129 protein-coding genes and 1 pseudogene (2 of these 130 cut by a window edge) are annotated in these 112,997 nt (G+C 52.5%); 44 read left to right on the top strand and 86 right to left on the bottom strand.

Annotated elements, in window-relative coordinates; all coding sequences use genetic code 11:
- Both BN1969_RS11640 and BN1969_RS11635 read right to left on the bottom strand, forming a co-directional pair.
- On the bottom strand, positions 1-1,040 hold the beginning of the coding sequence (locus BN1969_RS11640; protein ID WP_050624443.1) for a hypothetical protein. The gene continues 1,411 nt to the left of window position 1, outside the view; only the first 1,040 of its 2,451 coding nucleotides appear in the window; it begins with the start codon at positions 1,038-1,040; its stop codon lies off the left edge, out of view.
- Positions 1,024-3,180: a hypothetical protein gene (locus BN1969_RS11635; RefSeq protein ID WP_050624442.1), complete on the bottom strand. Its 2,157-nt coding sequence runs from the start codon at positions 3,178-3,180 to the stop codon at positions 1,024-1,026. Before BN1969_RS11635 ends, BN1969_RS11640 begins: the two co-directional genes overlap by 17 nt.
- Positions 3,181-4,063: 883 nt before the next feature.
- On the opposite strand from BN1969_RS11635, the gene BN1969_RS11630 reads away from it, so the two are divergent.
- The 6 genes from BN1969_RS11630 (at position 4,064) to BN1969_RS11600 (ending at position 8,286) form a co-directional block, all read left to right on the top strand.
- Positions 4,064-4,252 carry a hypothetical protein gene (locus BN1969_RS11630; RefSeq protein ID WP_050624441.1) on the top strand — a complete coding sequence of 63 codons (189 nt, stop codon included), beginning with the start codon at positions 4,064-4,066 and terminating at the stop codon, positions 4,250-4,252.
- Positions 4,253-4,273: 21 nt separating this feature from the next.
- Positions 4,274-4,828, top strand: a complete 555-nt coding sequence (locus tag BN1969_RS11625; RefSeq protein WP_050624440.1) for a hypothetical protein — start codon at positions 4,274-4,276, stop codon at positions 4,826-4,828.
- Positions 4,829-5,114: 286 nt separating this feature from the next.
- A complete protein-coding gene (locus tag BN1969_RS11615) occupies positions 5,115-5,534 on the top strand; it encodes a hypothetical protein (RefSeq protein ID WP_050624438.1) in 420 nt (139 codons plus the stop codon).
- Positions 5,535-5,686: 152 nt separating this feature from the next.
- The gene (locus BN1969_RS11610) at positions 5,687-6,772 is read left to right on the top strand and encodes a hypothetical protein (protein WP_207642595.1); all 1,086 of its coding nucleotides are present in this window, start codon (positions 5,687-5,689) and stop codon (positions 6,770-6,772) included.
- 45 nt (positions 6,773-6,817) lie between these two features.
- Entirely contained in the window at positions 6,818-7,384 is a 567-nt protein-coding gene (locus BN1969_RS11605; RefSeq protein WP_050624437.1) for a DUF4241 domain-containing protein, read from the top strand.
- Between the two features lie 65 nt (positions 7,385-7,449).
- Positions 7,450-8,286, top strand: coding sequence for a hypothetical protein (locus BN1969_RS11600; protein ID WP_242850334.1), 837 nt, complete (start codon positions 7,450-7,452; stop codon positions 8,284-8,286).
- A gap of 243 nt (positions 8,287-8,529) precedes the next feature.
- On the opposite strand, the gene BN1969_RS11595 is transcribed toward BN1969_RS11600, so the two are convergent.
- From BN1969_RS11595 to BN1969_RS11435, 34 genes are all read right to left on the bottom strand, one after another.
- On the bottom strand, positions 8,530-8,901 hold the full coding sequence (locus tag BN1969_RS11595) for a hypothetical protein (protein WP_050624436.1): 372 nt from the start codon (positions 8,899-8,901) through the stop codon (positions 8,530-8,532).
- Positions 8,888-9,832: a ParM/StbA family protein gene (locus BN1969_RS11590; protein WP_050624435.1), complete on the bottom strand. Its 945-nt coding sequence runs from the start codon at positions 9,830-9,832 to the stop codon at positions 8,888-8,890. The genes BN1969_RS11595 and BN1969_RS11590 overlap by 14 nt, the downstream gene beginning before the upstream one ends.
- Before the next feature lie 115 nt (positions 9,833-9,947).
- The gene (locus BN1969_RS11585; protein ID WP_050624434.1) at positions 9,948-11,042 is read right to left on the bottom strand and encodes a DUF3854 domain-containing protein; all 1,095 of its coding nucleotides are present in this window, start codon (positions 11,040-11,042) and stop codon (positions 9,948-9,950) included.
- Positions 11,043-11,094: 52 nt separating this feature from the next.
- Positions 11,095-11,829 (bottom strand): hypothetical protein, encoded by a 735-nt coding sequence (locus tag BN1969_RS11580; protein ID WP_050624433.1) that lies wholly within the window; start codon positions 11,827-11,829, stop codon positions 11,095-11,097.
- The gene (locus tag BN1969_RS11575; RefSeq protein ID WP_050624432.1) at positions 11,826-12,296 is read right to left on the bottom strand and encodes a hypothetical protein; all 471 of its coding nucleotides are present in this window, start codon (positions 12,294-12,296) and stop codon (positions 11,826-11,828) included. Before BN1969_RS11575 ends, BN1969_RS11580 begins: the two co-directional genes overlap by 4 nt.
- A gap of 16 nt (positions 12,297-12,312) precedes the next feature.
- A complete protein-coding gene (gene recD2, locus BN1969_RS11570) occupies positions 12,313-14,493 on the bottom strand; it encodes an SF1B family DNA helicase RecD2 (RefSeq protein WP_050624431.1) in 2,181 nt (726 codons plus the stop codon).
- Between the two features lie 160 nt (positions 14,494-14,653).
- Positions 14,654-15,691 carry a YqaJ viral recombinase family nuclease gene (locus tag BN1969_RS11565; RefSeq protein WP_050624430.1) on the bottom strand — a complete coding sequence of 346 codons (1,038 nt, stop codon included), beginning with the start codon at positions 15,689-15,691 and terminating at the stop codon, positions 14,654-14,656.
- A complete protein-coding gene (locus BN1969_RS11560) occupies positions 15,691-16,833 on the bottom strand; it encodes a hypothetical protein (protein WP_050624429.1) in 1,143 nt (380 codons plus the stop codon). The genes BN1969_RS11565 and BN1969_RS11560 overlap by 1 nt, the downstream gene beginning before the upstream one ends.
- Positions 16,834-17,094: 261 nt before the next feature.
- Positions 17,095-17,367 carry a hypothetical protein gene (locus tag BN1969_RS11555; RefSeq protein WP_050624428.1) on the bottom strand — a complete coding sequence of 91 codons (273 nt, stop codon included), beginning with the start codon at positions 17,365-17,367 and terminating at the stop codon, positions 17,095-17,097.
- A 69-nt stretch (positions 17,368-17,436) separates the two neighbouring features.
- Complete coding sequence (locus tag BN1969_RS11550) at positions 17,437-18,249, bottom strand: hypothetical protein (RefSeq protein WP_050624427.1); 813 nt, start codon at positions 18,247-18,249, stop codon at positions 17,437-17,439.
- Entirely contained in the window at positions 18,236-18,676 is a 441-nt protein-coding gene (locus BN1969_RS11545; RefSeq protein ID WP_050624426.1) for a hypothetical protein, read from the bottom strand. The genes BN1969_RS11550 and BN1969_RS11545 overlap by 14 nt, the downstream gene beginning before the upstream one ends.
- Positions 18,677-18,749: 73 nt before the next feature.
- Positions 18,750-19,577: a hypothetical protein gene (locus BN1969_RS11540; protein WP_050624425.1), complete on the bottom strand. Its 828-nt coding sequence runs from the start codon at positions 19,575-19,577 to the stop codon at positions 18,750-18,752.
- 69 nt (positions 19,578-19,646) lie between these two features.
- Positions 19,647-20,414, bottom strand: a complete 768-nt coding sequence (locus tag BN1969_RS11535; RefSeq protein ID WP_050624424.1) for a hypothetical protein — start codon at positions 20,412-20,414, stop codon at positions 19,647-19,649.
- Positions 20,415-20,599: 185 nt separating this feature from the next.
- Positions 20,600-20,842 (bottom strand): hypothetical protein, encoded by a 243-nt coding sequence (locus BN1969_RS11530; protein WP_050624423.1) that lies wholly within the window; start codon positions 20,840-20,842, stop codon positions 20,600-20,602.
- A gap of 44 nt (positions 20,843-20,886) precedes the next feature.
- Positions 20,887-21,324, bottom strand: coding sequence for a hypothetical protein (locus BN1969_RS11525; RefSeq protein ID WP_050624422.1), 438 nt, complete (start codon positions 21,322-21,324; stop codon positions 20,887-20,889).
- On the bottom strand, positions 21,321-21,941 hold the full coding sequence (locus tag BN1969_RS11520; RefSeq protein ID WP_050624421.1) for a hypothetical protein: 621 nt from the start codon (positions 21,939-21,941) through the stop codon (positions 21,321-21,323). The genes BN1969_RS11525 and BN1969_RS11520 overlap by 4 nt, the downstream gene beginning before the upstream one ends.
- A gap of 97 nt (positions 21,942-22,038) precedes the next feature.
- Entirely contained in the window at positions 22,039-23,121 is a 1,083-nt protein-coding gene (locus BN1969_RS11515; protein WP_050625470.1) for an AAA family ATPase, read from the bottom strand.
- Positions 23,122-23,160: 39 nt separating this feature from the next.
- Positions 23,161-24,405 (bottom strand): PcfJ domain-containing protein, encoded by a 1,245-nt coding sequence (locus BN1969_RS11510; RefSeq protein WP_050624420.1) that lies wholly within the window; start codon positions 24,403-24,405, stop codon positions 23,161-23,163.
- 18 nt (positions 24,406-24,423) lie between these two features.
- The gene (locus BN1969_RS11505) at positions 24,424-24,798 is read right to left on the bottom strand and encodes a hypothetical protein (protein ID WP_050624419.1); all 375 of its coding nucleotides are present in this window, start codon (positions 24,796-24,798) and stop codon (positions 24,424-24,426) included.
- On the bottom strand, positions 24,795-25,502 hold the full coding sequence (locus tag BN1969_RS11500) for a hypothetical protein (protein WP_050624418.1): 708 nt from the start codon (positions 25,500-25,502) through the stop codon (positions 24,795-24,797). Before BN1969_RS11500 ends, BN1969_RS11505 begins: the two co-directional genes overlap by 4 nt.
- Before the next feature lie 15 nt (positions 25,503-25,517).
- Positions 25,518-26,054 (bottom strand): sigma factor, encoded by a 537-nt coding sequence (locus BN1969_RS11495; RefSeq protein ID WP_050624417.1) that lies wholly within the window; start codon positions 26,052-26,054, stop codon positions 25,518-25,520.
- Between the two features lie 111 nt (positions 26,055-26,165).
- Positions 26,166-26,498 carry a hypothetical protein gene (locus BN1969_RS11490; protein WP_050624416.1) on the bottom strand — a complete coding sequence of 111 codons (333 nt, stop codon included), beginning with the start codon at positions 26,496-26,498 and terminating at the stop codon, positions 26,166-26,168.
- A 68-nt stretch (positions 26,499-26,566) separates the two neighbouring features.
- On the bottom strand, positions 26,567-28,870 hold the full coding sequence (locus BN1969_RS11485) for a cobaltochelatase CobT-related protein (protein ID WP_050625469.1): 2,304 nt from the start codon (positions 28,868-28,870) through the stop codon (positions 26,567-26,569).
- 42 nt (positions 28,871-28,912) lie between these two features.
- On the bottom strand, positions 28,913-30,775 hold the full coding sequence (locus BN1969_RS11480; protein WP_050624415.1) for a P-loop NTPase family protein: 1,863 nt from the start codon (positions 30,773-30,775) through the stop codon (positions 28,913-28,915).
- A gap of 14 nt (positions 30,776-30,789) precedes the next feature.
- On the bottom strand, positions 30,790-31,533 hold the full coding sequence (locus BN1969_RS11475) for a hypothetical protein (protein ID WP_050624414.1): 744 nt from the start codon (positions 31,531-31,533) through the stop codon (positions 30,790-30,792).
- The gene (locus BN1969_RS11470; protein WP_050624413.1) at positions 31,499-31,894 is read right to left on the bottom strand and encodes a hypothetical protein; all 396 of its coding nucleotides are present in this window, start codon (positions 31,892-31,894) and stop codon (positions 31,499-31,501) included. The genes BN1969_RS11475 and BN1969_RS11470 overlap by 35 nt, the downstream gene beginning before the upstream one ends.
- Before the next feature lie 106 nt (positions 31,895-32,000).
- Positions 32,001-32,561: a single-stranded DNA-binding protein gene (locus tag BN1969_RS11465; protein ID WP_050624412.1), complete on the bottom strand. Its 561-nt coding sequence runs from the start codon at positions 32,559-32,561 to the stop codon at positions 32,001-32,003.
- Positions 32,562-32,783: 222 nt separating this feature from the next.
- Positions 32,784-33,626, bottom strand: a complete 843-nt coding sequence (locus BN1969_RS17580; protein WP_050624411.1) for an XF1762 family protein — start codon at positions 33,624-33,626, stop codon at positions 32,784-32,786.
- A gap of 5 nt (positions 33,627-33,631) precedes the next feature.
- Positions 33,632-34,084 (bottom strand): hypothetical protein, encoded by a 453-nt coding sequence (locus BN1969_RS11455; RefSeq protein WP_050624410.1) that lies wholly within the window; start codon positions 34,082-34,084, stop codon positions 33,632-33,634.
- 14 nt (positions 34,085-34,098) lie between these two features.
- On the bottom strand, positions 34,099-34,659 hold the full coding sequence (locus tag BN1969_RS11450) for a hypothetical protein (RefSeq protein WP_050624409.1): 561 nt from the start codon (positions 34,657-34,659) through the stop codon (positions 34,099-34,101).
- 56 nt (positions 34,660-34,715) lie between these two features.
- The gene (locus BN1969_RS18635; RefSeq protein ID WP_228300522.1) at positions 34,716-34,877 is read right to left on the bottom strand and encodes a hypothetical protein; all 162 of its coding nucleotides are present in this window, start codon (positions 34,875-34,877) and stop codon (positions 34,716-34,718) included.
- Between the two features lie 285 nt (positions 34,878-35,162).
- Positions 35,163-35,996: a hypothetical protein gene (locus tag BN1969_RS11445; RefSeq protein WP_147577084.1), complete on the bottom strand. Its 834-nt coding sequence runs from the start codon at positions 35,994-35,996 to the stop codon at positions 35,163-35,165.
- Positions 35,997-36,017: 21 nt separating this feature from the next.
- Positions 36,018-36,809 carry a YkgJ family cysteine cluster protein gene (locus BN1969_RS11440; RefSeq protein ID WP_050624407.1) on the bottom strand — a complete coding sequence of 264 codons (792 nt, stop codon included), beginning with the start codon at positions 36,807-36,809 and terminating at the stop codon, positions 36,018-36,020.
- A gap of 159 nt (positions 36,810-36,968) precedes the next feature.
- Positions 36,969-37,205, bottom strand: a complete 237-nt coding sequence (locus tag BN1969_RS11435) for a hypothetical protein (protein WP_207642594.1) — start codon at positions 37,203-37,205, stop codon at positions 36,969-36,971.
- A gap of 323 nt (positions 37,206-37,528) precedes the next feature.
- On the opposite strand from BN1969_RS11435, the gene BN1969_RS11430 reads away from it, so the two are divergent.
- The 4 genes from BN1969_RS11430 (at position 37,529) to BN1969_RS11415 (ending at position 42,761) form a co-directional block, all read left to right on the top strand.
- A complete protein-coding gene (locus tag BN1969_RS11430; protein ID WP_147577082.1) occupies positions 37,529-38,353 on the top strand; it encodes a hypothetical protein in 825 nt (274 codons plus the stop codon).
- A 94-nt stretch (positions 38,354-38,447) separates the two neighbouring features.
- Positions 38,448-38,891, top strand: coding sequence for a hypothetical protein (locus BN1969_RS11425; RefSeq protein ID WP_147577080.1), 444 nt, complete (start codon positions 38,448-38,450; stop codon positions 38,889-38,891).
- Between the two features lie 43 nt (positions 38,892-38,934).
- The gene (locus BN1969_RS17995) at positions 38,935-39,771 is read left to right on the top strand and encodes a hypothetical protein (protein ID WP_147577077.1); all 837 of its coding nucleotides are present in this window, start codon (positions 38,935-38,937) and stop codon (positions 39,769-39,771) included.
- A gap of 947 nt (positions 39,772-40,718) precedes the next feature.
- Positions 40,719-42,761, top strand: coding sequence for an ATP-dependent DNA helicase (locus BN1969_RS11415; protein WP_082203568.1), 2,043 nt, complete (start codon positions 40,719-40,721; stop codon positions 42,759-42,761).
- An 85-nt stretch (positions 42,762-42,846) separates the two neighbouring features.
- Here the strand turns inward: BN1969_RS11415 and BN1969_RS11410 are convergent, their stop codons facing one another.
- From BN1969_RS11410 to BN1969_RS11320, 19 genes are all read right to left on the bottom strand, one after another.
- Positions 42,847-44,250: an HD domain-containing protein gene (locus tag BN1969_RS11410; protein WP_050624401.1), complete on the bottom strand. Its 1,404-nt coding sequence runs from the start codon at positions 44,248-44,250 to the stop codon at positions 42,847-42,849.
- A gap of 241 nt (positions 44,251-44,491) precedes the next feature.
- Positions 44,492-45,295 carry a hypothetical protein gene (locus BN1969_RS11405; protein ID WP_050624400.1) on the bottom strand — a complete coding sequence of 268 codons (804 nt, stop codon included), beginning with the start codon at positions 45,293-45,295 and terminating at the stop codon, positions 44,492-44,494.
- Between the two features lie 13 nt (positions 45,296-45,308).
- Positions 45,309-45,788: a DUF7768 domain-containing protein gene (locus tag BN1969_RS11400; RefSeq protein ID WP_050624399.1), complete on the bottom strand. Its 480-nt coding sequence runs from the start codon at positions 45,786-45,788 to the stop codon at positions 45,309-45,311.
- Entirely contained in the window at positions 45,778-46,581 is an 804-nt protein-coding gene (locus tag BN1969_RS11395; protein ID WP_050624398.1) for a DNA methyltransferase family protein, read from the bottom strand. The genes BN1969_RS11400 and BN1969_RS11395 overlap by 11 nt, the downstream gene beginning before the upstream one ends.
- A gap of 97 nt (positions 46,582-46,678) precedes the next feature.
- Positions 46,679-47,011, bottom strand: coding sequence for a hypothetical protein (locus BN1969_RS17990; protein ID WP_473206041.1), 333 nt, complete (start codon positions 47,009-47,011; stop codon positions 46,679-46,681).
- Positions 47,012-47,081: 70 nt separating this feature from the next.
- A complete protein-coding gene (locus BN1969_RS17570) occupies positions 47,082-47,543 on the bottom strand; it encodes a hypothetical protein (protein ID WP_050624396.1) in 462 nt (153 codons plus the stop codon).
- A gap of 241 nt (positions 47,544-47,784) precedes the next feature.
- Entirely contained in the window at positions 47,785-48,387 is a 603-nt protein-coding gene (locus BN1969_RS11380) for a hypothetical protein (protein ID WP_050624395.1), read from the bottom strand.
- Positions 48,388-48,455: 68 nt separating this feature from the next.
- A complete protein-coding gene (locus BN1969_RS17985; protein ID WP_154669734.1) occupies positions 48,456-48,623 on the bottom strand; it encodes a hypothetical protein in 168 nt (55 codons plus the stop codon).
- A gap of 120 nt (positions 48,624-48,743) precedes the next feature.
- Positions 48,744-49,100 carry a hypothetical protein gene (locus tag BN1969_RS11375; protein ID WP_147577075.1) on the bottom strand — a complete coding sequence of 119 codons (357 nt, stop codon included), beginning with the start codon at positions 49,098-49,100 and terminating at the stop codon, positions 48,744-48,746.
- A gap of 330 nt (positions 49,101-49,430) precedes the next feature.
- Complete coding sequence (locus BN1969_RS11365) at positions 49,431-50,009, bottom strand: hypothetical protein (protein ID WP_050624392.1); 579 nt, start codon at positions 50,007-50,009, stop codon at positions 49,431-49,433.
- A gap of 80 nt (positions 50,010-50,089) precedes the next feature.
- Positions 50,090-50,275, bottom strand: coding sequence for a hypothetical protein (locus tag BN1969_RS11360; RefSeq protein WP_147577073.1), 186 nt, complete (start codon positions 50,273-50,275; stop codon positions 50,090-50,092).
- Positions 50,276-50,398: 123 nt separating this feature from the next.
- Positions 50,399-50,803, bottom strand: coding sequence for an NADAR family protein (locus BN1969_RS11355; protein ID WP_050624390.1), 405 nt, complete (start codon positions 50,801-50,803; stop codon positions 50,399-50,401).
- 25 nt (positions 50,804-50,828) lie between these two features.
- Entirely contained in the window at positions 50,829-51,263 is a 435-nt protein-coding gene (locus BN1969_RS11350) for a DUF7659 family protein (protein ID WP_050624389.1), read from the bottom strand.
- A complete protein-coding gene (locus BN1969_RS11345; RefSeq protein WP_050624388.1) occupies positions 51,260-51,439 on the bottom strand; it encodes a hypothetical protein in 180 nt (59 codons plus the stop codon). The genes BN1969_RS11350 and BN1969_RS11345 overlap by 4 nt, the downstream gene beginning before the upstream one ends.
- Before the next feature lie 16 nt (positions 51,440-51,455).
- Positions 51,456-51,653, bottom strand: coding sequence for a hypothetical protein (locus BN1969_RS11340; RefSeq protein ID WP_050624387.1), 198 nt, complete (start codon positions 51,651-51,653; stop codon positions 51,456-51,458).
- Positions 51,640-51,834, bottom strand: coding sequence for a hypothetical protein (locus BN1969_RS11335; RefSeq protein ID WP_050624386.1), 195 nt, complete (start codon positions 51,832-51,834; stop codon positions 51,640-51,642). Before BN1969_RS11335 ends, BN1969_RS11340 begins: the two co-directional genes overlap by 14 nt.
- On the bottom strand, positions 51,831-52,157 hold the full coding sequence (locus BN1969_RS18270; protein WP_070103371.1) for a defense against restriction DarA-related protein: 327 nt from the start codon (positions 52,155-52,157) through the stop codon (positions 51,831-51,833). Before BN1969_RS18270 ends, BN1969_RS11335 begins: the two co-directional genes overlap by 4 nt.
- A gap of 126 nt (positions 52,158-52,283) precedes the next feature.
- Entirely contained in the window at positions 52,284-52,571 is a 288-nt protein-coding gene (locus BN1969_RS11325) for a hypothetical protein (RefSeq protein ID WP_050624385.1), read from the bottom strand.
- 791 nt (positions 52,572-53,362) lie between these two features.
- Complete coding sequence (locus BN1969_RS11320) at positions 53,363-54,538, bottom strand: Fic family protein (protein WP_050624384.1); 1,176 nt, start codon at positions 54,536-54,538, stop codon at positions 53,363-53,365.
- 381 nt (positions 54,539-54,919) lie between these two features.
- Here BN1969_RS11320 and BN1969_RS11315 point away from each other — a divergent pair, with 381 nt between their 5' ends.
- The 4 genes from BN1969_RS11315 to BN1969_RS11300 are packed head-to-tail and all read left to right on the top strand — an operon-like array spanning position 54,920 to position 56,847.
- Positions 54,920-55,534, top strand: coding sequence for a 3'-5' exoribonuclease YhaM family protein (locus BN1969_RS11315; protein WP_050624383.1), 615 nt, complete (start codon positions 54,920-54,922; stop codon positions 55,532-55,534).
- Between the two features lie 2 nt (positions 55,535-55,536).
- The gene (locus BN1969_RS11310) at positions 55,537-56,070 is read left to right on the top strand and encodes a hypothetical protein (RefSeq protein WP_050624382.1); all 534 of its coding nucleotides are present in this window, start codon (positions 55,537-55,539) and stop codon (positions 56,068-56,070) included.
- A gap of 35 nt (positions 56,071-56,105) precedes the next feature.
- Entirely contained in the window at positions 56,106-56,363 is a 258-nt protein-coding gene (locus tag BN1969_RS11305) for a hypothetical protein (protein ID WP_050624381.1), read from the top strand.
- The gene (locus BN1969_RS11300) at positions 56,350-56,847 is read left to right on the top strand and encodes a hypothetical protein (protein ID WP_050624380.1); all 498 of its coding nucleotides are present in this window, start codon (positions 56,350-56,352) and stop codon (positions 56,845-56,847) included. The genes BN1969_RS11305 and BN1969_RS11300 overlap by 14 nt, the downstream gene beginning before the upstream one ends.
- A gap of 385 nt (positions 56,848-57,232) precedes the next feature.
- Here BN1969_RS11300 and BN1969_RS11295 read toward each other — a convergent pair whose 3' ends face one another.
- Together BN1969_RS11295 and BN1969_RS11290 are read right to left on the bottom strand one after the other, a co-directional pair.
- Positions 57,233-57,481: a helix-turn-helix domain-containing protein gene (locus BN1969_RS11295; RefSeq protein ID WP_050624379.1), complete on the bottom strand. Its 249-nt coding sequence runs from the start codon at positions 57,479-57,481 to the stop codon at positions 57,233-57,235.
- A 1-nt stretch (position 57,482) separates the two neighbouring features.
- A complete protein-coding gene (locus BN1969_RS11290; protein ID WP_050624378.1) occupies positions 57,483-57,899 on the bottom strand; it encodes a hypothetical protein in 417 nt (138 codons plus the stop codon).
- Positions 57,900-58,276: 377 nt separating this feature from the next.
- Here BN1969_RS11290 and BN1969_RS11285 point away from each other — a divergent pair, with 377 nt between their 5' ends.
- From BN1969_RS11285 to BN1969_RS11245, 9 genes are all read left to right on the top strand, one after another.
- Complete coding sequence (locus BN1969_RS11285; protein WP_050624377.1) at positions 58,277-58,642, top strand: helix-turn-helix domain-containing protein; 366 nt, start codon at positions 58,277-58,279, stop codon at positions 58,640-58,642.
- Positions 58,643-59,080: 438 nt separating this feature from the next.
- Positions 59,081-60,061, top strand: a complete 981-nt coding sequence (locus BN1969_RS11280; protein ID WP_050624376.1) for a helix-turn-helix domain-containing protein — start codon at positions 59,081-59,083, stop codon at positions 60,059-60,061.
- 128 nt (positions 60,062-60,189) lie between these two features.
- A complete protein-coding gene (locus BN1969_RS11275; protein ID WP_050624375.1) occupies positions 60,190-60,792 on the top strand; it encodes an MptD family putative ECF transporter S component in 603 nt (200 codons plus the stop codon).
- Positions 60,793-60,907: 115 nt separating this feature from the next.
- The gene (locus tag BN1969_RS11270) at positions 60,908-61,681 is read left to right on the top strand and encodes an energy-coupling factor transporter transmembrane component T family protein (RefSeq protein WP_050624374.1); all 774 of its coding nucleotides are present in this window, start codon (positions 60,908-60,910) and stop codon (positions 61,679-61,681) included.
- Position 61,682: 1 nt separating this feature from the next.
- On the top strand, positions 61,683-63,149 hold the full coding sequence (locus BN1969_RS11265) for an ABC transporter ATP-binding protein (protein WP_050624373.1): 1,467 nt from the start codon (positions 61,683-61,685) through the stop codon (positions 63,147-63,149).
- A gap of 16 nt (positions 63,150-63,165) precedes the next feature.
- Positions 63,166-64,950 carry an ABC transporter ATP-binding protein gene (locus tag BN1969_RS11260; RefSeq protein ID WP_050624372.1) on the top strand — a complete coding sequence of 595 codons (1,785 nt, stop codon included), beginning with the start codon at positions 63,166-63,168 and terminating at the stop codon, positions 64,948-64,950.
- Positions 64,951-66,699, top strand: coding sequence for an ABC transporter ATP-binding protein (locus tag BN1969_RS11255; protein ID WP_050624371.1), 1,749 nt, complete (start codon positions 64,951-64,953; stop codon positions 66,697-66,699). It begins immediately after the preceding gene.
- A 16-nt stretch (positions 66,700-66,715) separates the two neighbouring features.
- Positions 66,716-67,084: a metal-dependent transcriptional regulator gene (locus BN1969_RS11250; protein WP_050624370.1), complete on the top strand. Its 369-nt coding sequence runs from the start codon at positions 66,716-66,718 to the stop codon at positions 67,082-67,084.
- Between the two features lie 331 nt (positions 67,085-67,415).
- On the top strand, positions 67,416-67,655 hold the full coding sequence (locus BN1969_RS11245) for a hypothetical protein (protein WP_050624369.1): 240 nt from the start codon (positions 67,416-67,418) through the stop codon (positions 67,653-67,655).
- Between the two features lie 83 nt (positions 67,656-67,738).
- On the opposite strand, the gene BN1969_RS11240 is transcribed toward BN1969_RS11245, so the two are convergent.
- The 5 genes from BN1969_RS11240 to BN1969_RS11220 form a co-directional block, all read right to left on the bottom strand.
- Positions 67,739-68,347, bottom strand: coding sequence for a hypothetical protein (locus BN1969_RS11240; RefSeq protein WP_147577071.1), 609 nt, complete (start codon positions 68,345-68,347; stop codon positions 67,739-67,741).
- A gap of 113 nt (positions 68,348-68,460) precedes the next feature.
- Positions 68,461-68,865, bottom strand: a complete 405-nt coding sequence (locus BN1969_RS11235) for a hypothetical protein (RefSeq protein WP_050624367.1) — start codon at positions 68,863-68,865, stop codon at positions 68,461-68,463.
- Between the two features lie 91 nt (positions 68,866-68,956).
- Positions 68,957-69,439 carry a hypothetical protein gene (locus BN1969_RS18265; protein WP_070103373.1) on the bottom strand — a complete coding sequence of 161 codons (483 nt, stop codon included), beginning with the start codon at positions 69,437-69,439 and terminating at the stop codon, positions 68,957-68,959.
- Between the two features lie 11 nt (positions 69,440-69,450).
- On the bottom strand, positions 69,451-70,020 hold the full coding sequence (locus BN1969_RS11225) for a hypothetical protein (protein ID WP_050624366.1): 570 nt from the start codon (positions 70,018-70,020) through the stop codon (positions 69,451-69,453).
- Between the two features lie 5 nt (positions 70,021-70,025).
- A complete protein-coding gene (locus tag BN1969_RS11220; RefSeq protein WP_050624365.1) occupies positions 70,026-70,574 on the bottom strand; it encodes a hypothetical protein in 549 nt (182 codons plus the stop codon).
- A 294-nt stretch (positions 70,575-70,868) separates the two neighbouring features.
- Between BN1969_RS11220 and BN1969_RS11215 the strand changes: the two genes are divergently transcribed.
- The 11 genes from BN1969_RS11215 (at position 70,869) to BN1969_RS11165 (ending at position 78,089) form a co-directional block, all read left to right on the top strand.
- The gene (locus BN1969_RS11215; RefSeq protein ID WP_050624364.1) at positions 70,869-71,714 is read left to right on the top strand and encodes a helix-turn-helix domain-containing protein; all 846 of its coding nucleotides are present in this window, start codon (positions 70,869-70,871) and stop codon (positions 71,712-71,714) included.
- A gap of 548 nt (positions 71,715-72,262) precedes the next feature.
- Positions 72,263-72,508 carry a hypothetical protein gene (locus BN1969_RS11210; RefSeq protein ID WP_050624363.1) on the top strand — a complete coding sequence of 82 codons (246 nt, stop codon included), beginning with the start codon at positions 72,263-72,265 and terminating at the stop codon, positions 72,506-72,508.
- Between the two features lie 14 nt (positions 72,509-72,522).
- Positions 72,523-72,753, top strand: a complete 231-nt coding sequence (locus BN1969_RS11205; protein ID WP_050624362.1) for a hypothetical protein — start codon at positions 72,523-72,525, stop codon at positions 72,751-72,753.
- Between the two features lie 2 nt (positions 72,754-72,755).
- Positions 72,756-73,256: a radical SAM protein gene (locus tag BN1969_RS11200; RefSeq protein ID WP_050624361.1), complete on the top strand. Its 501-nt coding sequence runs from the start codon at positions 72,756-72,758 to the stop codon at positions 73,254-73,256.
- Between the two features lie 20 nt (positions 73,257-73,276).
- Positions 73,277-73,930 carry a hypothetical protein gene (locus BN1969_RS11195; protein WP_050624360.1) on the top strand — a complete coding sequence of 218 codons (654 nt, stop codon included), beginning with the start codon at positions 73,277-73,279 and terminating at the stop codon, positions 73,928-73,930.
- A gap of 425 nt (positions 73,931-74,355) precedes the next feature.
- Positions 74,356-74,649: a hypothetical protein gene (locus BN1969_RS11190; protein ID WP_147577069.1), complete on the top strand. Its 294-nt coding sequence runs from the start codon at positions 74,356-74,358 to the stop codon at positions 74,647-74,649.
- Positions 74,650-74,705: 56 nt separating this feature from the next.
- Positions 74,706-75,023, top strand: a complete 318-nt coding sequence (locus tag BN1969_RS11185) for a hypothetical protein (protein ID WP_050624358.1) — start codon at positions 74,706-74,708, stop codon at positions 75,021-75,023.
- A gap of 195 nt (positions 75,024-75,218) precedes the next feature.
- Positions 75,219-76,406, top strand: coding sequence for a hypothetical protein (locus BN1969_RS11180; protein ID WP_050624357.1), 1,188 nt, complete (start codon positions 75,219-75,221; stop codon positions 76,404-76,406).
- Positions 76,407-76,421: 15 nt separating this feature from the next.
- On the top strand, positions 76,422-76,898 hold the full coding sequence (locus tag BN1969_RS11175) for a hypothetical protein (protein ID WP_050624356.1): 477 nt from the start codon (positions 76,422-76,424) through the stop codon (positions 76,896-76,898).
- Complete coding sequence (locus BN1969_RS11170) at positions 76,895-77,299, top strand: hypothetical protein (RefSeq protein ID WP_050624355.1); 405 nt, start codon at positions 76,895-76,897, stop codon at positions 77,297-77,299. The genes BN1969_RS11175 and BN1969_RS11170 overlap by 4 nt, the downstream gene beginning before the upstream one ends.
- On the top strand, positions 77,292-78,089 hold the full coding sequence (locus BN1969_RS11165; RefSeq protein WP_050624354.1) for a methyltransferase: 798 nt from the start codon (positions 77,292-77,294) through the stop codon (positions 78,087-78,089). The genes BN1969_RS11170 and BN1969_RS11165 overlap by 8 nt, the downstream gene beginning before the upstream one ends.
- 272 nt (positions 78,090-78,361) lie before the next feature.
- On the opposite strand, the gene BN1969_RS11160 is transcribed toward BN1969_RS11165, so the two are convergent.
- The 3 genes from BN1969_RS11160 to BN1969_RS11150 are packed head-to-tail and all read right to left on the bottom strand — an operon-like array spanning position 78,362 to position 82,599.
- The gene (locus BN1969_RS11160; RefSeq protein ID WP_050625468.1) at positions 78,362-80,113 is read right to left on the bottom strand and encodes an ABC transporter ATP-binding protein; all 1,752 of its coding nucleotides are present in this window, start codon (positions 80,111-80,113) and stop codon (positions 78,362-78,364) included.
- A 16-nt stretch (positions 80,114-80,129) separates the two neighbouring features.
- Positions 80,130-81,923 carry an ABC transporter ATP-binding protein gene (locus BN1969_RS11155; RefSeq protein WP_050624353.1) on the bottom strand — a complete coding sequence of 598 codons (1,794 nt, stop codon included), beginning with the start codon at positions 81,921-81,923 and terminating at the stop codon, positions 80,130-80,132.
- 58 nt (positions 81,924-81,981) lie between these two features.
- Positions 81,982-82,599, bottom strand: coding sequence for a TetR/AcrR family transcriptional regulator (locus BN1969_RS11150; RefSeq protein ID WP_050624352.1), 618 nt, complete (start codon positions 82,597-82,599; stop codon positions 81,982-81,984).
- Between the two features lie 207 nt (positions 82,600-82,806).
- On the opposite strand from BN1969_RS11150, the gene ahpC reads away from it, so the two are divergent.
- The 3 genes from ahpC to BN1969_RS11135 all read left to right on the top strand — a co-directional run bounded on the left by ahpC (position 82,807) and on the right by BN1969_RS11135 (position 85,733).
- A complete protein-coding gene (gene ahpC / locus BN1969_RS11145; RefSeq protein WP_050624351.1) occupies positions 82,807-83,370 on the top strand; it encodes an alkyl hydroperoxide reductase subunit C in 564 nt (187 codons plus the stop codon).
- A 3-nt stretch (positions 83,371-83,373) separates the two neighbouring features.
- The gene (locus BN1969_RS11140) at positions 83,374-84,993 is read left to right on the top strand and encodes an FAD-dependent oxidoreductase (RefSeq protein WP_050624350.1); all 1,620 of its coding nucleotides are present in this window, start codon (positions 83,374-83,376) and stop codon (positions 84,991-84,993) included.
- Positions 84,994-85,121: 128 nt separating this feature from the next.
- Positions 85,122-85,733 carry a class I SAM-dependent methyltransferase gene (locus BN1969_RS11135; protein ID WP_050624349.1) on the top strand — a complete coding sequence of 204 codons (612 nt, stop codon included), beginning with the start codon at positions 85,122-85,124 and terminating at the stop codon, positions 85,731-85,733.
- 402 nt (positions 85,734-86,135) lie between these two features.
- Here the strand turns inward: BN1969_RS11135 and BN1969_RS11130 are convergent, their stop codons facing one another.
- The 6 genes from BN1969_RS11130 to BN1969_RS11105 all read right to left on the bottom strand — a co-directional run bounded on the left by BN1969_RS11130 (position 86,136) and on the right by BN1969_RS11105 (position 92,553).
- Entirely contained in the window at positions 86,136-87,146 is a 1,011-nt protein-coding gene (locus tag BN1969_RS11130) for a class I SAM-dependent methyltransferase (protein WP_050624348.1), read from the bottom strand.
- Between the two features lie 309 nt (positions 87,147-87,455).
- Positions 87,456-87,728: an HU family DNA-binding protein gene (locus tag BN1969_RS11125; RefSeq protein ID WP_050624347.1), complete on the bottom strand. Its 273-nt coding sequence runs from the start codon at positions 87,726-87,728 to the stop codon at positions 87,456-87,458.
- A gap of 133 nt (positions 87,729-87,861) precedes the next feature.
- Positions 87,862-88,068, bottom strand: a complete 207-nt coding sequence (locus tag BN1969_RS11120) for a hypothetical protein (protein WP_050624346.1) — start codon at positions 88,066-88,068, stop codon at positions 87,862-87,864.
- Between the two features lie 307 nt (positions 88,069-88,375).
- Positions 88,376-90,106, bottom strand: a complete 1,731-nt coding sequence (locus BN1969_RS11115; RefSeq protein WP_050624345.1) for an ABC transporter ATP-binding protein — start codon at positions 90,104-90,106, stop codon at positions 88,376-88,378.
- Positions 90,103-91,845, bottom strand: coding sequence for an ABC transporter ATP-binding protein (locus tag BN1969_RS11110; RefSeq protein WP_050624344.1), 1,743 nt, complete (start codon positions 91,843-91,845; stop codon positions 90,103-90,105). The genes BN1969_RS11115 and BN1969_RS11110 overlap by 4 nt, the downstream gene beginning before the upstream one ends.
- 78 nt (positions 91,846-91,923) lie before the next feature.
- Positions 91,924-92,553 (bottom strand): TetR/AcrR family transcriptional regulator, encoded by a 630-nt coding sequence (locus BN1969_RS11105; protein WP_336454708.1) that lies wholly within the window; start codon positions 92,551-92,553, stop codon positions 91,924-91,926.
- 182 nt (positions 92,554-92,735) lie between these two features.
- On the opposite strand from BN1969_RS11105, the gene BN1969_RS11100 reads away from it, so the two are divergent.
- From BN1969_RS11100 to BN1969_RS11090, 3 genes are all read left to right on the top strand, one after another.
- Positions 92,736-93,011, top strand: a complete 276-nt coding sequence (locus BN1969_RS11100) for a metal-sensing transcriptional repressor (RefSeq protein WP_050624342.1) — start codon at positions 92,736-92,738, stop codon at positions 93,009-93,011.
- 111 nt (positions 93,012-93,122) lie between these two features.
- Positions 93,123-95,003, top strand: a complete 1,881-nt coding sequence (locus BN1969_RS11095) for a heavy metal translocating P-type ATPase (protein ID WP_050624341.1) — start codon at positions 93,123-93,125, stop codon at positions 95,001-95,003.
- Positions 95,000-95,167, top strand: coding sequence for a hypothetical protein (locus tag BN1969_RS11090; protein WP_242850333.1), 168 nt, complete (start codon positions 95,000-95,002; stop codon positions 95,165-95,167). Before BN1969_RS11095 ends, BN1969_RS11090 begins: the two co-directional genes overlap by 4 nt.
- Positions 95,168-95,512: 345 nt before the next feature.
- On the opposite strand, the gene BN1969_RS11085 is transcribed toward BN1969_RS11090, so the two are convergent.
- On the bottom strand, positions 95,513-95,809 hold the full coding sequence (locus BN1969_RS11085) for a helix-turn-helix domain-containing protein (protein WP_187120346.1): 297 nt from the start codon (positions 95,807-95,809) through the stop codon (positions 95,513-95,515).
- Positions 95,810-96,020: 211 nt separating this feature from the next.
- Between BN1969_RS11085 and BN1969_RS11080 the strand changes: the two genes are divergently transcribed.
- Positions 96,021-96,524 carry a hypothetical protein gene (locus BN1969_RS11080; protein ID WP_050624338.1) on the top strand — a complete coding sequence of 168 codons (504 nt, stop codon included), beginning with the start codon at positions 96,021-96,023 and terminating at the stop codon, positions 96,522-96,524.
- Between the two features lie 265 nt (positions 96,525-96,789).
- Here the strand turns inward: BN1969_RS11080 and BN1969_RS11075 are convergent, their stop codons facing one another.
- Positions 96,790-97,407: a hypothetical protein gene (locus tag BN1969_RS11075; RefSeq protein WP_050624337.1), complete on the bottom strand. Its 618-nt coding sequence runs from the start codon at positions 97,405-97,407 to the stop codon at positions 96,790-96,792.
- 32 nt (positions 97,408-97,439) lie between these two features.
- Positions 97,440-98,324 (bottom strand): hypothetical protein, encoded by an 885-nt coding sequence (locus BN1969_RS11070; protein ID WP_050624336.1) that lies wholly within the window; start codon positions 98,322-98,324, stop codon positions 97,440-97,442.
- 141 nt (positions 98,325-98,465) lie between these two features.
- On the opposite strand from BN1969_RS11070, the gene BN1969_RS11065 reads away from it, so the two are divergent.
- Together BN1969_RS11065 and BN1969_RS17210 are read left to right on the top strand one after the other, a co-directional pair.
- A complete protein-coding gene (locus tag BN1969_RS11065; protein ID WP_050624335.1) occupies positions 98,466-98,786 on the top strand; it encodes a helix-turn-helix domain-containing protein in 321 nt (106 codons plus the stop codon).
- Between the two features lie 131 nt (positions 98,787-98,917).
- Positions 98,918-99,094 (top strand): helix-turn-helix domain-containing protein, encoded by a 177-nt coding sequence (locus tag BN1969_RS17210; protein WP_305147793.1) that lies wholly within the window; start codon positions 98,918-98,920, stop codon positions 99,092-99,094.
- Between the two features lie 117 nt (positions 99,095-99,211).
- Here BN1969_RS17210 and BN1969_RS11060 read toward each other — a convergent pair whose 3' ends face one another.
- The 4 genes and pseudogenes from BN1969_RS11060 to BN1969_RS11050 form a co-directional block, all read right to left on the bottom strand.
- The gene (locus BN1969_RS11060) at positions 99,212-99,451 is read right to left on the bottom strand and encodes a helix-turn-helix domain-containing protein (RefSeq protein ID WP_242850332.1); all 240 of its coding nucleotides are present in this window, start codon (positions 99,449-99,451) and stop codon (positions 99,212-99,214) included.
- A 61-nt stretch (positions 99,452-99,512) separates the two neighbouring features.
- Positions 99,513-99,744: pseudogene (locus BN1969_RS17205) on the bottom strand (metal-dependent transcriptional regulator); the annotation flags it as partial.
- Positions 99,745-99,760: 16 nt separating this feature from the next.
- Positions 99,761-101,470, bottom strand: a complete 1,710-nt coding sequence (locus BN1969_RS11055) for an ABC transporter ATP-binding protein (RefSeq protein WP_050624334.1) — start codon at positions 101,468-101,470, stop codon at positions 99,761-99,763.
- A complete protein-coding gene (locus BN1969_RS11050) occupies positions 101,460-103,226 on the bottom strand; it encodes an ABC transporter ATP-binding protein (protein ID WP_050624333.1) in 1,767 nt (588 codons plus the stop codon). Before BN1969_RS11050 ends, BN1969_RS11055 begins: the two co-directional genes overlap by 11 nt.
- 175 nt (positions 103,227-103,401) lie before the next feature.
- Between BN1969_RS11050 and BN1969_RS11045 the strand changes: the two genes are divergently transcribed.
- Entirely contained in the window at positions 103,402-104,382 is a 981-nt protein-coding gene (locus tag BN1969_RS11045) for a helix-turn-helix domain-containing protein (RefSeq protein WP_050624332.1), read from the top strand.
- Positions 104,383-104,551: 169 nt separating this feature from the next.
- Here the strand turns inward: BN1969_RS11045 and BN1969_RS11040 are convergent, their stop codons facing one another.
- The 8 genes from BN1969_RS11040 to BN1969_RS11005 form a co-directional block, all read right to left on the bottom strand.
- Positions 104,552-105,889 (bottom strand): MATE family efflux transporter, encoded by a 1,338-nt coding sequence (locus BN1969_RS11040; protein WP_050624331.1) that lies wholly within the window; start codon positions 105,887-105,889, stop codon positions 104,552-104,554.
- Positions 105,876-106,808 (bottom strand): M14 family metallopeptidase, encoded by a 933-nt coding sequence (locus tag BN1969_RS11035; protein ID WP_050624330.1) that lies wholly within the window; start codon positions 106,806-106,808, stop codon positions 105,876-105,878. The genes BN1969_RS11040 and BN1969_RS11035 overlap by 14 nt, the downstream gene beginning before the upstream one ends.
- Positions 106,805-107,608, bottom strand: coding sequence for an ABC transporter ATP-binding protein (locus BN1969_RS11030; RefSeq protein ID WP_050624329.1), 804 nt, complete (start codon positions 107,606-107,608; stop codon positions 106,805-106,807). The genes BN1969_RS11035 and BN1969_RS11030 overlap by 4 nt, the downstream gene beginning before the upstream one ends.
- Positions 107,601-108,434: an ABC transporter ATP-binding protein gene (locus BN1969_RS11025; RefSeq protein ID WP_050624328.1), complete on the bottom strand. Its 834-nt coding sequence runs from the start codon at positions 108,432-108,434 to the stop codon at positions 107,601-107,603. The genes BN1969_RS11030 and BN1969_RS11025 overlap by 8 nt, the downstream gene beginning before the upstream one ends.
- The gene (gene opp1C / locus BN1969_RS11020) at positions 108,431-109,255 is read right to left on the bottom strand and encodes a nickel/cobalt ABC transporter permease (protein WP_050624327.1); all 825 of its coding nucleotides are present in this window, start codon (positions 109,253-109,255) and stop codon (positions 108,431-108,433) included. Before opp1C ends, BN1969_RS11025 begins: the two co-directional genes overlap by 4 nt.
- A gap of 3 nt (positions 109,256-109,258) precedes the next feature.
- Complete coding sequence (gene opp1B / locus BN1969_RS11015) at positions 109,259-110,197, bottom strand: nickel/cobalt ABC transporter permease (protein WP_050624326.1); 939 nt, start codon at positions 110,195-110,197, stop codon at positions 109,259-109,261.
- Between the two features lie 174 nt (positions 110,198-110,371).
- A complete protein-coding gene (gene nikA, locus BN1969_RS11010) occupies positions 110,372-111,985 on the bottom strand; it encodes a nickel ABC transporter substrate-binding protein (protein WP_050624325.1) in 1,614 nt (537 codons plus the stop codon).
- Positions 111,986-112,103: 118 nt separating this feature from the next.
- Positions 112,104-112,997 carry the 3' portion of a LysR family transcriptional regulator gene (locus tag BN1969_RS11005; protein WP_050624324.1) on the bottom strand. It continues 9 nt past the right edge of the window, so 894 of the gene's 903 nt are visible here — the last part of the coding sequence; the start codon falls outside the window, past its right edge; its stop codon occupies positions 112,104-112,106.

The raw sequence follows: 112,997 nt of genomic DNA, 5'->3' as shown, positions 1-112,997 counted from the left end.
TAGAAACTCTCTTCCAGCAGGAAGGATTCCCGACCTAGTTTGCAGAAGTCCTCAAAATGCTCCGAAACCATGTGGAGAAACCGTTTCTTCTTGTGGGCGATGGCGTAGATCAGTACATCGTACTGAATGGGTCTGATGGATGCAAAAGGCACCTCCAAACTCCCGGAATACAGGGCGTTCAAGTATCCGACCCAGGTATCCAGCACCTGATGCTTCTCCTCGTCTGTAAGTGGCTCGCGCCGTTGAGCGAACCACTGCAGATCATGGCGCAGACCGTGGTTAGAGAGCCACCAGTCCAGAAACCGCTCCATCCATCCAGGGTCAGAACCCAGATTGGAGTATGTCTGGCGCACAAGTTCAAGATCCTTAGCCTCCAGATGGGAGATCGAAGTCAACTCATCCTCTGTGAAACAATGCTCCACTTGTTCGCGGAACAGGAAATCCAGGACCGCCCGCATCGTCTCATTGGAGGAAAGCACAGAGAGGCTGGTTGAAATGGTACGTCCGGAAACATCGATGAAAGAGGAAAAATAAGGGAGCTTCAGCATCTCTCGCTGCTGCGGTTTCAAATCAGATAAAGTCACGGCACTCTGCGCATAGAAAGCGTTCAGGTTATCTACCAATGCGGGCCACAATGCTTCATCCGCTAAGTCGTGTTCGAAATACTTCAGACACTCGTATTGACAGCAGGAGCCGTTGACCCCGGAGCCGTACATTTGAACCATCTGTTCAACGGTATAACGCCCCATCAGAGATTCCCCGAAACGATCCGCAGACTCCAGCCAGTCATTGATGAAATGGTGGGGCACTTTACAATCCACCAGTTTCTTGTAGTAGCCTGCAAATTGTTCGTTGCAGATCAGTTCCCGCTGGACGCGTTCATACAAATCAGAGGAAAGATACTCTACTAAGCCATGTTTCTCAATCCGATCACAGGTCATGAGCAGTGTGGTAACACTGTACTGATGTGTATTCTTTGTATTCAAGCCACAAATGCTCATGCGATGTAGCGTTTTAATACGATCAACAGTTTGCAGCATGTGCCCGTTCCTCCTTGATAACAATTTCAATAAGAGAGTACAGAGTTTTCCGTGGGATGGCATCCGCACCAATGGCTCTTCCGCATAAGCAAAGCAATCCATCGGCCTGCTCTGGTGTTATGGGGTAACTAAATTGGGCGACGGCATGACGCAGAGGCTCATCTATCAGGCTCAAAGCATCTCTGCGATCCTCTGTACTGTAATAGTTACCCAAAAAATCCTTCAGCGATTGAACACTCCCATCAAACTTGGCATCCAATCTCTCCTTTTTTGTGGCAAGCGAGTTAGCCCGGCGCTCCTGTCTGATCCGCTCCCGCTCTGCCTGTTGCTGCTCTTTCTCTGCATCCAGCTCTTCCTGCGTATACAAATCCTGTTTCAAACTGTTCACACTATGAATATTGTAGCGTGTTGCGATCAGGGCTTTCAGAACTTCCCGGAGCGTCTCTTTATCATAGAGTGCGCGGACACAGTCATTCCATAGTGCCGCTTCCACAAAGTTATAGTAACTTTTGGGTTCAAGACAGAATTGTGAGGTATCGATCCACTCAAAAAGTTGACGCTGTTCGTCCGAAGACAGAAAGTCCCGCTTAAAATCCAGTTTGCCGAGATCGCTATAGTAATAGCGGATAGATTCCATATAATCGCGGTGGAATCCCGAATGACTCTCGAACAGGTCTGGATACTCAGTCACATCGTATGTTTCTAATAACTTCTTATTAAAGTCAAACGCCTTCCTGGTCCGAGAACCTGCGGTATATTCCTGCACATAGCACAACGCCTGTTTTTCTTTCGGCTCCGACTCATAATTGAGGTGTGACTGAAAAAAGGACCATAAATCAATGGTGTCAGTATCCACAAGCAACGCGAAATTCTTGTTATACCAGCCATTCTTTTGTTGAAACGCCTCCATATAGTCCAAGCCCGTCAGTTCCTGATAGCGCTCCATATACCGACGGATTTCCTTTTTGTCGGGCGCCTCCAGACGGTCGACCTGTTCAATGAAGAGATTCCGGTAATCCAGTGGCTCCAACTGTTCTGCTAAGATATCCCATCGCGGATCAAATACATCGAACCGATAAGAGAACTGTAAATTGGCTTTCTGGATCATCCACAATACTGTTTTAGGGTTGGTCGGATTGACCTGTGTGGAGACAGCAGGCCATATCCCCTCATGCCCTTCGTAACGGATGTGAAATTTACGATACATGGAGTAGAGTCTCTCCATGTGGGTGAAAGCCTCGTCCGGCAGTTCCTCGTCCTGATTGAGTGCAGCGATACAAAATTGGGCAGCCGCCTTCTCAGCAGGAATGCCGTTGGGATTAAGCCCAACTGGATTCTGGCAGGGCCAAATCATCCAGGAGTTGGCATACCGGATCTCCAGCGCACTGTATCCTGATTCGATCAGCGTGTTGTACAGAGCGGAGCCCTCTTTGCAGAACTGGCCGGGCAACTTCAGCAACGCCCGCAGGACTGCATTGTCTTTCTTCCTGCACTCGGCGATGACCTGCTTATAGTTACACAGAAGCCAGTCCAGCATACGGCCATTGCCAAGCAGCGGTATGGTCCGATCAACGCCCCACAACCGAGCGATCTGGGGGCGCATTGCAGGAAACTCATCTTCCTGAGGGTCAAATAGGGAGAGGACAAACATAGCATCCTCCGTCCGTTGATACGTATCGCCAGCCAGTTGGGACCGTAACTGCTTACGCTCCATCGGGTCGGTGGTCAGGAGGTAGCGGGCTCCCTGCAGATACAGGTCGTTCCCAGCCTCTTTATCCAGCCTACGTATGAAGTCTTCTCGCTGAGTCCCAACAAACATGGAGTCTGTGAGAAATGGCAGGGCAAATCCAAGAGCCAGCGCCAGCGCACGGAATATTTCTGGTCTGGAGCCGATGCGTTCCTCGAATCGCTCCGTAATCTCGCCGATATAGCGAAGTTCATGCTGGGCAAAATAGGCCCCCGGGTCGTTGCACCTGGAAGCCCATAGGGACTTCTGACTGATAAAACGCGAGTACTCCAGCATAGCGTCCTTGTTGTCGGACATCTTGACCACAAGGGCCAGAAGTGCATTAAAAAGATCTAAGTCGAGGATCTTCTCATAGGCGTCGCAGTGGCTTTGTTCCTTGTCATGACTGCTCATAACTATGTTCTCTCCTTTCTCTGTGCCACCGCTGATACGGCGGCCATTTTTGTGTGCGGTACCGGGCAGTCATGCACCGGCGCACCGTGTCTGTACGCTTGTCCTGTTGTGATCATTGACTCCCTCCTTTTTCTTGATTTGTGGTATTCACGCAGTAGATGCCTGCGGTACCTGAGAGAAATATGGTCGCCGCCACATACTGCATGGCGGCAGACAAAGAAAAAAGCGCCTGAAGATGTTCCTCAGACGCAATTTCACGCATTGGTACTGTAACTAGGCTGCGCAGACATATCTTTTTTGGGCAAAACGTAAAAAGCGTCCAAAGGCAACATGCCTTCAGACGCTTTGAAACACAGAATACTGTAATCGCCAGGGCGATTTCGGATACTTTATGTCAGTATTATACCGCACCTACGGATTGTTTGCAAGGGATTTTCGAACTGAGTCACCAACGTAAAATGCCACATGGCCTTTCTTCCTTCTCCACGGCTTGGGAATCGTGAACCCGATATGTTTCAGAACATCAGCTGCCACCGGCGGGTGGTGATTTTTAATGCTTGTTTTTTCTCAAAGGAAACGCTATAATATGTTCACATAGTATCTGCGGCAGCCTAAGGCAGTCTTAGTTTCCGTGTTGCATAGCGTCCAGAGGTCTTTCTGACCTTTGGGCGCTTTTTTGTTTTCTGGACAAACGAATGCCCCTCTTAAACAGATCTCGCCCATCCTGGGCAAAAGCGTGTGGACTATTCTGGGTTCCACACGTTTTTTTATATAGATATCCCTGCAGCGGAACACCGCAAAAATCAAAAAGGAGATGAAAAGTCATGCAATCACTCGAAAGAATCCCGACACGGCAGAGAGCATCGAAACACGGTGATCCGGAATGAATACCAATTGGATTGGCGTCGCTTTCGTCAGCGAAGAGGTTCCAAACCGAGAACAAGTTGAGGATCAACTTGCGGAGAGGACAGAGGCTCTACGTCAAGAGGCCCAAACTGCTCTGGATGCCTGGCTCAATGAACAAGGCCTGGAACAGGTAATGGGGGTTATCATCCCGAAAAAAACTATTTAAGTCAATCGAGGAGGAACAAACGTGGCTACTTTAATTATCGAGATGGAGGGCGGACTGGTCAATGAGGTCTACTCCACCCTTTTGGAGCCGCTCAACATTCAAGTCTACGACACCGATGATAGGCGAGATCCTGAACACGCCTATCTGTATGCCGCCAGTACCTATGCTTTGCAGTTTGGTGGAATGAGGCCCCAATTCCGGAGGGGCCATGACTACTCTGACCGGATTTGGGGGGCGCTGGAGCGCCGGCCAGAGTCCGCTGCCCTAGTCTCAGACCTGCGGCGGGCCGCTTCCCAGGCAGGGATCCAGGCCCAGGCTCAAGATGCGGCTTTCCTTGCCGGCTATCTGGAGGCATTTGGTGAATTCAAGGAGTTCGTCGACTACCTCAGTGCAGAAAAGAAGGTAAACGCAGAATTCCGGCAACAGATCGACAGACTGCTCGACCGGCAGATGGAGAAGTATTTCACCTTCGCCGAGCAAATTAACACCCCGGAGCGGTACGACGGCGGCCATGATGAGACTGCTATCTCAGGGCGAACTCTGGACTGTGAGGGAGGCGCTAAGGATGGTGTTTGAAAATCAGATTTGCGACCGCTGTCATAGGCCTACAGTCACCCGGATCATGTCCATGTTCAATCTGGATATGATCTGCCCTGCCTGCAAAGAGGACGAGCGGAAGCACCCACTGTATGAGTTGGCTTGCCAGAAAGAGCGAGAGGCGCTTCAACGTGGGGTACGGAACTTTCCTGGCATCGGCTGGCCAGCTGGAGATCACAGCGACCTCGCCGATTCATAACACAACAGCCTCATTCGGATAGACTTCGAAGGAGCCAGCTACAAATATTTTTTACAGGAGGCTTTTATGCTTTGCAAGAAGGATATTGACACGCTCAGCCCGATCTACCCTGATGTAGATTGGAGCAAAACGATTTGGAGTTTCATTCACTACTCCAAAACAGATCCGGACTCGGATCTGCCTGACGATGTGGATGACCTGATCATGATCTCGTTAGAGCACAGCGATGGCGGCTGCCTGTTTGAACTTAGTTTTGAGTGGGTATGGATGAGCGGAGCGGATGTTCCTCGACTCACATGTTTCAACGACGCTCTGCCCGCCTTGCTCACACCTACGCTCATGGAGGTCATCCAAAAACTATGTACTTGGAAGGACACAGAATTCACCCCGGAAATGGTTGTCCGTCTTCTGACAGAAGCCGGCTTCCTTGACCGGTCCCATGATTCTGGCGGCAAGCCGACACTGCCGAAAAAAACACTGCCTTAATGGCAGAGGGTACTTTAAGAAAACTTCGTTGCTTCCAGTGTACCCTCCGCCGGTCCATAGGCGGATCGTGCGGAAAATGTCGTTTGCGCCACAGCAAAAGCATCTGCTATATCCCGATCCCAAACGACATCTTCCGCAGAAAGGAATAAATGATGAACATGAATGAAACCCACTCTGCCGTCTGTTACATCTTCCGGGAAGGCGCCTTTTCTCCAGTACGGGAAGCCAAGTCGTTTCAAAACGAGTTTGGCTTGGATCTGTTCCAATACAAGGGAGCTATCTATGAGGGCAGGACAGGTTTGTGCCTTTGTAATTTGCAGCAGTCACAGGACCTATCAGGCTTTATGGAACGGCACGGCGGTCTGGAATCAATCGAAAAACAGATTACAAACAGTTTGGGCCGTACCGGCCTCTCTCCCCGCTACACCCGCCCGAACGAGAAGAAAAAGGATATATTCCCGCCAAAGGAGAGGGATGAAAACCGTGTTTTTTCCAAGGACTTGATGGGTAAAAGGCACTACTACTACCGTTTTTACAATGAAAACGGCATCGAGCTTTACACCTTGGAAAATAAGCGTGATTCATGGCCGACGATCTTTATCCCCTGCGACGGCTTTATGGTGGGCATCGACCAGCGGAGCCGGCTGGCGGAAGTCCTGAAGTGGCTGTCCACGCTGGAACACGGTATCCGGGCTGAGATTGAACGGGTCTTCAACCAGAGTATGGCGGCTCCAGATCGCTGGGCCGATCTTGGCTTTGCCAACCTCTTGGGGCGGCGCGAAGAGGCTGAGGCACACAACGCTCCCATTTGGGCAGAGCGCCAACAGCAAGCCAAACTGCGAGAGGCAGAACTGGAAGCCCAGGCGCGTCAGCGTGAACAAGAGTTACAAGACCGCTATACCTCCGCCATCCGAGAGGCGGAGCAAAACATTTTAGCCGGAAAAGAAGTTGTAAATCAAGATATCAACGGCAAGTCTCTGATCATGCAGCTTTTTCGGGAGCATGGGATTTCAGTCCCTCTAAAAACACAGGGATGGATTATCAATACGCTACACAGTATTCGATATTCCCCACAGAGTGGTCAATGGAGTTACCGCTACCATAAAGGCAGCCGCAACAGTACGAAACTGCCCGAACTACTTTCCAAGTTGCTGGCTGCAATCCAGAGCAAGCCGCCGTATGTTGGACATACCGTGGATATTCCGGCCACTCACGCCACTGACAGCAGTACCAGTTGAACCTAAAGAGGCAACGATAAAATTAGCGAGAGCGAGGTCTAAATAATGCGGACATTGCAAAAATTCAAACTCGGCACTTTCGAGGTGACACAGCCTGAATTGATTATTTCCGATCCCTGTTACGCGCCCGGTACCTGGTGCATGGGCATCGTTCCCAATGCCCAGCCGGGGATTTGGGAGGCAGAGATTGGCTTTTTCCATGAAGGGAAGCACGATGCGGCAGTAGCCTATCTGGCCGCGTTCCATCAGCATTGCCCACCCAAAAACCAGTTAATTGCACGGGAGGAACTCTTCAAGGTTGGCGTAGACAGCGGCCAAGCCGGTGTGTTCGACAAGCCGTTCTACCGTGCCGGTGCTGATGCAGGCCAGATACCCAGCGAAGATGCACTGGAAGCGTGGTACAACAGCTGTTGCAACCAGACCTTACATACAGACCACTATGCCGGTGTTATTCCACATGGCGTTGTATCCAATTCCGGGTATGGGGATGGCGGTTATATCTGTTACTCCTACCATCTGTCTAAAACACAGGGGGAGGATATCACATGGGGCGTCATGATCAATTTTGATGTGGTGCGCCTGCCCCAAATCAATAGGCTTCTGCTCCAATAACACTCAGCGGGGAACCACCTAAACGGGCGGTTCCCCGCATTTCCTTTTAGAAGGAGGTATTCCGTTTGAACATTCTAAGCTGTGGTGCGGGGATGCAGAGTACCGCCCTGGCCCTGATCTCCTGCGACCAGACCAGAAATAAGGTCGTACACCCGCAGGTCCCCCGCTATGATGCCATCATCTATTGTGATCTTGGCTGTGAGCCTGCCTGGGTAGCGGATCAAGTGCGTTTCATTGAACGCACCTGCGTTGATTGCAACATTCCTTTTTACATTCTCCAGAGTAATCTGTACCAGGACTATATGCAGCGGTTCGGGCGGCAGAGGGTTTCAGCCATGCCGTTCTGGACATTAGATGAGCAGGGAAAAGCAGGGCGGATCGCCCGCCGCTCCTGCACCGTGGACTACAAGGTTTTGATGATCCAAAAGTTTGTCCGATATGAACTTCTGGGCTACCGGCCCTATCAGCGGCTTCGCCCAGAGGATATCGGCACCCATGAACTCCACATCGGCTTTTCCAGTGAAGAGGCTCATCGTTCCTTTCCCAGCCGACACGCTATGTTTCAAAACCGATTTCCGCTTATCGAGATGGGTTGGGAACGAAAGGACTGCTACGCCTATAATCTGGATGAGTGGGGCCTGGACAGCAAGGCCAGCGCCTGCCTGATCTGCCCTTTCCACCGCAACTATTTCTTTCATCACATAAAAAACAACTTCCCGGCGGACTATGCCTCAGTAGTCAATTTTGACAATATGCTGGCCAAATGGCAGCCAATGAGCAAAATCAAAAACCGGGTCTTCCTCTCCCGCTCCCGCAAGCGGATCATCGACCTCACTCCCGCTGATTGTGATGACGCACAAACCTTTGAATACTGCGGTCACCAAATCTGGAACGGGTTCTAGGCATTTAGACTGTCTCAACTGTACATATACCGTCTTGGCTAGTTGTTTTGCCTGCTTTGCCGAGAGGGGACAGCATCCGAAGTTCACAACTTCCCCTATAAACAAAAAGACACGCCCCCTCAGGAACGGTGCATTCCTGAGGGGGCGTGTCTTTTTCCCCTTTTTATCTTACCCATGCCGCCCCAATGGTACCGGCCTCAAAACAGTCCCCACCCCATTCAAGGTATGGGGTGGGGACTGTTCTCACAGATTGAATATATCCAGATTTTTGAGCATATCATCCAGATCTTTCTCGCTTGGCCCGCTGGCATCTTCCGGCTGGCCCTGTTCAAGTTGGAGTTTTAAGGTAGTTTTCAGTTTTTCCAACGAGGCGTCTATCATACTTTGGATTTTTGCGAATGTCTGTTCATCTGTGGGCGTTGAATGAACTGAAATCACGATTTTTGCATCTTCCGCCATTACCTCGGGGTGATTCCCAATGTACTCCCAGACAGCTTGGATGACCAGATCACTTTTGCGGTTCTTCAATCTTTCCAGTAAATCTCCGACTGCAATCTTTTCCGCAGTATCCCGGCTCCATCCGAGAGAAAATCGGAACTTATCATCCCTCCGCAAAGAACTCCCCTCCGTGATTCTGCTGTGTCATCCGCCGCAACTGCGCCGTAGCCAGCATTCCATAGCCAATGGCATTGGCTTTAGAATCCAGCACAAAATCCGCCTGAGCCACTTGGGAGGACTCCTCAATGAAGTTTTGGAATAGAATGGACCCGCCTCCGATAAAAATGGCCGGATTGGCTCGTAGGTCTACCTGCAGTTCACGCAGTTTATCCAGAATTCCATTGGCATAACTGCGTACCGTGGCAAATACAACCTCCTGCACCTCAGCGGATAGGGTCGTGGACCGCCCTTGGATGATATCCACGATGTGGTCATCCTCAATCTTCATATCATACATAGCATTCACCCTGCCGATAATATCGTTGGACATATGAATCACTCCCATCTCCAAACTGCGGCAGAACTGCATGTCAGGTACAGAATTGCGAAGCAACATAACGTCTGTGGTAAAGCCTCCAATATCAATAATGAAAGTGCGCGGGATCTCCTTCAGGCGGGCTGCCTGCGGTACGACCGCTGCATAAGCCTGAGGATAGACCAGCACATGCCGGATCACGAGGCAGACCGGTGTTCCGTTAAAGACAAAGTTCACTGTGCCGCGCTTAAAATACTCTGCAAACCGCTGCCGCAGCGCATAATGCTCCGGGGGCAATCCTACGGCCAGATCCGTTTCCACCATTGGGCTCATAGTATCGCTCTTCTGCAGTTCCTTCGCAATGGCAAAAAGGGTCAGGATAAAATATCGGTCATCTTTCGTCTTGTCCCGCATATAAGAGATGCGTTTGCCGGACAGCGTCCAATACTTGCCGCCATATTCCAGAATGTCCGTATCAACGGGTGGACGGATCGGATAATCGGCCAGTCCGGAGGAAAACACGAAATTGACGGTTTTGATAGACGAGTTGCCATGATCAACTGGAAATAGCATGAGAAATCACTCCTTAGTCTTTCTGATATGTTATTACACAAATGAAAATGCGTTTTTACAACAAAATGCGTAAAAACAACGGGACATGCTGCGCATGTCCCGCTGTCCACTTCTGTTACTTTGGAGGATTGCCCTTATTCATGCAAAACTCCCAGATGTAATCATCCAATCCGTTGTAATCCGGAACCCACAAATAGGTTCCAAATGTGACATTCTGCTTGGCCAACAGTTCAACAAGGTTCTGATAGGCACTTTCCACATGCCAGTTTTTCAGATAGTCCATATCGAAGCAGGTCATGATATGACGGACTCCCATGGGAATCAGATCCCTGAGGGCTGACTCCAAATGTTGCAACGAGGTCACCCCTGGAATAGCCAACATCGTTTGGCCTGTAAAGTGGTTGACGATGTCCGCTTTCATATATCCTTCAATCAGAAGAATCCTCTCTCGAACCGGCCCGACCATATGGCACCAGTTCTCACCCATGGCTCCGTCCAGCTCGTCCCTACTGGAAAAGGTCAGGAACTTACCGCCCTTTTTCATTTTATGATCAAGGCGAATTTGAAAACCTTGTATCTTCCCAAAGTAGGTTCCCGGAATCAGAATCCCCCTACGCCACACAGCCATTGTCCATCGCCCATCCTTGTCCCGATAAAATCCAGGGACGCCAAACAGCGTATATCCCTCGTCCAGCAAGGACTGGGCCAGTGCATGGAACCCCACAACAGGCGTAGACTTATAGCCCAGCCGTTCAATGGCTTCGTCGGTCAAACCGCGGCTGAGGAGATTTTCACGGTGGTCCGGCGCCAGGGTGAGCCGGTTGAGCAAAGCACGATAGACCCGGTCCCGTTCCTCCAGCGGCGCAAGGCTTGCCTGGGGCTTCATCGGCGGAGGCTGCAGTTTCTTTCTGGTAGCCGCTTTCCCTGCGGGATAGCTGATGTCTCTCTGCAGTCTCGCTGTAAGGTCCTCCAAGACCTTCTCCCGCGGGATGCCCATGTAGTAGGCATAGAGATCGAAGACACCACCCTGGAATTGTCCGCACTTGGGACACCGATACACATTCCGCTTGAGATTGATGTTCAGATGCTTCTCCCTTGAACCTGCACGGTCGCATAATGGGCACGGGATATTGTAGGCGCTCTTTCCATTTGGAGGCTGTGGGATTGGGAGCAGCGGCAGAATATCCGTCATTTGATAGCGAAGTTCCATGGAAAGCTCCTCTCCGGGGGACGGTCTGGTGGCGACCGTCCCCCATGTTTATTCAGGCGCTCTCCTCCATGGACTGTTCGCAAATGAGTTTTGCGGCCGCAGAGATCTCAGGATCGCCCTGAAATTTATTCGCTACCCACACAAGGGCTTTTGGATCCTCCCTCAGTACATCCCCAAGCGTCTTGCCGCTGTATTTGCTGATAGGACAGGGTGTACTCATTGCTTTCTCCAATGGATCTACCGGCGGCTGGGCGGCTGGTGTGGGCATCGGCATTGTCATATGCATATTCGCGGAGGCCCCTCCAGGCTCTGGCAAATCCTGCGGAGATTCTTCCCCGCTCCAGACGATGCCGCTCAGTTCATCCACTGCTGGCATATCAAAGGCGTCGCCGGCCGCAGCGAACTGGAGTCCAAAGCCAGCGTACTGCAACGCCCGGCCGATTGCTGCTGTCTGTGCCCATTCCCGTGGGGAAACCGTCGGCTTGTCCGGCAAATAACCTCGTGACGCTGTGGCCTCCGCCAAATACTGATCTGATGGATTGGTATAATTGGCATAAATCCGTGCTGTGGCTATGAAGCACTCCTTGGCTGGAGTCACCGTGACAGCGACACGGCCTTCCGGATGCTTGAGCCAGAACCACGCGAGTTGTCCCATAACCGGCAGGCGAAGGCGCTTTTCATGGGTATTGAGGTCGGCGTATTCCACTGCCAACGGCGAGGGATCAAAACCATCCACCGCATTGATCTGCTGAATGGCTGCCAGTGCTGCCTGTTTCTCGTCTTTCATGATGCATTACCCTCCTTAGCCTTTTTAATCGGTACGAATGTGTTCCGAAACTGCAGCCATGCCGGCAGCAGTGTTGTAATAACCCGGTTAATTTCTTTCTTGTATGCCATGGCAGCCGTAGGCGAAAACGCTGAAAATCGCTTACGGTAGTCTTGGATCACACGTCCCAGGTTACTCTGAGCGGCTTCCCGCTCTTTCTGTGTATCCGGACCGCGGTCCGGCCCATAGCGACGTTCCAACGCAAGACTCTGCACATAGGCGTCCATCATCTGGTAATGCCCCAGCAGTTCGGGGGTATTCATCGAAACAGGCGCACTGCGCAGGTACATCTGACAGGTCTCCAACACGCCGACCCGGTACACAATTTCGCCGTAGTACCACAGGTCGACTGCGTTAATGGGCGCCTGTGCCATGCGCTGCTCCAGTTCGCCTCGGAGCGCATAGTAATTTTCCAGGACTGTGGCCATCTGTCTGGTCCTCCCTCTATTCTTTTATCAATTCGTTGATCCGTTCAGCCAGTGCCGTATTTCTGCGGTCAGTATCCGTCGTATTGATTGCACGCACAACAGCCTCCCAGTCTCCCACAACGATAACGCGGATCTTGGCGCGGGTTTCCGCCGTGTAGAACAACGCACGATTCAGCATTCTCCCGTGTATGTTCTGGACACTGATAAGCACGGAGGAATATTCTGCGCCCTGAGATTTGTGGATGGTGGTGGCATAAGCCAGTTCCAGTTGGCGGAGAGACTCCAAATCCTCATAGGCCACAATACGGTCATCCCCAAAATCCACTTCTACCAAAAAACCGTCTGCATCCCGGACGATGGTTCGGATATATCCGATATCACCATTACTGGCAAAATCCCGGTTTTTCATCTGCATCACTTTGTCACCCACGCGAAAGGTCCTCTGCCCGATTTCCAGTTCCGCCTTTTCCGGTGAGGGTGGGTTGGCAATATCGTGCAGGGCCGCGTTCATACTCTGAACGCCAGTTTCGGACTTTTTACGGAACGGGGTCAAAAGCGCCACATTGTCCACGCCGTGCCGAGCGATCTCATTCATGTAGAGACGCTCCAGCCATTGTGCTGACTGTGACACATCTGCCGAGGCCCAGAACTGAAAATCGTCCCCTAAGTCCAATCGCTCATTGCCGTGCCGGATACGCTGTGCATTCTCCGCTACGATGCTACCCTCACTCTGGCGAAACACCTTGTCCAGGATGACCGAAGGTAGCTTCCCGCAGCCCAGCAGTTCGTGGAGTACGGCACCCGGCCCGACGGAGGGAAGTTGATCTGCATCTCCCACCAGAATCAAGCGGCAGCCGGGTGGCAGTGCGGCAAATAGGTGCCATGTGGTTATCATATCCATCATGCTGACTTCGTCGACAAGGACCAGATCTGCCTTCAGGGTTTCAGGCTCTCTCAGTTCGTGGATTTCACCCGCCTGTAGGTTCAGCGCCTTATGTACCGTAGATGCTGCAAAGCCAGTGCTCTGTTCCATACGCCGCGCCGCACGCCCGGTCGGTGCACAGCAGACAACAGCGGCATTGGGAAATGCCGCGTGATAGATATTGAGAATTGCCCGCTGGATGGAGGTCTTCCCCGTACCCGGACCTCCGGAAATGATGCAAATCGGCGATGTCAGCGAAGTCTTGATGGCGTTCCTCTGCTCCTGAGCGAAGGTGAACCCCATCTCTTTCTGCTGGGCATCAATCTCGTCATCCAGGTCGCCCATATAGGGCAATTTGTCCCGGCGCAGCATCTCGCAGACCTGTACAGCCACATCGTTCTCAGCCTGTGCTATGATAGGGCGATAGATGTGGTCACGATAAATTGCAAGCCGATTGTCTTTGAGCATTTCAAATGCCCGTTGGGCAACAGCCTTCCAAGTCACCGTCGGCGTTCGGAGCAGATTGACCGCCCTCTGCACAAAGCGTTCCTTATGCATGGACAGGTGCCCGCTGGATTCCGCCAGTTTCAGCGTATAGAGCAGACCAGCATCCAGCCGCTCCGGCGCATCCATCGGGATCCCGTTGGCCTGCGCCAGCCTGTCTGCTGTTTCAAAATCAATCAGATCACGCTCAAATACCATGTATGGAAACTGAGCCAGTAATGTCTGCGCATCGAGACCCAGTTGCCTCCTCAGATGGATGGCCTGCATCGCGCTGATATCAAAGGGGGCAAGCATATTGATCAATTTGCGGGCGCTGCGGGTTTCCATATAGGCGTCACAGAACTGGTCTCTTTTCTTTTGACTGATGCCGGATACCTCCTCGATCCGTGTAGGATCACGGTCTAATACCTCCAGGGACTGCTCCCCGAAAGTATCGTAGATTCTTTCGGCCAATTTTTTCCCGATGCCAGGTATCATCCCCGACGAGAGGTAGGACACAATCCCGGCCTTACTGGATTCAACCAGTTCCTCATAAGACTCCATCTCAAACTGAAGTCCATATCTGGCATCTTTCTTCCAATGTCCAGCCATATCGACCTTTACACTAGAAACGGTAGGCAGGTAGTGCCCCACCACCTTGATGCTGGAAAGTCTGTTTCCTTGTGCGTCCAGTACCTTTTCATGGGGCCTGAACAGTGCGATCATATAACTGCCGTCCCGCGCCTCCTCCACTGTCTTCGGGTAGAGCAGGCGGCTGAAACTGCATTTCATGAATTGATTCCTCCTTATAGCGGAATCGGAGTATCTTGAAATCCTCTCACAGAATACCCCGATCCCAAAGACATATTTTGCTCCGTAAAGACGGCCTTTCCCGTTTTTTGTATAAGCGCAGGGCTGCTCTACACATAAGCACACCCTGCGCCGCCCATCGTCATACAGGCTGGATGGTCACCTTGACCTTGCGGCTCTTTGATGCTTTCAGCGCCTCTTGATAGATGTCCGGATGTTCTTTTTTGAGATAGTCCGAGCTCACGCGCTTGGTTACCTCGGTCACAAAATCCACTAACAGCTTATCCGTGGTTGTGGTAAGGATCCCATGCTCATGATTCTTCATCAGTTCTGCAACTCGCACGCTGTGTGCTTTTATAGCCTCCTCATTTTTCTTGATTGCACTTTTTAACTCCACATTTTCCGCTTGAAGACTCGCGATTTTCCGCAGACGTGATTCAAATTTTTGCGGAAATTCAATTGTGGGCAGTCCTTTTTGACTGGTACCGTAAATTCGCGCCAGGGCCTCCATAGCCAGCTTCGGCTTCACATCCTCCATAGTCGGAGGCTGATCATGACGCAAACTCCAGATCCACCGGTCCAACTTCTCAAAAATGATATCCTCTTTGCCCTGTTCCCGCTCGATGTGGGGCATGGCCAAGTCGTGCTCCGGGTTGTTGCCCCAAAGCGCCGCGAAAGCCCCGTGCTTTTCATCCAATACCGCAAGATAGTAGCGAAGCTGAATTTCATAGTAGATTGGGATAGCTCCGTCAGCCCAGTCTTCTGCCTTGTGATATGTCAGGGATTTGCACTCCAAAACACCGCCTTCGCCGTCATTCTTCCGCATGTAGCGCCGGTCAATATTGGCGAGAGCGTATTTCAGATAAGCATGCTGATAGAGATAGTTGTCATCCGTGACGACATTACCCGTCCTCCTGGCGTAAAAGTACGCTGCAATCGGCTCCAACATATGTCCCATAGCCAGTTGGTCGGGGTTCGGGGGCGGCTTCGGCTTCATGCGCCCCTTTTTGATCATCCAAAGTTCCAGGGGTGTCGTCCACGGCGACAAACCGAAGATAACGGCAACATCGCTGCCGCCAACGGTATACTCAATATCGCCTTTCGGCCCATGCTCCCGGCATTTGAGCCAGTGCTCATTGGACATCCCTGTACAGTCGCAGAGAATATTCGGCGCAGCCATTACCACTTCACCTCCCGGGCATAATCGTAGTCACGCCATTTAAGCGTGAGTGCCCGGGCCATATTCTCCTGCAGAGCCAACAATTTGTTTTCCGATGTTCCCTGGATCTTGAGGATAAAGGGGATCTCCTGCATAGCCATAAATACATCATGGGCGGTGGCGCTTTCTTTGCCGATTGCCATCTCAAACATATCGATAGCCTCCATCGCCGCCTTTTTGGGCAGCGCCAGGCGTTTGCAGATGGCCGTCATTGCGTTGACCGGGTGATCCAAGTGGATGGACAGCAGGGCGCTCAGTCTGGAAACGGAGTCTCCAAACTGGGCAAACAGCATATCAAGGCTCTCTACGAAATCAGGGACCTTGGACTGCCGCCGGTGTTCTACGGAGATCATGCCGCCGATATGGATGGGGTACTGCAGCCCCACCAGCAGCGCCGAAACCTTTGCCGAGGCCACTCCGGTGTCCGAAGTAGAGAAGCGGATACCGGGCGTCAATTTGGCGGCCATAGCGGTCTTCCCCTCCGCCGCCAGCAATTTTGTGTAGGTATCCAACAGTTGCGTCTTCTGGTCAGGCAGAGTCCACGAGGCGCTGGTGATGGAATGATCCACATAGCCGCCCGAAAACTGATTGCCCGGGAACCGCTCGTCCATCTTGCTCTGTAAGCCGTCCAGTAGCTGATCGATCTCCAACACGGAGTAGTCACGGGTATCTCCGGAATGGGCAGCTGAAACCTTCTCATCACGGACGAGCAACAAGGCACTGTCCCTGTGGAGCGCCAGGCAGGAGTTGATCACCTCCGCCAGTTTCTCACGGGGGAGTTTGGGCAGTGCAGAACCGCCCACCCTTGCCCGGTCCAGCAGACTCTTGTATGCCGTATCGCGCAGCGGGAAGAATCTGTCCTTTACCTTGATGGCCAATTTAAGGTTTTCAGCCGTATCTTCGATTGCTTCTCGGGATACTGATGCGTCGAAACTGGCCGTGTCGCTGAACAGAGGTGATGCCTTATCCAGCGCCGCTACCTCCAGATTTTTGACCTCGGTGCGCTCCCAGCGGCTGTCAGTTCGGATCTTCTCGTGGTAACTGAGCATGTCCGGGAATGCGCTGAACTGGGTGTGATAGCTGTCACAACAAGATTTTACCATGGTTTTGTTCTCCTTTCTTTTTGTAGCCGGAACTTCCTGATATGCAAAAACAGCGTTCCCTTTTGGGAACGCTGTCTATGCCGATAATGAAATGGCCAAAAAACAAAAAAAGTGCCATCTGCATTTCTGCAAATGGCACTTTGGAACACTGTAAACTATGCACGCCTTCGGCATGGCTCTGATACTGTATAGTTGAATTATATCATTCTCAGACCTTTTCGTCAACACGCTTATAACCACGCCTGCGCATACACTACCCTGTTAAGACTTCTTCGGCTCAGCACTATAGGCTGAAATACCCGTGTCCGGCTTTTGCGCCTCCGCCCAACCAAGAAAATCAGAAAAACTATGGATATTGGCTTGCACCTGCTCAATGTAAGCCGCTGGAACCGACTGACTTTCCAGTGACCTGCGCAGCATATCAAGCCGTTTCCGGCAGTACGCGGCACATGCAGCCAGTTTCTCCGGGCTGCATGTAAGTTCTCCGGACTGGATTGCACGCAGTTCGTCTTTAATCGACAGTTCTCTTTTCATCCGAAGCCTCCTAATGATATCGGCCTTCTGTGACTTAGTTTCATTTTCTCATCTTCATATCTGCCACAATTACAAGGGTATCCTCTCGATTTTGACATCTCTTTGAGCCGCATAGTGTAGGATTTGATCCAAGAGTTCTTCATTGACACAATAGCCGTCAATTAGATGCCCATCAGCGCCAAAAGTAAGGCACTCGTTCAGCGCAAAGTCGAAGATTTCATTTTCCACCCACTTGTTCCCGTCAGAATCAAAGGCAACAAGCTGATTATCCCTTATTTCAATACTGATATCTTCGATTTTCATGCTCATGAAGAGAGAATCCAGCGCATTTGCTTCCTCAATGAGGAGTTCTTCCTTGCTTTTTATTGTGCACCTTCTCCCTGCCGCTTCATCAATAGAGTCTGACCGCCCTGTTGTAGGCGTCTTGTGTGCTAAGTATTTCTGGATGATCTCACGGTTCTGCTCGGTATCCAAGTAAAGCCCATCCGGCACTTGTGGCATCCCGAATATGAGTTTGACCCCGTCACGTTCAGCAAATTTTGTAGCATAACTTTCATCTGCAAATTCTGTCCCTACCAAATCTCTAAACACACAGACATAGAGTGCGTGGGGTATGTGAAATTGCTCGTTTGTATCACAAGTGATTTCATATCCCTTTGTCAGTGGCCGCAGCTCCTGAATCGTGTCTTGAAATTCCGCAAATACAATCGCCATACTCTCGTCTTGCGGCACCCCAGTGTCCATATACTGTCCAATTTTTAGAATGAGATCGTTCACTAACTGTTCGCATCTTTTGAAGTCTAGCGTCCCCATTTGATAGTCGTTGATCAGTTTCCGCCTCACAGGGAAAAAGAGTTTATTTCGCAATTCAAAATACTCCATTGATATAAAACCTCCACTCTTCGTTGTTGTATTTCTGCCGGTTCATGCGTTGTTTAACTAAACACCATATGCCACGATCTGCCTTTTCGAAGGTTCGGGGATTGATCTGCAGGGTCTGCCGCACCTTTTCCTTCCACCACTGCTGGCTCTGCGCCCGCTTATGTCCTTCCACACGCCGGTAAATCTCTTCCAGCGGTGCGCGGCCATTGCAATCTTCCAGTATGTCGGCAATGATATCCCGCCATGTGGCGCCGGGCATATCCCGAATATCGCTATTCACACGGTAGGTCATCAAAAATGGGATGACTAGCGGCGTTTCTTTCCGCAGCAGCAGAACATATTCATGGACGATGGGGATAAAACGGCCGCCGTAGGTCCTGCGGTCGGACACGCAGTTGTGCTGGGCTTTAATAATGATATTTTCCACGCCTGAACAAACCCATCCCAGGTTGGGATCCGAGAGAGGTCAAATAGCCTCGGATCATAGCCGTACTGTATCCTCACACTTCCGCAATAGACTGAAAATCGTTTTCTGGATCGCAGTTTAACCTGCTACCATCTGCCATTTGGATATAGCCCTCCACAACTTCCGTTTCCTTGAAAAAGTTGTTGGAGGAGATGCTCCCGTCCTGAAAATCTACAACAACCCCCAAAATATCGGTGTGGCCGTCTCTATATACCAGCACAAGAGACGCCGGCACATCATCAGGAGCCAGCAATTCATCCTGGGCTACACGCACACTGACGGAGTCCAAAATGTCATAGTCTTTGGCTTCATCCCGAGTGAAAAATACCTGGATATGCTCAGAAGGCAGGTCATTGATCAGATCCCCCCAGTTATAATCTCTGGATGCACAGCAGTTGCTCCGCCATCCATCCGGGGTCGCCAGCCAGGTTTGGACCCGACTGCGCAGGGTCTGCATCACAAATGTTTCAGTGGAGACAAATTGGGAGTTGCTTTCCTGGAATGCCTCTTTTTCAATGAGGACAAACAGGTTATCGGCCCAGATCTCGTTTTCACAGGGCCGTTCCCGGATTAGCGTCAGAGCGATGAGCCCCTTTATATCTGCGTCTTCCGGGCTATCTCCAGGCCATTTCCATCCTTCGATGGGACCGGACGTTTCCTTTTGTCCATCTTTCAGTTCATCGTAGACAGCGCCGCAGCCGCAGCACCGAAATGGTCCAAAAGGTGTGTTGCTTTCATAGATGGATGCCTCGGCACCTCCGGGCATATTATCAAGAAATACACCGGAATCATCCACTAGAATATCCAGATGGCAGACCTGATGGCCCACAAATACCTGCCCATCACAAAATCTACATTTCACAACTGATCTCTCCTTATCTTGTTCTTAGACGGATTGGGCGCAAAGAAAGCCCCCTTGCGCCCGATTCATTTAAATATTTGCCTGATCCGGTTGGCTATTGGGACGCTTGGTAAAATGGTCGAGCGTTATGGGATATTCATGCTCTCTTACCATACCCAGTTCTTTCAGTGCCGTCACAAATCCATATAACTGGTGTGCAGCGGTTTCCGCAGTTGTTGCCGGATAGTGCCTGTTCCCAATCTCCATGTTTAACCGCTGTTCAAAGCGGCCGACGTGCTGGGCAACCCAGCTCCGGCTTGAGGCGTAGAGCGGCTTATGGAAAAACCAAACTCCCTCGTCATCCGCATGGCTGGACACGATCTCACGGCCAAACAACTTTTCCAGCAGGCCGCAGGCCTGGTTCTGGTCAATGCTGTCACTATACAGAAAATGGTCTGTGCTAATGTCCCTCAAATCAAGGCGTTCACAGATATATTCGCTGTCTTTCTCGCTGATCTCACCGTCTTTGTGAAGGACTATATCCCAGTAATAAAAATCGCTTCGTTTCATATGAACCGTATATGCGGCGGACAACAGTGACCGAATCAGTTCATTTAATTGATTCTCCAGGTCTTCCCATTCCAAATGGACTGCCATATAGTGGGTTTCCGCATCTGTATTCAGCCGACGGGCCAACGCATCATAGCCTTCGACCAGCAGAACGCCGTATTCTTCCTCTGATAGGCCTAAGAAGGCTGGAAGCGCCATCTTGATGTCCCACGTATGCCAGAGTTCAATCCAATCTTCGATCATGTTGAAGGAACACTCTCTAGCCTGGAACCGTTCTTTGAATGTCATGATTTCCTCCTTTTTTACAGTAGAGACGCAGCGCAGATACCCGCTCTGTGTCTGCATCGCAGCAGCTGCTTGCTTTTTCCTGTTGTACAGTCTTGGCTAAACCTTTAGGGGCCGGATACTCTATCTCATCAGAGACAAACAGTTCTTCCTGCGCGAGAATATCTCGACCACCGCGAGTTCCGGTCTTACCGTTCATCATCTGTCCGGAAGTGTTCTCCGACATCCAGCCATGTTGCCATACACACTCCGCTATTTTCACATCCAAAGATGTCGCAGTATCCTGCCACTTCTGCCGGTGCTTCCCCAGGACCAGACTCGGCATCCTGGATTCTGTATCTTTTCCCGGCAGTACACATCAGCACACCGTCGACCACCAGATCCGAAATACAGAGATAAAACCCATTTGCGTCATTCTTTTTATTGCGCATAATATCGCTCCATTCTCCTTGATTCCCTGTTACAGCGGCCTATATCAACCGCCGTTTTTCACATCTTGCGAACCGACCTCAATCGGTTCATCGGACAAAACGTTGACATAACGGCTGAACATCTGGACCAGGCTTTCCTCGGTCAGATCTCGTTCTCTATCTGTGATTTCCCAGGGGTAGCAGGGCTGATAGATGAGATAAGTCGCACCACTGGAATCATCACAGGCAGTCAGACGTAGGCCTTCCGCCTCCTCAATGACCTGCTGTAAAATCGTGGCAAGACCCAGATAGTAGACCTGGTCAAAATCCATATAGTCATCCCAGTCTGGTTCTGCAATATCTAACTCCGATAACCAGGCATGAATCTTCTGATCCAGTTCCGGCGCCAGTTTCAGCAGCGCCTGCAGCCGCTCTACGCTCTGCTCCTTGATATCGTCCACACGAATCCCGTATCCGTAGTTATGCCATGTACTATAACTCATTTTTGGTCCTCCTTCTGAATGGCTCTTTGTGTTTCTTTGAGTTTCCTGGCGCGCAGTTCCTGCTCACTGAGAAACAGCGTATTATTCTTCCAGATGTATTCCCGCGCATAGTAGGTCAGCGCACCGCCCAGGGCACCCAAGGTCTGCATAGCTGTTAAAGAAGTCTCCAGCGTCTTGTAGGTGCCAAGATGCCAGCCCTTCTGCGGCCCATCCGGGCGGATACGCCCAACAGCATAGCAGTCGAGATAGATCCCCTCATTTCCGCCCCAGTTCACCTGGGCAATGAAATAAAAATCATCGCAGCTGATCTCCTGCGGAGTATCGTACCGTTCCGGGTTGAAGTAGTCCACAATGGCCTCCGCCGCGGCATAGTGTCCATCGGTCACAACCAACTGGTGGATGTTCTTCATCAGTGTCTCTCTGGTAATGCGGTCAATCTTGAGTTTCAATTCAGGGTCATCCTCCAGATACTCCTTGCAGTACTCGGCTGTTGATGAGCCTTCAAATCTGCGTCGGATTTGTGCGGAAGTATGTCCGCACCCCAGCGTCGGATCGTTGTCGGGTCCAGTAATATCCCGCCACACGCAGCACCAGCACATCGGTTTTTCCTGCTTCACTTTCTTGTGCCTCCTGTCGACTTTTTATTGCAGACTATTCATTTTGAATAGGGAAAGGGAGCAGGGAATCCCCTGCTCCTCTCTCCATGCGGCTATATCAAGCCGTCAGATAGTGAATATTGCGCCCCACCGCACGGGTAATTGTCATGTAATCCGGGACATAATCCTGTTTTTCGGCGTTATCTTCGGGATCATCATGTACGATGATGGCTTCTCCCGGCAATACAGTGGAATTACGGCTGGGGTCGTAAATACTCTCCGAAATATCAAATTCAACTTCAACCGCATAGCGCCCTTTCATATCTCGCATATAGACACACTTAGTATCCCTGCTGAACAGGTCAAGGCGCTGATTTTCTGCAGACACAATGCCTCCATCCTTGAGGTAAAGCGTGAGATTATACTGCTCGTCATGGGTGTTGATGATATTCAAGTCCTGAATGGCGGCTTCAAACGATTCACCGGAGCGAAGTTCAAATGCAATGGATCGCAGGCAGTCATAGTTCAGGGAAACTTTGTTGGAGAAACGAATTACCTTCTCAATCTCGTTCTGGTATTGACCGTCTAGTTTATCCGTAAGATACTGCCGGATCTCTTCCCCCGTAGGATAGCCGAAGCGGAAGTGATAATGGAAGCGGCCCGGCCGGTTCACCATATAGTCATTGAGCCCATGCAGGCTGTTGCAGGTGATAATAAAGAGTTTTTTCCCCTGCGATGTGCCGTCAAACAGGCTCAGAAATGTGGATTGTGGATCGGAATCATGATTGCTACCAAAGGTTTTGTCAAACTCGTCAAACAGGAATACAACCTCCTGTTCAATGGACTCAATGTAAGACGCAATGCCCGGGAAAGCCTGATCGACAATGATAACTGGGTATCCCGCCTCCACAGCTTTGGCAGACAGGAGGCGTGCGAAGAGTGATTTGCCGATGCCCTTATCGCCGCTCAGGATCACGCCCAGGTTCCGTTGGAATACCTTGAAGGACCGGAGCACTTTCTCCGCTTTTTCCGGGTGAACGCCATAGACCGGTTCCTTGACCACAAGGTCCGGACGCACCTTCAGGAAAAAGCCCGTCATTTGGCTAAAACAGACCGTATAGGTCTGGGCCGGGAGGCCGTCATAGGCCTTGAGTGTGTCATCGTAAATCTCATACCTAGAGCCGATGCTGATTGCTTTCATAACCATTTCTCGCTTTCGTATTCAAAGTTTATTTGCTGCTCATACAGCAATCTCAATTTCCTTTTCCCGCCCCCACTGTTTGAGAAAACGGTATTCCTGAGTGGTGAGCGAACGCCGGTTCATACCTTGAGCCTGGCAAATTTGCTTGCCGCTTAATTGCAGAGTGACTAGCGACTCTTCCGGAATATCGCGGTACCGCAGGAACAGGATATGGCACTCACCATTGGCCACACGGTCGATATACTGTCCGACACAGTGACTTAGATTGATACCTTCTTCTGCCAGTTCCTCAGGTTTAGTGGGAATCACAATACTGTATTTGCTCCCAGTGTAGGCCAGATCCTTGATCGCCTCGCTTTGTTCAGAAAAGTTTTCGCATGTAGCGATCAGTTTCGCCTGATTGACTTTCAGGGCCATAATATCGTGCTCTGTTTTGAAATGCGCCGGGTATTTCTCCTTGACTTTCCCGTAAAAGCCCTGCTGCATCTGCAGATAATCCATATACTCTTTGAAAAACGTGCGTTCCACTGAGGAGTAGCCCTGGGCATATAGATCAAATAGGATATAGTCGATAAACCGGCGCAGGTTAATGTTGTAAGGAGATTCCATGATAGCCTTAAATGATACTATCTCCTTGGATGATATCGCGTTGTTATCATAGTAGTTGGTGTAGTGACTGGAAAAATTCAGTTCTGTAATGCCGGACTGAACCAATTTCTCAGCGAAGTACATCGCCTCGTTCGCGCCGTGATGCCGCTCGATCCAGAAAATGACCGGAATGCTTGGCTGATATTTTTTCCGGTCAGACATATTGGGGAACATGTTATATAGGCGCATGAAAAGCTTGCTGTTCTGCTCCCAAAACGGCACATACCAGTGCGGGTAATGTGTACTCACCAGCACATTGTGGCGACACATATCCATCAGTTTCTCATCGGTGATCACATTCATAATGAAGTCTACAGACTCACGGAATACCGTGTGGAGCCAATGCACCTGATGGAGTGTGATACACCTCTCCTTCAGGTCCCGCAGGAAGGAAGACAGGTTGGTCTCTGTGAGCGGGTCAACATGATCGGTTTTGCAATCTTTGATGTAGAAGATGCCTTTGCTGACCAAAACCACCAGTTCACGGTCGGTCTTCAGTGTTCGCCGCTTGACGATGAAATCAGTGTTGTTTTCGAGCACAACCTCATAGTCAATGGTGACTTTCGCTGATACGCTATCCATATCAATGATGTAATCCTTCAGCATCACAGTCTTAGGATTTGTTTCGCTCTTCATTTGAGCAACCTCCTTAATTTAATAATTTTTGATGACAACTACCTCCTGCGGTTCAATAGGCGGCGGCGTAGTCTCCGGGCTATACAACTCGCCGTTGTCGATATGCTCCGTTGTGGCGGCCATGTGCCGAATTCTCTCTAACTCAGTATCCGGGACCCAACAGTAGAGGTTTACCTCACGGTTATACCGGATATGCGCCACCATAGGCCACTCACTGCCTACCCCCACCCGGTTGCAGACAGTGATCCCATTTCCCATACAGAAAAAGCCAAGATTCCACCGGTCTTTCTCCTCTTTTTGCGCCTGGGCTGTGCAGCCGGGACAGGCCTCGCACATACCGGTCGCCTGGGCTGTTTCCACAGCCCAGGCGGGATCATTGACACACCTCCTCACGGTTTATCCTCCTGTTTGTCCTCCTTCCAGAGACCTGCGGCAGCCTCATGCTCATAAAGCCTGCGGCCTGTCAGAGCCAGCAATACACCGTCAGGATCCATTTGATCATACGCTTCCAACAACACACGAGCTTTCTTCTCATAAGGCCTGTTATCATAGATCGCATGACGCCTGATTTCAGAAATCAACCGCTCTAGGTTAGCGTGTGTTTGCGGGAAGGTCTGGCAGCGGCATTGTTCGGGTGTCTCATAACAAATCTGCCCACGCAGTTTAACCCACACTCCATCAACAAATTGGTGTCGCCAGTAAGTATTGTCTTCACCGATATAGGAAATGCAGCCTTCTTGCGTATAGGGCACAAGCATGTCCAACACATCCATAACCGTACGCTCGTCATAGTTACCGCTATAGGTCATTTCGATGAAGAAATCGTCCGTCTCCATGCCACGCTCAAGTTCGACAAAGCCGACATCGTTCAACACGGTTGTCAGCCACCAAAGCGGATCATCGTAGCGTTTCATTTGGCATTTTCGCCTTTGATATTCTCCTTGGACACTTTTTGCCATCTGCTCACCACATTGGCTCATTTCCTCGCTGCAGAGCCGGTCATATCTGCCCAGCAAATCATCGTATAACTGTCGCCGTGCGGTATCGGAAGGAATCCGCAACATGATAGAGCCCGAACCTGTTGTGTAATAACTCATCTTTCTATACCCTCATCACTGATTGGCTTGTGGTACATACTGCACAGCAAGATAGTAGTCCCGCAGTTTGTCCAGCGCCGTCTGAAAACTGCATTTCTCAGCCCTTCTCACCGGTCTTTTGCCGTCCAGATAGAGAACGATGGCTTGCCGCTCTTGAGGCTCTAGCCGGGACAGCGCCTGCCGCAGGTGCAGTTCACTATCCTGCTGCTCCTCGAAAGATGCCTCTACTAAAGAGAATCCATATTCCTCTGCCAGTTCCAGCGACCAGACACTGGTGCCAAAACGGTCAAACGCAGCTAAGCCATGCGGCTTGTGCCTCTCCTTAATGTCCAAAATAGCGTACTGCAGTTTTGCCCAGATATGGACTTTGATAGAGTTGGACCGACTGGGGTCGAAAGATTCGATGGCCCGCAGTGCGGCAATAGCCAGTTCCTGATAGACATCGTCGCGGTCCAGATGCAGTGCAAACAGCAACAGCCGATGACGGTGCATTGTCCGGTTGATCAGTTCCATATTCTCTATAAAGATGTTATTTCTAGTAATGGCATCCATGTTGACGCTCCTTCCTTAAATGGGCAGGGCAAGGCCTGGAAAGGCCTTGCCCTGCAACTGTTGTAAACAGATTTGATTGTTCCTTGCTATTTGCCGTTTCAGCCGTGTAAATTACGCAGAAATTTGCCCAGTGACCAGCGGAAGATCGCAGAACAGCCAATACAGTTCATCTGCCAGCGCCGGTGTAGACATCCCTTTGTAATACCAAAGCAGCCGCGGATTTTTTCCGTCCAACGCAATCACAACTGGTAGTTTGCTACACGGCTGGTATGGGAGCGGCATCACCTCCGCATAGAGCCCGGCACCGTCGAGTGCCGTGTCCAGCAGCGACTTCAAGTATTGTGTGATGCTGCTTGTTTCATCGCTCACCGGCATGCGGCAACAGACTGCGGCGGCCGTGATGGCAGACCTGAATTGATTGCGCATTTCCTTTTCAGCCATCATTTTACTGCACCTCCTGCATAAAGTAAGGTTAAGGAGCGCTACGTTATGCAGTCCACTCCTTACTGTAGTTAAAAGCGGATAAACCGCTTAATGATGCCGGCCAATTTGATCGGCAGTTTTGTGAGGTCGGTGATGTCCAAATAAGCATCGCCGTAGATGCGCTCGATGTTCTCCTTGTCTGCCCCAATGGCCGCCGCAACGAAGATAATCCCTTTGCGCTGGTACTCATGCTTGATCCCGCGCAGATCTTCCTCTGCTGCGGTCCCATAGTAATTATAATCTGCGGGTTGTCCATCAGACACCAACATCAGCAACTTGATATCCTCTGGCCGACGCACCAGTTTTTCCGCCACATAGCGAAGCGCTGCTCCGTCGCGGTTGCTGCCCCGAGCCGAAATATCCATCATCCGGTACCGGTCATCCCGATCAATGGCCTCAAACTCCGCATAGGAGTATAAATCAACGCGGTCGGAGGTGGAATGTCCATACACGGTGATGGGAATGCCCAGTGCCTGACAGAAATCGTACAGAATGATTGCTGTTGATCTGGGATAGGTGGCCCGATCATTCCAGGACATGCTACCAGACTCGTCCAACAGCAGTCCTACGCACAGCGCAGGCATTTCGTTGGGGAGTGCATTTTTATAGAACACACGTGAATCTGTCCGGAACAGTGCGTGAGAGTCCAAACGCCGCCCCATCAGCAAACTTGTCTGTTTTCCCCCACGCCGGCTGTCCTGCATCTGCTGCAAGACGGACTTTTGTAATTGCCTGGAAATGTGCAGCAATTCACCGGCAATGGACTGGTACTTCTCTTTCATGTCATCGCTGACAGAAGCAATGCGGTGTACCGTCTTATTGACGCCATCGTGGATATCCCCATAGGAGATGCTCTGAGCGAGTTCCGTCAGTTCCTCAGTACGCTGGCGCTCTAAGTCAGTGGTAACGCTGTCCTCGGCGATACGGTTGAGCAGCCTCTCAATATCAGCAGCTGCTCCCGTATAGCCTGAACCCTCATAGTCGTCATCCCGCTCTGAGGTACCGCCCTCTGGAGCGGACACCTCGCTGGTTTCCTGTAGAGGGATGCGACCGCCTTCCTGGTCTGATACCTTCTGGTGTGAGGGTGTTGGACCGCCGCCCAACTGTACTGCCGTCTCGTCGCCCGCGCTCTGATCACTGTCGTCTGTTTCCCCTGCTGCGCCGCCGGCCGAAGTCTCTGTTTCCTCCTCGGACTCAGGTTCTTCGCCAGCGCCAGAGCCAGTTTGGGCATCCTCGCCTTCGTTTTCCTCACTGTCGTTGGAACTGGCGGCTAACGCTGCAGTTGCAGCGCGCTGCTGACCAGTCGCTGTTCCGCCAGGACTGGACGATGTGCTGCCAGCATCCACCGGGGCCGTGTCGCCGGATCCCTCCTCACTGCCCCCCATGAGAGAAGAGAGGAGTTTGCTCAGCAGGTTATCAGAATCTCCGGAACCACTGCCGCCAGGCGCGGTGTCTTCTGCCTGGTCCTTACAGAACTCCATGAAGTCCTTGATATAGGACCAGCACCGGATCAGGATCAGATTGGCAGTGCGGCATCTGTCCTTGTAGTCCCGGCTGGCCAAAGCCGTATCCAACTCGCTCAGAAGAGAGAACACCACCTGTATACGCTCATCAGAAAGTGGCGTCCCACCATACTTGAGTTCACCCCAGAGCATATAGGATAACATGGCGTTTCGGATGGTCATCCAGATATGCCCGCCATCCTCCTCGCGGTCGATCATATCCTCAATGGTAGGAAAATTTTCGAGTTTGTTTTTGCGCCACGCCCGCAGACTGCTGCCCAAGATGCCGGGGTAGTCCATCAGCATCCGATTTTCGATATAGCCATCCTCCAGGATGTTCAGGATGTCATGGGATATTCTCCCCAACAGGCCGACATTCTTTGGATCTGCTTTCTGGTAGGCTAACAAATCCGCTTCCGCATCTCGCTCTGCAGCATTTCGCAGGGGCGGATTCTCCGGGAACCACCTGCCGATCTCTTGAAAACTGTGATAGGACTGCGATGCAAGAAAGTCCGTATAGAGTACATGCCCAAGTTCATGGGCGAATAGTCCGCAGACTTGTTCGTACCGCGCCTGCCTCCCCTTCTGCCGTGTCACCTGAGGATTGCCGGCATTGATCTGGATCAGGGTATTATCCGTACAGGCCAGACTCGGATTCTTGGGCTTCCAGATGATGCTGCACTTTACCCTGCGCCGATAGCCGTACCGCCGTGTCTGTGCGGCGGCAATATCCGCGAAGTGATTGGCTAGGATACGCGAGGTAAAAAACTGGCGGTCAGTGATTTTCGACTGTTTCTGTGCAATCAACTGCTTGATTTTCTTATGACTCACTCTTGCCAAGAGTAGCGGTCCTCCTTTCCTTTTTTCTTTCGATCAAACTGCTTTCTTTTGTTTGGGTGCGAAAATCGGCTCCAACACAGTGGTAAGCAGTGCGGACCGGTCTTCTTCATCCGATGTGGCCTTGCTCACGATGGTATAGAGCGCCGAGGTATAGGGGTCCCCTGTAATCTCTGTACTCATGATCCAGTCGATGAGACTGCGCATACCACAATTGCCGTCTGAGATCCCATTTTTCCGGCAATAGTCGGCCATATCGCATACCACCTGTACCATGCGTCCGACCAGGACATCATCTTCACAGCCGGTAATGCCCATGGCGCGCTGCGCCATGATTTCCGGCTCCGGCAATTCGATATCCTGAGTGAGATTCATGCGGTCAAGAACCGATTGGTTTACGCCGCGGCAGCCCTCGTAACTGACATTGGTAGTCACCACAACCACTGCGTCCGGATGACGATGGATCACCTCGCCGGTTGGCAGGGTAATGGACCCTTTTTGCTCCAAAAGAGAGTTGAGGCCAACCAACACACCAGGCTGAATAATCGTGGTGGGCTCCTGCAGTTCTACTAAATATCCATGCTTGAGCGCACGGATGAAGTCCGTTTCGATGTAGGTAAAGGTCTGCCTGCCGTCGGATGACTCCGGCTGCACTTTGCACAGTTGTTGCAGTTTATTGGTGACCATCTCCATAACAAGGCTCATACAGTCCTGTGACGTTGCATCGGGCTTTTCCATGCCGGAGAGTTTCTGGTATGTGCCGGCGGGGTCATAGTCCATGTCATCCAAATCGGGCAACCCCATGAGTTTTTTCACATTCTCATAGGTAATTCCGCCCATCTCTTTGAGCTGTTCCCGCTGTTGGTCCAAGTCAGCATCACCAGTAGAAGGTCCATCTGTGTCAGGAAATACCTGTCCGACAAGGTCAAATATCTCCGTGCCGGCAGAGCAGGTGTACTTCATATACGGCAGATTCAGCCCGGCCGCAATTGCCCGGGCCCCCTCTGTCTTTCCTGTACCAGCAGGGCCGCGCAGCAGGAAGTTTCGCATGGGCAACGACCGCCCAGTAGATGCTTTCGCGTGTTTACAGATCGTAATGACCTCCTCCGGCAACACATACCAAGGCTCCAAAACAGGTACAAGCGCCTGTTCATGAGGCGTAAGAATGCGTGCCGGATTCAAGACATATTTGCCAATGAAATCGCTGTGCGGCGTGGCCTCCTTAATCTCCAATTTTACGGGAGCACTGGAAGTGGCTAGAATTGTGAACATACCAGCCAGCACGCTGTCCGGCCGGAAGTTCCCCGCATCAATATGAGTAGTGGAAACCCGCATCAGGTTCCCCGACCCGTCGATATTGACCGGCAGATGCGCACCGCAACTGCTATCGCTGACCCGCCGGTAGGCGTTATCACAGAGAATGGCCAGATCATTCGTCGACTGATTGATATCAGGGAATCCCAGTTGATACTGTTTTTCGAGTTCCGCCAGGTGCTCTTTGAACTCGTCATCCACCATCAGGGCCGGGAGCATCGCCATGAGAACCGCCGCGCCATCCCGGCCATTATTCCGAATAGCGTAGGTTTCGATCATCTCCGTATCCTTGTTATAGAGACTGGCAAGGACGGAGCCAGAAGCAGGCTCGTAGACGGCCAAATGGTAGTCATCAGGGCCGGAATCAGACTTATATTCCGCCACGCCTTTGGAACCACAGAGCCCAACGGCGCCGGGTTCTACGCCATACTTACACTTGAAATAGGCCAAGACCGCCTTAGCCACGGTGCAGCAGAGCGTGGACTCCGTCCCATCTCCATACTTGGAGGATACCTTGACCTTCCGCTTGACCTTATCAAATGGCTCGGGTAAGGGTCTGGAAAAGGAAAACAGTTTTGAACTCATTGAGATCACGCTCCTTATTTTATTTTGATTTGTACCTGAATGCCATCCGCCAGAGGCTCAGCTGAGGCAAATCCGTTGCGCAGCAATTCCTTGCAGATGAGCGGCCAACTATCACCGTGGGGCAGTTGGCTGGCAAAAATGCGGAAGGTGTCTTTGCCTTGCGCAATTACCTCATTGCACTGTGCATTCAGATTTTGCAGATTTGCGTCCACCCATTCAAATGCTAAGAGTCCATAATCTACAGTTTCCTGCCGTGGCTTCGGCGCATCATCCTCCTCTGATTCCAGTTCTGCCTCAGGTACAGGCGGTGGCGTTTGCTCCGCTGCCGTATAGTCAAGGCCGCAAAACTGCAAGTGGTTTACCAGAACCATTGCCATTCGATAGCCTCCGGCGCGGTTGAGCAGGATAATCAGTTCTCCGCCCTTTTCAAAACGCTCCCGGGCATCTGCTGCCGCCCAAATCCATTTGGCGTCAGGGTACCGGGCAACGATCTGCTCAGTGATCCGCCTCTGCAGTAGCGAAAATGCGTCGGCCAGTACCGTTTCCTCCGAAACTGGTGCAGGCAGCCCCAAAAGCAGCGGCGATGGCGGTTCGGGTTGCTTTTCCAGATGGAACAGCAGCCATAGCGCATAGGCAAATACGCCGATCATCATCAACAGCAGAATCGGCCACAGCCGGGTGGTAAATACCAGCAGCGCCATCAGCCCCATGATCGTCAGCACCTCATTTCTCTTTTGCTTCTTTTGCTCGCGGGTCATCCCGCATTACCTCCTTCTGTTTTGGCAGATAGAAATATACCGTGCTCTCTATCTTCCCTAGGACTTGCCGACAGACGAGTGTTGCCAGCAGCGCATTTTCAGTGGTCTCTTTGCCATCCAAGAGTGTAAGAACCATCTTTTTCTCCTCAACGTCTTGAGATGGAGCTACCGCACTCCTGAAAGTCTGTTTAGAGGAGCATACCTGCATCTGATACTGCCGTCTGTATCCCAGAACGGACTGCAGCTGCCGTGTCTGCTCCACAGTCATTGTACCGCGGGTCAGCCGGCGCAGAACCATCTCCAGTTTCTTGGCTTTGCTCTTTGCGCTTTTCTTCCGAAATAACCGGTTATTCAGCCCCACCCCTCCTAAAATGCAAAAAAGAGCGCACATGGAGTGGATGGTTCCGACTTCATGTGCGCTCTTTGACGCTTATAGTTATATTTTATTGGCTCTGCCAGTTGCATACTCAGCCTGGGAAATAGGGATTGTTCCCGCCACTGAAACTCTCGTAGCCCGTAAAGCCTTGAGGCATGGCACCAGACGAAGCAGGAGGGGCCGCCGGCGGTTGAGACTGTCCAGTTGCAGGATAGGATGACGACTGGGACTGCCCAGTTGGGTAGTCCTGCTGCGTGCCTTGTCCGGTTCCATCCTGCGCTCCGCCGTTCTGCCCTTTTTTCTGGCCGCTTCCACTGTAGGAATACTGGATGTCATCCAAATTGATAACCGGACTGGAGCGTTTTTCCTTGCTTTCCTTGTCTGTCCAGCGCTCCTCGTCATAGTCACCAAATATTGTGACGACCGATCCTTCTTTGAGTTTCATCTTTTTGATGCGTTCACAGATCTCACCAAAAGCCTTGATCTTCAGGTTGACCCACCGGTGATTGTTCTCCTCACGGCTATCATATTTGCGGTTTCCGACTTGGAAAACAGCAAACTCGCCGCCGTTCTCGCTATTGAAGAAGCGGATCGCCGGTGCGCCGTCATATCCTTTGGACACAACGGCATCTGAAATAAAGATCTTCATCATGGTGTTTTTTCTCCTTTCCGCAGGTCATGCCCTGCATTCAAACGATTTTATTTCAAACCCGTGTTTTACGGGTAGAAAACAAAAAAGTGCCAAACAGCGCAATCGCGCTATCTGGCACTGTGCAACACGGGAACTTTGATTTCTCAACGAAAACACGGTTACTATTGACTTGATTATATCACGGCAAATAGTAAAGGTCAATATTCTCCCGCGCATGTTCCTCTATCCTGTTTCCAGAATCCATCGAATCTTCACGCCTGTGGGATACTTTTCAGGAGTTCGCCGCGGGCGGTTACGGCAATTCCACCCCAATGGCCGGGCCGATGTGAGCCCATCCCGCAGGAACCCGACTGCCCGCAAACTGCTTCCTGATTCCTGCGGCAGCGTATAGGTCACAAACCGATGGTATCCCATCTCCTTCCCTACACGAATGGTAGCTGCGCAGAGTTTGCTGGCGGCGTGGCGGTACACAGGGTCACAACATATTCGATTCAACTCTAATGTACGTCCATCGTTTAGCGCTCTTGCCTTTGGAATACTGGCAATGGCAACGCCAATTCTCGCTCCGTCGCCGGCAACTAGGCCGATGGAAAATTTATGCCCTTGCGGGGCGGAACAGTGGCGATGGTTCTGGCGAACAAATTCCATCGCTTCCTTGATAGACACCGGAGTAATATCCATCGGGGTAATCAGACTGAACCGATCTCCATCGGCATAGCAAAACCTTGGCCAATCATCGTCAGGCTGGCAAATCAGAAAACGCCCCAGCCTGTGAACCACCGGCCAACTGATTTCCCGCTGCTTATCATATACAGAAGTACGTTTTTCCTGTGGAGAAACCGCTAAAGCCATTGGATCAAGAGAAAGAACCGGCCGCTTGACTACTATCGCATTCGTCAGATCGTAGTATTTTCGGTCAGGACTCCCATAGTGGTATATCTGCATATGGACCGGCAGTTTCCAGTCCAATGCCTCCATGATCCGCTCAAACTGTGCTTCTGAATAGGTGGCGCTATCCCGGTACCACTTCCCCTGGATGCGGTAGTTGAAGATATGATAGATCATACCTGTTACGTCACCTTTCCCCGTATCGCTGGCACAACGGCCAGATAGGAATGCAGCCGATGGATACCACGCCACTCATAAAGCGGCGCGGTATCTGCAATATAAAGAGTTAGTGCATCTCCCTCTCGCACTGAGATATGCCGGTTGCGAAGTACGACCAGCAGAGCTTTCCCCTCGACTTCCATCAACATCGCCTTAGGCCGCAGACGCAACGGCGTACGCTCTAACTTCAACACCGTGCCTTCGAGCACAAGATACTGCCCGCGTCGCCCGATGTTATAAAGTCGGAAGGCACTGAATGCCAGTAAAACCGCACACAACAGGAACGGTACGGAGACTGTTATGGAAAAGAAAAGCATCGCCAGGGCAGCCAACACAAGTGCCAGCACAGAAAGCGCCGCCTGTATCAGCATCTGGTGCTGAAGTGCAAGTGGGATATTACAAGCATCCTGTTTCACGCCCATTTCCTCCTCTACACTAAAAAAAGCCTGCCCATGCGCAGGAGACGGAGCAACGACATCACAAGGGCGTCCCGTGCCGGGGACCGTTCCATCTCTGATTCAAGCGTTCCATCCCAGATCAACTCTTTAGAAGAATAGATTTGCTCAGTGAGTTCCTGGCGGCCCTGTTCTCCCAGCAGCGCAGGCACCGGCTTTGTGCCCTGCTCCTCCAGCCGGATCAATTCGCTGGCGGTCAGCCGCAGTCCTGCCTGTTCAATCCAAGTCCAAATGCGACCGTCATAACCCGTCTGTACTGGTTTGGTATCCGAATCGAGTTCCGGACAGATAATACAGCCGGACAGGAGCCGGTAATGTGCCAGATCCCCCCGCTCCTTCGTGGTGCCGGCCAAGCCGGACTGCTCCAATCTCCGGATGTAGTTCTCTTTCCCGGCAGGCACCTCCTTGGGTGCCTGCTGGGCATTTGTCCATAGTCTCGCCATCTCCGGCCCCAAAGCAAAAACTTTTCCGCAGTGGGACACTCGAAATTCTTCGGTTGATTTCTGAACGGCTAATCCCTTGGATAAGTACATCATGTTATTCACCCCATCTTTATTTGCATTTGCCCTATTACACAAGAGTGGGGTCCTTTTTACAACAGTGCCATAAATGCAATGGCCAGCAGGATGACTCCAAGCGCCCCTGCCACCAATAAGATGACCTTCTTAATCAACTCCGGATCCAAACGGTCTCTTTGCTGTCCAGCGTCAATGGGCTTGACATCGTTATAGTACCCATCGTAGTTGATATCCATAGGGTTCTTTTTCCGTTTCGGTGGGTGCTTCGATGCGGGGTGGGAGCCCTGCCGCTTTTCTGCTCCTATAGAGCGATGTTTCCGAAGCGGAGGCATGGATGTGCTTTTTGCCCCATGTACTGGGATTTGTTTACCGCACTCGGCGCAAAAAGAGGCGGCGCCTCCTACAAGGGAAGCGCCGCAATAGGGACAGAATTTCATAATACCGACTCCTTCTTCCAATTTGATTTCCAGCGTAATCGCTGTCCGTCGCTTAACATAGGAGTAGATATTATGATTATAACATCAAAACATCCGCCTGTCACCCGCGCCAGACTTGCCAGTTCCACTGCCATAAATACTGCCAAATACACTCGCAAATCCTACTTGCCGTGCTGGCTGTACCGACTGAGGTGGCTGTGCCGGCGGCACCGGCTGCTCCGGTGGTTTCCTCGATGCAGAGTCTTGTGCTGGCTGCGGCGGTGCCTGTGCTTTTGACCGTCCAGACGACTTTTTCTCTCGCTCATTGATCCGTGGCCCATGGATTGCCCCCCACTCCGCAGTGTATTTGGCAGAGAGCCAGGCGCGGTAGTGCTCCGCCGTGGTCAGCAGTAGTTCGTTGAGCTGGCGCCAACTGAGGATCACAGAAACATGCTGTTCAGGGTTTGCCCCAAACTTGGGGACAATCAGTCCGGTTTTGTTCTCCTCCCCTGGTCCGCTATCCGCAGTGAGAAAGTAGTCGGACTTGCTTGAGATCGTCAGTTTTACGACCCGGGACAGGCTCTTCCCGTCTGACCGAGGTTTGCCGTACTTGGCCAGCTGTTTTGCCGAGGTGCCGCCCAGATGTTCATATAGCGGCTCCTGCTTTTTTTCCTGCTTATATTGCTGCATCCGCATATGCAGGGTGCCGGAGGCAGCCTCCTGAGTCAATGCGAGAAATTCTGGCACATCAATGTAGATATTGATATTACTGGTGTATCGGCTACCTTTCGGCAGTGACGTATCATAGGATACAAATTGCAGATGGACTTTTTCCAGATGGAAACAGTCATTTTTGATCTCCACAAAGCAACCTCTTGCATCTTTTCGAATGATTTGACCCCAATTATCTGCGGACATGGTTTTGCTGTCATTCTCCATATCAGATCACTCGTTTCCATTTTATAATAAATCCGGCATTTTCGGTTTGTCGATGGAACTGTCCTCAGTTTCTTCTGCTTCCAAACTCCAAAATTTTCTGCACAGTGCGTTGAGCTGTTCCGCCGCCGATTCAAACTGGGGCATAAACTCTTTTCCCGTATCATAGTTAACATAAAGAAGGCTAAAGATGATGTTCCACACCATCTCAAGCGTTCTCGATGGAAAATGGAGATTTTCCATTTTATTCACCATCACACTTAGATTTGCGGTTACTACTGTCCATTCAAGGAAAAAATCATCCTCTTCCGGTATCTGAAACCTAGCCAACCAACTGCGGATTGTGTTATGCCTTTTTGCTGACCCACAATTAAAGTCATTGAGCACATAGCGAACCTTGACGCAATCTTTTGTGACCTCCATGTTTTTGTCCAGAACACCTTCAATGGATGCGACACGCCCTACAGGAAACAGTGCGCAGGCTGTAGGCTTGCAGTCATGGACACTGCAGCGTCCATCATCCCGTAGCAATGGACAACGACGTTGCAGGCCAATTGGCACCATATGGACCAGCGGAATCCGGGACGAATATCCAATCGATACCTCTCCGCACTCCTGGATGACATGCTCTGTGGTCTTACCAAGTTTCTTTGCGATATTGTAGATATCCCGGGCAGTAAACAAAACGGTATCTTGGTTTTTACAACACTTGCCGCAATGGCGGCATTTGAAGTCAAATTCCGAGTCCAAATCCAATAGAGACTGCTCCAATTCTTCCAGCGAACTGCCCTGCTCCAACAATGCTCTGATATCCATAGCCATTCTCCTTACTAATAGACTGCGGGAGCATCCGCTACTCGGATACTCCCGCAATGATTGTGCTCTGTATGGTCCCCGACTGTTCGGGCTTCGATACCGGCATCAGCCAACATCTGTAGGAACTCCTGTTCTGTGCAGGCTTTCCCTGATCCCTCATCAATAGATTTGTGTGTATTGCTCCGCTACCTCAGCGATGCGCTGGAGCGTGGAGCGCCATGCGGCATCTTCAGATACCTTGGCATCATCCTTGTCCAGAATCTCAACCTCGACACCGGCCAAGGATGCACAGGCGTATACTTCTTGGATACGCCCGTCTTCGACCACGACAAAGATAGTTTTATCTGACTGCTTTTTGCCTTTCACTGCGTTCGGCTCAGTTTCCAAATCATTCACCCCCCTCTCAAGAAATGAAAAGAGGGACGCACCTCGGCCCCCCTCCTTGTGGCCCGAAGGCCCATATATAAAAAAGCGCCCAAAGGCAAGTCTGCCTTTAGGCGCTTTGAAACACGACTACTGATGACTGTAGATACAGTCAACGGATACTTTATGGCATTATTATACCTGACCACAAGATGAAATGCAAGCCTTATCCGATTACCTCTCCATATCGAGCGAGGATTGCTTTTTGTGCTTGAATGCGTTATATTATAAATATCAGTATCTGTGCCATATGGCAAAGTACACCGTGTTTCATCCATGCCATCACCCTGGGGGCGATGGCATTTTTGTTTTTTGCCAACACCGGCAACAAAGTGAGCGGGATATCCCTATCCCTGCTCACTTTTTTATATAGATTTGCTTCCGGCTCGGAAGCATTCCCTTTGCTCCGGGCCGCAAGGCCCGTTCATTATAAAAGCCTCGGATCATCTAAAAACGAAAGGACTGGTACCATGAAATATCTCGACTTGGCGCAGATTTTTTCCGCACATGAGGCAAATCATCCACGATATCATCTGGATGGGCTGATCACGTTCTCTGACTTTGGTCCGTTCGAAAATCCCAGTTATACACAACTCGACCGCACCTACGCGGTCAGCAGCAATAACAAAGCCTTCCTGCCCAACCGCCTCGGTTTCTCCATCTTTGGTACATGCCTGAACGGCAAAGATCCCCATGTCAGACTGGAACACTATATGCGTCAGCCGAATGGTTGGGTCCCCGGCGAGAGCTGCCTGATCTTTTATCAGCTGCAATGTGTCAGTGACCGGGAATTCTTACAGCCGTCTCTTTATCCAACCCAGCGGCAGGCCATTGAGTCCATGTTGCAGGACTTATGTACCCATGGCCGCTTGGAGTATGACGATGTGCTGGCCGCCTTTGATAACGGCAACGGTCAAATCAGCAGCAACGAGTTTGAAGCCTCCCGATCCTCTGCCTGGCTCAATGCTGGTTCTGCGGGTAATTGGGACTGGGTGATCCAGCCCATCTACCTCTATGACACGAAAAAACTCGCTGTAGGAGTTCCTTTTCCAACGCCGGAATGCAATCATGGCACCTCCGGTCCTTCTGAAAAGCAGAAAGACAATAAAGGCGGTGTCTAATATGGGTGTAAAAGGGATTCAGAGATTCCGCTGTTCAAGGTGCCCGCATCGGTTGACTTATCTCAAGGGCGAACCCCGTCAGGAAGGGTATATCGTGCTGCAGTTTGGTCAGCAGTATTGCACAGCCGGAAAGAAATACCGTATGTTTAAGAAAAAAGATCCCAAAATCTACCCGCCAAATTGGTGTCCAAAACTAAAAAAGCCATGTGAATTTCGTGTTTATGATTTCAAGGACGCAAACACATGGTACTTGCATACCCTACTCAAACGCAAATCGCCTCCCGACGGGTACCAGTACGCCGTGCGGTTATCTGGGACAGTAAACTTGACTCCTTCAGCATTCTTTTCCATGGCGAAGCGAAAAGGTGCATCTGAACTTTTGGGGGTCATGGTCAAAATAGGGGAAATTGTAGAGATCGACGATGGTCTTACCAGCAACTGCTTCTATTTGACGCTGAACGGTGTGAAATATCTGCCTTATTGGGATACGGCCCGTGCGCGAAAAAACGAATATGCTTGCAAAAACAGCGATAACTGACGAAAATACATGCGCACAATCAAAATTGGAGGTTTGATTTATAATGGAAAACATCACAAAAGGCCCAAACATTGTATTTTGCAAAATCTGTGGTGCTATGCTAACCTGGGAGCATCCTGAGGGATCTGGTCATTATCAGGCATCCAGTGATTTTATCGGTGGCGATATCTGTCGCAGTTGCTTGGCTGAGCGGCAGGAAACTGGTTGTTCTACGCCTGAATTTCCATATAGCGCGGGCCAGGCTGGTGACATTTCTGAATCAGTGGAGCATGTTCAAATCGCGCTTTTCCAGGCACCGTTTGCTTCTCTGCACGAGCACGGGCTACTTATAAAGATGTATGACTGTGAGCAGCCCTTCTCTGGTCCTGTCCCGTCACAGTATTATATGCCTGTGTTCAGCGGAGAGATTGAGATCCGCGGTATGCTACCCAAGGAGCCTCAATTGCGCACATCCTATATCTTAGAGCAGTTCTATTGTCTCTATAACCGAGATGACCGCCCAAATCCGATGACCAGCCGCAGTCTGTCCGTGGGCGACGTAGTACAGTTGGAAAACCAATTTTTCCTTTGTTCTGCCGCCAGTTTTATCCCGGTTGCGTTTGAGCCGGTAGCGGAAACAACCAAGACCCCCGCAGACACTCTTATCATGCCAAATGGCACTGTACTCCAGGTCAAAATATGCTCTGAGGACGAATACCCCTGCATCAACATTGACCTCGTGCAAGCAGATGGTGAAAACGAGCGAGTCTGCTTCGTTGAACACAATCCTGAAAAAGAACTGGGGCAGGAATTGTGCATCGGCGTCTATTGCTCCACAGAGGAAGACACTGTCTATTACGGCAGTTATAACCAGGGTGATAATCATGCAGAATCTCTATGACCCGCCAGATCTCTGTGGCATAGATACCGAATCAAGTCTGCGCCTCTCATCTATATCCACATTCCATTCTACGAACGAAGAGGTAGAACCATGGGAAAATTCAAGGATCTTACCGGCCAAACATTCGGGAAATTGACAGTTATCAAAAGAGTAGAAGATCAGAAGGCCGGACGCCCAATGTGGCTGTGCCAATGTGCGTGTGGTAATTTGACAACTGTATCATCCACCCGCCTCATGCGGCCTAACGGCACAAGGTCATGTGGCTGTCTCAAACACCAGCTCTCCCCCTCCCTGATTGATCTGACAGGTCAAACTTTTGGACGCCTGAAAGTGCTACGCAGGGATGAAACGGCACCCGGCAGCCGCATAAAATGGATTTGCCAATGTAAGTGTGGTAATACGGTTTCTGTTTTATCTTCCAGCCTTCGCAATGGGAAAACAAAGTCCTGCGGTTGCTCTCAGTCTCCAGTCAAGTATGACCTGACTGGTCAGGAATTTGGGTATCTCCTTGTCATCGGGCGTGTGACAAATCCGCACATTCGAAGCCACGATGTCCGGTGGAAGTGCTTGTGTCGGAATTGCGGCCGCATTGTCCAAGTCGATAGTTACTGGCTTAGGACCAGTGACCCATACGGTCACTGTAGATGTACGCGATTCAACAAGCCCAAAAACACTCACGACGGGTCCCAATAAAATTTGTGATACGGGTATTGTGACCGGAATTCTGCATTTACATTGCATCGGCCTAAATTGCTAAGCGGGGTGCCAGTCGGCCCCCGCTCTTTTTATGTCGCCATGCAGCAAGCATATTTGCATCATTGGATGGCGAATTTTGCCAAGGATGCCCGTCTCTGTCTGCAACGCCTAAAGAGAATCGCCACTTTCATTCTTTTCAAATTGTGCTATAATAGTTTCATGTCAATTGGGCGCAGAGAGGAAACCTGCCTGTGAGTTATCTTTCTATCTTCCGTACAAATGAGAATCAAAAGCAGAAATGGGACTCTATTATCTACGAAATCAGTGAATTCGTGTCAGCTTTTTTCTGGGATGAGGCTCCAGATAAATATGGACTGGAAGCCCGGGAAGGCCAGCAGGATATGGCGTTTGCAATTTTGGACGCCGTCCGCGGAAATTACCACTTCGCAGTTGAAGCTGGTGTAGGGATTGGGAAGTCATTCGCGTACCTGGTTCCTTTGCTTCTATATAATAAGAAAACAGGCCTCCCAGTTATCATTGCCACATCTACAATCGCACTGCAGGAACAGTTGATGGATGACATAAAGAGGCTTAGTCCTATGCTCAATGTCACACCCGATGTGCTTTTGGCCAAAGGCCAAACACACTATGTCTGTCAACTGCGGGCCAACGATTATTTTGCTTCCCCGGAAGGCCAGCAGTTTGCTCGGCTGAAACAGAAGATTGTTGAGGGCTGCCAAGACCGTCGCGCTTTCTCTCCCCCGATCCCAGCCAATGTCTGGGAGAAAATCAATATTGTACGATACAGCCGCCGTGCCTGTCTTGGTTGCCCGTTCTCATCGCAGTGTCAATATGCCAGACTCCGTGACGAACTGAAATTTACAAATGGTATTATCCTGTGCAATCAGGATTTGTTGACGGCGCACCTATTCAAGCGGAGCCGTGACCAAGGTGGCCTGCTAAGCGATCTGGTTCAGTTTGTGGTGGTTGACGAGGCCCACAATCTGGAGGATAAGGTGCGAAGCGCAACCACAGAGCGGTTTGGGGAGCGCCAGTTGATCCACGCAATCAATTCCGCAGTAAAATCAGTTCGAGGCGAGGAGCGGGAATTTATCCTTGAGGACGCGGATGATGTGGTCCGTTCCGTTCGTGCCCTTTATAGCAACTTGAACTCGCAGATGCGTATGCAGATTACGCAGCCGGCCCGTGACATGAAATATGCCGACCGTTTCTTTTTCCGCGATGAGGATGGTGCAGTTGACTTAATCCGAGCAGTTTCCAGGCAACTGCAAAAATTGTCCAGTTCCGTCCAGGTCTTTGGCAGCAGGGATTATCGCAGAGGTGACAGTTCATCTGGCGCCGACGAGTTGGACGCCGCTGCACAGTCATTCAAAGAACTGGCGTCAGATTTTGACAGGCAGTTATTGTGGCTGGAACGCCGAGGCCAGACCACGGATTTGTCTTTCTGCCCCAAAAACACCAAAGACATTCTGAAAAAACTCTATTTCAGCAGTAAAATCCGAGTCATCCTGACCTCTGCCACACTGACTTCAGCAGTAGGCGGGCCATTAGAAAATCAATACGCCTACTTCCTGCACAACACCGGATTTCCTGTGGGCCGAACTGGTATCTTGTCTGAGCCCCATCCTTCTCCTTACCCCTATGATGAGCATGCCATGATCTATTTCTGCGATGATCTGCCCCACCCAACGCGGGATCATGAGGCGTTCATTGAGAAGGGTGTTGAGCGGCTTATTCAGGTCCTTAATATATCTCAGGGGAAGGCTCTGGTGCTGTTTACCGCCAAGACGGATATGGAAGAAGTCTATGCAGCGCTTCAAAGCAGAAATCTTCCATACAAAATTCTCATTCAGCAAAACGGCGCCTCCCAAGAACGTGTTCTGCAGGCGTTCCGAAATGATGTTAATTCTGTCCTTCTGGGGACTGGGGCCTATTGGGAGGGAATCAGCATTGAGGGCAAGAGTCTATCCAATCTTGTCATCTTCCGCCTGCCATTCCCGGTACCCGATCCTATTATTGAGTATAAGGCCTCCATTGCCAAGGACGCCATGATGGATGTCCGGGTTCCAGAAATGATTATTAAACTCAAGCAGGGAATCGGCAGACTGATCCGTAATTTCAGCGACACCGGGATCGTGTCCATCATCGACAGCCGTCTCAGGGACACCCAGCCGGAGCGATACCACGATATTACTTGGAACTCGCTGCCTATCCATCGCCGCACCACTGATCTCCAAGAGATCGAAGCCTTTTATCATACGGTATGCGATTGAGGCCGGTTTGCAATCATTTGTATTTGCACCAAATGAACGCAAAAATAGCGCGGGGGGCCTGTTCGGACCCCCGCGCTATTCCTATTTACGACTCTGGTATCTCCATATCCAACGCCGCCAGAATATCTTCTTCCAGCAGACAGCCGGCGACCAGCGGTAGCCGCTTGGCATACGCTGTGCGCAGCATACGATAGTCCAAACCATTGAACCGAACACGATCCAAACCATCCATATCCTTGCAGATGTAGTATAGGTGAATCACCCGCTCTTTCTCCTTACGTGAGAGTCCAGGCTCAGACATAATCGCCGCAACACCAGTGATGTCATCGTGGCAGTGGTGGGTGATCACCAGTTCCGCGATTCGGTATTCTTTTCGGCTTAACCGGATTCCACGCAAGCGGATTCCCTTTTTGCTGGTCAAAACAACGGACTGTTCCCCATGTCTATCATCCCGGTCATCCGTTGTCCGTCCGATATCATGGAGTAGGCTGAAATAAATCAGGATTTGCCGGTCCGCCTCGCTCAAAGGATCCCCTGCATTGTGAATGTAAATAAGCGAGAGCAGCAGCACCCGCAGGATATGCTTCAGGCCATGAACTTGGAATAATGCCTCCTCTTGGTAGCCCAGCAACCGTGCCTGCTTTCCATAATACTGAAACTCCGCCAGTGTTGGGGCCAGAATTTGAGGGACAGTCTCTTTTGCGGCAGGGATCATATCCTCATACCCATAGTCCGATATGGTACCCGGCAGAACAACTACCTCATTTTCCATTGAATACCCTGGAAAATAGGCGATAATCTGTTCTGGTTTGACATGGGCTACTGCAATGCGGGTCCCCTGCCCAGAACGATTGGCAAACCAGAGTGCATTTCCCGGGTGGCTGCTCCAAGAGATCGCCCGCTCGGGCGGCAGAGACTGTGTGCCCATGCCGCGGTAGATTGTGATACGGCCGTCTGCATCAGGCCGAGGCAGCGGAGTGGGCGGTGCGTATTGAAACACATATTCCAACACCTCCGGCGGCCACATATCATTCGCATAGTCAATTCGCTTATAAATATCATGCCAGATGGAAAACACCTGCTCTCGAGGAATATTGCGGTATCTCCGCTGAAAGTCATAAATCAGCATGGCCATCGGTACGCATTTCAAATAAAAACTCTTCCATTCTCCAACTGCTAGTTCAGGGCAGATCCCACCATACTTGGTCAAGGCGCGCAACTCTGCCTGCCCAGTATCTTGGATGTATTGACGCTGCAGAAAAATAGCTGCATATTTGCCTTGATCGTAGTCTGCGTAATAGGTGTTGAATATTTGTCTTGTTGGGTCATGGACCACCTTCCTGATATCCAGTCCATAGGAGGAAAGCACAGCAGATAATTCTGAGTAGGTTAATCCATCCTCAGACTGTGCTGAAATGAATTCCTCTGTCAAAGGTTCGAACCGAGTCATAACACCTCGTGCCTCTTTTAGGATCGTTAATTTTTGCACAGTATCTCTCCTTTTTCAGTCTAAAGAAATGCCTCCGCGTCGAACATGACAGCGGTTCGTATTAAAGCAGCTTTGCTCACCGGTTCTCTGCACCGCCCTTTCGTACTATCCGGTGTTGGTTTCCAACCGTCACCGACAATGCCGCAAACCATGTTCCGGTGCTTCTCAGTTATACGGACACCTCTTTTGCGGTACGCTGATAGGCGGCCCACCGAATGTTCGGTGGACCGCCCAATTTGTTCTACCGCCAAAATAAGATATGGCCGCCCAGGGATATCAGCAGCTGATAGAAACCCTCGAATTCCATTGCGCTATGAATCCCGAAGCGGAGCCGGCATTTTAACTCCTTGCTGTCTACAGGCACGCAGAAGTTGTATTGGAAATTACAGATCTGCTGGCCTGTGTAGGGAGTCAGTTGGTCGCTCTCATAGGTTCCAAGATAAACTGGCGTCTCATACGCCTCTGCCATCGCCTGTACCTGTTCTCTGCTTATGTCGTTGATTGGCCTCTGAACAGAGACACAGTGGCCTGCCTCAAACACATATTTATTTACTTCTTCCGAAACAGACTCCAGATGACTCTTTTCCTTCCTCCCCGAGGTGTCCCCCTTTAATTTTGCATGAATTGTCTCTAGTTCTGTAGAGAGGGAAACATACTGGGTGTTCAGTTCTTGTAAGAGTTGGCCGCACTCCTCACAGTCCAGCAGATGCGCTTCATCCAGCACAAACTGCTCCATCATATCGCTGGTAACAGCGTCATACGGCAGACAGAGTGTGCCCTCTTGTACGGGCAGGAACACAACGCCCAGATAGCCATTATGGCAGACAGGACAGACCTGACACCGTTCATCGCCAAACTGCTGTCGATACCGTGTCCGAATTGGTTCCAGATCCGTGAAGTCTGCGCCGCCGTTCCGGAGCAGTTCCAGGACCTCCCGGATCGTGGCCAGTTGACCTTGGCGCTCTGTGCCGGAAGACGCACAGCGATTCACTCCGGTGGTGCGTCCGCCTTGGGTCCCATGTTGTTCTGCAAATCGCTTGCTCATTTCCTATTCCCCCTCAACTTTCCTCAATTTTTCGGATATACCGAATGTTAATTCCCAGCCTCTCCGCATGGTGGATTTCTTTTGCCATGCCGTCGCTGATACGCTCTCCGCAGACCCACATCTCGCTGCAGGCCGCCAAAAGGTGATATCCTAATGTGAGACCCAGTTCCCGCTGCTCTGGGATCGTATCGTCAAGTATCTGCGGGTAGATGAGATGGGGGGCGACTGGCGTATAACCCCGTTGGATGGCAAATTGGCAGCACTGAATAGCAAACCGTGTGTTCCCCGCAATGTCCCCGGCATAGGGTGATGCGATATAGATCAATTTGCTCTGCGGTGTATTCCCCAGGATGCCAGATCCCGCATACTGCGCCCCATACTTTTGAGCAACCGCCCTATGCGCGTCAAGTTTATCCCGGGCCTGGACAGCCTCGATGCGCGGTGGCCCGTTCTGAAAGGAAACTTCCAGCCAAAAAACAAGTTCATGCTCCACGCTGGCTCACCTCCTTCCTGAAAAACTGATCCAGTTTCCGGCATTGCGCATACATCGGCTCCGTCAACATTTTGAGTTGTTCATCACTTGGGTTCCTTCTGGTGCCAAAGGACATTGGAGCACGCCATACCCATTTTCTCCAGAGATAGACTGGCGTGTACCAGCGGCTATATTCTTTCATGGAGATACAATCCCCTTGGACAACAACAGCGGGAATCCCATAGAGCGAAAGGTGGATGTAGGTCATTTGCGCACAGGCAATGTCACAATCAGATGCCTGAATGACAAGCTGCTCGGATGGATTGAGCCCATTTCTTATTGCTTCTTCCACCGCTGCAAGCAACAATATCCCACTACCGCTGGTAGGGTCATTTAGTGTAAAGAACCCCTCAGAGGGCAGTTCATAATGGTTGCCGATGGTTGTAATTTTCGCCAGCAGCCTTGCCACATCCTGCGGAGTGAAATCCTGCTTTAGTGCGCGATTGTCTGCGCCGAACTCACAGTAAGTCGAGCCCAGCAGATCCTCATAGATGCCACCTTCCACATTCCTTACAACAGTGTGAGCAAGTTCCCGAAATGTGTGTGCAAACGCGGCCCGTTCTTCTTCCTTATACCGCTTCAGCAGTTTGTCCAAGGATGTCTTCCGCTCCTGATGTACGTGGTCAGTCTGAACAGAAATGTTTAATGCGCAGTAGTCGATAAAATCCCGATAGACCTCACGCCTGTGGATCCTGCCGCGGGTGATTTCGGCAGTCTGTGCGAGTAGACTGGTAAATTCTTTATTATGATTCATGGACTCCTCCCTAATAAAAGGCTCGGGACTGGGATGCACTATCACACGCCCAGCCCCAAATACATTTGTTGGATTACATACGGTTTGCTCATCGTTATCAGTTCTGCATCTGGCAATACCGTTGCTGGTATATCCGTGCCATTTCCCGTTTCTCGCCGCCGCTGAGTTGCGCGGCGTAGCCGGGATCACACCCATCCTCCCAGGGATATTTCCCGTCCGGATCGCAGATCAGAACCCGCAACACACGCTTAAAGTAAGCATCCGGCACTGCGGGACTTGTTTCGAACAGATAGCACGGAAGTGTGAACACATCATCCTCCCGGTCACCAGAATGGTATCGCTTTCCTTTTTCCGCAATCTCTATACCCACCAGATTGAGTATCATGGCCGCTTTTTTCTGCACTACGGGCAAATTAAGTTCCAGTTCCAAACTGCCGTATCGGTTGAGACCATGCGTATGGCTGCTCGGCCTCTCACTGAGGATGTAGTGGATAATCCAATCAGGTTTTATTGTCGTTGCACCTCCCGTTTTCTTCGCCCGTGCTATTATCGGCCACAAGAGCCGGAAATGGTAGGACACCCATTAAAAGGAGCCTGATGGCGGTCTGGTAGCCAATTAAAAAAGCATGGTCCAGTTCCTTGGTCATACGGCTGTTTGCAAGGCATTCATACTGGCTGAGCACATCCTGATGTTCCGGCCCCAAAGCCCGAGAGATTTCTTTCTGCAGCTGTAGGATCTGTCTGTCGATTTCTCTCAGATCATCGGAATCATGGGAAGTCGCCTCTTCAAAGGCATCCCAGTACCCATCCATGAAATCATGAAAGAATGCGACAATTTCCTCTTGATCAGGAGCCTGGCCGCCCACCGTTTGCGCCAGTTGCCGGAGCGCCAACTCCAGCGTAATTCGACGGTTTTCAAGAACAGCTCGCATCGCGTTGTGTGCATTCGGCATTTTCAACATTGTAATACATCTCCTATAAATTTTTCAGTGTTCTGCTTGGGACTATATAAAAACAAACGCATGGATCTGTTCTTGATCCATGCGCTTGGTGCCTGATTGGCCTGATCCATATGGACGGCCTATATATGGCCGAAAACAAAAAAACTCCCAAAGATCACATGATCCCTGGGAGTTTTGAAACACGGCTACTATGTTCACCTGTGGTAAACAACGGATACTATATAATTTTATTATAGCCGGATTATCCACCGATTGCAAGAGGGGCCTCCGTTGTCAAATGCTTTTTATTTTCAGCATCGTGGAGGTAAAGTTCCAAAGCCTGCCGGATGATATGTGAATGAGCCCGATGCACAAATCCGTATTCGTCAGAGCAATATCGTTCGAATGTGCGCCCATTCAACTCTTGTTCTTTATTGCGGAATTGGTTGAGACGGACTTGTCCAAGACCAACCGGACAGGCTGCCTCTGCAATGATACGTATATCTTCTGCTGTGTAGGGTTCCTTCCACCGCCCATTGCGGAAGAAATAGAGAATCGTACTCAATGTGGCGGGGCAGTAACTAGCCGCTTTTAACGAAAAATTATAATCAAAATATTCCTTTGGAATGTACTGAACATTTATCGAGTGGCAACACTCAAGCGCAACGTGACAAAGCCTCAATGTGCGTTTTTCCACAGGAATATCGCGCAGACTGCACCGGTTGTTACGGAGCGCGGCTTCTAACAGTTCCTCTGTATGATGGTGAGTAGATACATCCGCAAGGGAATATTGGGAGTAAGTAGTATCTTTCATGGCCTGCAGAGCTTCTTCATAGGTCTGTTGCCATTTGGGGCTGAGAATCATAAAAGATTTCCCTCCTTTTTTCATTGTCAACGGATACCTCTGCGATGGCAGAAAACGCCTATCCAACATTACAATAAATTGGTGACTTTGACGCAGAGGTCGATATGCCGATTGAATTCGCGGTCCTCGGCCTCCTCACGGAGAGCCTCGACAAAATCGTCAAAGTTGTCGTAGGTGGTGGTCAGCTGGCCGATTTTAAGCACATACCTCATCTTCTTTGCTTTCTCGTTGCACATAGTCTGATTTCTCCCAAATCTGGTTATTCGGAATATCCTGAATGCTGTGCGGAGCATGGAGATATCCCTATACTCCGCACAGCACTGGTTGCATCTGTGGTCCAGGCAAAAACTGAGTTCTCAATACGCTTTTTCTGCCTGGAGCCATTCAACAGCCTGATTCAGAAGGAGTTCCGAAGTTGTCGCATCGATCTCCACCTCAAGTTCAAAGTCCTGCTCCCCATTCTTTGCGCTGTTATTGACATAGATCATGGACAGACGGACACTCTGTACCCGGGTGTCGTAAATGCAGTAGAGGTTGATGTAGTCATCATTTTGATCCGTTTCCACATGGATGCCTGCAAAAACGGAATCCACATGGAACCAACAGGGGATATAGAAGGTAATGGTGTAATCATCCACCCACTCCGGATCCTCCAACCGTAATTCCTCGATGGTCAATGGCCGAAGCAGAGCGGTATTCTGGAATGGCTGCACTCTACGGCCTCCGTTTCTTCTTGCGGAGGTTTGCCAGTTGTCAGCCAGGCTTCCCAGCACGATTTACAATTGTACTTGTCACATGTGAAATCGCCAGACTCAAGCGGGAACGGCGGACAGGCACCGCAGATCAGCTGTGCCATATGCTCCGCATCCATGTTCGGTGCCCGGAGTATAACAAGCCCGGGACAGTCTGATTTTGCCGGACATTCTCCCGGCCCCAGCACTAACTCAATGACACGCTCCATCGCCTCGGCAAATGCCTTTCGGGGGATGGAACTGCGATACCGCTCCAGCACGGAACTGGTGATCTGGATGATCTCATTGGACTTATTCATGCCTGTTCACCCCTTCTGTATCCACAGGAACTGTTATGGCCGGTTTGAGCGGCCGCATTTCTTCATAGAGTTCCTGCCGGCGCTTTTCTGAAATGAGGTCCAACTGCCGGGCGAGGTCAATAGAGCCGATGTGCGACCAGTACCACGCCAAGCGTGATGCCTCTGAAGCGTCCGGATTTTTGATGTTCCGGCTTGCCTCCTGCTGCATGTCAGCTAAGTGGGTTTCAATATTCGTTCCGTTCTCCGCCCACGCACTGCCGCATGTGGGGCAGTATTGGAACGGCGGCAATGAGGCGTTACATACCGGGCAGGGCTCACCCTCCTCCAGTTCGTAGAGTACCACAGCATCTCCAGGCCGTTCATCCATCATATCCATGCAACCGTTGCCTCCCATTGTTACCTCTGTACAGTCGAGGAGAAGGGCATAACGGCCATTCCATCGCTGTTGGTCTTCATAATGCAGGATATCAGTAATCTCAGGGATCGTCAGTTTCCCACGCTTTTTTGCGATGACAACACATGGGGTATTATGGTAGTCGTAATCACGGGTAACGCTGATTCCACGCTTCATGTGATCCATCCTTTCTACATTGTAAACATTATGCTGCAGCCATGTTCAGCTTGGTTTCGCCGCTCCTTTGTCCATACTCTTTAATCCCAATCGAGGATGGTCCTCTCGGTATCCACGTTGCAAAGAGCATAATCATATTCTTTATCCCCAGATTCATAATCTTCAGATGGTGTTTCCTTCAAGATCTGATTGGCTTTTTCTATCGCCGCTTCATCATCGTCTGAGTCGAAGAAAACGGCTATGCGCCTGGTCTGCTCCATTGTCATACAGTACTGCATCCTTACTCACCTCCTGATAGACTCCGTATAGTCGGCGCGCAGCTGCATCAGCAGGCGTCCCAGATTGTTCCGTCCGCGATTGCCTCCGCACCGGGGACAACGGCAGCCTCCTCAATAATTATCATGCCAGGTATTGCCCTCCACCAGCACCGCGCCGCCGGTATCCAGCAGTTTTGGGATCAGTTCAAGGTTTTCGTTGAATTTATGGACGAGCAGGTTATGCATGATGGTCAGTTTGCGGTCCTCCCAATCTGGACGCATCTTGATCTGACGCCCACGCCTCTTCGCCTGGTTGGCCGCCAAGTTCAGAAATTGTACCCGGTCGTTGGGGGTTGCACACTTTGCCGCTTGGAAAGCGGCTTCTACTGATGGGAAACACATGCCGTAAAACGCCACACGGCAGGGATAGAAATTGCTCAGAAAGAAATATTCACCGGCAAAGTGATTGATAACTTTGGTTCTGGCAATCAGCAGGACCACATTTACAGTGCTGGCAGTGCTGGTCTCTCCGTCCATACCGTATGGCAACTACAATACATGATTATCTCTGCCCTGTGATCTTCTTCTGTGCCATTTTGAGTCCATGCAGGAGCCTTTTATCTGCCATGATCTGCTCCCATGTGTACCCAAGTGCGTCCAGCGTTTCTTCCACATCCTCGGTATAGTTGTATTCGTGGTTGGCCAACTCGCAGAGGAACATCTGATAGATAAAGCCGTCCCCGGTCTTGTCCTCTGCAATGGCGGCTTCCCGCTCTTCTTTAAGCCTGCAGAAGGTATCACAGACAAGCCGCGCATCAGTTCTCAGATAGAAACCGCCTGCATCTCCAAGCCTGTAAATTTTGTCGAGGTCTTTCTCCGGGTCAAGGCCCCAGGCATTCATCATCTCCCGAAATTGCTGCTCTCCAAACGCATAGCGGATTGGGAGTACGTTGACTTCCTGTTGATGCTTCTGGAGAAGTTCCCTATATTGGTTCATGATCTGGTATCCTCCACATTCAGGTAATATCTCTCGTGTTCCTCAAATCCGACCAGCTTTCCACCCTGTTTCAAACGAAACAGGGTCTTATACGGATAATTTCCTCTGATCTCAAGGGTTACATTAAGCGGCCCTATCACTTTGAAGAACTCCTCAGTGGAAACTCTTTGATACATGTCGCGCTCCACCCTCTTACTGAAATTCTGGCATTGTAGCAATGATCTTCCTGATCTTCACCTCGCTCACCCGGTAGGGCTTTCTCCTCATGCTGTTGTCCTGCATGATCTGTGCGTAGACTCTGCGGGGCGGTTCAAACAGGGCGGCACAGTCCGGGTAGAGCCGTATGGCCTGCCGGCGGATCTCCATGTCGATTTCGTCACGCCATGTCATGCCGGGATACCTCCTTGGCCATGCGCCCGGCCTCCGCCGCGCAGTCCTGGCATTCCTTGACGGCTTCAATGGCCCTGTGGAGCGCCTGCGTATAGAACGCCGGGATCATACCGCCGTATACGTACTGGCAGGCGGCCCGTTCTTCTTCCAGTTCCGTGAGGATCTTTGCATAGTCGATCACGACTGCATCCCCCCTGCTGGCCTGCGCCTATACAGGTCTTTCTTGGAACGCCGGTTCCTGCTACAGTTCCAGCAGCAGTCCATATCGCGGCTTGCCGTCTCATTGACACAGCCTGTACAGCCAACGCCAGGGGCGATCAGTTCATAGTTGTCGGCCTGCTCCTGGGTAAGAGGCGACTCAAAATCAATATACCCCCATGCCTCCCGGCCGATTTCCTCGCAGAAAGTCTTGGCATCGAAGTTATGGACCTCCAAAACTTTGTTTTCCGGCAATTTCGGGAATGTCCCCGGCCCGACCGGGCGCTGTGTACTGTAATATCTCATGGTTGTTCCTCCAATTCTGTACCAATAAAATAGAGGGGCGAAACATATCCGCCTCTCTATACTTTAAGCCGTCATATAGGCGACTTTCCTATCAATGGGCATGGTGTCTCTGTTGCTCAGCGGCTTTCACCTTGCCTCATCTTCGTTGCATACCCTTTTCAGGTACTTGAGACTTGCGTTCATGGTCTTTTTCGTCTTCAGCAGGTAGGTGAAGTAACCATTCCCACTGTCGTCCACGACCACATCAAGGAATTTCACTTCCGCAACTCCATATGGGTTATCCAGGATCCTGACAATCTCAACAATTGAGTAGGATCTGTTCTTTTCGCCGAAGGAATAGCTGCAGATGTCGCCGATGCGGAGTCCCTGTGGGCTTGATGGCTCCAGTACAGGTTGCTCGGTTGTGTGGCTCATAGTAGTGCTCCTTTCCCAGATAACCCAGCTCTATGCTTGCACAGGGCCAGGGGGCGGCAGTTCTTTCTCATATCAAAATACAGAATTTGGCTTATATAAAACTGTCCCCCTCTCGCTTCTTTTTTGAAAACCTCATTTATTGTCCCCCCTTCTTATTTTGCGGCGCCTTCCGCAGGGAAAATCTATATAAAAAGGCACATGGGCTGAAATACCTCATGCGCCTTGTGAACATACTGTCCTCAATCAATCTGCGTTGTTGAAACGCAAAAAGCACCCAAAAGCCCTTGCGGCTTCCGGGTGCTTTGAAACACGGTTACTGTGCTCGTCTTCGACGAACAACGGATACTGTATGTTTGAATTATATCGGAATACTCCAGAGATTGCAAGCAGAAAGTAGAATCGCTCGCGCACTTCCAATTATCAACGCTGCCATTACTGAATCAGTCCGTCGGGAAGCAGCCGTTTTCCGCCAGATATTTTGAGTATCTGGACTGTATGAGCCGGTTCGCCTCCGCGACCGAACTGCAGGTATGTTCTCCCAACAGTTTACACCATACAGAGGTTTCCTGATATTCAGACTCAACACGTTCTCTTTGTTCACAGGTGGCCTCACAAGGCTCCAGCCAAAGGAGTTCCGCATCCTCATCCAAAACGAAGTGGATTAACACGCCTGTATCCGGGTGCTGGAAATCCGAAGAATATAGTTTATGACTCATATCCTTATACCCCACATTTTTCTTTTATTAGAGTGTAAAAATCTGCTTATTGCCTCAAAGGAAATACGCTTACGATCAGCCGCACTGTCGGAGGCTATATTTAACCCGGTTGCCATACTTTTGAGACTGTAGAAGTCCGAGTTCCTCAAACTTTAGGACAAAACTGAGGATAGTGGCATATGCGGCATTACCGAAGTCACGCTCCAACTGTTTTGTGGAGAACTCGCCATTGCCATAGGCCGAGAGGACAAAATGCCACAGGTCCTTCTCCTTTTCTGTAATGCCGCCCCGCTCCAACACAGCTTGAAAGGCACCTATTGTGGAGGCCGAAGATGCCACATCCTCCAACTGATGATAGACATGCTCAATGAAATAGACCAGAAACGGCGTCACATCCAAAACACCACTGATGCGGGCATTCTGCTCCGTGAGTGTGTAGGCATCGTAGTAACCCCTCCTGCTCTTTTCCACATATCTGGACAACGGGATGAACAGCGCGGAGGAATACCCCTGTTGGACTAAGTACCACAGGTGCAGCAGCCGCGCCATCCTGCCATTTCCATCAAAGTAAGGATGCAGGTAAGCGATATAGAAGTGAAGCAGCGCCGCTTTCAACAAATCATTGTCTGAGCCTTCTGCATTTGCATAGGCGATCAAATCCGCCATATATTCCGGCAGTTTCTTCCAAGGCAGCCCCATATGCTCCACTTTGTCGCCTACGACATAGACGCTGTCGTGACGGTAGTAATTGCCCGGCAACAAACGATCTTCTCCTGCCAGGAAGTCCCCTACCGTCATCTCATACAACTGATGGAGATTTTCCTCCGTAATCCGATGGTTGGGGTCTGCGATAAACTCCACTCCTTTCTTCATTCCATAAATGCGGTTCTCAGTTTCGCTGGCCGGCGCATAGCCAGTGAGTATCCTCCGGACGCTGTCACGTGAGGTGTCGATTTGCTCGATGGTCAAGGTCGATACGATTTCATCCTCCATGGCCTTGATACCATAGTGCTGGCTGCTATTGTGCGGCGTCAGCAAAATCTTGGCGGCCGAAAGGTGGACTTGGGCTACACTCTCCAGATAGACCAGAGGTTCTCCATTGAAGTCCTTCATCGGCAGCGTTGTGTAAAATCCAGTTTTCAACAGGCCGATAAATTCGGCTATATCCGCCTGAGGATATTTATAGCCCAGTTTCTTTAGATCGGTCACGCTCTTGTCCGACATCATCTTCGCAAACAGCGCCGCCTCCATATTGCTCACCTCTGATATTTTTTAGTATCAATTTGTATCAGTATAGCAGAGTATGTCCCGAATTGCAATCCTTGGTGCAAGGGTATTGCTATTTAGCGCGCTCTGCATTATAATCAAGTCAATCAGTATCAGAAATTGCTTCCGGCAATTATAGTCATCCGTGTTGCACAGCGTCTAAAGGCAATTGGCCTTTGGGCGCTTTTTGCTTTTTGACCACATGCAATCTGATACTGAAGTCACAAGGCCTCCGGAGAGGATTCTTCGGATGCCTTTTTATATAGATCTCCCCAGACGCATCTGCGGCCGGGGCGTCCCTGTTTTTACGGTACGCCCTGCGGCGCACCGATGATATAAAAAACGACTTTGAAAAGGAGCATTTTTATGATGAACCCAAAAGACACCTTCATTTCCGCATACCAGAAATATATACACAGAACTGGCTCAGACTCGCTGTTGGGCCGGCTGCTGGCTACCGATTTCTTCGAGGCGCCTGCCAGCACAAAGTTCCACAACAGTTTCGCCGGCGGCCTTGTGCTACATTCCCTGAATGTTTTCCAGCGCATGTGCCGCAACTGTATGAATGAGTTGGGCACGGACGCACTATTCCCGCCCAAACAGGTGGAATCCGTCGCCATTGTATCCCTGCTGCATGACATCTGCAAGACCCAGTCCTATAAGCTGGACTTCAAAGACCAGAAGGTCTACTCCGATCATGGCACGAAGTTTGATAAACGCGGTGCTTACGACTTGGAATCTGTGCCGTTCTACACGGTAGATGAGAAATTTCCCTTTGGCCACGGTGAGAAATCGGTCTTTCTGATCAATGAGCATATGCATCTTACCCGCGATGAGGCGCTGGCCATCCGGTTCCATATGGGCGACTTCACCGACCGCAACACCAGCAAAGTTTATACGATCTGTCCGCTGGCGCTACAACTCCACATTGCCGATCTCCAGGCAACCTACTTAGACGAATTGGCGTCAATGGAGGGATAGCAGTGGGGTGCGGGAATTGCTGTGTGTTTGGCCGCTACGAGGGCCTGTACTATATTGACAATGATGATTTCCATGTATTCCGCAGGGCAGACGCCGCGTCGGACGACTGCCCGGAGCCCCGCCTGATGCGGGATCTGGACTATGAAGAATTGACGGATGGCACTTGGCTCTATGATGACCTTGCCACGGAACTGGAAGAGGAGGACATTCTGGAGTGCTTTACGGCGAACTTCCTGCAGATGTTCCCCAGTTTCAAGCGAGTCCGCCCGGAGCGGTGGATCTCCCGCAGCCAGCGGGCCATCCTGGAGAGCCCACTTTTCTATATCTGCCTTGAGGACAACGAGTGGTCGCTGGCGGTGGAACTCATCCAGAAAGAGCCGCCATGGTGTCAAAGTTACGCTGGCCTTCAATCCCGTCACTATCAAGCCTATCTAAAGGGGATTGAAAAATGCCTGCTGGATCGGCTACCAAGCATCGGAACCTACAAAAGCGCATGGACCTCCGGGAGGCTCACAAGGGCGGAACGAAGCGCCTGACCTTTAATTCAAATCCTGCTATGGAGGAAACTGAAATGCCAGAAACCAATGCAATACAGGCTGCATATGAGCGGTTCAAACTCGAATGGATGCTTGCCCACGGGTACACACTCAAAAATCTCATAGACGAACTGGAACAACTCCGAAAAGAGTCGCCGGAGCTGAGTCTGGAGTCCATCTTCCATGACTGGGAGTTTGAGTATGGATTTAACACGGAGATATGGCCCTGCTTTGAGGAATTCCTTGACTGCGAATATAGGGAAATGGAGGACAGTGACGATGGACAGCAGTAACCCCGGCCCCCTGCTCGGGCGTTTCAAAGCGGAAAATGCAGAAAACATCCTCAAGGCATACCGCATTGTCATGGATGTGAAAGAGACTGGGAAATCATATATTCTGCAACTCGTTGAATTTGAAAGCCGGTACAGTGCGAGTCATATTTCCCATCTGTTTTCGAAGTCTAAACGGGTTGTCCTCCGCAAAGCAAAGGGCGGCCATGCCATCCGAAAATGGGGAGATGGCACATTCACCTTCTACCCGTTTCAAGCGGGCATCCCATTTTATTTTGAAAAATTAGGCACAGATACACAAGGTAAAGCCACTCCTGAATATGGAGGAGTTGACAACTGTGATGTCTGTGAGTCCTGTACCTGTGCCTATAACCGGGATGGAATCTGCAGGTTCTCACTTGTCCATGACCGCCCGCCCAATATCACTGAGGCGGATGGCTGCGCCGAATTTGTGTCCCGGCCATATCAGCCTGAAAAAATGCGATAAGTCGCTGACTACCTGGAAGATGGGAGTTAAGGAAGTCTCCCCCCTAAGATACACACTAAAAAGCCACCCCTGGGGTGGCTTTTCTTTCGATTCTTTAGAAAGTTAATATACTCTTTTATAACCTGAAAATATGCTTTAACTGTATTCTCTGCCTTCCCCTACCCCACAGGCATTAACGGTAATATTTCAATTTTATTTCCCATTCCTTGGAGTCCATACATTAGGATGTTGAGAACCAACGCATCAATTATGTCGCATCTGCTATACCTATTTCACGGATAGCAGGCTGATTATTCAACACAAGTTGCCTTATGGCGCATGAAATCCCCAGGCCGGATAGATGGAGGGGACACACCATATACCCGGCCCGGGGCTACGGGGATGTTTACTCAGGTTTAAACCGTTCCATGATGCGGGCAATTAGTTTGTTTTGGATGCGCTGCTTTAGTTCTACATCCACACCACAGTAGGACTGGCCATATTCATCGTAAAAGATGCGGGTGGCTTTGTGTGATATGTAGCCGTCAAAGTGCCGCAGCACCTCATCCATTGCCTCCGGGTCACCTCTGGTCGCAGCGCAAATGGTTTCATAGGGCAGGAGTTTTTCTTCTGGGATACTGCTTTTTCTTTTCATCTTACTCCACCATCCGTTTCTTCAACTCATCGAATAGGATCTTTCGGTCCTTCTGTATCTTGGATCTGGAAAGCCCTAGGAGCGAAGCGATCTCCCGGTCTCTGAGCTGAAGGGAGTAGTACAGCAGCAGGATGCTGTATCCCTCATCGCCGAGTGCGAGGAGGATCTCCGCCAGCCGGTCGTTTCTAATCGGAATCCGATGCCCGTAGACATGGAAGATATACTGCTCTGCCGGATCGCTGTCAAAGGTGCAGAGACTGGTCAGCACAGCTTCTGGCAAATCTGAAAACGAGGACTCCCACCCCATCTTCTTCATCAATTTTCGGAGATAATCACACCGCTCTCCGTCGATGACCTTCATGCAGAATATCTCAAATTGGTAACGGACTCTTTTCTGAGTGGCCTGTGTGGTCTCCATCAAATCACCTCCTCCCCTACCCGCGGAGGCGGTTTCTTCGTCCCCTTTCGCTCCTTTCCCCGAAAGTGGGCGCCGATTTTGCCACACAATATAAAAACTGCCAAGCAAAAAATGCTTGACAGTTTGGTGTCGATTATTTGGAACCATGGGTTCATGTCCAACGCAGACAAAGTGCCCACCGGCCAGATCAATCTTTTTCAAATGTCCCGGCCGATATAATATGTCGGGGCAGACTGCTACTCCACCAGCATAGCCAACCTCATTCTCTCTCCACCTTTCCCCCCACTATGAACCATTAGAACTTATTTCTCACTACCAGTAGAGCATTTTATCCGATTCATGCACAACATAGAATGTGATTCGGAGGTGAACCACTGGTGGTAATAAATGATGAATTTAAAGGTTGCAGTACCCAAATGCGGGCGGAGCGTGAACGGCTTGGTTATTCCAGAGAGCAAATTGCCGAGCGCGCCCATATCTCTCCACGGTACTTGGCTGCAATCGAGCTCGGTGAGAAAATCCCTAAGGCCGATGTGATGGTGCGGATTATCCGCGCTATGGGGGCATCTGCCGATGCTATCTTCTATGGCCCGCAACAGGAAGTGGAAAATGAGAGCAAGCATCTGGCACAGATAATCCTGCAGTGTACACCAAAGGAGCGGATGCTCATTGCTGCTATTGTGGATACCATACTTGATGTACGTCAGCGGGAGTGCGGATTGGGCGAAACAGAAGAACCCTAAGGAAAAAGGGCATTGCTTCATTCTGATGAGCAATGCCCCTTTCTACGGATTGATCCGCTTATCCTATGCGCAGGCCCATCATCAGTATTTCTTAATAAGTGGATCCTTCTATTTGGCAAGGGACTCTTCCTTGTTATTTTATGCCTGCGATTTTATATCCGCTTCTTATAAAAGTACCACCGCTTAATCTCAGACAGGATGGTAGAGTAATGGGTCTATTACTTTTTACTGTGTTTCTACGCGGCAGTTAGCGTCTGCTAACTTTTTTAGTATAACATAATTCTGGCAGTACGTCAATACTATGCCGATATCACCAATTCAGATCTGAGCAAAATATACAACAACATCGTGGTGTGAAGTTCTCTTGACCATCAAGAAAAAATCAAGTATTATTAGATTAGCAGGCACTAACTATGGTGGGTTAGAAAGGTGGGGCTTATGCCACATAGTAATCTATATCTTGCCAAACTTTATAATGACTTAATAACCAATACCCCTCAGACAATCACTATGGACATTCCTTCAGAGGTTGGACAAGGCCGGGTTTCTCAAACAAAAATCAAACATGGTGTCATTCTTTCAGACTGGCAGATGAATTATCGCTCTGATATGAATGTGCAGGGACCTGTTAGCAAGGAATATATGCAGATCATATTCTGCCTGAACGATGGAATTTCCTGGGGTATTTTGAATGGGCATCGCTCTATGGCCATTCAGAAAAATGAGTCCTGTATTTATGCCGGACATGATGGCACAGAATATATTTGTTACAAAAGGGACAGCAACTTCTCATTCAAAAGCATTAAAATTCCTATTCCCTACTTTTCACAACTCCTTGCCGATTACTTTGACGGGCAAGAAATTGCGGCTTACGAAAGGAAGCTCCTAACTGGCATTTCTAAAGTCTCTCTCACCCCTGTTATGGAGCAGGTTCTATCAGAAATAAGCAAATTTTCTCAATACCGCGGTGGGTTGGGTTACCTCTATTTGGATGGTAAGCTGTTGGAGTTGCTCTCCATCTATCTGGGGGAAGTTCTGGAATTGGATATTCTGATGGGCAAAAATATTTCCATGTCCCGGACAGAGCGGACCGCCATCATGGAGGCGAAGCGGATCATCGACAGCCAGCTTGCCTTCGCCCCCTCTTGTGAAGAGCTGTCTCAACAGGTGCATCTGAGCCTTACCAAGCTGACGCGTGGATTTTCCTCTTTTTACGGTATGCCGATCCATCAATATATCATTGAGCAACGCCTGATACAGGCGGCTCAACTGCTGCTGGACGGAGACTGGAATGTGGGGGAGGTCGCTGCGATTGTAGGTTATGGAAAACCGAGCAACTTTGCGGCGGCCTTCAAGAAAAAATACGGTGTTGCACCCAAACATTACAGAGAGACACGCTTCAACCACACAAAGCAGTGACCTTTAACTGCTTTTGGGTGAAAATGGGCAGGTTTTGGGTCGAATTAGAAAAGCATAACTGATACAATATGCGTTGAGGTTAGTAAGTGCTAACCTCAACGCATATTGTTGTATAGAGGAGGCAAAGCATGAAACAGAAGTTGAATGCGAAAGATTTTATCCTAATCGGCGTCCTGACCGCCCTCATGTGGATCATCTGCATGATTATCAGTACCATTATGAGCGTGGCCGGCCCAGTGACCAATGTGTTCTATCCATCCGTTGTCGCGATCCCCAATGGCATCGTGATGATGCTCTTACTGGCTAAGGTACCGAAAAAGGGCGTGTTCACCATCTGCTCCGCAATCCAGGCTATCCTGTTCCTGCTGGTGGGCGCTTTCTGGTTTATCCCCATCGGCTTGGTGGTCGGCGGCGTGATCTGCGATTTTCTGGTCATGGGCCGGAAAGAAATCACCATGAAGTCCATGACCGTGGCCTACGCCCTGTTCAGCGCCATTTTCGCCTTCAGCGCCATCTGCCCCATCAAGTTCCTCCAGAGCGCCTTTGTGGGAGCCATGGAGAAGAACAACATTGCCCAGGAGTACATAGACGGGATGCTGAATATCACCTCCGTCCCCATGCTGGTGGTCATCGTTGCGGCCGGCCTGGTGGGTGGACTGATCGGCGCCGTGATTGGGCAGAAGGCTTTGAAAAAGCACTTTATCAAAGCCGGGCTCGTTTCAGTCAAATAACAAGGCACAGCCCCTCGGCAGTCAATCAGACAAACGCAGGCAAGCGGGCTGCCTGATCTCAGGGCGCGGGGCTGAAAATGGCCCCGCGCTTTGATTTGGATAGGGAGGCATTGGAATGGAAGAATCACAAATCAAACAAATCATTGAACAGCAGCCCCTTCATGGATCGGCACTGTTAGATCCCCGCTGCAAGATTTTACTTTTGGTCTGTATCGGGTTTGTCAGTTACTTTTTGGCCGGGGAGGTAGTCAGCCTTGCGCTCTTGCTAATGTATGGCCTGTTTATTGCCGTGGGGAATGGTGGAAAATGGGCCTTGAAGATGATTGCGGTCTACATCATCGTCGCCTATCTCAACGCCTTGCTCCGTTATGTGCAGGTGCCGGTATTGAGCGTAATTATGAGCGTGTTCGGTGTGACGCTTTTGAAGCTGATCCCCATTGTGATGATGGGCCTTTGGATTTTGCGGACTACCTACATGGACGACCTGATGGTGGCGCTCCAGCGGATGCGGCTTCCCCAGGCGGTGACGATCCCGCTGGTGGTCATGTTCCGCTATATCCCCACCCTGCGGATCGAATACCGGCAGATCCGCAGCACCATGGACATCCGGGGGATCAGCGATACCTTGTGGAAACGGGTATCTCATCCTCTTGCAACCATTGAGTATATTTTAATCCCCTTGCTGATGCGGTGCCTGAAGGTCACGGACGAGCTGGCGGCCTCCGGCACCACCCGGGGACTGGAGCTGGAGTGCAGACGGTACGCCTTGCGCCCCATCCGCTTCTCCTGGCCGGAGATCCTGGTGTCCCTGCTGGGCGTCCTTTTCCTGGCGGCGCTGCTGGTCCTAGACCAGACCCGGATCGGGGAAATCATCTTGTGGAGGGTGTGACATGATCTCGTTTCAGAATTTCAGCTTTCGCTATGAGGAGAGCAAGGACTTTACCCTCCGGGGCATTGATATGACGGTGCAGACCGGCGAATTTATCCTCCTGACCGGGCGGAGCGGCTGTGGCAAGACCACGCTGATCCGCTCCCTCAACGGCCTGATCCCGCACTTTTATCCCGGCGAGATACAGGGAGACCTTGTGATGGACGGGCGCTCCCTGCTGGAAATGAAGCCCGCGCAGCTGGCCGGGCAGGTGGGGACGGTATTTCAGGACCCGCGCTCCCAGTTCTTCATGACGGACACCACGCGGGAACTGGCCTTTGGCTGCGAAAATATGGGCCTCCCCCGTGAGGAAACCATTGACCGCATCGCAAAAGCCGCAAAGGATCTGGAACTGGCGGACTACCTAAACCGGAGCATCTTTGCCCTGTCCAGCGGAGAGAAGCAGCAGATCGCCGTGGGCTCGGTCTATGCGCTTTCACCAAAGGTCTATATCTTCGACGAGCCCTCCGCAAACCTGGATTATGCGGCCACCAAGCGGCTTGCGGAGATCATGGGAAAATTGAAGCGGGACGGATACACCATCTTTGTGGTAGAACACCGCTTTTACTATCTGCGTGATTTAATCGACCGGGTATTTCTCATACAAAACGGGAAAATCGAACAGGAATTTACAAGGGAGCAGTTCTGTTCCTTACCGGAGGAAACGCGCATATCCTATGGGCTGCGGACTGCATATCCGGAGCGGGATGCAGAGCATTATCAGAAGAAAGAACGCCGTCCCATGGGGAAACACCTGCTGCGTGTGCAGGGTCTTTCCTTTGCTTATCCGAAAGAGCAGGAGGTCTTTTGGAATGTCAGCTTTGAAGCCCACGCTGGAGATGTAATCGGCATCCTGGGCCACAACGGAGCGGGCAAGACCACCCTCTTGTCCATCCTGACCGGTCTCTTGAAGCAGCGGAACGGCGAGATCACCTTTGACGGCAGGAAGCTCACCCCACGCCAGCGCCGGGCGCTGTCCTATCTGGTCATGCAAGACACGGATTACCAGCTCTTCGCCAGCAGTGTGGAGGAAGAACTCTCCCTGGGGATTCGGGAGGACTGCAAAGAGAAGGTGGACGCTGCACTGGAGGCGCTGGAGCTGTCCGAATACCGGGAGCAGCACCCGGCGGCCCTCTCCGGCGGGCAGAAGCAGCGGGTCACCATTGGCGCGGCCATCGTCAAGGACAGCCCGGTAATCTATTTTGACGAGCCTACCAGCGGTCTGGACTATGACTCCATGGTGCGGGTCAGCCGGCTGATTGAGCAGTTGTCCGCTTCCGGCGTGATCGTGTTTGTGGTTTCCCACGACTTCGAGTTTATCGTCCGGACCTGTACGGAGGTGGTCCAGCTGGACGACCAGGGGGCCGTTCAAAATCACCGGCTCACGCCGCAGATATTGAAAGCTCTGTCGGAACAGTATTTTCATTGATGGGAGGTTGTAAATCATGTTTCAAAAGGTATTTGAATACGCGGGGCCGCATAAAAAGGGCCTCTACGCGGCCACAGCGGTAGTGCTGGTCAGCGTTTTGATGGGCGTCCTGCCCTTTGTGCTGGCCTACCAGGTAATTGCTCCGCTGGTGATGGGAGCGGAACTTGAGGCTTCGTTTCTCATCCTGCGGGTGGTTTTGGTGTTGGTGTGCCTGGTCTTGCAGGCTCTTCTCTATGGCTGGGGGCTCAATCTTTCGCACAAGGCCGCCTATGACACGCTGCTCCGGCTGCGGACCGCCCTGCAAAAGCGGTTTGAGAAGCTGCCTCTGGGCGTAATCCAGGACAAGGGAACCGGCACAGTCAAAAAGCTGTTTGTCGATGATGTGGACAGTCTGGAGGTCCTGCTGGCCCACTCCATGCCGGAGGGGATCGCAAACCTGATGGTCCCCATCGCGGTCTATGTAGCTATGTTTTTCGTGGACTGGAAGCTGGCGCTGCTGTCCCTGGCTTCCATCCCCATCAGCCTGATCGCCATGATGACCATGTACTCGGTGGGCATGAAGAAAATGGGCCCCTACTATATGGCCGGCCAGAAGATGAACAACACTATCATTGAGTACATCAACGGCATGGAGGTTGTCAAGGTATTCAACAAGGACGCGGATTCCTATGAGCGGTTTCGCAAGGATGTTTCGGATTACCGGGATTATACTCTGGCCTGGTACAAGGCGGCATGGCCCTGGATGGCAATTTACAGCAGCCTCCTTCCGTGTACTGTGATTTTGACCCTTCCGCTGGGGGCGTGGTTTGTCCTCTCCGGCTGGTCAGCTCTGCCGGATCTGATTTTGGTGCTGTGCCTCTCCCTGAGCATCGGGATGCCGCTCCTCAAATCCCTGGGTTTCCTGCCCACCATGCCCCAGCTCAACTACAAGATTTCTGCGCTGGAACAGGTTTTGGATGCGCCGGAGCTTCAGCAGACGCCGGACGGCTTCCACGGCAAGGATGATACCATCGTTTATGACCATGTTTCCTTTGGCTACACCAAGACACAGCCCGGCCCGGACGGAAAGCCCATGGTGGTGGAGGATGAGGTACTCCACGACATCAGCTTTACGGCCAAGGCCGGACAGAAAACGGCCCTGGTGGGAGAGTCCGGCTCTGGCAAGAGCACTCTGGCAAAACTGCTGATCCACTACTATGACCCGCAGAAAGGCAGCATCTCTATCGGCGGGCAGAAGCTGTGCGACATGAGCCTGGAAACCCTGAACAGCCGTATTTCCTATGTGGCGCAGGATCAATACCTGTTCAACACCTCTCTACTGGAGAATATCCGCATTGGACGGTTGAACGCTACCGATGAGGAGGTCCTGGAGGCAGCGCGCAAGGCCCAGTGCATGGAGTTTCTGGAGAAGCTGCCCCAAGGAATTCACTCCATGGCGGGCGATGCGGGCAAGATGCTCTCCGGCGGTCAGCGCCAGCGCATATCTCTGGCCCGTGCCATCCTGAAGGACGCCCCTATTGTGGTGCTGGACGAGGCCACCGCCTACGCCGATCCCGAGAATGAGGAAAAGATGGAGGCGGCGATTGCGGAACTGGTGAAGGGCAAGACTCTGGTGGTCATCGCCCATAAGCTGCCCGCGATTATGAACGCCGATCAAATCTGCGTCGTAGACCATGGCAAACTGGTTGCGGCAGGAAAGCATCAGGATCTGATCCAGTCCTGCCCGGAATATCAAAAGCTGTGGAAAGCGGCCCAGGACAGCGCCGAATGGAACATACATACCGCAAAGGAGGGAAACTAAATGTTTGCACTGTTTTCAAGGATTTTGAAACTTGCCGGTCCATATAAAGGGCGCATTCAGGGCGCTTTTGCCTGCGCGTTTGTGGAGTCGATCCTGTCTAAAATGCCGATCTTCCTGGCCTTTGTGGTGTTGAGCAGCTTTGCCGCCGGAACACTGACCGGGCAGACCTGCCTCTATGTGGGCCTTGGCCTCGCGGCGGCCGTGCTGGTGCAGATGCTGGTCCACTATCTCAGCGACAGCCTCCAGAGTGCGGCGGGCTACCTGATGTTTGCCGAGAAGCGCATGGAGCTGGGCGGACACCTGCGGAAACTGCCCATGGGCTACTTCACCTCCGGCAATATCGGCAAAATCAGTTCTGTCCTCAGTACCGATATGGTGTTCATTGAAGAAGTCGCCATGAGCACGCTGGGCAACATGATGAGCTACCTGCTGTCCTCCCTGGTCCTGCTGGCGTTCATGTTCTATCTGAATTGGCAGCTGGGCCTGATCGCGGCCCTTGTGACCATTCTGGCGTGGCTGGTTTCCAGAGGGATGAACAAGGTTTCCCTGCGGGAAGCCGCTGGCCGCCAGGAACAGAGCGAACGGCTGACGGACGCGGTGCTGTCCTTTGTGGAGGGCATCGGGGTCATCAAGAGCTATAACCTGCTGGGCGAGAAGTCGGAAGAATTGACCGGCAATTTCAAGCGGTCCAGAAATACATCCCTCGCCTTTGAACGGAAGATGACCCCGTGGACCATGGGGCTGAATGTCCTTTATGGAATTGGGATTGCCGCGATTTTTGGCCTGTCGGTCTTTCTGGAGCGGAGCGGTGTCCTTTCTCTGGCCTATGTGCTGGGCGTTCTCCTGTTCGTCTTTGACCTGTTCGGACCGCTCAAGGCGCTTTATGGCGAGGCGTCCCGCCTGACTGTGATGAACGCCGCCCTGGACCGCATTGAGGCTGTATTGGATGAGCCGGAACTCCCGGACACAGGGAAACAGCATATTCCGGCTCAGGCGCAGCCCGGCCAGCCGGAGGTGCGGTTTCATGATGTGGCCTTTGCCTACCAGGACAAGGAGGTGCTGCACCACATCAGTTTCTCTATGTCGCCCCATACCATGACCGCTCTTGTGGGTCCCTCCGGCGGCGGGAAGTCCACCATCGCCAATCTGCTGGCCCGGCTGTGGGATGTGAAAAGCGGCAGTGTTGCCATCCGGGGTGTGGATACCCGGCAAGTCCCCCTCGCGGAGCTGATGGATCACATCAGCATGGTCTTCCAGCGCGTGTATCTCTTCCAGGACACGATCTATAACAACATCAGTATGGGAAAACCGGATGCCACGGAAGAAGAAGTCTATGAGGCGGCAAGAAAAGCCCGCTGCTACGATTTCATCATGGCCTTGCCCGATGGGTTTCAGACTGTGGTGGGAGAGGGCGGCGCAACCCTCTCCGGCGGTGAGAAACAGCGTATCTCTATCGCCCGCTGCATTCTGAAAGACGCCCCTATTGTAATTTTGGACGAGGCAACCGCCAGTGTGGACACCGACAACGAGAGCTACATTCAGGAGGCCATTTCCGAGCTTGTAAAAGGCAAGACCCTGCTGGTCATCGCCCACCGTTTGAATACCATCCAGAACGCCGACCAGATTTTGGTCATCAGCGACGGACGCATCTCACAGCATGGCACCCATGAGGAATTGATGAAACAACCTGGTATTTATCAGGATTTCGTCCGTATCCGTATGAACTCTGCCGGTTGGAGCCTGTCTTGATGGAGAGGAGCTCCCTATGAAACAATTACACGCATCTGGCGAAGACTATCTGGAAGCAATCCTTGTCCTAAAGAGAAAGAAAGGTGTGGTGCGGTCCATAGATGTGGCCCGGTACCTGGGAGTTTCCAAGCCCAGCGTGTGCCATGCGGTCAATACTCTGAAAGACGGAGGTTTCCTCGTGATGGACGAGGACCATTTTCTCCGCTTAACAGATATAGGCCGAGATGTTTCTGAAAAAACCTATGAGAAGCACTGCTTTTTCACCCGCCTGCTGGTGGATGCAGGCGTAGAGCCAAAGACCGCCGAGCAAGACGCCTGCCGCATGGAACACGCAATCAGCGACGACAGTTTTCAGAAAATAAAATCAGGGCTAAAGGAAAAATAAAAGGCGGCCGATCCGTCGAGGCCATTGGGGGTGATAGAGCGGGAAAACTGTTCATATGTACGGTTATGCCCTCCGCCTCCCTGCGGTGCAAGGCTTTGTGTATTGATGTTGCGTGCCGTCAAGTGTTCTGGCAGGGTCAATCATAGAGTTGGCCTCTATGGAGTTTGATGTGGTCCATTTGCTTGTCCAGCTTTCACCTGTCTGCTGATAAACTCTGACGCAGAGTACAATACAGCCGAGTGGGATGCCTGTCGAATGGGGCGCGCAATAATCTATCCTTTTTGTATTACTACTGATTACAAAATACTGTATATCAGGGGGGCGTGTGGCAATGTACAGTGAGCAGATGTGGCAGAATGCCAAGAAAAAGTGCCGGTTGAACGATGCGGATATCGCCTTAGCTAAGCGGCTGGGGCTGAATCCCCGGAGTCTGATCAAAAATATCCCCAGCAAAAGCGAGCCTTGGAAAGCCCCGATCAGTGTATGGCTCCACGAGATGGACGCCAAGCAGCAAAAAAAGACGCTCCAGCATCAGAAACGCCGAAGCAGACAGGATACAAGCGAGAATTAACGCATCTATTCCGGGAGAGCAACAGGGCGGGTATCTGTACAGATACCCGCCTTGTCTGCTTTTCTGAATAACTTTAGTTGCCCTTATTTCTCAACTGCGATGTAGACGATGTATTCCACCCCCTCATCCTCCAGAATCCATGTTCCATCATACTCATCGGCAGGTTCACTGCAACACAATTCAGCACCGTTTTTATCGAAGAGAACCGCCTCCGTCCATGAGGATTCGTCTCGGCAGCCGCAGCACTTCACATCCATTTCTTTCCCATCGGGGAAACGGGCTGTATAGGTGATGGTGTTGTCCTCCCCCTGATAGGCATCCTCTGTATCAGCGTTCAGGTAGTCATTGATCTGATCCATCACACTGCGCGGAATGGTCAGTACCGTGGCACAGACTATTTTCCCGCTGTACTGGCAAACCTTTTCCTGCCAGATCTGCTTCAGGGTTTCTTCTGCTGCCCGGATGTGATCCAGAACCGGTTGATGCATCCTGACCCCATTATCGTGAAAGTCTACAATCATGTCGCCATGCGCTGTCAGAAGCACATTGGCGAGGACCTCACCCTCTTCATTGTCATCTGCGCTCTTCCAAGCATCGATGGAAACGGCGGCAAGCAGGTCATGGTCACCATTTGCGCCGTTTTCCACTGCGGGACCCCAAATATAATCGTGTCTGATTTCTGAAAAATTCATATTCACATTCCTTCCCTGCTGATTTATTATAGGGAATCCTATCAGTTGTGTGATGCGGGCTTGTAGCCCAGGGACTCCTTTTGTATGGAAAATCAACTTCCTACTCCTGTTGCTCATCCCCCTGCTTCCATGAAGCCCAGGATGCGCCACCAACCATCATCGGCTTTAATTAGGACCGCATCGCCCTCCCCACATGCGAGGTTGGCGTGGCAAAATGGGCAGATTTCAATATGCTCTCCACATGGATCATCATTCCAATTCATGACCCAATGCTCAGGCTTCTCTATGTGGTTTAGCCAAATCTCCCGATTGGGCGGGAGTCCTTGGCAACGATGAAGGGCCTGTTCCCAAACCATGCAGTATCCATCTGCCAGTTCTGCACCAAGTCGGCGTCTGTCCGGAGTTCCCGCCAGAATCAGACGTTCTGGTGGAAGCAGTCTCCATTTTTGAAACATTTGTTCCTGCTTTGCTTGGATATCCAATTCTTTCTGGCACTCAAATAAATCGAATTGTTTCATGTCTCCTCCAAATTTGTTCCAGATATAGCCTGTGCGCATCCGGCCTCACACATAGCATCAGACCAGTGTTCACCAGTATCTCTATCTATCGTCACGTATTCCCTTCTGAATAGTCGTAATCAATGCATCCGTCCGCTTCCGTAATCTGCGGCTCCCGTTCATGAACCAGAACGAACCTGCATTCTCCGTCATGATTGAACTGGCAAGACCGAGATTCGCACTCAAAGCAGCGCTTTCTTAATCCATAGAGCCGCTTTGTCTCCGGTACATAATCCTCGGCACCTCCGTACAGCAGGTAGGCAATGCCCTTGCTATACCGCTGATCAAACCAACTCCATATTTCCTCCCGGTGAATACCGACCCCCCACCCCATGAACGGGGCCTCGATACATTCGGTCTCCGGGTTCATCGGCACATCTCCAAACTCAGCCCAGAGTTTCTCCAGTTCCTCATCCCGGTCGCGCAGAGTCTCTATCTCCTGCAGCCCATCCATCACCGCACAGTAACTACAGTACGGGATGGTCTGATGCAGTTCGTCCATTGTCCCAATCGCCTGTCTTTTGACTTCATTCATGTTCTTTCCCCTCAAATCCTTTCCTGTTTTAACCCGAAAGCATGGGTTTTGAGATAGCAGATTGCCTCATCTAAAGATGTAAAATCCCGGTGCTCTGAATCCAGAAGAATATATTTACTATCTGCGGGTACACAGTGCTCTGCTTTCTTGAGGTCGATGTGCGTGGAGAACATCATGGAATCCGTTTCGCGACACAGTCGCCGGAATTCCTCGCTGGACATCTTCATCTTCTCTTCCAATAAAATTGCACGCAGTCTGCTGTTCACAAGGCTGGCACCCAAGCCGATACTGCTGTTGCTGCCGATGCCGTCCTTCTTGGAGTCGATCAGCCATGCCCCGCCGCTCAACCGATTCGAATTAAACCGGATGGTAACATTGATGTGATAGTGGTCCCGCAGGAACTCGGCTTCCTGCATGACAACGGTGTCCAACTCGTTAGAAGATCCTCGCCAACCGCCGCCCACAATATAGTTGTGTACAGCAATACCAGGACTGCGGGAAATCTTGGCAAGTCCATCCTTTTGAACAATCTCTGTAGTGCAGCTGGAAACAGCGGGATTCACCTGTTTATTCTCTTTCATACTGTTCACTCCTCCATATAGTCGTCGAACACCGGCGCCTCATCGGCTGAAATTGTCTCCCCTTCGCCCTCAACACCGATGAGTTTATCCATGCCGCCATTGCCGACGAAGGCCATGATGCCTCCAAATTTCTTTCCAGCCCTGGCATATATATCCTGCTCGCTAAGTGTTTCATCATCTCTGACTTTGATCCGGACTGAAACTGTAACTTCTGCATGGCCCAACACCCTGATATACTTCGTCTGGTAAGTTCCTCTCGCATGATCGTTTTGCTGGTCCACAGACCGCTGTATGTCCCGAGGTTCACCTTTCTGAGCGGTAAGATACTCCCGTACACCATCCGCTTTGATGCGTTCCACAACAGCATCCGGCAAATTGAGGTGCATACAGTCCCATATGAAATTCGGATTGTCTGCTTTGGTCTCAAGGCTTTCCGCAAGAGATTTCTCCACATCGTCGGGAAAATCTTTCTCCGGGGCTACAAGCCTAAATGCGTGATAAATACCACATTCGCCTTCAAAATATCCGTAGCAAAGTTCAACATTATAAGGCATTCTCATATCTCCTTTTTTGATGTGATCTATATATAATCGGTGTGCCGCAGGGCGCACCGTAGAACAGGGACGCCCCGGCCACAATGACAGCGGGGATCTATATAAAAAAGCGGCCGATAAACCGATCTATTTCTTGTACAGTGGCCCAGGCTAATCCCGGGCCGGCATCAGGAAACAGAGCAGCATCAGAACCGCTTTGAAAACATATTCGGATGTTCTTTATCTTTTTGTTGACATACAAAAAAGTATGTGTTATATTATGCATACAATTTTGTATGTTGGGAGTGCATAGTCATGGACCGAATGATGGACCGAATCAAATACTATCGGCAGCGCAGTGGGCAGACCCAGGCTCAGATGGCGAACAAACTGGGGATGGCCGTCAGCAATTATCAAAAATATGAGTTAGGAGCGCGGGAGCCATTGGAAAAAAACCTTCCTGCTCTGGCTGATGCACTGGGTTGTTCTGCCTACTCCCTGCAAGAGAGCGACAAGGAGCGATTTATCCGAATATACAATAAATTTGTCCGGGAAGCGGCCATGCATAGATGGGACTCCTATACGTTCAACGCAGAGGAATTTCTGGCGTATGATATCGGTGAAGATATCATGGGATACTTTGTAGAGTATTTTAATCAAATTGAGACAGTAAACCCGGAACTGTATAGAAGATGGCAGCTTGTGACCAACTATCCAGATGCACTGTTTAATGTTTTGGATTTGCTTGAGCAGGCCCAGAAGGCCACTCAACGCGGCGCCTTGGAAGCAGACTTCCGCTCTCTTATCACCAGAGAACACCCGGTATATTTTTGGTACTTCATTATTTTCGGGTATATTTTCCTCGATCTATTCGTCGGTGAAACTTCGTCAGTCAAACTCGCCGCTGATTTTCAGCGGTATATGTGTGAGACCATCGAGGGCTATGAGGAAATCAGTGAGGGCGAGGCTTTTTCCGAGTATATCCACCGGATCTGTATTCCGTTTTTTGACTATGCCTTAACAGCGGTGGAGTATATGGTCGATGAACACGCAACGCTTGAAGCCGCTTTCCAGGAGACTGTCGTAGGCGAACTTTGTGGGGTCGAGATTGCTGATGTAGAACTCTTCCGCCCGGCGAAGCCAGACAGCAGTCCTGTCTGAGACGCAGTTAGGACTATGACGGAGCAACACAGATGCCAGTTTGGTACCCGCCACTCCTTTGTATCTGCGCTGCATGTCTGAAAAACAAAAAGTGCCCAAAAGCCAACAGGCTTTCAGACACCGTGCAACACTGTTTACTGTAAACTGCTCAAAGCAATTTCTGAGACTGATTGAAACTATTATACCGTGTGTATGGACAAATAGCAATAGTTTTCCCGCGCCATGACATCCAATGCGATACTTTCCCTCTTGCAATTTCTGATCCATCCCTGTATAATGCAGATAAATAGTATCCGCTGTTTGCCCAAAGCAAACAAAGTAACCGTGTTTAAAAACTCCCAGAGGTTTATGCCTTTGGGAGTTTTTTTGTTTTCCGGCCCATTGGGGGAACAATTCTAACTTGGGCGGTTCCGTCCACAAGGCACACGAGGCTCTATGCCCGTGTGCCTTTTTATATATAATCCCATAAATGCGAAGAGAGGAGCGGATAAAAACACATAAGAAGAAGTTTTCATCTGAAAATTCACAAAAGAAACGAGGTGCTATGGATGACCCGCGCAAATCTGCTGCTGATTCGAGAAGTGAATGTCAATGGCGACGGCGACTTTGCTGATGTGATGATCCAGTTGGAGTGCCCCCTCACACCGGAGCAAAAGCGCGCCCTCCGGGTGGAGCTGACCAGGCTCAAGCAAATTCTGGATGACCCCGACACAGATTCCATTGTGGAACTTGCTATCCACAATATTTTAGGTTCTGCCGCTGCGCAAAGCGGTTATGACCTCATTGAGTTTTGAAAGAGGTGCTGGAAATGCTCGACAAAAACCAACCCATCGCCATTACGATGGAACGCCTATTGGATTTGACCAACTATATTATCGATCATATGGTCAATGACGCTGGCGGCCATGTCCGCGAGGTGATCGAGACCCTGTCAGACCTTGGTTTTACCGAAGAAGAACTGATTGAGGTATTCCATTTCAGCGAAACAGATGTCAAGGTCTGTCTGGCATACGCTGATAAGGACAAGGAGGTGGAATAACCGTGACCAAGGATAAACTGCGTCTGCTCCTTTTGGATGACTGCAATCGAAACTGTCCCGGCTGCTGCAACCGGGATTGGGACCTCCAAGCTCTCCCGCTCTGTCAGGACTACACACCATACCGTCTCATCATGCTCACAGGCGGTGAACCTATGCTGTATCCGGAGATTATTCGGGAGGCCATCGCAGCAATCCGGAGGCAGACCAATGTGCCTATCTACCTTTATACGGCTATGCCGGAACAACTGGACATGCTGATGCCACTGTTGGACGGCGTGACGGTGACGCTTCACACACCGGAGGATATCCCGGTATTCCAGTCCTTTGACCGGACTGCCCAGAACCTTACAGGGAAATCGCTTCGGTTGAATGTATTTGATGAAGTCGGAACTGTCATTTGCCGTCCGGAATGGCAGGTGAAGGACCACATGAGGTGGATTCCCAACTGCCCGCTGCCAGAGGGGGAGGTGCTGATGCGGTACCAGCCGTCAAAAAATCCGTAGCCAAGATGGGGGGATACCCAATGAAGAAAATTCAAGTCACCTATTTTTTCGAGGATTCGGGCTTCTGCAAGGATGTCTTCAAGTCAGTAGATATTCCCCATTACTACTACAATCGTGACACTGCAAGCGGAGTGTGGTACACCTCAACACCGGACTATTATGCAAATGACCGCCGTATCCAGCGGGATGTGATCATTGAGGTTGTTGCCGGAGGTCGGGTCATCGCCTTGGACGGCAACGGAGACTTTGAGGGAAAAAGGCCATTTGTCCCTTTCAATGAGTTTGAAAAGTCTCTTGCAAACTCATTTGCAGGACAGCAGCCGAAACTGCGGAGCTATGAGGAAATGAAAGCGAAACTGCTGTCCCTGCCGGGCGGTGAGGCGTATGCTGATCCGCACCGTTACTGGGAAAATTGGGTCTTCAATCTGGATTTCAGGCATGTGACCGAGCAGATCGTAGGCGCCGCCAGTTGGATGGGTGTTGAGTTCCATATCCTTGCAATCCAATATACGCACATTCCTACTGGCTTTGTATTTACAAATTACCGCTTTCGGCCTGCCTCCCTACCCTCGGGAAGCGACAGCCGTGACCTGTTGCTGTATGACTGGCAGGCCGAGGATTTGTCTGCGGCGCTGCCCGATCAAAGCGGAATAAACAAGAACAAGGAGGAGTAAGAGAATGATCCCTAAAATTACACAGGAGCGGCCCAATGTTGCGCCTAAATACTGGTGTGGGACCTGCGGCCATGCGTTACCACCGCCGAATGGCCCTGAAACATGCCCAAACCCGGTGCCATGGAAGTTCTGTTCCATCTGTGGCGAGCCCATCGAGTATGATAAGGCAGAACCTGTCCGGTGGGTTGAACAGAACTGTGAGCGTTGCGGACGCCCGCTGATCCGTAAATCACCTGCGGATATGGCTCCGCCTGATTTTATCGCTTCCCCCGGCTATGTGGGTACCTCATTGTGTCGTAGCTGCATGGAGGAACACTGCGTACAGACCAATTGCCTACAGTGCGGGATTGGCCATTGGCCAATCTGCCCCTATACCTATATCAAGCGACTAGGCTTGGAAAAACACGCTGATGGAGCGGCAAACAATGAGTGAGAATCATCCCTCAAAGCCTATCAGAAAAGCCGGCGCCACTACCGGCGAACTGGTTTTAGAGCGCGGGCTTGCCTTGCATATGCTGGATCAGATGGATGTGATCCGCCGCAAGCACTCCGGAAGCCTGCCTCCCCCCTGCGACTATTATATGCGCTCTATGGAGGCGGTCATCGCAAGGGCCGCTGGTTATGAAAGCCGTAATGAATGGACGGATGCGCTTAAAGCAGATGAGCAAAGCCGGTATTTCCGAGATCTACAACTCGTGGAAACATGTAGTAATTTTTAATCGGAGAAAGAATGGTCTGTGTCCACACAGTCCGTTCTCCAGAAAGGATTTGGTTTATGGAGTACCACTGGTACGAAGACTATTGGGATATCCCCAGACGTTCTCCAAAGGGACACGTTACTGGCAGCGGGTATTATATTACAGGCCGTCTATTGAAATACAAACAGCCATATATCCACACAGATCAGACCGCCTTTCTCCGCACCGAACTGTTTGACATGGGGTACCGGATTTTTCTGCACTATGCGAACGGGGCGGTCATGGAAATCAAGTTGGGAGATAATCCGCAGCCGGTCGGTCCACTCACGGCCTCCAGTGATCTGCAGAGCATTTTGTTTCCCGATGGACATCTCAAGCACCCAGTCACATGTTAATCAACAAGCTGGATCTGGAAGATTATACTCAATGCCTAAATTCAAGCATTTATCTTAATCTGGCACAGGACTGAACAGCACAAAGCGGAGCACGAGGACAGGGTTACACCACTCATGCTCCGCTTTTCCATTTTCTCAGGCACAGTGCTGCTCAGAGAGGCCCCACTTCAACTCATGAAAAGGAGACGCTTGCGGATGGAATCCATAAATCGTCCTATTTACAGGTTTTTTTCGTTCAGGACCTCCGAGAGGATGGCCAGCGAGTATGGACACTGTTCCGGCCAAGTTAATCTTCAGACTGGAGAAATTCTGGCCAATATCTCGTATGGGCTGTTCCATTACCCGGAGACTTATCAGTTGAATCTGGCTGATTCCATCAGCCAATTCCCGCATACGACAAAGGAACTTATAATCTGCGCGGCCAGACACGCCGCGAATGAAGAAGGAGTCAGAGGGATGACAAGGCGCAGGGTAATCTTTGTCTGTAAAGATGGCCGCCGATACATCACAGAAGAATATAACGGAGACAGAAGCGAATATGCCGCCCGTGGCCGCTGTCTGGACAGCTGCGATATGGACTGGCCTGAAATCCGGGACATCTTCCAGGAGCCGGCAACCTATACACAGTTTATTAAGGCCAATTTAAAGGCACAAGCGGCCTACCACTCTTTTCGCAGCGAGAACGGGAACAGTGGTATCGTGCGCAATCTGCGCAAAGGCCGCGAGGGCCCCTATGCTGACAAAATTCTGTTTGTTTACGCAGCACCATTGGCAACTGGGGGCCGGATTTTTGAAACAAACTACACCTGTTTCACCCCCGTACCGGGTCTCCCCTATCCAGCCTGTACTGGCCAAGGTAAGAAACCATGCTTGGAGTGTCCGCTCCGTCAATCCTTTCAAACCGCCGAGTTGGCTCAGTTGCAGGCGGAGCACAACTGGCCCAGGGCAGTCCACACCGATGGCGATGACGCCTATCTGATCGGCTCCCAGAGCAATCAAGCCGGTCTGGTACCCGTGTATCTGTTCCCGGACTGTCAATGTGCGCTATCTAGCGAGACACTGTATCCGGCAGAGGAATATTACCGACTACGCGAGATTTTGCGGAATGATCCCTCCGCATTTGATGACCAGTGTGATCTATTCCGCTCCTATCCTCTTGACTGGTATAAGGAATTGGCCCTTTACGCTATGAGGTGTGTGGCGCGAACACACGGTTCACCGATGGCAGAATCCGTCCATGACCAAAGTGGACAGACCGCCCACCACATCAGCAAAGCAATCTTCGAGGAGCAGGATCTCTTTGATCCATATACTGATGCGGCGTTTCTGGCCGCCGCCGAGCGAATCCTGCCGTGGTATATCCGCCGCTACGTAAATAGATGAATAGGAGATACTATAATGGGTACAGAATTGATTCGATCCGTAACGGTGCAAAAGAATAATGTCTATCTGACTTCCAAGAGCAATAATGATGACCAGCCATACCGCTTTTGGCACTGCGAAAGTCTCTCAGAGGTCTATCGGAAGGAGGGGCTTCCCGGCCTGGACCGCGAGGTAATCCGTATGCTTTGCGAGTATGCACAGTTGGTCGGCAACCATAAAAGCATCGCCCGGTACCGTTCTGCGCTGAGGAGTAAGAAAGCCACCCAAATCCACCAGCAATTCATAGCCAAACTGAACGCTGCTTATTCTTTGCTGAGCGATGAGGATAAGGCTCATCTCTATTTTGCTCAAACTGCGGCCGCTAAACGGTTCAGACAGACGGAGCGAATGTTGCTGGACCAGAAATATACTGCCATGGCGCAACTCTGCAGAAAAGATACAGGTGAGTTGATCCAGGCGCCGATTTCCACAGGCCGAGGTGATTTGGCATGAACAAACAAATCAAGGAAGCCCTCGCTCTGGAGCAGCAGGCACAGCAGTTCCTTTCGGCTCTGAAGAACGAGATTGGAGCGGCCATCGAGGCTACGGATCCGATGCCCGGAGTACAGATCAGCGGGACGCATCCAATCTATGCAGTCGTAAATTTATCGGCTCTCCACCGGCACAGCCTGGCGCCCAGTGTTTATATTCCTTCGGCACAGGCGGATGCAGTCCGCAGCAAACTTGCACCAAAGCAGACAGTACAAGGGCTTCTGGAGGCACTGGAAGATATGACCGAGAAGCAGGCTGCCTGTTTTCCCAACAATGGCACCGTCCTGCTCAACGACAAAACAGTCGGTACGCTGCGCCAATACCTCCATTCCGCTATTGAGGAGGATGCAGAACATGGCTAAATTGACAAAAGCCCAGGCCAAACTTCACGAGAAGGCAGTGAAGTTGCTGCAGTGCAAGGAATTGAGCGAAGCCGACACACGCTTTGTTTTTGATCACTACCGCGAAGACGCCAACCATATCAATAGTACAGCAGGAGCCTTTTTTACACCGTACGGACTGGCCCGTGACTTTAGGCTGCATATCCCGCTCAATTACAAAGACCACGTCAAACTCATCGATCTCTGCGCTGGTATCGGCATACTCAGTTATATGGCAGCACATGCTTGCGATAGTTATAACCAGTGCAGTGTGGAAATCACATGCATTGAAATCAATCAAGATTATGTAGATGTTGGAAAGCAACTTCTGCCAGAAGCAACATGGATCCGCAGCGATGCCCTCGACCCGGCTCTGCTCAGTAGTCTTGGGCATTTCGACTGCGCCATCTCAAATCCACCATTCGGGCGCATCCACTCTCCATACCGTAGGAATTACAGCAGCAGTCAGTTTGAGTATATGGTCATTGAGGCTGCTGCTTCGATTGCCGACGCAGGTGTTTTTATCATCCCCCAGATAAGCGCGCCATTTGTTTACAGCGGCACAAATAATGTGCGCTGGCGGGAGACAGGCCCCGCTCGTCTATTTGAGCAACAGACAGGTATTGAACTGGATTTTAATGTCGGGATCGACACATCACAATACCAGGCTGATTGGCATGGGACATCCCCACACTGCGAAATCGTCTGCTGTGATTTTACCAAGCGTACCGGTCAGTTGGCCATGATGCCGCTGAATATAGAAATTGCCTAATTTGTTGTCAAAGATTGCTGAAAGAGCCGGGGACCTTGTTAACGATGTCCCCGGCTCTTTTTTGTTTCTGTTTTTTGAGTTTCTTTCCTCCTCGTTTGATTGACCGAAAGGGAAACAAATGGACAGTATAGAGTCCTCAGGAATAACACCTACAATCTCTATAACACACTGTAACTAAAGGAGAATAGTTCTCTAACATTTCTTTCTACGGTCAAAAGTCCGGAAGTCTCTGTCGTTCAAAAGACTTCCGGACTTCGCCATTTTACTTTTTCTTATGCTTCGCTGTTCAGCTTCCACCGGGCACTCTCGCTCTGGAGCTCCACCATGCGGCGGTAGAGGCCGCCGCGCTCCATCAGCTCCGCCGGAGTTCCCTGCTCGGCTACATGACCGTTTTCCAGCACCACGATGTGGTCCGCCCCGGCCACGGTTCGCATCCGGTGGGCGATAACCAACACCGTCTTACCGGCCAGCAGGCGGGAGAGGGCGCCCTGCACCTTGGTCTCGTTCTCCACATCCAGGCTGGCGGTGGCCTCGTCCAGCAGCACGATGGGGGCGTTTTTCAAAAGCGCCCGGGCGATGGAGATGCGCTGCCGCTCCCCGCCGGAGAGCTTCGCCCCGTTCTCCCCGATGGGGGTGTCATAGCCCTGGGGCAGGCGGCGGATGAACTCCCCGCAGTTGGCGGCCTCCGCCGCGGCCCGCACCTCTTCGTCGGTGGCGCCCCGCTTGCCCAGGCGGATGTTCTCCATCACGGTATCGTCAAAGAGCACCACATCCTGGAACACCATGGAGTAGTCGGTCAGCAGCGCCTCCGGGTCCACGGTGGAGATGTCCACGCCTCCTACCCTGATGGTGCCCTCCGTAACATCCCACAGTCGGGCGGCCAGCCGGGCGCAGGTGCTCTTGCCGGATCCGGAGGGCCCCACCAGAGCGGTCACTTCACCCTCCCGGGCGGTAAAGCTCACACCGTCCAGTACCTTCTTCTTGTCGTAGGCGAAGCCCACATGGTCGAACACGATGTCGTGGCCCTTGGGCTGGAAACGCTCCGTTCCCTCGGCGATGGGCGTATCATAGATCTCATTCATGCGGTCGGCGGACACCTGGGATACAAACATCTCCGCAATGAGGGCCAGGCTCTGGTCGAAGGGGGCGTACACCCGGGTGATGACCAGCAGGAACAAAAACAGCAGCATAAAGTCGATCTGCCCGGAGAGGATCAGGCTGGCCCCCACCAGGATGGTGGTGGCTACCCCCAGGCGCATGATGACGCTGGCCGCGTTGACAAAGATGCCGGTGCTCAGCTCGCCCTGAATGGTGACCTTCTCATGGTCATCGATCTTCTGGTTGAGCCCGGCCAGATAGCGCGCCTCCTGGTTGGTGGCGCGGATCTCCCGGACATTTTCCAACGCCTCCTGGATGCCGTCGGAGACATGGACCGCGGCCTGTTTCGTCCGCTCCGAGGCCCGGGCGGAGATCTTCCGGGTGCCGAACAGCAGGCCGAAGGCCACCGGCACCCCCCACAGGCAGGCTATGGCCAGCCGCCAATCGTACACCAGCAGGCACACCGCGATGATCGACGTGGAGATGTAGGCCCCGTACAGGTATCCCAGCACATGGGACCAGACGTGCTCCATGCGATTCACATCGCCCATGAGGGTCTCGGTGAGATCCGCCAGATCCCGCTTGCCGAAGTAGCCCAAGGGCAGCTTGCGCAGCCGCTCCGCCAGATTGAGGCGGGTGGTCTTGACCTCATTGTAGACAAGGCCGTAAGTGGCTTGGTACTGCTGCAGGTGGGTCACGAAGGACAGGATGACGAATGCGATTACCAGCCCAAGAAAGAGCGCCGGGCCGGGCAGCGGCGCTCCGTCCGTCAGGGTTCCCATCAGGCCGTACATCAACAGGTACAGGATGCCCATGCCGCCCATGACGACCAGATTGACAATGACCGTCCAGAAAGCGCCCTTTTTGGTGTTTTTCACGCCCTGGTCGGTGAGGGCGTATTTGCGCTGAAAGTTTTTGCCGAACATCTTCTCCACCCCTCTCTCACTGTTCACTCGTGATCTTCCACTGGACCGCCTGGTTGTAGTCCGCCCACATCCGGGCATAGAGGCCCCCGGCGGCGGTCAGCTCCTGATGGGAGCCCTGCTCCACGATACGGCCCTCCTCCAACACCAGAATCTTGTCCGCGCCCACGACGGTGGACAGGCGGTGGGCGATCATGATAACGGTGCGGCCCCGGGTCAGCTCGGAGAACGCCTTTTGGATCAGCGCCTCGTTCTCGGGGTCCGCGAAGGCGGTCGCCTCGTCAAGGACCACGATGGGCGCGTCCTTCAGAATGGCCCGGGCCAGGGCGATGCGCTGCTGCTCGCCGCCGGAGAGATAGGTGCCCTCGGAGCCGATCAGGGTGTCCATGCCCTGGGGCAGCTTCTCCAGAATGTCCCCACACTGGGCGGCCAGCAGCGCCGAGAGCACCTGCTCCCGGGTGGCGTTGGGGCGGGCGGCCCGGACATTTTCAAAGACGGAGGCTTTGAACAGGCGGCTGTTCTGGAACACAAAGGCGATCTGGTCCATGAGCACATGGGGGTCAACCTGCCGCACATCCACGCCGCCCACCTTCACCACGCCGGAGGTGGCGTCCCAGAAGCGGGGGATCAAGCTGGCGGCCGTGGTCTTGCCGCCGCCGGAGGGCCCCACCAGGGCCACGGTCTGCCCCGGCTCCGCCGTGAAGGAGACATGGGAGAGGGCGGGCATCTCCGCGCCGTCGTAGGTGAAGCTCACATCCTCAAACTCCACACGGCTGTTCTGAGGTTTTTGCGGATGGTCCGGATTTTTTAGTTCAGGAGCACCCATGACCTGATCAATGCGCCCCAAAGCGGCGCTGGCCAGCATCATACCCGATGCAGCGAACATGATCTTGGCAAGGGCTGTGGAGATAATGGCGGAGAACACCGCGTAAAAGGCGAAATTTGTGACAAACCCCGCGAAGTTGCCACCGGCCAGGGCCCCGGGCGCCAGGAACAGGGCCGCCGGTACCAGGAACACAAATGCCCCCTCAGTGAAGGTCAGGTTGATGGATTGAGGTGTCCGGCAAATATCCGCCTGGTAGTGCTCGGCCTTGGTGCTGTAGTCCTCAATAGCCTCCTGGAACGCCTTGAAGGAGTAGACGGTCTGCTGGAAGATCTTAACTACAGGGATACCCCGGACATACTCGGTGCCCGCTTTGTTGATGCGGTCCAGGGCCGCCTGATACTCTGCCAGAATCTTGGCGTTTTTGCCGCCCATCATGGAGAACATGGCCACAATGGAGATCACCGCAGCCAGCAGGCAGGCCGCCCCCATCCGCCAGTCAAAGATGAACATCATCACCAGCATGGCGGTGAACAACGTGATGGTGCCCACGATGTCCGCCAGGTTGTGGGCCAGCAGGGTCTCCGTGTCGGCCGCCGCCGCATCCAGCCGCCCGCGGATGAGGCCGGAGGCGTTGGCGTCGAAGAAGCCCAGCGGGGCCTTCATCACATGGGCCACACCCTGCTTGCGGATGTTGGCGGCCGTGCGGAAGGCCGCCAGATGGGTACACATCAATCCCGCAAAATACAGGATGATGCCGGCCACCGCAAAGGCGAACGCCAGCCAGCCGTATTGGGCGACGCTCTGCGCCTTCGTCCAGTCCGGCGCCACCGCGATCAGGTCCCGGGCTGCCAGCCAGATGCAGATGTAGGGTGCCATGCTCAGCAGCATGGACACCGCCGACAGGGCCAGGCCCAGAAAGGTCAGGCCCTTGTGGCTGCCTGCGTAGTCCAACAGGACGGCCACATCACTCTTTTTCTTCTGCTTCATGAAAAAACCTCCTTCTCGAAGTTAGCATAAACTAACCTATTTCCAAAAAGATAGGGGATCATTCCCCCATCAGTTTTGACCAACCAGCCGTATAAAACGCCTGCAGCTGCTCCACATCCCGCAGGGCCTGTTCATAGGGCATATCGTGGATGACCACCTCGAAGATGGCGTTGAACATCCCGCTGGCGATGATATGGCACAGGGATCGGCTCATCTGTGGGATGTCCCGTCCCATGCGGCGTAGTACCCCCATGTACCGGAGGGTATACTCCACCTCTACTTCCACCATGTTGTGGACGAAGTGCTCATAGCTGGTCCCCTCCGCGCAGCACAGGAGCAGCTTCACTGGCTCCCGGTGCTGGCAGATATAGCCCACCATCCAAGCAACATGGTCTCTGGACTCTACACCCATGTGCTTAGGCTGTTCCTCTTCAGGCAGTTCGGCAAAGGTGGTCTGGGCCTCCATAAAACGACTCATGAGCATAGAAGCGTGAGGCTCTACGATGGCGGTGAACAGGGCCTCCTTGCTGGAGAAGTAGCCGTAAAAGGCCCCGGTAGTGACACCGGCATTTTTCACGATCTGCCGCAGGGAGGCGCCCAAAAAGCCCTTCTTCAGGAACTCCGCCAAAGCGGCCTCTTGGATCTTTTCCAGGGTGGTGGCGGAATTTTCCTCCATGTTTTGCCTCCCCCCTCTATAACATCGTTATATAACGATGCTATTTTACTCTTCGACCTTGAACTTGTCAACACAAATGTAAATGGACAAGGGCTGCGGCCTGTTTCAGAAAATCTCAAGCGCCGCTTGACGCATCTCTCTGAAAGTTGTATAATTTCAAGCAGTTAGTTATTGCTAACCAGTGAAATTATGAATGGAGGTATTCCTATGTCCCTGATTCAAAAAGAAATTGCCGATTTCTCTGTCCAGTGCTACCAGAATAACGCCTTTCACGCCGTTACCAAGGCGGATGTACTGGGAAAGTGGAGCGTGTTTTTCTTCTATCCCGCCGACTTCACCTTTGTGTGCCCCACGGAGCTGGAGGACCTGGCAAATAAGTACGCCGAGTTCCAGGCGGCCGGCTGTGAGATCTACGCAGTTTCCTGCGATACCCACTTTGTCCATAAGGCGTGGCATGACGCCTCCGAGCGTATCCAGAAGATCCAGTATCCCATGCTGGCCGATCCCACGCATTGTCTGGCAAAGGATTTTGAGGTCTACATCGAAGCCGACGGCGTGGCGGAGCGGGGCAGCTTCATCGTCAACCCCGAGGGAAAAATCGTGGCCTATGAGGTCAACGCCGGCAATGTGGGACGGAACGCCGACGAGCTGCTGCGGAAGGTGCAGGCCTGCCAGTTCGTGGCGGAGCACGGAGACGAGGTGTGCCCGGCGAAGTGGCAGCCCGGCGCCGAGACCCTGAAGCCCAGTCTGGACCTAGTGGGACAGCTTTAAGCTATGGAGCAGACGGCAAATTTCTACGATGTCGTGGTCATCGGCGGCGGTCCAGCGGGACTCACCGCCGCCCTCTACCTGGCCCGGGCCCGCTACCGGGTGGTGGTCGTGGAGAAGAATCACTTCGGCGGGCAGATCACCATCACCTCGGAAGTGGTGAACTATCCCGGCGTGGGCAGGACCAGCGGGACGGAGCTTACCGAGACCATGCGGAAGCAGGCGGAGGGCTTCGGCGCTGAATTTCTGCTGGCCGAGGTCACTGGTCTGGAACTCTCCGGCGATGTAAAGACCGTCCGCACCGGCCGGGGCGATTTGAAGTGCTTCGGCATTCTCCTGGCAACCGGCGCCCATCCCCGCATGGTGGGCTTCCAGGGGGAGGAGCAGTTCCGCGGCCGGGGCGTGGCCTACTGCGCCACCTGCGACGGCGAGTTCTTCACCGGGAAGGATGTCTTTGTGGTGGGCGGTGGCTTCGCCGCGGCGGAGGAGAGCGTGTTCCTGACCAAGTACGCCCGCCAGGTGACCATCCTCATCCGGGGAGACGACTTCACCTGCGCCCAGGCAACAGCGGACGCAGCCAGAAGCCACGAGAAGATCACCGTCCTCACCAACACAGAGGTGGAGGAGGTCTCCGGCGACACTTCTCTCCGCTATCTCCGGTACCGGAATACCAAAACCGGTCAAGTGACCAAGCACCACGCGGCAGACGGAGAAACCTTCGGCGTGTTCGTCTTTGCTGGCTATGAGCCGGCCACAGAATTGGTGTGCGGCCTGGCTGAATTGAATGACCAGGGCTATATCCTCACAGACCGGAGCCAAAAAACAACTGCGGACGGCCTGTACGCCGCGGGTGATGTATGCGTCAAGCCTCTGCGTCAGGTCGTCACCGCCGTGGGAGACGGCGCCCTTGCCGCCACGGAGCTGGAACGCCTGTGCGCCGCCATGCAGGAAAAGACTGGCATCCATCCCAATGCTCCGGTGAGCCGGACAGCAGAAACGGCGGCTTCCACCGAAACAAGCAGCACGCTTTTTACGGGGGATATGCTGGCCCAGCTCCATACGGTGTTTGCCCGGATGTCCTCGCCTCTGATCCTGCGGCTGTATCTGGACGAAACGCCTCTTTCGGCTGAACTCAAGCAGTATATGGAGGAGCTGGCGGCACAGAGCAGTAAGCTCACAGTGGAAACAGGTTCGACAGAAGGAATCGGCCACCTGCCCTGTGTCCGGGTCTGCCGGCCGGATGGGAGCTGGACGGGCCTCGCTTTCCATGGGGTCCCCGGCGGCCACGAGTTCACCTCCTTCGTCCTGGGCCTCTACAATGCCGCCGGGCCGGGACAGGCTCTGGATGAAGATACAAGAGCAGCAATCCAGTCCATCCAGAAGCCCATCAAGTTAGAGCTTCTGGTCTCCCTCTCCTGTACCATGTGCCCGGAGCTGGTGACGGCGGCCCAGCGGATCGCTGCGGAAAATCCGCACATCACCGCCCAGGTCTATGACCTGAACCGCTTCCCAGACCTGCGGGAGAAGTATCAGGTGATGAGCGTTCCCTGCCTGGTCATCAATGATGGGGAGCAGGTATCTTTCGGCAAGAAAAATATCCGGCAGTTGTTGGAACTTTTAGCATAGCAGGGAAGCCGCGTTACGGGCCGTCTGGTCTGTAACGCGGCTTTCTCCATCAAAAAGGGCTTGTGGAACAGAGACTTTTGGAGTATTCTTTAGTTATCAATAACTAACCCGCAAAGAGGCGTATCACTATGAAGAAATCAGACTTGGACTTCTGGCAGGGAATGGCCGCACATTACACCAAATTCATGCGGCGCTCTGCACCGTTATATACAGAAATCTGCAATCACATTCGTCCGCATCTCACACGGGATATGAATGTATTGGAACTGGCCTGCGGCACAGGCCAGCTGTCCTTTCCCCTGTCTCCGTGTGTCCGGCTGTGGGAGGCCACCGATGCCTCTTCCAATATGATCGCGGAAGCCAAGAAGCGGAGCGGATCTTCCCGGCTTCATTTCTCAGTGCGGGATGCCTCCTGTCTGCCGTATGCCTCGGAAACCTTTGACGCGGTGGTGATTGCCAATGCCCTGCATATCTTACCGGAGCCGGAAAAGGTTTTGCGGGAAGCTCGGAGAGTCTTAAAGCCGGGAGGATGGTTATTTGCCCCCACCTTTGTCCACGCCGGTGGAAAATTGGCCAGACTGCGGACCTGGGGTATGGAGCGGACCGGCTTTCGTGTCTACCACGCCTGGAACGCCGGGGAATTCATTGCTTATCTTTCCTCCCACGATTTTTGGGTGACGGAACACACCCTGCTCGGGGGGCGTGTACTGCCTGTGTGCTATGTGGCCGGCAGGAAGTAACTGCCCAGAATGGGGCGAAAGCGGGCCATCGGCATACAGCGCCGATGGCCCGCCCTTGCATTTTGTGACTTCAGTGAGATAAATCGGAGGGCAACAAAGCAAGTCCTTTTCCGGTGCGTCTATGCATCATTGTCTATCGCACCGTGGTTCCACACCTGAACCAAACGGCTGCGTTAGCAGTACTTTCTTCCGCAGAATCGCTTTAGTTGAAGCGTGCTATTCAGACTTTTCCTGTTGCTCTGTATTATGGTGTCTGTGTTTCCCACAACAGTGATGTCCAGCATGTCCTCCACAGCAGCAACCAGCATCTGCCGGATTCAAGTGAAGAAGGTCTACTTTTTCTGTTTCCGTCGACTCTTGGATTTTGGCATTTATTAAAGATTCGAGCATGAGATACACTCCTTATTTCCGAATAATGTCAATGTCCTGTGTGCCAGAGCAGAGGCATTCCGTGCGTTTTTCACATTTTGTAAAGCCCACGCGTACGGCCGCATCTGATACTTCGTTTTTTAATACGCCCATATCCATCCCCTGGAAGTAATACGGCAGATACCCCATTACCATATCCCAGGGGCCGGTGTGGTCAGGCAGGATAGCCTCGCTGATAACCAGCAGCACCCCTCCGGGATTCAGTGCGTCATAGCACTTTTTCAGCAGTTCTTCCATACGGCCTTTGGCAAAGAGCATCACATTGAGGGCCAGGATTAAATCATACCTCTCTCCAATTCTGTCTGCCATAAAGTTGCCGCACATCACTTCCGTGCGGTCAGTGAGTCCCATAAGGGAGATGGATTCTTCCACCACCGCCGGGGGAAAACGGTCAAATAGGACGCCAGTACGATCCGGCCGATCACCGATGACTGCCAGCCCTAAAAGTCCTGTAGCACCGCCTAGGTCCAGCACGCGCCTGATTTGGTCATTTTCCGGCAGAGAACGCACAATCCGCAACAACTCCTGCTGCCGGTAACCTTCCTGTGCCTGTCGCATCCGCTGTGCAAAAGAGGCAAAATCCAACTGCTGCTCCATCGCTTCCTGTTGCTGGGACTGGGGGCCTTTTGTGACCAACAGCTTCACATCCATAGGTGCCATGCCTTCCTGCATATAAAAGGGCAGAAAGCCTCCCAAATATTCATCTTTCCCTTTGACCAGATAGCGGTCAACTTCCGCGGTGTTCTGGTAAGTGCCGTCCGTCTTGTTTAAAAAGCCGATGGATACCAATGCACTGAGCAGGTATTCTGTATTTGCCTTATGCCATCCCATATGAACTGCCAGTGCTTCAGCAGTAACCGGCTGGCAAAGTTGAGAAAATACATCCAGCTCCATGGCCGCATTGAGCAATCTGGAATATAGATTTAAAAATGGAAGCTGGACTAACTGTTCCCAAACACTTACAGACTTGTTGATTGTGAACATTAAAAAACCCCCTTTGTTTTTATATGGTTAGTTATTGCTAACCTCAATTTAATTATACCGGAGCCACCGGCTTCTGTCAAGGAAAGGCATAGAGTGCTTCGTTCATCCAGATTATAGGAATATTGGAATGTACGGTACAGCTTTCATCCAAGGAAACGGCCTCGCTGCTACAAGTTAGTCTACCTTACCTGCTTTGAAACCTTTCTTCGGGACACAAAATAAATCACCCCTCTTGAGCGAGTGTTCAGAGGGGTGACTTTTGAATCAGGTTCTTATATGCAGTTGATATGTGTTGCGCCGTCTGCCTTTTTATTTAATTGCGTCCTTCAATACCTTGCCAGCCTTAAAGACTGGCATCTTTCCGGCTGGGATCACAATGGGCTCGTTGGTTTTGGGATTCCGGCCCGTACGCTCAGCACGCTCTTTCACTTCAAAGCTGCCGAAGCCGGTGAGCTGGACCTTATCTCCCGCGCACAACGCTTTCTCGACCTGGGATAGGAATGCGTTCAAGACTTTCTCTGCATCCGCTTTGGAAACCCCGCTCTCCTCGGCCATACCAGCAATCAGTTCTCCCTTGTTCATAAAGCAAATTCCTTTCTCTTTCTATTGATTTGGATAAGCACTCTTTACATGATAGCCGCATCGGCGGCTTACCACAGGGATGAAGCCCAAGGCATAACGGCTGAGGGAGGAACGCCCTCAGCCGCAACCGCGGTCAGCACATATCCCGTGCCCACTCCCGGACATCTTCCAAAGTCAGCTCAAAGCGGCCGCCTGCCGCAACCGTATTCCTGGACATATCCACGATCATATAGCCGCCAAGGTTGTCCGCACTGATGGGCGCATGGGATTTCCGCATCATGTAGCCAGCCGCCTTCAGTATACGGCGGAGCGATTGCTCCAGGGAGTCTTCTGTACGCATCGAAATACCTCCAATTTGATATTCCGAGCCAAACCACGCCGCGCTCCAACCGTTTTCCTGCTGATATTATAACAGAGAACTCACAGAAAATGCAACTGTGCGGGCCGGTTTGGATGCTTTTTCCCTTGCGTTTCCAATGCAGGCACTCAAAATTAGCGCAAAGGGCCTCGGACCTCGAAGGGAACATATAGCACTCGCCATTGAAAAGGCCCCATCGCTCTGGCATCCTAAAAAGTTGAATATTCCGTAATCAGACAGCCGCGGCGCAGGTAATAGAATACCCACACCGCAGCGTTGTCTTTTTCAATCAAAGTATCCAGCGGCTGGACTTCGTTCGCTCGGAGACGAAATTCCGGTAGATGCCCGCCTGCTGGATCAGTTCGTCGTGGGTACCCTTTTGGACGATGCGGCCCTGGTCCAGCACCAGAATCTGGTCCGCACCCCGAACCGTCTTGAGCCGGTGGGCGATCATCAGCACGGTTTTCTCCCGCGTCAGAGCTTCCATAGCCTTTTGGAGCTGGTCCTCATTCTCGGGGTCTACATTGGCCGTGGCCTCGTCGAAGATGACGATGGGCGCGTCCTTCAAAAGGCACCGGGCAATGGAGATACGCTGCTTCTCTCCGCCGGAGAGCGTGGCTCCTCCCTCGCCAATTACCGTATTATATCCATCCGGCAGGGCAGAGATAAAGTCGTGGCAGCACGCCTTTTTCGCAGCCTCCACCACCTGTTCATGGGTAGCGCCCGGGCAGCCGAACTTGATGTTGTTCTCCACGGTGTCTGCAAAGAGGTACACCCGCTGGAACACCATGCTCACCTGCTCCATGAGGGATTCCAGTGTGTACTCCCGCACATCCCGGCCGCCGATGGTCACACGGCCGCCGTCCACATCCCAAAACCGGGCAATCAGGTTGCAGAGGGTGGTCTTTCCGGAGCCGGAAGGCCCCACAATGGCGGTGGTGGTCCGGTCCGGGATGGTCAGTGACACATCCTTGAGGATAGGGCGGCTTCCATAGGAGAAGTTCACATGGTCGAATACAATCTCGTGGCTCTCCGGGCGGATGGCCGTGCCGCGCTGGTCCATCTCCGGGATGTCGTCCACCTGGTTGGCGTGGTCAATGGAACTGCCCACCAGACGCAGGGCGGACACACCGCTGCCCGCGGACTGGATCTGGGAGAAAATCAGGAAAGAGACAATGACCGCCATCAGCGCATTGGCGAGGGTCATAGTACCCGTCAGGCACAGCCCCACCGACGCCGCCAGGATTAGAACACTGAACAGGTGGAGGACCATCTCCTGGCCCCAGATATAGGGAGTAAACAGCTTCTCCACCGCCAGATTGTTCGCCCGGCTGTCCTCCAGCGCCTGCCGCACCCGCTTGTCGCCCTTTCCCGTCAGGTTAAAGGACTTGATGACGCTCATGCCCTGGAGCTGCTCCAGCACCGCCTCCACCAGCCGGGCCTCGTCCCGCTGGCGCTTGGGGGCGATTTTTGCGGACTGCTTCTCCATCGCTGAAAGTAGGGCCAGATACACCAGCATCCCCGCCAGGGCCAGCAGGCCGATCCGCCAGTCCCAGAACAGGACGCACAGCAGCATGACGGCGGAGTTGATCAGGCCGCCCAGAATGCTGACCAGCACCATGGGGCCGGTACTCTCCACCTCGTCCAGAACGGTGGTGGTGATGCCGGTGAGTTCTCCCAAGCTCTGGTCGTTGAAATAGCCCATGGGGACCCGCTTGAGCTTGTCGCCGATGGAGATGCGCTTGTTCGCCACCATGAAGTAGCCGGCGTGGGTCTGCTGGAGCTGGCTGAAGCGGTTGAGGACGGCCCGGCCCAGAATGCTGGCCAGCAGAAGCCCCAGCGCCTGCCAGGCCGGGGTGGAGTCTGTGGAGCCGCCCACCAGGGCCAGCACCACCACATAGATGGCCGCGATCTGGAACATGTGGAACACCGCGTAAAAGAAACCTAAAATCATGGACTTTCGGATATTGCCCTGCTCCTCTCCGGCAAAGTCCCAGATTTTTTTCAAAACACCGATCATGCCTGCTCTCCCTCCTTTGCGCCCATATGCGCCCGCCACATCTCCTGATACAGCGGGCAGTTTTTCAAAAGTTCCCCGTGGGTGCCCACATCCTGGATGCGGCCGCCATTGACTACCACGATCTGATCCGCGCCGGTGATGGTGCTGAGGCGGTGGGCGATGACCAGCACGGTCTTTCCCGCCACCAGCCTGCCCACGGCCTGCTGGACCACGGCCTCGTTCTCGGGGTCTATGTAGGCGGTCGCCTCGTCCAGCACCACAATGGGCGCGTCCTTGAGCATGGACCGGGCGATGGCGATGCGCTGACGCTCACCGCCAGACAGATGGGTGCCGCCTCCGCCCACCACCGTGTCATAGCCGTGTTCCAGACTGCGGATAAAGGTGTCACACCCGGCGGCTTTTGCCACGGCCTCCACCTCGGCGTCGGTGGCCGCCGGGCGGCCCATGCGGATGTTCTCCCGAATGCTCTCGTCAAAGAGGTAGTTGTCCTGGGAGACAAAGGCCACCTGGTCATAGAGCTGCTTCAGCGGGACCCGCTTCAAGTCCTGCCCGCCCAGAGTAATGGAGCCGGAGGTCACATCCCAGAAGCCGGCGATCAGCTTGGCGATGGTAGACTTGCCGGAGCCGGAGGGCCCCACAAAGGCGGTCATGGTCCCAGCGGGGATGGTGAGGGACACATCGTGGAGCACTTCCTTGTCCGCGTGGTAGCCGAAAGACACATGGGAGAGCTGGATGTCCCGCCCCTGGAACTCCGCCGGCGTTTCCCCGTGGTCCTGCTCCGCTCCGTTCAAAATGGCATCCACCGAGCCCACGATGGTGCCTACCTTGGCGAGACTGTCCACAAAGTCCATGGCGGCCAGCAGGGGCCCGGCAATGCCCAGGGACAGGACGATGGTGGTGATAAAGGTCTCGATGGGCAAACTCCCCCCGGTATAAAGCAACCAGCCCACCGGCAGAATGGTGATCATGGTGGTGGGCGAGATGGCACGGGCCAAAGAGACCGGCATCTGGCAGCTCTTCATCCAGTGGTAGAAGTAGGAGGCGTTGGCCTTCACGCTGTCGGAGAAGCGGGCATAGGACTGCTTGCCCTGGTTAAACGCCTTGATGACCTCAATGCCGCCAATGTACTCCACAATGGCGCTGTTCATGGCCTGGGTTGTCTTGACCGAGCCCTCGTACTGCTTGCCGTAGCCGGCCATGACCGCCATCATGAAGGCCATGCCCACCGGGATGGACACCAGACTCAAAAGGGCCATCCGCCAGTCCAGCACGAACAGATAGATCAGGATGCACACCGGCCCCAGCACATTGGCGGTCATCTCCGGCAGAAGATGGGCCAGAGGCCGCTCCATGCTCTCCACCTGGTCCACGATGATCTGTTTCATCTGTCCGCTGGAGGTGTCCAGAATCGTACCCAGAGGCATCTTTGGCAGTTTCTCCAGCACTTTCTCCCGGATAGATTTCAGGATAGCAAAGGTGGCCTTGTGGGATTGGGACAGGGCCAGGGAATACAGGGTGGCCCGGAGCAAAAAGCCCACGAGCGCCACAGCGCACCATATCAGATAGTATTGCGCGCTCTGCTCCCCTTTCAGCAGGCCCAGGATGATCTGCGCCGCGGCGAAGTAGGGGAGCATCCCAAACAGTACCCCCACCACAGCGGACAGGACCGCCCGCTTCAAGCCGCCCTGCTGTCCCTCTCCCAGCTCCCACAGACGGAGCATGGGGCTTTTCTGTTTCATGATAAATTCCTCCTTTTGGTTAGTAATTGCTAACTTTTGCGCAAATGAGAGGGCTGCACCCAAAGGCACAGCCTCTTATCAGGGCTGAGGGTCAAACACGGTGGAAAATCCCGCCATGTGGTAGCAGTTGAGCATCTTGATATAGCGGTGGGCGGCGGCGCGGTCCATGTTGTGCCGCACCACCTCAAACATGCCGTTGAAGTAGGCGGTGACGATGATATGGATGAACTCCTCCGTCACCAGACCGGACTTGACGCTCTCACAGCCGATGACCTCCATGTACTTGTAGGTGTACTCCACCTCGATGTCCACCAGTTCATCCAGGAAACAGGCAAAGCGGGTGCCGTGGGCCCCGTCCAGCAGCAGACAGAACACATCAAAGTGGTCGTAGATGTAGTCCAGCATTTCCTCCTGGTGGCGGGCGGTGTACTGTCCCATATCCGCACGCTGCTCCTCCTCGCTGAGCTGGTGAAAATCCTCCTGCACCCTGCGGAACATGGCCTTGAACTGATCCACCACTGGCTCCGCGATGGCCCGGAACAGTCCCTCCTTGTCTCCAAACCGGGTGTAGATGGAGCCGGTGCTGGTATCTGCCGCCTGAGCTATGGTGCGCAGAGAAGCGTCCAGAAATCCCTTGGACAAAAACTCTGACTTGGCGCACTCCAGCACCTTGTCATAGACACCCGCCTTTTGTTTTGCCACTGTCATTCCCCCCTTTTCAAAACACTGTTTTATAACGATGTTTTGAATATAGCACGGTGATTTTTATTTGTCAAGAGGGGAGTTGCTTGAGAAACCTTCTGCCAGACTATAAGAGCAATCTCTATTGACAGATAAATTACCAGCGCGCTATAATTACATATACCCCTAACGGTATGGAGGTGTTCTGGATGAAGCAGTGCATGGATGCGGAAAACCTGCACCGCAGATTGAAAAAAATCATCGGACAGGTACAGGCGATTGACCGTATGGTGGACGAAGATATTCCGTGTGAGGATATTTTAGCCCAAATCAACGCGGCCAAATCTGCGCTGCACGGATGCGGGAAGATCGTTTTGGAGGGCCATATTCAGCATTGTGTGCGGGATGGCCTGATACACGGAGACGCCGAAAAAACCATCGAGAACTTTACAAAAGCGGTAGAACGGTTCTCCAACATGGGATGAAATCTGGATATAGAGAAAGCGGCCGGGGACGGCCGCTTTTTTCTTGACAAGTTATACCCATAGGGGTATTATATACGCATACCCCCTATGGTATGAAAGAGAGGATGATTTATGCAAGCGTCTATGGAAAAATTAGAGCACCTGTTGGAACTCGGCGGGATCAAAAAGGACATCACTCTCCTTGTGATTTCCGGCGTCGCAGTCATTTGCAGTTTGCTTCAGTTCCAACCTCTCCCCTTTGACATGGCATGGTTCGCCATCGTTCTGTGCGGCCTGCCAATTATTTTGGAGGCAATGATCGGACTGGTCACCGCTTTCGATATTAAAGCAGATGTGCTGGTATCGCTGGCTCTGATCGCCTCGGTCTGCATTGGACAGATCTTTGCGGCCGGAGAGGTCGCCTTCATCATGCAGCTCGGCGCGCTGCTGGAGGAGGTGACGGTCGCAAAAGCGCGGGCCGGCATTGAAAAGCTGGTCCATCTGACGCCGCAGACTGCAAGGGTCCTGAAAGGCGGAAAAGAGGCCGTGATCCCCGCCGAGCAGGTCCAGGTCGGCGATTTGCTCCGCGTTCTGCCCGGAGAAACCATCCCTGTCGATGGTGTGATCGTGTCCGGCCAGACCTCCATCAATCAGGCGGTCATGACCGGCGAATCCCTCCCCGTGGACAAGACCGTGGGCGATGGCGTATCCAGCGGCACCGTCAATCAGTTTGGAGCCTTTGAAATGGAGGCCACCAAGGTGGGCGAGGACAGCTCGATCCAGCGCATGATCCGGCTGGTCCAGTCTGCGGATGCGGGTAAGGCAAAGATTGTCGGCCTCGCTGACCGCTGGGCAACCTGGATCGTGGTAATTGCCCTGAGTGCGGCGGCGCTGACCTGGTTGATCAGTGGGGAGATCATTCGTGCGGTCACGATCCTCGTTGTGTTCTGCCCTTGTGCTCTGGTACTGGCGACGCCTACCGCCATCATGGCGGCCATCGGAAACGCGACCAGGCACGGCTTCCTCGTGCGGGAGGGTGACGCGCTGGAACGGCTCGCCAAAGTCAAGGTGATCGCCTTTGATAAGACCGGGACTCTGACCTATGGAACACCGGAAGTCGTTGAGGCTGTCAGTATTTCGGAGCGGTATGAAAAGGCGGAGGTTTACCGGCTGGCCGCTTCCGCAGAGCAGTTGTCCGAACATCCACTTGGGAAGGCCATTGTGAGCTGCTGCAAAAAAGAATATGGAGCGGAACTTTCTCCAGCGGAGAATTTTCAGATGATCCCTGGCCGGGGCGTATGCGCTCTTGTGGAGGGAAAACAGGTTTTCGCGGGAAACCCCGAACTGCTTCAGGAGCACGGGATCAAGATGGCGCCCCTGCTTGAGGCGGAAGCGCATATCAGGAAAGGCTGCACTGTGACCTGTCTCGCGGTGGATGGTGTGTTTGCCGGATATATCGTACTGTCCGACACGCTGCGCAAGGAGAGCTCCGGTATGATTGACGCGCTTTCCGGGCTTGGCGTGCAGCCCGTTCTCTTGACAGGGGACCACGAAAATGCCGCCAGGACGATTGCGGGCGAACTCCATATCCGCCAGGTTCAGGCAAACTGCCTGCCGGAAGATAAGCTCAAATCCATTGAGGAATACCAGCGGCATGGCAGCCCGGTCTGTATGATCGGGGATGGCATCAACGACGCGCCGGCGTTGAAAAAAGCGGAGGTCGGCATTGCGATGGGCGGCGTGGGCAGCGACATTGCAGTGGATGCGGCTGATATTGCGCTGGTCGATGATGAGGTCAAGGAGCTGCCGCATCTGATTGCGCTTTCCAAACGGATGATGATCACCATCAAGTGCAATATGACTTTTTCCATGGCGCTGAACTTTCTGGCCATTGTTCTTGCTATTAGTGGAGAGTTAAATCCGGTTGTCGGCGCACTGGTTCATAATGCAGGGTCCGTTCTTGTCATTACCAATTCTGCGTTTTTGCTGAAATGGAGGAGAAAACAGAAATGATGTATAAAATCATTGGCCTTTTGATTGGTCTGCTGATCTTCGGTGCGGGAATATATTACCTCATAAAAGAAAAGAACGATCCCAGTTCCCGAAAAATTTACGCTGTCTTTACCGGTGCCGGGGCTGTTATTGCAATCGTTTGTGGGATACTGTTGTTCATCTGAATTTGCGGATCTATTGTTACTGCTGAAATATTCACACTGAGTCTGGCTCAAAAAGAAAACGATATAAACGGACTGCATTTTTGAATAAACGAAACAACAAGATGGAACATTTTTGAACTGTTCCATCTTGTTGTTTATAATTTTTTCAAAATATAGATGCAATCTCAGAAAGAAAAACTCCCTCGGAAATAAATCCTTTGGCAAACGAATAAAAGAAATTTGATAGCTGTGAGTAATCTCCAATCTTCACAGTGCGGTAATCTGTGATTGGCATTTCACAGATAGTCATAATTGCTATGCAAAAAGTACCGAATCCCGCCCGATTTTTAGCAGGGATTCGGTACTTCATAGCGTCATAGCAATATCCGAAATAAACTTGCGAATCACTTCAAGCTGATACTCATTGCACTGTCCCAAAAGTCCGTCAATGTCCTCCCGTACTCGGCCGTTGTCCTGTACTTGATAGTCCAGTACCACGACGCTCTCAATAGGGATCTGATATACCTCGCATACCTGAAGCAGCTTGGGCAGGCTGATTGGCTGCTCACCTCGCTCAATCAGCCCCCAGTAATCGCTGTTCTCACCCAAGGGCTCACAGAATTTTTCGCGGGTCAGCCCTTTCAGCTCTCTGATTTTGCGCAATTTGCGGGCAATCCGCTTTGCCCGTTCATCCACTCTGTATTCCAAGGCGTCAAATCCTTCCCGCGTGTATTTGTTTTATTTTATCGAAAATGTCGGCCTTCATACAGTGTGATAAATATAGTATTACCATTGACTTTTATATATGTTTGTGATTATACTTTCTTTGCAAGAAGTATTTTCCATGTGCGGCGGAATACAAAGGAGTGGAATCATGAGGCGGCTGAATGTCACCCACCCGCAAATCAGCCTGGAGGATTTCATCTATTACTATCACATTGCGCACAAGCGGAAAAATATCCGTGCGCTTAATCAGCTCTGCCATCTGTATCCTGAGCTATCCGTTATGGCGTTTCAAAACGATTCCCTGTCAAAGCGGTATGACCCATCAGAATACGATTACTACTGCTGGCACCCGATTACATTGGGAAGCGCCTATATGACAGAGCGGCGCATCATGGATATGGTGGCTTATCTGTTTTCTCGGGATAGAGCGCCCAATGGATATAAACACAGACTCCGCACGGCTGCCTTGTCCTACCGGCTGATGTTCAATTATTCCTTGGACCGCTATCAGAAGGACTATGACAGGCAAGAACTGTGGTCGAATTTTTTCTTGCGACTGCCAGATCTCCGACACAAAATTGAGAGGTATCGCATCCACAGTTTGATGGAATTGGAATATCGGGCAGCGGAGTATTTTATGGATACCGATTGAGCCCAAAATAAGAAATAGAAAATCCCCGCAGATTCGGCAAATCTGCAGGGATTTTTCATTTTATTATTGAGAGGTTCTCAAACCTATAGACGCTGTCAGGGACAGTGCGGACGGGGTTGTTTGGTTCTATCTTCTGGCGGAGCTGGCTGATAATGTTGATCATCGTCAGGAGTGCGTTTTACCTGTGCTTGGGTACCGTCTTCCCACTCCTTACATCCCTTACCGCCTTTCAAGATTCAGCCACAGTATAATCTCGGTCTCCGACTCATCCTATCTCTGTATCCCCTTGAATGGTCGGATAGATTATCTGCCACGCCGGGAGAAAGTCCAATTGCACCAGCGCGTTGCGGAAGGCTCTTGATAAGGGGTCCACAAATTCCCTTCGGCTGTGAAGCAGTTCCACGATATAAAGCTCCCATGTGTAGTGGGGTCCCCGCTGCTCCTTCCACAGGGGGTAATACGCCCTCTCTGCCCGGAACATCAGAAACTCCACGATTGAGATGCAGTTCTCGAAGGAATGGAGTTTTGCCATATGGAGCATCCCGGCGCTGTCATAACGCGTTACGGGAAAGTCCACTTCTGCTTCTTCCAATGTAAAGTCAAATGCGGAGGCAGGGAACGCCATCACGGTGCTGAGCAGCACCCTTTGGGCTGCCAAGAGCAATGTTTTTTCCCGCTGCAAAAAGGCGATATATTCCTCCCATGTGAGGTCGGCCCAAAAACCGTCCGCATCGCTTTCCTTTTTCCAGGTGAACAGCGCGTCCTCCACCCGGTAGGTTAAATAGGTCAGGTACCCGTATGTTGTTTCTTTATCATACAGATTTGCGTACATGCCGGTGCGAAGGATTTGCTCTACCAGATTTTCATTTTGATCCCAGTTCATTGTTCCACCTGATCCGTCCATTTTTAGCCCTATTAGAAATTCAGGAAATCAAGCCCGGCGGCTTTTGACATTGCAATTACCTTGTTCGGGTCGTTCTGCAATTCCATTTCCGCCCCCAGTGCGTTCATCAGCAGGCCGAAGGTATCGTGCATCCCCATCTGATTCTGTATATTGTATGTGGCGGCGTACTCCGGGAAATAGGTCCAGATATAGTTCATCAATGCGGGGTAGTTGATTAGACCGCCGGCCCTTAACTCCTCGTACTGCCCCCATAGTTCAAACAAGGCGAGGCTGCTGGCCCACTTGGAAAAGAACAGATACCCCAAGGTGTTGTCAATTCCTTCCCGCACATCCTCTTCGGTCTGCTCCGATTGCTTCAATACGGTTTCTGAGAAGTCGCAGTTCCAAATAGGATAGCATACAGCGAGGACTTCCGCTCCTGTGCCTGTTTCGATCCAGAAGACGCCGTTCATCAGCGGCTTGTAGCGTGCGGTACGGCCCCGCGGCGTGGCAAGGGGCGCTGGATAAGTTCCAAAGTATTCCGGATGATACTCCATATTGTAAAAAGCAATATCACGAAGCGATGTCTGTCCGTCTGCATATATTCCGTGCCTGACCTGATACCGATATATCTCATACTCAATGATTTTATATCCCCGCCGCTCTTCCGCAAACGAATAGAGCAGCACACGGGAGTCCTCTTCAGGCATCCTCCCATATACCATGGCCTCTTTTGATATGGCTGGCGAGGATTTTTCCACCACATAGTATTCATCTGCCAAAAACTTGCCGTCCTGTTTCCTGGCTGCGATATAGTAGACGCCGGGGCACTCCTGGCTTGCCCTTACGATTTCACCAACTGTGTCGTCCAAGCAGAACGGCAGTCTCTCCGGAGGCGATTCTTTCTCTCTATCCATATGTCTCTCTCTTTTCCTGTGTGGTATTTTATCAAATTATCACGCTATAAAAGTGATATTGTATAAAAGAAACACACCACTCCCACCCTAATATCACACCATGAAAGTGTATTATGGGGAAAATGGTGGTGGAGGAATCATATGGAGATGGAATTTATCAGAAACCGTATCACAGAATTGCGGTTAAAAAAGGGAGTTTCAGAATACCAATTAAGTTATGATTTAGGGCATAGCAAGAACTATATTCATAACATTGTCACCGGGTATTCCCAGCCATCTGTGAAAGAATTGCTCTATTTGATTGACACGCTCGGTATCACGCCCCGTTTGTTTTTCGATGAGGAAGCGGAATACCGAAATCCAATTTTGGTTCAGGAGATCATAAATGGCATCAAGTCGATGAACGATCAGGATTTGGAAGCTGTTTTGTTGATGGTCAGGCGCTTGAATGAGAAGAATTAACAAGTATGAAATCGTGTAATTAAGATATTATACCCGATATACCGGGAATATTCAAGAGGCAGCATGTCAAATATAATAGAAATCACAAAGGGGTGGTTTCTATTATTACTTACGACCCGCTCTGGGACACCATGCGTCGAAAGGGAATTACAACTTATTCTCTAATAAAGGACTATTCCTTCAGCAAGGGAACATTGGATTCTTTGAAGCAAAACCGGAATATTTCAACCGCAACGCTGAATGACCTTTGCAACATTCTTTCTTGCAGGGTAGAAGATGTTCTTCGTCACATCCCAGATAAAGCATAAACGGCACTTTGAGGGCATTACAGCTCACACCAAAGCGCCGTTTTTATTTTGTATCTGCCTGCATAAAAAACGCAGTTACCCGTCAAGGATACCTGCGTTTTTTGCGAAAAAGGCTTCTCAGGTTACAGGAGTCAGTTCGAACTTATAACTGCTGTAGGGGGCAGTGCGGATGGGGTTTCCCGGTTCCATCTTCCGGCAGAACTGACTGATGATATTGACTACGTTCGCGCCGCAGCCCTTCGGAAACTCGTGCCATACAGCCTCGTAGATCTGTTCCTGCGTGAAGAGCCAGCCAGGGTGCTGGGCCAAGTAAGCCAGTGTAAAGAACTCCAGATGCGTGAGATACAGGGGCCCCATTTTACGGTCTGCTTGCGGAGGTGGAGTTCCATTCCAAGAAAAGTAAGAGTGGGCTTCGTGGTTCGTAGGTTTGTTCCGCCACCTCTCGCCCTACGTCGGTCAGGTGCAGGAAAAAGCCCTTGTCCATAGTTAGAAAACCGCTGTCCCTCAGTGTTGTCACTGCATGGCATACACTGGGCTTGGAGACTCCTATGTGCCGGGCCACATCCACGGACCTTACCATGCCTTTTTCCTTTTTGGAGTACCAGCACGGCCTCCAGATAATCCTCGCCCGACGCATGGAGTTTTTTCATAGGCGCGACCTCTTCTCTATACAGTGATTTTCTGTTCTGCGTTCCACATGGCCGCATATTTTCCGTTCTCGGCCAGCAGCTCCTCGTGGGTGCCAGACTCCTTGATTGTTCCGTCCGCCACTACCAGGATCTGATCCGCGTTCTTGACGATAGAAAGGGTATGGGCGATCATCACCACGGTCTTTTTCTCCTTGAGCAGATTGGCGATGGCCTGCTTGACCGCCAATTCGTTCTCAATATCCAGGGATGCGGTGGCCTCGTCCAGCAATAGGATGGGACTGTTTTTCAGAATGGCCCTGGCGATAGAAAGCCGCTGCCGCTCTCCTCCGGAGAGCAGGCTGCCGTTTTCTCCAATCCCGGTGTCATAGCTCTTTTCCAGTTTCTCCACAAAGCCGTCACATCCGGCGTCCCTACAGGCTGCCTCCACCTCCCGGTCAGTGGCCGTGGGCCGGGCGTGGCGGATGTTCTCCCGCACGGTATCGTCAAAGAGAAACACCTGCTGGTCCACCATAGAGAGCTGTGCCAGCACCCGCTCTGCGGAGACAGGCTGGATGGATTGACCGCCGATGGCGATAGTCCCGCTCTGCGGCTCATAGAATTTGGCGATCAGATTCAAAATCGTGGATTTGCCTGAGCCGGAGTCTCCCACGATGGCGGTGAGTTTCCCGTCCGGGACGGTGAAGGACACCCTCTTCAGGACCGGCTCTCCCGGCATATAGGAGAACGACACATCCCGGAAGGTGATGTCGTGCCGCTCCGGGGCAAAGGGCGCGCCCTCTCCGGCCTCCTCCGGCTCCTGAATCAGATTCTCAATGTTCCTTTTGGAGACCATCAGGTGCTTCCACTCAAAGAGATCAATGGCAATGCTGGCGGTGAGCTTGGTCAGCAGAATGGGAAGCATGGAGAGCATCAGATAATCCACGCCGCTCAGTGTCCCCGCCGTCCATGGCCCGGCGGCCAGCACCATGATGAGCGGCACGCTGCCCCAGCTGATGATATTGTAGCCGAATCCGATGGGGATGCCCTTGGCTTCGTACTGGTAGCACACCCGGCTGAACTCCTCCATGGCCTGGGTGACGGTCCTGTTTTTTACGCCGCCCATGTTGTACGCCCGGAACATCTGAATGCCGTCAATGTACTCCACAATGCCGCTCACCGTCTCGGCGCTGACCTTGTTTTTCGCCACGCCGTACACCTTTACCACCCGGAAGGACAGCCACAGGTCGGGAATCAGCAGCGCGACAACCGCCAGCAGGATCAGCCCCGCCGGCAGCCAGACGGTGCATACAAAGCCAACCAGAACCGCGGAGAGCGCGGCGTTTTTGATAATGTTCCCACTGGAATGGGTCAGGATTTTCTCATAGCTGCCCACATCGCTGGTCATGGTGTTCACATACTGCCCAACCTGCCCCTGGGTGAAGCGGGCCAGGGGGATCTTCTTGAGCTTATCCCCCAGAAGCAGCCGCAGGCGCTTGGACACCGCCGCCCCGCCGATCTGGACCTGGGTGTACCCGGTACTGTAAATGACCAGCCGCAGCAGGAAAATAACAGCGAGTCCCGCGGTGACCACTCCCACCATTCCGGCGGTAATCGTTCCTGAAGCCAGAGCGGTGAGGACGATGTAGACAGACAGATAACTGCACCCGGAGAGGATGCCCTCCAATACGGTCAGCACTACGCCAATATAAAAAGCCCTGTTTTTGCGGAACGGGGATTCATTTGTCATCGTCTTGCCCTCCTTTCACGGAATAGGTGATGGACCTGGCTGCCCGGTAGTCGGCCCAGGCTTTGCGGTAATAAGAGTTCTGTTCCAACACCTCCGCATGAGTTCCGCAGCAGGTGATGGTGTGGTCCTCCACCACCGCCACCTTGTCGCACATCTTTACCGCTCCCAGCCGGTGAGCCACGATGAGTACGGTCTTGCCACGGCAGAGGTTTTCAATGGCCCGGTCAATCTCCACCTGATTCTCCGGGTCGGCGGCGGAGGTCGCCTCGTCCAGAATGAGGATGGGGGCGTCCTTCAAAATAGCGCGGGCAATGGCGATGCGCTGGCGCTCCCCACCGGAGAAGCGTGAGCCCATAGCCCCAACCTTGGTGTCGTATCCCTGGGGCAGCGACAGGATGAAGTCGTCGATCTGTGCCAGACGGGCGGCCTCCCGCACCTGTTCCAGCGTGGCCTGCGTGCCCATACGGATGTTCTCCAGCACGCTGTCCCGGGTGAGGAAGGTCTTTTGAAACACGATGGAGATGTGGGCGAGCAGGTCCTCGTAGCGGATGTCCCTGACATTCCGGCCGCCGATGCGGACCTCGCCCTTTGTTGTATCGTAAAACCGGGAGATCAGCTGGATGATAGTGCTCTTGCCCGCGCCGGACACCCCCACCAGGGCCACCTTTTCCCCCTGCTTTACCGACAGAGAGCAATCCCGCAGCACATCCGTCTTCCCGTCATAGGAGAAGGTCACATGGTCCAGTTCAATGCCGTGGTCCTCCGGGAATGGCCCGCCTCCTTCAAAGACCGGAAGCTCCAGAATCTCCCGCACCTTTCCCACACCGCTGAGAGCCTGGGCAAAGGTGGTGGACATCTTCTGGAGCGGCAGGATCTCCGTCAGGTACATGCCGCCCACATAGGCAAAGAGCAAAAACACGCTGGCGCTCACCGAGCCCCGGAGGAACATAAGCCCCCCGGCCGGGATCATCAGGAGCATACCGCACTCCACCAGCAGCAGGAAGGCCGCATAGGGCGGCGCGGTTTTATGGGTCACCAGATTCCAGATCCGGTTTTCCTCCGAAATGGCGTGGGAAAACTTCTGAAACGACCGGCTCCCCATGTTGTACGCCTTGATGAGCCGCATCCCGGAGACATACTCGATCATTACCGAGTTGAAGCTCACCAGGGAGCGGTTGGCGTCCTCCAGAATCCCCTTCATGCGGCCAAAGATCACCCCCATCACAATTCCCGCCAGCGGCAGGGGGAACAGCGAGACCAGCGCCAATGGGACATTCACCGACAACAGATAGAGGAAGATCACCACCGGGCCGGTGAGATAGGCCACGAACTCCGGCAGGTTATGGGCCAGAAACAGCTCCAGCTTCTCAATGTCCTCGTTGAGCACGGTCTTGACCGCTCCCGTGCTCCGCTCATCCAACGCGCCCAGGGGCACCTTCGCCAGATGCTCCGTGACCATGCACCGCACCCGGAACAGAGCGCCGTAGGCCCCCTTGTGGGACAGCACCCCGGAGGCCCCCAGCAGCACCATCCGCCCCACGGTGCCCGCCATCACGAACACGGCGCAGTCCGCGATCACCGCCGGGGTGCAGGCGCCGGACAGCACCGCGTCCATCAGCCGGTACAGCCCCAGGTAAGCGGTGATCGCCAGCAGCCCGCTCCCAAAGGCGCACAGTACCGACCCGATCAGCCATTTCTTCTCTGGCCCTGCCCACCGGAGCAAAAGCCTGACTGGGCTTATCTCTTTCTGTTTCATATTGCACTCCTCCTTTACCAGCCTTGACGGAACAGGCCGGATATGATATTTTAGTTAGCAGATACTAACCAAATAACAGCATACTCCCTGTCTGTCACAGATACAAGGCGTGCCACGCTCATGCGGCTGATCGGGGTATGGATTCGGCCGATTGAGGTGGAGGAGGCGTGTCAGAATGTATAGCTGCAATGTGTTGGATGAGCAATATGCCGGGGCCATGGCGGAGCATGGCTTTGTGCCGGAGCCGGACAACCGGAGATATGGAAGCATGGGCCTGTGCTGGCGGCAGGCCGGCCCCGGTGGAAGCGGCTATTTCTGGACCTATGGGCAGCAGGACCTCTATATGCTCAAAATCCACGATTTCTATTTTCATGAGGATCAGCTTCTGGAGTTTTGCTGGCCGGAGAGCCTGAGCGTCACCTGGTACGAGTCCATCTCCGGGGAGGAGTTCTCTCCCTGCCGCCGGCTGGTGTCCGGCTGTGTCAAGAGCTTCATCGGCGGGCGGGAGCCCTACCGGGCGCTCATCCACCGCCGGGTCCCCATCGTATCCATCGGCATTGAGATCACTCCGGCCTACTATCAGGACTACCTCCGCCGCCAGTTTCCGGAGGAGTTCCAAAGCTTGTTGGAGTCCTTTCAGTCTCTGGACCAGACCGACCACTTCCCGGAGATGGTCCGCCTGCTGAAAGAGGTCCGGGACTACCGGGGCGAGGGGCTGGCCGCCAAGCTCTTTTACGACGGCAAAGTGGCGGAAGCCGTGGCGTTGGTGGTGGAACGGCATCGAGCCCACCCAGCTCCCAGGCGGACACTGACGCAGGAGGATGAGCGGATGCTGGCGGATGTGGCGGCCTACATCACCGCCCATTGCGCGGACCGGCTGCCTCTGGAGCGCCTGGCCCGCATCGGCTGCATGGGCGTTTCCAAGCTGAAGGATGCCTTTCACACCCGATACGGCTGCACCATCACTCAGTATATTCAGGGGCAGCGGATGGAGCGTGCGGAGCAGCTGCTGGTGAATACCGATCTGCCCGTGGGCCAGATTGCTCAAATTGTGGGCTATCAGAATCCCAGCCGTTTCGCGCAGCTCTTCCGCCGCAGCACCGGTCAGAGCCCGGCAGCGTTCCGTGCGTTTTCCCACCCACGGGAAGCAGAGTGAGAGAACACACCGGACCGAAAAAGCCAGGAGGCAGGAAGAAAGACAGCTGCCAGCTCTCGGCTTGCTCCTAAGCCTGAAGGAACCGGTGAATGATTTACAATCTCATTGCACCCGATATCTATGGTAATAGAAAAATCTATATGAGGACGCTACAATAGTATCAAGGAAATTATGAATTTGAGCCATCCTTCATCTTGGTACGAATCGTCTGCTGCGCTCCCAGCATGGAACATACCGCTCTTGTTGCTTGATCGAGAGTAAGGGCAATCCATGCTCCGTATAATCCCAGACCAAGTTCATAAACCAGAAAGAAGGTAAGGATCGGCCGCACCACCGCGATACTGATGAGAGAATAGAGGGCCACAAAACTGGTATGCCCCAAGCCACGGAGCAGCCCTGCATGGACCATAGCCCATGCCTCCGGAATGTTGACAGCAGCCACAAAGATCATGATCTCACAGCCAAGAGCCAGGTCATTGCCCTCCAAGTGGTAGAATCGAAGCAAGGGCGACCGGAGCAGCAAATAGATCAGCGTGGCCGCCCCCCCAGTCCACAGCGCCGCCCGGCGGGACACGGCCCCGATCCGTTTCAGATTGCACGTTCTTCCAGTTCCCAACGCCTGGCCGGCCTGGACCAGGCTGGCCTTCCCAAGCCCCTGGGAGAAGCTATAGTAAATGTCGCACAGGCTCCCACAGATGTTGTGGACGCTTAGCGCCGCTGCGCCCAGATCTGCTACCAGGCGAGAAAATGTGAACATCCCAAACCGTTCCGCCGCCTGCTCCAGGAATGTGCCCGCGGCAAGGGGAGCCAGGGAGCGGAGGTATTCCCGTTCCGGCAGCCAGGCCCCTCTGCCCCGCAGAGTGGCCGGATGCCGCCGCCGTAAGAAAAGCGCCAGCGTATAGACCAGCGTGGCACCAGCACCGATAGCAGTTCCCAGCCCGGCGCCGAAAACTCCCAATTGAGGGAATGGCCCCAGGCCGTAAATCAGCAGCGCATTGAAGACGACATTGACTCCGTTGCCCAGCACATTGGACACAAGCACGCTTTTGGTATCGCCAAGCCCCGCCAAGATGCCGTGAAGGACAATAGCCGGCCCGGAGAATGCCAGACTCACCAGGGCGGGAAAGGCATACCGCAACCCCAAGTTGATATAGTCATCTTGTGCACCGGCCAGTCGTAGAAGCGGGCCGGCTCCAATCCAGGTCCCGACCAGGAGCAGTATCGAGAGACCGCACCCCAGCATGAGCGAAGCGCGGGAACAGGAGGTCAGGGACTCATCCGGACGCTCGCCGCGCCGGCGGGCAACATAGGCGCTCAGTGCAACAGAGTAGGAGCGGGTTACGCAGAGGATCACCATACGGGGTTGGGAAAAAATACTGACCGCCGCCACCGCTGTGTTTCCCAGAGAGGAAACCATCAGCAGGTCGGCGGCGGTGAGCAGCATCAGCAACAGGCCCTCTGCCGCAGCGGGCCAGGCCAGTCGCCAAAATTCCTTACGGATGGCCATATGCGATCAGCGGATCTCCCGCCCGGACGCCCAGAGCGATTGTGTAGTAAAGGACAATGCCGTCAAACTCGGCCCGAACCTCTTGTAAGCGGCAACCGGACAGCGCCTCCAGGTGTCCGAGCAGTTCTCCCCTTCGGACCTGTTGGTCCAAACTTACTGCCGGATACCAAAATCCCTCCGACTCAGCTTCCGCATAGAAGGTTTCCGTGATCTCCAGCTGCTCCCGCGGCGGGTTCCCTCCGGGCATAATCTCCAGATGGCGCAGCAGGGAGCGGACATCCTCACAGCAGGCGTCCACCTCCTGTTCAGACCACAGCCCCTGACCGCCCCGCTCAATCAGCAGGGCGGGAACGCCCCTCTGCACCGCCCAGCTGTAAAGCCCGTTCTTCGCAGTGGAACGGACCCGGTAGGGTACAGTCAGGACCTTGGCGGCGGCCAGGGCGACTTGGTTGACCATTTCCTCCCCCACTGTGGGGAAGAACACCAATGGATGAAGCGCCTCATTGCAGTCTCCGCTGTGGAGATCAGCCAGCAGATCGGCTTCCGGGTACAAAGCCGTCTCCAGAGCAAAGGCCAACCGAGCGGAAAGGCTGCCCGCAGAATCGCCGGGGAAAGCTCGGTTCAAATTGACGCCGTCCTCCGGCACCACCTGTTTGGCTCCGGCATAGAAGGCACTGGGATTTGCCAGCGGCAGGAGGATGACGTTCCCCGACAGTCTCGCCGGGTTCAGTTCTCCAGCCAGGCGGCGCAATGCCTGGAGCCCCACATATTCGCATCCATGGACCCCGCCTGTGACGATCAGTGTTCTGCCCCGTGAGGCGCCGCACAGGCAGATTGCATTCAGAGGCGGCGCATCCGGTACCGGGAGCGGTACGTTTTTCCGCTCACCCGGCAAAAGTATTGTCCCACAAAAAATCATACGGCCACCTCCGAAGTCTCGGTGTCAAATACCACAATGGACTCCAGCAACCGCCGGGCGTACTCATCCTTGGTCTCGCTGATGCGGCTGACGGGCAGATATTCGGTTACACGGCCCTGATAAAGGAACAGCACATCGTCACAGAGGTAAGTAATAGAGGTCAGGTCGTGGGTGATAAATACATAGGTCAGTCCCAGTTTTTCCTTCAGGTCCTGCAGCAGATCCATCACCTGGACCTGGGTATGCGCATCCAAGGAGGAGATCGCCTCATCAAAGAGGATGACCTCTGGCTTACAGGCCACCGCCCTGGCGATGCACACCCGCTGAAGCTGGCCGCCAGAGAGTTCGTGGGGAAATCTGTCCGCAAAATCAGCAGGAAGTCCCACCAGCTCCAGAAGGGCGGCTGTTTCTTTGTTTCGCTTCAGCCGTCCCCTCTCCCGGCGTTCCCGGACGGTCAGGCCCTCGCCAATGATGTCTTTGACACGGAAGCGGGGATTAGCAGAGGTTGTGTAGTCTTGAAACACCACACTGAGCTTGTTCTGCAGGTTCCTTCGGCCCGCCCGTGAGGCGTAGACCGACACACCGTCCAGAATCGCCTCCCCGCTGTCTGGCTTCAGGAGCCCACACAGCACCCGGCCCATAGTGGATTTTCCGCTGCCGGACTCTCCCAAAATACCGAGGCAAGTCCCTCTTTTTACGTTCAGGGACACATCAAAGAGCACCTGCTGACGGGTATGTCCGAACACCTTGTCCTGACGCTCACTTCGGAAACTGACGCAGATATTTTTCAGTTCAAGCATAGGCGCGCTCCTTTCCTCCCAGTACCTGGCTGTACCGGCGCATCACATCCGTCCGCTTCTCCACCAGCAGCTTGGTATAGGAATCGGTCGCGTGATGGAGAATATGATGGAAATCCCCTTGATCCACCACAAGCCCCTGATTGAGGACTACGATCCGGTCTGCCACCCGGGAAATAGCGTTCAAGTCATGAGAGATAAAGACCATTGCCGTCTGGTGTTCCTGCTTGATCCGCAGCAATTCGTCCAGAATCTCAAATTGAGTGATGGCGTCAATGGCTGTGGTGGGTTCGTCCGCGATCAGGAGGGACGGCTCCATAGCGGTTGCGATACCAATCATGATCCGTTGAAGCATTCCGCCGGAGAGCTGATGCGGGTACTTCTCCAACACCTCTTCCGGATTACGAATCCGCATTTTCCCCAGCATCTCCAGAGATCGCTGGAGGATATCCTCCTTGCTCCAGTTATTGTGGGCCGCAAAGGTTTCGGCAATCTGGGCTCCGATCCGGTAGAGGGGGTCAAAACAGGTCATCGGGTTTTGGAGAATGATGCCTACCTGGCCGCCCCTCAGACGGCGCAGCTCTTCATCACTTTTCCCCAGCAGTTCTTCTCCCTGGAATTTGGCGCTTCCAAGCACGTGGAATCCATGATCCAAAAGGCCCATCGCCGCTTTCATAGACATGGATTTTCCACTTCCGGACTCCCCAAGGATTCCAAGACACTCTCCAGGATATACCGAGAAGGAAACTCCCTTCACCAACTCCACCCCCTGATGCCGACGTGCGCAGAGCAGGACATGGAGATCTTGTAATTCCAGAACCGGGGTCATTTCTCCACCTCCTTGGGGTCCAGCACGTCCCGCAGGGCGTCACCCATCAGATTAAAGCAGCACACCAGAACCACGATAGCAATACCAGGCGCGATCATCTGGGTGGGATTACTGGTGAGTACATCCTTCGCCTCGTTGAGCATGGCTCCCCATTCCGGGGTGGGGGCCTGCACGCCGAGTCCCAGGAAGGACAGGGTAGAGATATTGATAATGGCCCAGCCCACATCCAGAGAAGCCAGCACCGCAAGATCAGAGGTGATGGATGGCAGAAGGTGGCGGAACAGGATGAACCGCTCCGGCATCCCCACGCACCGGGAGAACTGGACAAAGTTCCGGTCCCGGTACTGCATAACGCCGGTTCGGATCATACGGGCATACCAGGCCCATTTGATGAACACATTGGCAATGATGACATTTTGGACATTGATCCCCAGAAGGCCCACCACGGCGAACACCATGATCTGACTGGGGAAGGAGAGCATCACGTCCACCACCCGCATGATGATTTCTTCCACCACGCCCCGGAAGTAGCCGGCCATAACGCCCAGCAGCGCGCCCAGCGCGATGGTCCCCAGCATGGTCAGAAGGGCAAGTCCCAGTGTTGGACGGATACCATAAATCAGGCGGGAGAGCACACACCGCCCCAGGTGATCAGTCCCCAGCGGATATTCCAGGCTGTACGGCGCGAATTTGTTGAGGATGTCCGTAACATAGGGATCGTGCGGCGCCAGGAGCGGGGCAAGAATGCCGATCAGCGCGATCAGGAGGACAAAAGCCACCGTTACCACAGCGGCACGGTTGTGCAGAAAGCGTTTTCCCATAGCTCAGCTCTCCTTTCTCAGCCTGGGATCGGATACGGTCTGAAGGATGTCGAACACTAGATTAAATACCACGAACAATACACCGATGAACAGCACATAAGTCTGGATGACCGGCAGATCACGATTAAAGATAGAACTGATGCACAGCGTTCCCAGCCCCGGCCAGGAAAACACGTTTTCCACCACGATGGTGCCGGCAATCATCTGAGGGATGCTCATGCCCATGGCGACAATGCAGGTGTGCATGGAATTTTTCAGGATATGCTTGACCAGGATAGACCGCTGAGGCAATCCCCGGACATTGGCATAGAGTACATAATCCTGCTTCATATTCTCCAGCATATTGTTGCGGATGAGCCGGATATAGGTAGAGATGTAGCTGAGCGCCACGGTAAAGGCGGGCAGTATCATATGTTGCCAGGTACCGTTTCCGTTGGTCGGTAGAAGCCCCATTTTGACACTGATCCCCCACATCAGGAGTAACCCGACCCAATAGGCAGGCATGGCAGTGGAGATGAAGACCAAACCCCGCATAATCTTATCGAACCAGCCGTCCTTATACACAGCGCAGAGGAAGCCGATAGGGATGCTCAGCACCAGCACGATCATAAACGAGGCCGCCGCCAACTGCAGTGTGGCTGGCAGGCAGCGGGCCAGTTCTCCGGCTACTGTGCGGGCGGGATTGACATAACTGATACCGAAATCTCCCTGAAGACAGCCCAGGACCCAGTCAAAATACCGCACCAGAAACGGTTTGTTCAGGCCCAGCGCCTCCTCCATCTCCGCAATCGCCTCCTCTGTGATAATGGGCGTCTGCTGAATTCGGAGGACAACCTCCGCCGGATTTGAGGGGATCATATTGATGAATACAAAACAGACAAAGGAAATCGCCAGCAGCAGGGGGATTGCCATCAGCAGCCGGCGGATCACATAGCGCTTCATAGATGCCCCTTTCTTTTTTACATATTTGCAAAATTGTGATTTTCTTCTGTGGAAGCCTCGCAAACGTGTTTCTTGTGTGCTTCACGCCTGGGGAAAGCGTGAGCAAATCCCGCGAGCGAAAGCAATTCAGCATAAGGGCCGCTTCAAAAGAAGCGGCCCCGATGCCATCGACGATTACTCGAAGTACATGCTTGCGAAATCCACATCATACTGGTCGGTGCCGAAGTGGACCCCCTTCAGTTCCGAGGTATAAAGGGCCTTGTTGGTTTCATAGGTCAAGGGGATGTAGACGGCGTCCTCATGGAGCCGGGTCAGAACAAAGTCATATAGTTCCTGACGCTCTGTCTCATCGGTGGAGGTGAGGATATCCGTGATGGCCTGATCGATCTCCGCCTTGTCCTCCAGTCCCTGCTGTGCAGCGTAGTCGCCATACACCGGGGCCCGCATAGCAGCCAGAGAGGACTGGGGATCATAAGGCATACCCCAGCAGATGTTGAACACCATATCGAAATTACCGGCTTTCATGTTATCACGATAAGACTGTTCTTCCTCGCCGTGGATGTTCAGGGAGATGCCCAATTTCAGATACTCGCTCTGAAGATACTCGGAAATGGTCTTCTCAGTAACGCTGTCGCTGTTGTAGAGGAGGTCCAGTTCCAGTTTCTGTCCATTCTTGGCGCGGACCCCGTCGCTTCCCATAACCCAGCCGGCCTCGTCCAGAAGGCGGGCCGCCTCATCGGTGTCGTAAGCATAAGGCTCCAAATCCACGTCACAGTAGGGGACGGTTGGGGAATAAAGGGTATCCGCTGCCGGCTCCAGGCCGTAGAAAATGCCCTCGGAGATGGCCTGCCGGTTTGTGGCGTGCTGGAGCGCCTTTCGCACCGCCACGTCTCCCAAAATATCGTGGGTGGTGTTCAGCACAATATGCCGGGTGGAGGTGGGGTCAGACAGGCTTACGGTGAACCGGTCACTGTCCACATACTGGCTGATGGCATCAGCGTCCAGCATGTTCTTGCCGAAAATCAGGTCGATCTCCTCATTCTCCAGGGCCATAATGCGTGTCTGGTTGTCGGGGATGACCTTGACAGTGATCTTCTGAATTGCGGGCGCCTCACCCCAATAATTCTCATTGCGCTCAAAAACGGCATACTCATCGGTAACAAAGTCTGTGAGCACATAAGGACCTGTCCCGATATAGCCGTTGACGCCGTTCATCGTGCTGCCGTCGATCATGCAGTTAGGGGAAATCATTGCGAACGGGCGGATGCAAGCCAGCTCGGTGAGCATGGGGTAGTACGGCTCGCTCATCTCAATGACAAAAGTATCGCTGTCCGGCGCCGAAACGCTCACCAGCAGGTTCATCATCTCCAGCCAGGTGTGCCGCTCCCGGTTTTCCAGAATCGCGTTGAAGTTGGCCAGAATGGCGTTGGCGTCGCAGGGTGTTCCGTCGGAGAAGGTTACGCCGTCCCGGATATTGAAGGTATATATCCGGCCATCATCGCTGATGGTCCAGTCCTCTGCCAGACAACCCACATAACCATCTTCCGTATTGCTCACCAGGGTATCGTAAAGGATACTCTGGGCGTACATCTCACCGGCGTACAGGTGGGGGTTTAGGTCCCGGATATCCCGATAGTTGACAAATATCAGCTCGTCCCGCGTAGCGGTTTCACTGTCTGCGTCGGACGGGCTTCCGCTTGGATCTGCTTCGCCCCCTTGTCCGCAGCCGGCGAGCGCCGTCAGCAGCAGAGCGCTGCTCAACAGCACAGAAAAAATCCTTCTTTTCATAAATGCCTCCAGTCTTAAATATTGTAGTCTTGTACTACGGTTTGTAATTTTACAGTAGTTAGCCAAGACTTACCAGAGGTCAGTTTTTCATGGAATTCCATAACTATTTGTTATGCCCTTACAGCATTTCCCTGAACCGCTCTATCAGCCAGGATGCCTGCGGCGAGAGCGGGCGCTCCGGGTCCAGCACATAGCCGATTTGAAGAAACGGCTCGCATCCGTTGATGGACAACGGTTTGATATCATATTGCTCATAGGGGCCGTGCATAAAATTCAAGCCCAGACTGCAAACATCCGTGTGGAGCAGAAAATTGATGATCGAGTGGTCACTATCGCTGTATATCACGTGCTTCATAACGCTTTGGTCAATGACTCCCATGCTCACCGTTTCAAGATGATGTTCCATGGAAAAGAAATCCCGTACTCCCCGCATGAATTTCAGATTTGGCAGTTCTGAAAAGTCCACACTCTCCGCATGATACAGTGGGTGCTGAGGTCCTACATAGACGCAGATGCTCTTTTCACTCTGAGGAACAAATTCCAATTTCTTGTGGAAAAGAATGTGTTGGAATGTAGGAGTCTGCTTTTGCGCCACATATACGATCCCGACTTCGGATATCCCCTGGTGGACATGGTTGGTGATCTCCTCCACGGTGCCCTCATGGTGCTCAATATGGATTCCAGGTCCCCAGGTCTTGTAGAAGTCTACTAACAGGCGTGACACCATGTTGCTAGGATATGTGGACAGCCGCAGACCGTCCTGCTCATCCGGCACAGCTAAAGAGGAGATCGTAGCCGTCGCCCTCAGAATCAGCTTCGCATACTCCAGTACGGTCTTCCCATAAACCGTAGGCTGTACGCCCTTCCCGCTCCGGACCAGAAGAGGCCGTCCCAGTTCATGCTCCAATGTACGGATGGTTTTGCTGACGTTTGGCTGTGTGGTATACATGCAAGCCGCAGCTTGTGAAATGCTTCCGCGTTCGCAGGCGGTCACAAAACTCTCCAGTTGTTT

This window comes from Clostridium phoceensis (assembly GCF_001244495.1).
GTDB lineage: Bacteria > Bacillota > Clostridia > Oscillospirales > Oscillospiraceae > Lawsonibacter > Lawsonibacter asaccharolyticus.
This window is presented reverse-complemented; position numbering and strand designations above follow the sequence as displayed.

Excerpts from the sequence above, each read along its gene's own strand:
- BN1969_RS11490 (WP_050624416.1), bottom strand. The coding sequence starts at position 26,498 with ATGATGGCTGAAAAGGAAATGCGCAATCAATTCAGGTCTGCCATCACG.
- BN1969_RS11535 (WP_050624424.1), bottom strand. The coding sequence starts at position 20,414 with ATGACATTCAAAGAACGGTTCCAGGCTAGAGAGTGTTCCTTCAACATG.
- BN1969_RS11075 (WP_050624337.1), bottom strand. The coding sequence starts at position 97,407 with ATGAACTGGGATCAAAATGAAAATCTGGTAGAGCAAATCCTTCGCACC.
- BN1969_RS11635 (WP_050624442.1), bottom strand. The coding sequence starts at position 3,180 with ATGAGCAGTCATGACAAGGAACAAAGCCACTGCGACGCCTATGAGAAG.
- BN1969_RS11080 (WP_050624338.1), top strand. The coding sequence starts at position 96,021 with ATGAGGCGGCTGAATGTCACCCACCCGCAAATCAGCCTGGAGGATTTC.
- BN1969_RS11530 (WP_050624423.1), bottom strand. The coding sequence starts at position 20,842 with ATGCGCAATAAAAAGAATGACGCAAATGGGTTTTATCTCTGTATTTCG.
- BN1969_RS11250 (WP_050624370.1), top strand. The coding sequence starts at position 66,716 with ATGAAACAATTACACGCATCTGGCGAAGACTATCTGGAAGCAATCCTT.
- BN1969_RS11290 (WP_050624378.1), bottom strand. The coding sequence starts at position 57,899 with ATGGAGACCACACAGGCCACTCAGAAAAGAGTCCGTTACCAATTTGAG.
- BN1969_RS11165 (WP_050624354.1), top strand. The coding sequence starts at position 77,292 with ATGGCTAAATTGACAAAAGCCCAGGCCAAACTTCACGAGAAGGCAGTG.
- opp1B (WP_050624326.1), bottom strand. The coding sequence starts at position 110,197 with ATGAAGCGCTATGTGATCCGCCGGCTGCTGATGGCAATCCCCCTGCTG.
- BN1969_RS11195 (WP_050624360.1), top strand. The coding sequence starts at position 73,277 with ATGAAGAAAATTCAAGTCACCTATTTTTTCGAGGATTCGGGCTTCTGC.
- BN1969_RS11115 (WP_050624345.1), bottom strand. The coding sequence starts at position 90,106 with ATGATCGGTGTTTTGAAAAAAATCTGGGACTTTGCCGGAGAGGAGCAG.
- BN1969_RS11055 (WP_050624334.1), bottom strand. The coding sequence starts at position 101,470 with ATGACAAATGAATCCCCGTTCCGCAAAAACAGGGCTTTTTATATTGGC.
- BN1969_RS11050 (WP_050624333.1), bottom strand. The coding sequence starts at position 103,226 with ATGAAACAGAAAGAGATAAGCCCAGTCAGGCTTTTGCTCCGGTGGGCA.
- BN1969_RS11395 (WP_050624398.1), bottom strand. The coding sequence starts at position 46,581 with ATGAATCATAATAAAGAATTTACCAGTCTACTCGCACAGACTGCCGAA.
- BN1969_RS11235 (WP_050624367.1), bottom strand. The coding sequence starts at position 68,865 with ATGAAACAATTCGATTTATTTGAGTGCCAGAAAGAATTGGATATCCAA.
- BN1969_RS11030 (WP_050624329.1), bottom strand. The coding sequence starts at position 107,608 with ATGCTTGAACTGAAAAATATCTGCGTCAGTTTCCGAAGTGAGCGTCAG.
- BN1969_RS17995 (WP_147577077.1), top strand. The coding sequence starts at position 38,935 with ATGGAAAACATCACAAAAGGCCCAAACATTGTATTTTGCAAAATCTGT.
- BN1969_RS11100 (WP_050624342.1), top strand. The coding sequence starts at position 92,736 with ATGAAGCAGTGCATGGATGCGGAAAACCTGCACCGCAGATTGAAAAAA.
- BN1969_RS11255 (WP_050624371.1), top strand. The coding sequence starts at position 64,951 with ATGTTTGCACTGTTTTCAAGGATTTTGAAACTTGCCGGTCCATATAAA.
- recD2 (WP_050624431.1), bottom strand. The coding sequence starts at position 14,493 with ATGAAATGCAGTTTCAGCCGCCTGCTCTACCCGAAGACAGTGGAGGAG.
- BN1969_RS11170 (WP_050624355.1), top strand. The coding sequence starts at position 76,895 with ATGAACAAACAAATCAAGGAAGCCCTCGCTCTGGAGCAGCAGGCACAG.
- BN1969_RS17580 (WP_050624411.1), bottom strand. The coding sequence starts at position 33,626 with ATGATCTATCATATCTTCAACTACCGCATCCAGGGGAAGTGGTACCGG.
- BN1969_RS11280 (WP_050624376.1), top strand. The coding sequence starts at position 59,081 with ATGCCACATAGTAATCTATATCTTGCCAAACTTTATAATGACTTAATA.
- BN1969_RS11450 (WP_050624409.1), bottom strand. The coding sequence starts at position 34,659 with ATGATGTACTTATCCAAGGGATTAGCCGTTCAGAAATCAACCGAAGAA.
- BN1969_RS11210 (WP_050624363.1), top strand. The coding sequence starts at position 72,263 with ATGACCCGCGCAAATCTGCTGCTGATTCGAGAAGTGAATGTCAATGGC.
- BN1969_RS11120 (WP_050624346.1), bottom strand. The coding sequence starts at position 88,068 with ATGCGTACAGAAGACTCCCTGGAGCAATCGCTCCGCCGTATACTGAAG.
- BN1969_RS11480 (WP_050624415.1), bottom strand. The coding sequence starts at position 30,775 with ATGAGTTCAAAACTGTTTTCCTTTTCCAGACCCTTACCCGAGCCATTT.
- BN1969_RS11140 (WP_050624350.1), top strand. The coding sequence starts at position 83,374 with ATGGAGCAGACGGCAAATTTCTACGATGTCGTGGTCATCGGCGGCGGT.
- BN1969_RS11105 (WP_336454708.1), bottom strand. The coding sequence starts at position 92,553 with ATGACAGTGGCAAAACAAAAGGCGGGTGTCTATGACAAGGTGCTGGAG.
- BN1969_RS11345 (WP_050624388.1), bottom strand. The coding sequence starts at position 51,439 with ATGTATCAAAGAGTTTCCACTGAGGAGTTCTTCAAAGTGATAGGGCCG.
- BN1969_RS11325 (WP_050624385.1), bottom strand. The coding sequence starts at position 52,571 with ATGAGCCACACAACCGAGCAACCTGTACTGGAGCCATCAAGCCCACAG.
- BN1969_RS11135 (WP_050624349.1), top strand. The coding sequence starts at position 85,122 with ATGAAGAAATCAGACTTGGACTTCTGGCAGGGAATGGCCGCACATTAC.
- BN1969_RS11240 (WP_147577071.1), bottom strand. The coding sequence starts at position 68,347 with ATGAATTTTTCAGAAATCAGACACGATTATATTTGGGGTCCCGCAGTG.
- BN1969_RS11125 (WP_050624347.1), bottom strand. The coding sequence starts at position 87,728 with ATGAACAAGGGAGAACTGATTGCTGGTATGGCCGAGGAGAGCGGGGTT.
- BN1969_RS11605 (WP_050624437.1), top strand. The coding sequence starts at position 6,818 with ATGCGGACATTGCAAAAATTCAAACTCGGCACTTTCGAGGTGACACAG.
- BN1969_RS11205 (WP_050624362.1), top strand. The coding sequence starts at position 72,523 with ATGCTCGACAAAAACCAACCCATCGCCATTACGATGGAACGCCTATTG.
- BN1969_RS11340 (WP_050624387.1), bottom strand. The coding sequence starts at position 51,653 with ATGACATGGCGTGACGAAATCGACATGGAGATCCGCCGGCAGGCCATA.
- BN1969_RS11070 (WP_050624336.1), bottom strand. The coding sequence starts at position 98,324 with ATGGATAGAGAGAAAGAATCGCCTCCGGAGAGACTGCCGTTCTGCTTG.
- BN1969_RS11180 (WP_050624357.1), top strand. The coding sequence starts at position 75,219 with ATGGAATCCATAAATCGTCCTATTTACAGGTTTTTTTCGTTCAGGACC.
- BN1969_RS11110 (WP_050624344.1), bottom strand. The coding sequence starts at position 91,845 with ATGAAACAGAAAAGCCCCATGCTCCGTCTGTGGGAGCTGGGAGAGGGA.
- BN1969_RS11610 (WP_207642595.1), top strand. The coding sequence starts at position 5,687 with ATGAACATGAATGAAACCCACTCTGCCGTCTGTTACATCTTCCGGGAA.
- BN1969_RS11565 (WP_050624430.1), bottom strand. The coding sequence starts at position 15,691 with ATGGCTGCGCCGAATATTCTCTGCGACTGTACAGGGATGTCCAATGAG.
- BN1969_RS11580 (WP_050624433.1), bottom strand. The coding sequence starts at position 11,829 with ATGAAAGACGAGAAACAGGCAGCACTGGCAGCCATTCAGCAGATCAAT.
- BN1969_RS11090 (WP_242850333.1), top strand. The coding sequence starts at position 95,000 with ATGATGTATAAAATCATTGGCCTTTTGATTGGTCTGCTGATCTTCGGT.
- BN1969_RS11585 (WP_050624434.1), bottom strand. The coding sequence starts at position 11,042 with ATGGAACTTCGCTATCAAATGACGGATATTCTGCCGCTGCTCCCAATC.
- BN1969_RS11300 (WP_050624380.1), top strand. The coding sequence starts at position 56,350 with ATGGACAGCAGTAACCCCGGCCCCCTGCTCGGGCGTTTCAAAGCGGAA.
- BN1969_RS11185 (WP_050624358.1), top strand. The coding sequence starts at position 74,706 with ATGGAGTACCACTGGTACGAAGACTATTGGGATATCCCCAGACGTTCT.
- BN1969_RS11550 (WP_050624427.1), bottom strand. The coding sequence starts at position 18,249 with ATGGAGTATTTTGAATTGCGAAATAAACTCTTTTTCCCTGTGAGGCGG.
- BN1969_RS11615 (WP_050624438.1), top strand. The coding sequence starts at position 5,115 with ATGCTTTGCAAGAAGGATATTGACACGCTCAGCCCGATCTACCCTGAT.
- BN1969_RS11360 (WP_147577073.1), bottom strand. The coding sequence starts at position 50,275 with ATGACAATGGAGCAGACCAGGCGCATAGCCGTTTTCTTCGACTCAGAC.
- BN1969_RS11175 (WP_050624356.1), top strand. The coding sequence starts at position 76,422 with ATGGGTACAGAATTGATTCGATCCGTAACGGTGCAAAAGAATAATGTC.
- BN1969_RS11045 (WP_050624332.1), top strand. The coding sequence starts at position 103,402 with ATGTATAGCTGCAATGTGTTGGATGAGCAATATGCCGGGGCCATGGCG.
- BN1969_RS11630 (WP_050624441.1), top strand. The coding sequence starts at position 4,064 with ATGAATACCAATTGGATTGGCGTCGCTTTCGTCAGCGAAGAGGTTCCA.
- BN1969_RS11590 (WP_050624435.1), bottom strand. The coding sequence starts at position 9,832 with ATGCTATTTCCAGTTGATCATGGCAACTCGTCTATCAAAACCGTCAAT.
- BN1969_RS11270 (WP_050624374.1), top strand. The coding sequence starts at position 60,908 with ATGGAAGAATCACAAATCAAACAAATCATTGAACAGCAGCCCCTTCAT.
- BN1969_RS11555 (WP_050624428.1), bottom strand. The coding sequence starts at position 17,367 with ATGAAAAGAGAACTGTCGATTAAAGACGAACTGCGTGCAATCCAGTCC.
- BN1969_RS11560 (WP_050624429.1), bottom strand. The coding sequence starts at position 16,833 with ATGGTAAAATCTTGTTGTGACAGCTATCACACCCAGTTCAGCGCATTC.
- BN1969_RS11260 (WP_050624372.1), top strand. The coding sequence starts at position 63,166 with ATGTTTCAAAAGGTATTTGAATACGCGGGGCCGCATAAAAAGGGCCTC.
- BN1969_RS11245 (WP_050624369.1), top strand. The coding sequence starts at position 67,416 with ATGTACAGTGAGCAGATGTGGCAGAATGCCAAGAAAAAGTGCCGGTTG.
- BN1969_RS11440 (WP_050624407.1), bottom strand. The coding sequence starts at position 36,809 with ATGGATATCAGAGCATTGTTGGAGCAGGGCAGTTCGCTGGAAGAATTG.
- BN1969_RS11510 (WP_050624420.1), bottom strand. The coding sequence starts at position 24,405 with ATGAAGAGCGAAACAAATCCTAAGACTGTGATGCTGAAGGATTACATC.
- BN1969_RS18635 (WP_228300522.1), bottom strand. The coding sequence starts at position 34,877 with ATGGATATCAACTACGATGGGTACTATAACGATGTCAAGCCCATTGAC.
- BN1969_RS17210 (WP_305147793.1), top strand. The coding sequence starts at position 98,918 with ATGCGTCGAAAGGGAATTACAACTTATTCTCTAATAAAGGACTATTCC.
- BN1969_RS11405 (WP_050624400.1), bottom strand. The coding sequence starts at position 45,295 with ATGAGCAAGCGATTTGCAGAACAACATGGGACCCAAGGCGGACGCACC.
- BN1969_RS11225 (WP_050624366.1), bottom strand. The coding sequence starts at position 70,020 with ATGAAAGAGAATAAACAGGTGAATCCCGCTGTTTCCAGCTGCACTACA.
- BN1969_RS11220 (WP_050624365.1), bottom strand. The coding sequence starts at position 70,574 with ATGCCTTATAATGTTGAACTTTGCTACGGATATTTTGAAGGCGAATGT.
- BN1969_RS11355 (WP_050624390.1), bottom strand. The coding sequence starts at position 50,803 with ATGGACGGAGAGACCAGCACTGCCAGCACTGTAAATGTGGTCCTGCTG.
- BN1969_RS11475 (WP_050624414.1), bottom strand. The coding sequence starts at position 31,533 with ATGACCCGCGAGCAAAAGAAGCAAAAGAGAAATGAGGTGCTGACGATC.
- ahpC (WP_050624351.1), top strand. The coding sequence starts at position 82,807 with ATGTCCCTGATTCAAAAAGAAATTGCCGATTTCTCTGTCCAGTGCTAC.
- BN1969_RS11265 (WP_050624373.1), top strand. The coding sequence starts at position 61,683 with ATGATCTCGTTTCAGAATTTCAGCTTTCGCTATGAGGAGAGCAAGGAC.
- BN1969_RS11525 (WP_050624422.1), bottom strand. The coding sequence starts at position 21,324 with ATGAGTTATAGTACATGGCATAACTACGGATACGGGATTCGTGTGGAC.
- BN1969_RS11060 (WP_242850332.1), bottom strand. The coding sequence starts at position 99,451 with ATGGGGCCCCTGTATCTCACGCATCTGGAGTTCTTTACACTGGCTTAC.
- BN1969_RS11095 (WP_050624341.1), top strand. The coding sequence starts at position 93,123 with ATGCAAGCGTCTATGGAAAAATTAGAGCACCTGTTGGAACTCGGCGGG.
- BN1969_RS11155 (WP_050624353.1), bottom strand. The coding sequence starts at position 81,923 with ATGAAGCAGAAGAAAAAGAGTGATGTGGCCGTCCTGTTGGACTACGCA.
- BN1969_RS11305 (WP_050624381.1), top strand. The coding sequence starts at position 56,106 with ATGCCAGAAACCAATGCAATACAGGCTGCATATGAGCGGTTCAAACTC.
- BN1969_RS11380 (WP_050624395.1), bottom strand. The coding sequence starts at position 48,387 with ATGATTCTCAGCCCCAAATGGCAACAGACCTATGAAGAAGCTCTGCAG.
- BN1969_RS11035 (WP_050624330.1), bottom strand. The coding sequence starts at position 106,808 with ATGATTTTTTGTGGGACAATACTTTTGCCGGGTGAGCGGAAAAACGTA.
- BN1969_RS11160 (WP_050625468.1), bottom strand. The coding sequence starts at position 80,113 with ATGTTCGGCAAAAACTTTCAGCGCAAATACGCCCTCACCGACCAGGGC.
- BN1969_RS11495 (WP_050624417.1), bottom strand. The coding sequence starts at position 26,054 with ATGGATGCCATTACTAGAAATAACATCTTTATAGAGAATATGGAACTG.
- BN1969_RS11315 (WP_050624383.1), top strand. The coding sequence starts at position 54,920 with ATGATGAACCCAAAAGACACCTTCATTTCCGCATACCAGAAATATATA.
- BN1969_RS18265 (WP_070103373.1), bottom strand. The coding sequence starts at position 69,439 with ATGAATGAAGTCAAAAGACAGGCGATTGGGACAATGGACGAACTGCAT.
- BN1969_RS11320 (WP_050624384.1), bottom strand. The coding sequence starts at position 54,538 with ATGGAGGCGGCGCTGTTTGCGAAGATGATGTCGGACAAGAGCGTGACC.
- BN1969_RS11130 (WP_050624348.1), bottom strand. The coding sequence starts at position 87,146 with ATGTTCACAATCAACAAGTCTGTAAGTGTTTGGGAACAGTTAGTCCAG.
- BN1969_RS17985 (WP_154669734.1), bottom strand. The coding sequence starts at position 48,623 with ATGTGCAACGAGAAAGCAAAGAAGATGAGGTATGTGCTTAAAATCGGC.
- BN1969_RS11500 (WP_050624418.1), bottom strand. The coding sequence starts at position 25,502 with ATGAGTTATTACACAACAGGTTCGGGCTCTATCATGTTGCGGATTCCT.
- BN1969_RS11275 (WP_050624375.1), top strand. The coding sequence starts at position 60,190 with ATGAAACAGAAGTTGAATGCGAAAGATTTTATCCTAATCGGCGTCCTG.
- BN1969_RS17570 (WP_050624396.1), bottom strand. The coding sequence starts at position 47,543 with ATGTTGAAAATGCCGAATGCACACAACGCGATGCGAGCTGTTCTTGAA.
- BN1969_RS11025 (WP_050624328.1), bottom strand. The coding sequence starts at position 108,434 with ATGACCCCGGTTCTGGAATTACAAGATCTCCATGTCCTGCTCTGCGCA.
- BN1969_RS11365 (WP_050624392.1), bottom strand. The coding sequence starts at position 50,009 with ATGAAGCGTGGAATCAGCGTTACCCGTGATTACGACTACCATAATACC.
- BN1969_RS11065 (WP_050624335.1), top strand. The coding sequence starts at position 98,466 with ATGGAGATGGAATTTATCAGAAACCGTATCACAGAATTGCGGTTAAAA.
- BN1969_RS11465 (WP_050624412.1), bottom strand. The coding sequence starts at position 32,561 with ATGATGAAGATCTTTATTTCAGATGCCGTTGTGTCCAAAGGATATGAC.
- BN1969_RS18270 (WP_070103371.1), bottom strand. The coding sequence starts at position 52,157 with ATGAGATATTACAGTACACAGCGCCCGGTCGGGCCGGGGACATTCCCG.
- BN1969_RS11350 (WP_050624389.1), bottom strand. The coding sequence starts at position 51,263 with ATGAACCAATATAGGGAACTTCTCCAGAAGCATCAACAGGAAGTCAAC.
- BN1969_RS11515 (WP_050625470.1), bottom strand. The coding sequence starts at position 23,121 with ATGAAAGCAATCAGCATCGGCTCTAGGTATGAGATTTACGATGACACA.
- BN1969_RS11040 (WP_050624331.1), bottom strand. The coding sequence starts at position 105,889 with ATGGCCATCCGTAAGGAATTTTGGCGACTGGCCTGGCCCGCTGCGGCA.
- nikA (WP_050624325.1), bottom strand. The coding sequence starts at position 111,985 with ATGAAAAGAAGGATTTTTTCTGTGCTGTTGAGCAGCGCTCTGCTGCTG.
- BN1969_RS11150 (WP_050624352.1), bottom strand. The coding sequence starts at position 82,599 with ATGGAGGAAAATTCCGCCACCACCCTGGAAAAGATCCAAGAGGCCGCT.
- BN1969_RS11295 (WP_050624379.1), bottom strand. The coding sequence starts at position 57,481 with ATGAAAAGAAAAAGCAGTATCCCAGAAGAAAAACTCCTGCCCTATGAA.
- BN1969_RS11430 (WP_147577082.1), top strand. The coding sequence starts at position 37,529 with ATGGCATTTTTGTTTTTTGCCAACACCGGCAACAAAGTGAGCGGGATA.
- opp1C (WP_050624327.1), bottom strand. The coding sequence starts at position 109,255 with ATGGGAAAACGCTTTCTGCACAACCGTGCCGCTGTGGTAACGGTGGCT.
- BN1969_RS11215 (WP_050624364.1), top strand. The coding sequence starts at position 70,869 with ATGGACCGAATGATGGACCGAATCAAATACTATCGGCAGCGCAGTGGG.
- BN1969_RS11445 (WP_147577084.1), bottom strand. The coding sequence starts at position 35,996 with ATGGAGAATGACAGCAAAACCATGTCCGCAGATAATTGGGGTCAAATC.
- BN1969_RS11575 (WP_050624432.1), bottom strand. The coding sequence starts at position 12,296 with ATGGCCACAGTCCTGGAAAATTACTATGCGCTCCGAGGCGAACTGGAG.
- BN1969_RS11190 (WP_147577069.1), top strand. The coding sequence starts at position 74,356 with ATGAGTGAGAATCATCCCTCAAAGCCTATCAGAAAAGCCGGCGCCACT.